The following is a 109,896-nucleotide window of genomic DNA, read 5'->3' as shown; positions in this document are numbered from 1 at the left end:
CAGCCGGGCAGCGTAGGCGGCGCTGCCAGCGAAGTCGTACTCGCCGTCCTGCGTGCCCTGCTGACTGAAGGCAATGGCGGGGATGCCCAGCGCCAGCCCCTCGATCGCGGCGGCGACGGTGCCCGAGTGCGTCAGGTCATCGCCCAGGTTCGGCCCGAGGTTGATCCCGCTGACGATCAGATCGGGCCGGCCCAGCAGGTGCACGCCGAGCACCACGCAGTCGGCGGGCGTGCCATCCACCCGGTACGCGGGGATGGTCCCGAACCCGGCGCTGGCCGTGTGCTTGAACCGCAGCGGCCGGCGGATGGTGATGCCGTGCCCGACCGCCGACTGCTCGACGTCCGGCGCGACGACCATGACGTCCACATCGGGCAGGGTGGCCATGGCCAGGGCCAGGGCCTTGATCCCGGGGCTGAAGATGCCGTCGTCGTTCGCGACGAGGATGCTGGGGCGGGAAGGGGTCGTCATGCGCGTCAGGGTAGCGCCCACCTGTCAGGGAGGAGGCGCAGACACTTGTCCACAGGCTCCTGTGGATAACTCTGGCTCTAGTCAGCGACAGGGCCACCGCTAGGCGGTCGAAGGAAATTAACGTCTGACACGCAAGTTTTACACATCATGCCGGAGTTGCCCACAGGCCCCACGCCAGTTATCCACAGGGTCAAGACGTTATCCACAGCCCCACTCCGGCAGGGCTGTGGATAAGTCCGGTGCGGCTGGGGCACAGTCTCCTGAACGGCGACAGCGCCGCCACGAACCATCTCCGTGGAGGCGCTGTCCCTGATGGCTCAGGTCATCCGGCTGAGCTTCTCCTACTTCCCGGCCTGGGCCAGACGCAGGTAGTACGCGCTGGTCTTGTCGTTCGGGTCGAGGGCGACCGCTTTGCCGTAGGCCTCGGCGGCTCCAGGGTAGTCCTTCGCCTCGTAGCGGACGCGGCCCAGCCACGCCCACGCCTTGGCGTACTGGGGATTCTGCGTGGTGGCAGCCAGGAAGCCGGTGCCCGCACCGGTCTTGTCCCCCGCCGCGTATTTCGCATAGGCCGCGCGGAAGGCCTGCACGGGGCCGATCCCGAACTGCGAGGCCTCCTGCGCCAGCGACAGGTTGTACTTGTCGGCGGCGCTCGCGCCGGGCAGGGCGGCGGCTCCCTGGAACGCGGCCAGGGCGGCGGGCGCGTCGTTCAGCTCCAGGGCCAGGCGGCCGGCCTCGCGCCACGCCTCGGTGAAGTTGGGGGCGTTGCGGGCCGCTTCCTGAAACCCGGCCAGCGCCTGGGGCCGGCGACCGGCGTCGCGGTCACCGTAGGCGCGGCTGAAGGCACGGGTGGCGGCGGGGCCATAGCGCCCGGCGCCCTGCGCCAGTCCCCGGAAGTACGTCAGGGTCTTGTCGGCCGGGGCGAGCGCCAGCGCCCGGTCGTACAGCTGCGCGGCCTGCGCGTAGTTGCCGCCTTCCAGCTGGGTGCGCGCCGACCATGTCAGGCACAGCAGGCTCTGCGGGTCGTACTCCAGGCACGTGCGGAAGGCAGCGGTGGCCGCCGAGGGCTGGTTCAGCGTGTACGCGGCATAGCCCAGGTTGTACTGGACGGTCGCGGCGGTCTTGGCGTCTTCGCTGCCGGGGGTGGGCGTCTGCCGCACGAACACGGCGTTCCACGCCCGCTCGGCCTGTCGCCAGAAGCCGACCTCGGTGTAGATCTGGGCCCGCAGACGCAGGTACTCGACGTTCTGCGGCGCGGCGGCCACGGCCGACTCGGCGGCAGCGGCGGCCTGTTTCCACAGCGTCTGGTCGATGTTCGCGCTGCCCTTCGGGTACGTGGCGCGGGCCTGCTCGGCCAGGGTGCGGGCCTGGGTGGCGGCCGCAGCAGCGTCCGGGGCGGGCGTGACCGCCGGGGTGGTGGCCGGTGCGGGCGCGGTGGGCGTGGCCGGGGCGGTGGCCTGCGCGCCAGCGACCGACACGCACAGCAGAGCGGCGGTCAGGATCGGAGTGAACTTGAATGCGGACATGAGAACCTCCTGGCTGCCTTCGACCCTACGGGCAGGCGGTGCGGCGGACGTGAGAATGACGCAAAGGCGTCACGGTTGCTCGCGGGCGGGGTCTGGTAAAACTGGAGACATTGTGAGCGATCCTGCTGCCCCCCGCGTGTATCCGCTGCGTCTGTACGGCGACCCCGTGCTGCGCCGCAAGGCCAAGCCGCTGCGCGTGACCGACCCGCTGACCGTGCCCGGCTTCGGGCCGCAGTCGGTGCGTCAGGTGGCCGACACCATGCTGGAGACCATGTTCGAAGCGCGGGGCGTGGGCCTGGCCGCCCCGCAGATCGGCCTGCCGGTGCGCCTGTTCGTGGCCGTGGAATACGAGGACGACGAGGAGGAGAACGAGGGCAAGGAGACGCCCCTGCGCTCGCGGGTGCTGCGCGACTTCGTGATGATCAACCCGGTGCTGAAGGTGATCGACAAGAAGAAAGACCGCTCGTACCAGGAAGGCTGCCTGAGCATCCCCGGCATCTACGAGGAGGGTGTGGCCCGTGCCCGCGCCGTGCAGGTCAGCTACACCGATCTCGACGGTCACGCACAGGTGCTGGAGGCCGACGACTACCTGGCCCGCGTGTTCCAGCACGAGACGGATCACCTCGACGGCGTGCTGTTCCTCGACCGCCTGCCCGCCGAGGTCACCGACGAGTACCGCAAGGAGCTGCTGGCGATCCAGCAGAAGTCCAAGGCCTTCCTGAACGAGCTGGTGCGGCGCGAGCAGGAACACGCCGTGGAAGGCAATCTTTGACCTCTCCCCCGCTGCGCGTTGCCTTTTTCGGCTCGCCGGCCTTCGCCGTGCCGGTGCTGGACGCGATCCGTGCACAGTTCCCGGTCGTGCTGGTCGTGGCGCAGCCGGACAAGCCGGTGGGGCGCGGCCTGAAGCTCACGCCGCCGCCGGTCGCGGCACACGCGCAGGCACTGGGGCTCCCGCTGGCCCAGCCGAAGAAGCTGCGCGGCAACGCGGAGTTCGAGGCGACGCTGCGGGACAGTGGCGCAGCCGTGGCCGTGACCTGCGCCTACGGCAAGATCCTGCCGGCGTCGCTCCTGGCCGTGCCCAGATACGGCTTCCTGAACACGCACACCAGCCTGCTGCCCGCGTACCGGGGGGCCGCGCCGATCCAGTGGGCCCTGATCAACGGCGAGACGGTGACCGGCACGACCATCATGCAGACCGATCCCGGCATGGACACCGGCCCGGTGCTGCTTCAGGAGGCGCTGCCCATCGAGCCCGCGTGGACGAGTGTGGAACTCGCGGACGCGCTGGCCACGCAGGCCGCGCGGCTGATCGCGGCCGCCCTGGAGCGCGTGGACACGCTGACGCCCACCCCGCAGGACGGAGCACTGGCCACGCACGCCCCCATGCTGGTCAAGGAGGACGGCTTCGTGCGCTGGACGGACAGCGCCGCGCAGATCGTGAACCGTTCCCGGGGCGTGGCCGCGTGGCCGCAGACGACCGCCTTCCTGAACGGTGCCCGCCTGAAACTCACGGCGCTGACGGCAGCCGAGGGGCACGGCCAGCCCGGCGAGGTACTGCGGGTGGACGAGACCGGCATGACGGTGGCAGCGGGCGCGGGCGCGGTGAGGATCGGAGCCGTGCAGCCCGAGGCCCGCAAGGCTCAGCCTGCGTCGGCCTGGGCCCACGCGGCGGGGGTCACGCCGGGCACCCGGCTGGACGTGTGGGAACCGCCCACGTCCTGAGTCCGTATCCCGGAGCGTGACCCTCACCTTCCCCCTGACCCTGGAATTCAAGTTCAGCCTGTTCACCGAGCTGCGCGTTCATGACGCCTCCGGGCAGCTCGTCGCGGTGGTCAAAGAGAAGAAATTCAGCGTCCGGGACGAGGTGCGTGTGTACAGCGACGAGTCGCGCCGCACCCAGACGCACGGCATGAAGGCCAGGGGCCTGCTGGCCGGGGCGCTCGACTGGAAGGCCCAGCGCTTCATCACGCGCGCCGACGGCCGCCCGGTCGGCTCGCTGCGGGCCCAGGGCCTGCGGACGATGTGGGGCGCGGCCTACGACCTGCTGGGGCCGGGCGACGATCTGCGCTTCACCATCCGCGACGACCACCCGTGGCTGGGCGTCATCGAGGGCCTGATCGACACCATTCCCTTCGTCGGTGATCTGATCAGCATGGGCTTCGACTATCTGGTCAACCCCACGTACACCGTCAGCGACAGCGCCGGGCACCCCGCGTACCGCGTCCACAAGAAGCGCTCGTTCTTTGCCCGACGCTTCACCATCGAGGAACTCCAGCCCCGCCAGGACGCCGACGACGAACTGGTGCTCATGGGCCTGATCCAGCTCGTGCTGCGCGAACGCGAACGCGGATAAGGAGCGGCCGTTTCAGCGAGGCGTCACATCGGCCGGGCGCGCTGAGCGGAACGCGGCGGGCAGACGGGCGGCGAGGGGCACGACGAGCATCAGGGCGGCGGCCAGCACCACCAGCGGCCACGGGGCGGTGTGCAGGACGCCCTGCACGGCCAGCACCATGACCAGGGCACCGGCATTGGCCAGCAGCATCAGGAAGCCGACCGCCGCGCCCTGTGAGCTGGCGGGCACATTCGTCTCGGCCAGTTCGAGCACGACCGGCAGCGTGGACATGGTGAACAGGCCACACACGGCCAGCCATGCCCCCACCCACGGCAGCGGGTGCGCCGTGGCGATGGCGGCCAGCGACACGGCCCCGACCAGCAGCGAGCCGCACAGCATGTCGCGGCTGCGCCCCCGGCGCACGACCACCGGAGCGAGCAGCGCCGACCCGAGCAGGCTGGCCAGCACCATCACGGCGGTCAGGGTGCCGCTCTGCACGCTGGTGATCCCGTAGACCCCCAGGATCGGCTCCAGCCACGTGCTCAGGCCGGCGAACACGCCGTAGCCCACGAACAGCAGCAGACCCAGCCGCCACATCAGCGGATCGAGATACACGCCGCGCTGGGCCTCTGGCACCGGGGGCACCGGCGCGGGCGGCCGCAGGCGCAGGCCCACCACCAGCGCAGCGGCCACCACCACGGTCGGCACCGCCTGGGCCAGCAGCACCAGCCCCAGGCCGCCGGCCTCCATGAGCAGCGGCCCGCTGACCATGGCCACGAGAATGCCCAGGAACAAACTGGCCGTGGACACTCCTACCACCACGGCGCGGTCGCGCGGCGGGAAATACCGCGTGCTGATCCCGGTCACGGCGTTCAGCACCAGCGGCTGCGCCAGCGCGATCAGGATCTGTCCGGCCAGCTGCGCCGTGAACTGCTCCGGAGCGGCCATGCGTACCAAGGCCCCCACCGCCACCCCCAGCGCCCCCACGCCCAGCGCCACGGGGAAGTGTCGATCCAGCCACCGCCCCGCCGGCACCGACAGCAGGATGTACAGCGCCTGGAAGACGGCCGACAGCCACCCGATCCCCCCTGCCGTGGTGTCCAGCGCGGCGGCGGCCCCGGTGGTGATGGGCGCGTACGTGAGCCACAGCATCTGGGTGCTGGCGGTCAGCAGCGCGTAGGCGCCCAGGAGCGTCCAGGGCGTCATGGCCGCGTGACCGGCCCGGTCGTGTCGCGCGGCGTGACGGCCACCAGGCCGCGTGTTCGCAGGTAGCGCTGGCGGCCGCGTTCGCCCAGCACGCTCATCAGGGGGGTCAGGCGGGACAGCAGGCCCGGGAACAGCATGACCAGCAGGCCGGACACGCCGTCCGACATGGGCACGTAGCGCTCGACCCGGGGCCGCGCGATGGTCTTCATGACCGCCTGGGCGATCTGCCGGGCGGTCTGCGGCTCGCTCAGGAAGTTCAGCGCCGAACCGCCGTGGGTGGCCTCGTGGCGCAGCATGCCGGTATCGACCGCCCCCGGCAGGATGCTGCTCACGTGCACGCCCCGCGCCGCGAAGCGCTGGTGCAGGGCCAGCATCAGGCCGCGCAGACCGAACTTGGAGGCCGTGTAGACCGCGCTCTCCGCGATGGGCACGATGCTCGCCATCGACACGATGTTCACGATCTGACCGCGCTCGGTGTGGCGACCACTCTGGAAGCCCAGGCACAGCCACGGGAAGAACTCGCGGCTCAGCAGGGCTGGGGCCAGGAGGTTCACGCGCAGCTCCGTCTCTATGGTCTCCGGGGTGCTGCGCTCGAAGGCCTCCACCATCACGACACCCGCGTTGTTGATCAGCAGGTGGCAGGCCCCGTGGTGGCCAATCACCTCGGCGCGGATGCGCCCGATGTCCTCGGGGCGGGTCAGGTCGGCCACGATCAGCTGCGCCGGGCGGCTCAGGCGATCCTGCACCCTCTCCAGCGCCTCCCGGTTCAGATCGACCAGGGCCAGCCGCGCCCCGGCGGCGTCCAGCGCCACGGCGATCTCGGCCCCGATGGCGCCGGCCGCGCCGGTCAGCACCGCGACCCACCCGGCCGGGTTCCGCGTGGCCGTCATGCGCCCACCTGCTGGCCGGTCGCGCCGCCGGGCAGGGGGCGCGGGGCGGTGACAGGCACGGCGAGTGCATGTGCGTCGGGCTCGGGCCAGCCGACCCGCCGGCACAGCGCCCGCAGGTGCTTCAGGTACGCCCGGCGCTGGACGTACAGGGCGTGGCGCGGGCTGTCGACATGCGGGCCACCCGACAGATCGGTGCGGTCGTCGCGGATCAGCGTGTCGAAGGGCTGGGGAGCGTCCGGGGACGCCGCCTGGGTCAGCAGGTAGCGGGTGAGCAGGTGCGCCATCCAGTCGGCCAGGTCGTACAGCGCGCCGTCGGTCTCCAGGTAGCCCAGCCCGAACAGGTTGTGGTGCTCGCGGTTGAAGATGGTCAGGTACAGCTCCGGGCGCTCGGACTTCCACTGGAAGTAGCGCCGGGCGTACGGGATGTTCATGGTGTAGCCGGTCGCACAGATGACCACGTCGATGGCCTCGCGCGTGCCGTCGCGGAAGACGACGTCCAGGCCGTCGAAGCGCTCGACGTCGGGTTTGACCCGGATATCGCCGTGCGCGAGGTGGTGGATCAGCTGGTCGTTCATGATCGGGTGCGACTCGAACAGGCGGTGATCCGGTTTCGGCAGGCCCACCCGCGTCAGGTCGCCCACCAGCAGCCGCAGCAGCCCCTGCATGATGGGCCGTTCCAGCGCCGCCGGCAGGTGCGGGCCATTCGCCGCAAAGGCGTCCGAGGGCTGCCCGAAGACGCGCTTGGGGATGAAATGGTACCCGCGCCGCATGCTGATGAAGGCCGCGCTCGCGTTGCGGGCCGCGTCGCAGGCGATGTCGCAGCCCGAGTTGCCCGCCCCGACGATCAGCACCTTCTTGCCCCGGAATTCGTCCGGCGAGGTGTAGGTCACGCTGTGGCGCAGGTCTCCCGAGAACTCCCCTTCAAAGCGCGGCACCTGCGGCTCCCAGTTGGTGCCCGTGGCGCAGATCACGCCGGCATACGTCCGGGTCTCGCCGTCCGAGAACGCCACCTGCCAGCCGCCGCTGACCTGCTGGACATCCACCACGCCCACCCCGAAGCGGATGTGGTCGTACAGGCCGAATGTCCGCGCGAACGACCGCAGGTACGCCAGGATCTGCGTGTTCGACGGGTAGTCCGGGTAGTCGGCCGTCATGGGGAAGCCCAGGAAATGCGACTGGGTCTTGGACGAGATGAAGTGGGCGCTGCGGTACATGGGCGAACCGGGATTGTCGATGTCCCAGATGCCGCCGACATCCGAATGCCGCTCGACGTGGTCGTAGCGGATACCCGCCTTCCGGAAGGCGCGGGCCAGGGCCAGACCACACGGCCCGGCACCGATGATGCAGAAGGTTCGTTCGGTCATGCCATCTCCTTCGTACACGCCGTGTCAGGGCGCGTGGACTGGCGTCATGGAACCATGGCCCCGTGGCCCTGCCCAGGGTTAAAGTGGTGTGCAGGGGGGACAGAATGGGCAAGGATCCGCGGCTGCAGCGCGAACCGGGGGGCACCGCCGGCCGGCCCCTGCGGTTCGCCCCGGTGCTGTGGCGGGCGCTGCTCCAGGCCGCTGGAGACGTACCGGACACCCACCCGCTGGCCGGCGACCTGGCGCGCTGGCGCTCGGATGCCGACGCCCTGAAGACCGTGCCGCTGCTGGGCGCGTTTCACGTGAACACGCTGATCCGCACGGCCCTGCACGGCAGCCGCTCCAGCGCCCTGGGCATCGACATCGGCCGCACGCAGACGCTCAGCTCCTTCGGCCCGGCGGGCTTCGCCATGATGACCAGCGCCACCCTGGGCGAGGCCTTCCGGGTCGGCCTGCACTACCAGCGCCTGATCGGAACGCCCCTGCTGCTGCACGCCGAGACCGTCGGTGACGACGTGCACCTGCACCTGCAGTCCGGAGTCGCTCTGCATACGGACGTCGAGCGCTTCCTGATCGAGGAATTCCTGGCCAGCCTGATCGCGATCCTGCGGCAGGAGACCGGCCGCGACCTGCGGCCGACCCGCACTGAACTGACCTCCCCGGCCCTGCCGCCGGACACGCAGCGGCGCTATCACGCTGCGTTCGGGGACATCACGCTGGGCGCACCCGGACACGTGACTGTGGTGCCGGCCTGGTGGTTTCCCCTTCCGCTCCTCCGCGCCGATCCGGCCGCCCACCGGGACGCCGTGGCGTGGTGCGAGCGCCTGAGCTACGGCGAGGCGCAGCGGGCCGGCCACACCTTCGACGCCCAGGTGCGCGACTGCCTGCGCCAGCAGCCTGCCGACGCCCGGCACCTGACGGACGTGGCCGCCGTGCTGGGCCTGCACCCACGAACCGTCCGCCACCGCCTGGCCCGCCTGGGCACGTCCTTCCGCGCCCTCCGTGCCGAGGTGCTCTCCGATCAGGCGCAGGAGTGGCTGACCTCGTCCGGGGCCTCGACCGATCACATCGCCCACGAACTGGGTTACAGCGACGCCCGCAGCCTGCGCCGCGCCGTGCGGAACTGGACGGGCCGGACTCCCCACGACCTGCGGCAGCAGCCCTCGACAGCGGCAGAGGATCAGGAGTGATGTCGAAGGAATGTGTTCAGGCCTTCCAGCTCGGCACCTTGCCGCCATACGTGGCGTAGGCGTCACAGCGCTCCCGCAGCACGCAGACGCCGCACTTCGGGGCCGTCCACGAACACACCCGCTGGCCATGCCGGAGCAGATTCACGTGCAGTTCGTACAGGAACGGGGGATCGGCCGGCAGGAGCTTCAGCAGGGCACGGTGCGCGGCCTGCTCGCCCATCTTCGGGATCGCGCCGACCCGGGTGGTGACGCGGTGGACGTGGGTATCGACGGGAAACACCGGCCGGGCATAGTTGAACAGCAGGACTAAACTGGCCGTCTTGATGCCCACGCCGGGCAGATCAGTCAGGAATTTCAGGGCGTCCTTGACCGGCATGTCCCGCAGGAACTCCAGGCTGTAGCCGCCGGGCGAGTCGCGCAGGGCCACCAGCGTCTGCTGAATCCGGGGGGCCTTGCTCTCGGGGTACTGCGAGCGGCGGATCGCGTGGGCGACCTGCTCGGTCGGCGCGGCGATGATCGCGTCCCAGTCGCCCAGTTCGCGCAGTTCCTGATACGCGGCTTCCTCGTCGGCGTGGGTGGTGCGCTGCGACAGGATGGTGCTGATCAGCTCGTGCATGGGCTCGCGCCGGGAGTCGAGTCCCCGCTCGCCGTACTCGGCCCGCAGCGTGTCCTTCAACCACACCAGCAGTTCGGCCCGCTCCACGTCCGGACGGGCCACGTTCAGAACACTCTCGGCGGTCACGGCCTACTGGCCGCTGGCGCTGTCCTCGACCTCGTCCCGGCCCCCCTCGGCGGGTTCGGGCTTGGCGGCGGGATCGATATTGGGATCCTTGCCCCGGTCGGCGGCGGGAATCTCGCGGCTCTGGCCCTCGGCGGGGGACGTGTTGGCGGGGTCGTAGCCGGTCTTCTGCTCGTCGCTCATGCTCCCAGCTTGCGCGTGGGGAGCAGGGCGCGGATGGCGGGGGCCTCAGGACGCCTTAACGCAGTCAGCAGGCCGAAAATAAAAAACCCGCCTTCTTCGGCGGTGATATGAAAAAGATAGCGCGGAATTCAGCGGAAGTCAAATTCATGCAGGGCATCTGGAACACACTGTCTGGGACGACGTTTGATCCGGCGCTGAAATCAGGCTGCTGCATATCTCCGGCACAACCCGGCAATAAAAAATCCGCCCTCTTGGGCGGTGATTGGGAGAATATAGCGCGGTATGCGTCCAGACGCAACTTATGCACCCGGATGTGCGTCCAGCCGCTCCAGCACCCGTTGAAAGACGTTCAGGGCGCCCCGGTCGTACAGCACCACACGCACGTCCAGCTCCGGATGGGTGGTCAGAACATCTCGGATCGTCCTCAGGGCGACCCCGGCCGCCTGCTCCAGCGGATAGCCGTACACCCCGGTGCTGATCGCCGGGAAGGCGACCGAGGAATAGCCGCCCTGGACAGTGAATTCCAGACTGGCGCGGTACGCCCCGGCCAGCAGCCCCGCCTCGCCCCCTGCCCCACCCCGCCAGATGGGGCCGACGGCATGGATCACAGCCTTCACGCCCTGTGCTTCCAGCCCGAAGGCCGGGGTGATGACGGCGGTTCCGGTGGGGGTGCCACCGATCTCCCGGATGGCCCGCAGCAGTTCCGGCCCGGCGGCGCGGTGGATCACGCCGTCCACACCGCCGCCGCCCATCAGCTGGGCATTGGCGGCCGTGACGATCACGTCCGTGGTCTGCGCGGCGATGTCGCCCTGCACGAGGGCCAGCGGCATGATCAGGACTCCACGACGCGCTGGAGGTCAGCGTCGCTCAGGGCGTACGAGCGCAGGGTGTCGGCCCTGAGGCGCGCGGCGCGGTCTTCGGGCGTCCACTCGTTTTCCGGGAGCTGCCGGGCACGCTCGGCGGTCTGGATCGCCCGCAGCCCCTCGACGGCCTTCTCCAGGTCGTCGTTCACGACCACGAAGCGGAACTCATGGGCCTCGCGGATCTCCTCGCGGGCCCGGGCAAGGCGCTTCTCGATGCGCTCAGGCGTCTCGGTGGCGCGGCCCTCCAGGCGGCGGCGCAGCTCGGTCAGGCTGGGCGGCATGATGAACACGAGGATGGCCTCGTCGCCCATGCGGGCCTTGACCTGCATGGCCCCCTCGACCTCGATCTCCAGCACCACGTCCTGCCCCCGGCTCAGGGCCGCCTCGATCGGCTCGATCGGTGTGCCGTAGCTGTTGCCGACAAAGGACGCGTGTTCCAGAAAGCCGTCGGCCATGACCTTCGCCTCGAAGGCGGCGGGGGTGACGAAGATGTAGTCGATGCCGTCGCGCTCGCCGGGGCGGGCCTCACGGGTCGTCCAGGAGGTCGAATAGAACACGTCCTGTCCGGCCAGCCACTGCTCGCGCAGGGTGCCCTTGCCCACCCCGGACGCGCCGGTCATGACAATGAGCAGGCCGCGGCGGGCAGCGTGATGCAGAGGAATGGCGGACGGGTCGGAGGTCATGCCAGGGACAATACCTGTCCGGGGCACGAATGAGAACAGGCGGCGGGGCCTGCGTGGGCCCCGCCGCCTGCCACCTGAACGTTACTTGCGCTTGCCCTTGGTGCCCGCACCCTTGGCGCGGCTCTTGCCCAGGGCCTGGCCCTTGGTGTAGCTGGCCTGCATCTTCTTGCGGGTCTCGGCAGCCATGGCCTTGAAGTCCACCAGACCGGCCTCGACGGCCTCCAGCGTGGGCTTGATGCTGCCACCCTTGCGCGCGGCGGCCAGTTCGCGGTTGGTCTGCTCGAACCACTTCTCGAAGGCAGGCGTGGCGTCGAACAGCATCTCCTTGGCGTCGCGCTGGTACGTGCCTTCCGAGCCGCGCCGGCTGAACTGCTTGGGCAGGGTGAAGCGCTCGGGCATGTAGGCGGCCTCGAACTGTCCATCGCGGACCGCGTCACGGAACGCCTTCACAAAGGAATCACTGCGTTGTGCGTTGCTGAGTTTATGTACCTGTTCACTGAGTTTCCGATAAGCCATGTTGTCAATCCTCCGTTCCAGAGTATGAGCACGAACCGCCTTAGCTGTAAAGGGGCTGCGTCATACATCGAGGAAACGGGAGTCAGGAGAATCACCGGGAGAGCCGTGGAATCGGGGATCTGGCACGCGCCCGCAGAGATCTGCCGACTTCGTGAATATCACTGCGGAACCAGCATGCCAGGCACCCCGCCATGATTGACCGCATCTGAACCTATCAAGTCTCGCCAGTGCCCGACCATGAAGCGGCACCGGTGAAACTACAGAACATCAAGACATCCAGCCATTCACGGCGTCCGATGCACTCCGGGCGGCCGGCCTTGAACTCCGCCGGGAGCCAGTCAATCCCCATGCCGATGGTACGGACGGTGACCATGGGGATCTGGCAGATCACCGTGCTGTCACAGCAGAGTTCAGAGGGAATGAGGAGTGCCCTCACTGCCTCTGAAACGAGCGGAGCGAGTCCCTGATAAGGCAGCGGTTGGAAGTGGAGCCCTGGGGCATCAGTTCCGCCCCGGGGCGGAACTGAACACCGCTGTCAGACCACAGGTCACTGCATCTCAGGCGAACTCCCGAGTTCCTGACTGCGGCGCCGACCCCTGAGGACGCCGGGGCTGGGGGGACGTCGCCTTCTCCCACCCGGCACCGGAAGCCGCCGCCCCTGACACAGCCGACCTGTTCACGCTTCCCGGCAGCGCAGGGCCGTGGCGCCCGGCCCGTCAGCTGCTGTGGCTCTCATCCAGACCCACGCCGAAGCCCTGATCGAGCAGTTCCTCGCTGTAGGTGCGGAAGGCCAGCATGGTCTGGGTGCGCACGATGCCCGGCACGCGGCGCAGACCGCCGGTCACCACGTCGTCCAGATCCTCGTACTGCGCCAGCTTCAGGACAGCCACGATGTCCCACTCCCCCGTCACGGAATAGACCTCACGGACGCCATCCACGCCGGCCAGCGCCTCGGCGGTGCTCTGGATACTGTGGCGCTCGGCCTGAACCATCACGATTGCGGTCACCATGCCGTCATTGTGCGCTGCCGACGGCACGGGTGGGCCAGCTCCGTCCTGACCGTTCGTTCGGGGACGTTTCGCCGCGCGGTGGGGGCGTATGGTGCTAGACATGACCGCCACCGTCCCCACCACTGGTCAGCCCACGGGCGACCAGCCGGCCCCCCCCAGCCCGCGCGACCAGCTCCTGAACCGCATCCAGCGCGATATTCCCATCGTGCAGCGGCCGTACGCGGTGATCGCGCAGGACGTCGGGCTGAGTGAGCAGGAGGCCCTGGCGATCCTGCGCGAGGTCAAGGCCGAGGGCGTGCTGCGGCAGGTGAGCGCCATCTTCGACACGCGCACCCTGGGCTACCAGAGCAGCCTGGTCGCAGCCGTCCACGACGCCGACCAGCTCGATGCTGGCGCAGCGGTCGTGAATGGGCACCCCGGCGTGAGCCACAACTACCGCCGCAATCACGATTTCAACCTGTGGTACACGATCGCCGTCCCGCCCGAGAGCGATCTGGAGGCCCACGTCCAGAAGCTGCACGAGCTGAGCGGCGCGCGCCTGACCCGCCTGATGCCCACCCTGCACCTGTTCAAGATCGGGGTGGAGTTCGACATGACCGGCAAGGAGGCGTGGAACGCCAAGGCCGCGCCTCAGTACACCAGCGAACAGCGCAACATCGGCTACGCGGTGACCGAGCTTGACCGCGCCTTCGTGGTGGAGTTCCAGAAGGATCTGCCGGTGACCGAGGAACCCTACGCGGACGCCTGCGCCGCGCTGGGCCTGAGCATTGACGAGGTCGCCGCGCACGCCGAGAAGATGAAGGCGGCCGGGGCGCTGCGGCGCGTGTCGGCCGTGTTCCGCCACCAGCAGGCGGGCTTCACCTTCAACGCCATGGGCGTGTGGGCGGTGCCCCAGGACGACGTGGCAGCGGTCGGGCGGCGCATGGCCGAGTTCAAGGCCGTGTCTCACTGCTACCTGCGGCCCACCTACCCGGAGTGGCCGTACACGATCTTCACCATGGTGCACGGCCGCAGCAAGGACGAGGCCTTCGGGAAGATCCAGGCCATCGAGCAGGAGGTCGTGCCGGGCACGGATCACGCCATCCTGTACTCGACCAAGGAGTACAAGAAGGTGCGGCTGGAGTTCTACAAGCCCGAGTTCTACGGGTGGGCCAGAACACACCTCGGCACGGACGCCTGACGACAGACGGGCGGGGCACCCACATGTGGTGCCCCGCCCGAGTTCGATTCGTTCCCTACAGCAGCAGCAGCACCGGCTGGCCCAGCGTGGTCGCCACGGCGGCCAGGAACTCTGCGCCCCGGCCCGCATCCACGGTGCCGTTCAGGGTCAGGGCGGCGCGGCCATCCTGCAGGCGCCCGACCGACAGGGTCGTGGTGTGGGGGTAGTGCAGGTCGTCCAGGCCGTGGGCACCGGCGTCCACGACCAGCAGATCCGGGGTGCCCTGATACTCGTGGGTGCTGGCGTCGGCGGCGGCCCGCAGGGTCTCGCCGTCCACGCTACGGGCACCGGACGCGCCCTGGAGGGCCACGCTGTGCAGGCCCAGGTGCCCGGCGTGGCGCTGCGCGGCGCGGGCGACCAGCAGCGCCAGCGGCAGGTGCTGTCCGAGCGCCGCCACGAGCTGCCCGTGCAGGTCGGTCAGGGCCGCCATATCGGTGTCACGGCGCAGGTAGGTGCCGAACCACACGGCGTCCTGACCGGCCTGGGGCGCGGCGGCCACCGGCACCGGCGCAGCGGCGACCGGCTCAGGGTCGGGCTCGGACGCCGGCGCATCCTCGACCACGGGCGCGGTGGGCTCAGGCGTGGCGGGCTTCGCCTCGGCGCTGACCGGCTCGGGTTCGGTGGACTCGGGTTCGGTGGGCTCGGCGATCGCAGGAGCAGTGGCCACCGGCTCGGCCACATGGGCCGGCATGGGATCGGCGGCCTCGGGTTCGGCGGCCTGGGGCTCGGGCAGCGGAGCCGCAGCCACCGGCGTGACGTCGGCCGTCCACGCCGGCGCCCAGGCCGGCTGGGCCACGGGTTCCGGAGCGGCGGGCGCCGGCCAGTTGGTGCCGGTGTCCAGCGCCGGACCGGAGTCCTGATCCGGCGCATCGAGATCCATGGCCGGAGCGGGCTGCCACGGGGCCGGTGCGGCAGGGGTCACGTCGGCCGGGGCCGGGGCGGGAGTCACCGGCTCCGGGGTCGGGGCCGGCTGCTGGTACAGGCGGGACAGCAGGCTGCCCAGGCCCGCGGCCGGCACCGCTGCGGGCTCGGCGACCGGTTCCGCCACCGGCATGGAGGCCGGGGCCTCCACCGTCCCTGCCCCGAACGGGAAGGGCTCCGCGGCGGGTGCCGGCGTGCCCACCTCTGGCGCGGCAACGCCCGAGACCTCCTGGGCGGCCGGCATGGGCAGGCTGAAGGTGGGAACAGGATCGGCCACCACGTCGGCCACGGGTGCGGGCACGAGCGGGGAACCGCTGGCCGGGCTGGGCGCACTCCACTCCCAGCCGCCCAGCGAGGGAGCAGGGGCCGCCGGGGCGGCCGCGACCGGGGCCGGGGTGGGTTCAGGCTCGGCGTCATCGAGTTCGAATTCCAGGTCGTCGTCCAGCGCGGCGGCCGGCGTGGCCGGCACCTGCGGCGACGACACGGCGGGCTGGCCCATCAGCGACGTGAGGTCGGACTCCACGCCGGCGCGGGTCAGCTGGTCGGCGCTGACACCGCTCAGATCGGGCATGGCGTTCATGTCGCCGTTCCAGTCGGGTGGCGGCACGTCCACGGGGGTGGACGGCGGCTCCTCCTCGCCGGTCATGATGCGGGAGAGGTAGTTCAGGATGTCCTGCTCGACGATCATGCCGCCGTCGCCGGTTCCCCTGAGATGCTGCCAGTCAATCCCGTTCGCCTCTGCCAGAATCTTGGCCAGCGGAGCAATCCGTTCCATACCTGTTCCCCTTTCGAGTGCCCGATGTCGAGTGTGACGTCAGTGTAGCTGCTGGGCATGTGCTCAGCGAGAGATGTCCCGGGCACCGAACATCGGCGCCGCAGTGGGTGTGACCGTGTCCACCGGTAGCGTGCCGGGCCGGGTATGACAGCGTTCTTTCAGGACGGCCCGGAACTGTGACAGAGCTGACGTGCGTGTCCAGGGATGGAATCGGGAGCCCGGAGTGGTAGCCTGCGACACACGTGCCCCGCCCCGGCGTGGGCGACAGGAGCCCTGATGTTGATACTTGAGGAGATGCAGTCGCGGGGGCATGAGGCCCTCTCGCTCCTACACCACGCACCGAGCGGACTGCGGGCCGCCCTGGCCATTCATTCCACGGTGCTGGGCCCAGCTATCGCGGGAGTGCGCCTGCGCGAGCAGGACGAGGAACTCGCCGTGCGCGGCGCCCTGGCGCTGTCCGAGAGCCTGACCCTGAAGGCCGCGCTGGCCGGCCTGAACTTCGGCGGCGGCGCGTGCGTGCTGATGATGCCCGAGTCCGGCGTGGACGATCCCCATGCCAGGGAGGCGCTGTTCCGGGCGCTGGGCCGGCAGGTGAACCCCCTGGCGAGCCGCGTGGTGCTGACCGAGGACATCGGCGTGTCGCCCGCCGACATCGCCTTCGTGGCGCAGGAGACCCCCGCCACACTGGGCATGCACACCGACACCAGCGCCGTGACCGGCTACGGCGTGTACCGGGGGATGAAGGCCGCCGCCCGCTTCGCCCTGGGGGCCGAGAGCATGCGCGGCGTGCGCGTGGCGATCCTGGGGGTCGGCGCGGTGGGACGCACGCTGGCCATGGCGCTGCACCGCGAGGGGGCCCGACTGACGGTCGCGGACGCCCGCCTGGACAAGGCCGAGGCGCTGGCCGCCGAGCTGGACGGTACCCAGGCCGTGAGCTGCGCGGCGCTGCTGGACGTGCCCTGCGACATCGTCGCGCCGTGCGCGTACGGGCACTCGATCCACAGTGCCGACGTGCCGCGCCTGCAGTGCCGACTGATCGCCGGGGGCGAGCACCATCCCCTGACCCGTCGGGGCGAGGCGGCGGTCAAGGAGGCCGGGATCGTGTACATCCCGGACTTCGCGATCAACGCGGCTGGCCTGATCGCCGCCGCGACCGGCGTGGACATGAACCACGCCGCCGAGCGCGTGTACCAGACCGTGACCCGCATCACGCAGGTGGCCGAGCAGTATGACAAGGCCCCGCACGTCGTGGCGCGGCGCATGGCCGAGCGGCGCATCGACCTGATCGGCGGCCTGGGGCGCGTGTGACGGCGGCCAGCGGCCACGGGCCGTTCGTGATCGGCGTGGCCGGCGGCTCGGGCAGCGGCAAGACGACCGTCACCCGGCGCGTGATCGAGACGGTGGGGTCAGAGGGCGTGGCCGTCCTGAACCAGGACAACTACTACCGTGACCAGTCGGACATCCCGCTAAAGACGCGCCCAAAGACGAATTACGACCATCCGGCCGCCTTCGACTGGGCGCTGCTGCGTACCCATCTGGACGCGCTGCTCTCGGGCGTGCCCATCGACATGCCCGAGTACGACTTCACGAACCACACCCGCTCGGCGCAGACGACCACCGTGCTGCCGGGCCGGGTGGTGGTGCTGGAGGGCTTCTTCGCGCTGTACGACGAGGATCTGCGAGACCGCATGCACCTGAAGGTCTTCGTAGATGCCGACGCGGACGTGCGCTTCATCCGGCGGCTGCAGCGCGACACGCAGGAACGCGGCCGCACGCCCCAGAGCGTGATCGCGCAGTACCTGGAATTCGTGCGGCCCATGCACCTGAGCTTCGTGGAGCCCACCAAGCGCTACGCCGACGTGATCATCCCGCACGGCGGCATGAACGAGCCGGCCCTGGACATGCTCACGGCCCGCATCCGCACGACCGTGTAGCCCGGCAGCCCACCATTGGGCGGACGGCACCCGGCCCGCCCGCGTGTAGCATGCCCGGCTGGCCCGATGGGCCCGCCACTGATCCGGTTCCCGAATTCCCCCCTTAGGATGTGCCCTGTGACCGACGCCGCTCCGCCCCGCCCTGCGGGAGTACCGACCCCGGTGGGCCTGCCCCCCGCCACCCGCCACCCCTGGACGCGCGCGCTGCTCGCGCTGATCGCGCTGTCCCTGATCCCCGCGCTGATCCTGGCGGTGCAGCGCGTCCAGTACGAGCAGGCCCAGAAGACGACCGCGCTGGTCATGGACTACCCCGCCCTGGTGATCCAGGCGCGGCGCTACGGCCAGGAGCCGCAGGCGCTGCTGGCCCGCTACCGGGCGCTGGGTGTGAACGGCGTGGCGCTGTACGAGGACACCATTGCCAGCCTGGAGCAGCGCGGCGAGCTGTACCTGAAGAGCGGCTCGGATCTCGCGGCGGACTTCCCCGGTCAGGGCGTGAAGACCAACGCCGTGTACATGCGGACACTGGGGAGCACCTCGGCGGCGACGCTGACCGCCCGCTACACCATCCCCACGCGCACCGTGCAGGTCGGTGGCCAGACGTGGACGGAGTGGCCCACCGATCCCAGCTATCTGCCGGCCGGGCCGGACGCGCGGCAGGTCGCGGCGTTCAAGGCCCAGGGGCTGGTGCTGGTCTACCGCCCGTATCAGGACGAGGCCGTACCCACCGCGAAGGTCGGCGCGGACTGGCCGGACGTGCCCTTCGTCGCCTTCACCGGCGACGAGGTGATCGGAGCGCGCACGCCGGAACTGCTCGCCCGCGTGAACGGCGCGCTGGGCACCCGCATGCCCGCCATCATCGAGGGCAACATCCAGAAGGGCCTGGACACGCTGGTGCGGGATCACGGGGGCGTGCGCCTGTTCGCCCTGGCCCCCAGCTGGCAGAACCAGCTCGACCCCCTCGACGTGGCGAGCAAGTACAACCTGGCCGGCCGCGAACGCGGCATGCGGCTGATGTACCTGCGGCCCTACCCGACCATCGGGGAGACCGAGACCATGCTGGAGCGCACCCGCAGCCTGTTGACGCGCTCCGGCGTGACCATCGGTGCGCCCACGGTGCAGCTGTACACGCCCAGCCCGCTGCTCCGGGCCCTGAGCATGATCGGCCCGCTGGCCGCGCTGCTGCTGCTGGGCCTGAGCTTCCCGCTGCTCCGGCTGGGGCTGGTCGCCGCCGCCGGCACGGCCGTGCTCGCCTTCGGCCTGAATACCCTGCACCCCTTCGAGAGCAGCGCCCTGGTCGCGGCCGTGACCTTCCCGGCCCTGGGGCTGGTGCTGCGCCGGCACCGCACCTCCGACTGGTTCCTGGCGACGGGCCTGAGTCTGGTCGGGGTGCTGTTCGTGTCGGCGCTGGGCGCGAGCCGCGAGAGCACGCTGGGCCTGGAACCCTTCCGGGGCGTGGGCCTGACGCTGCTGCTGCCGCTGCTGCTGGTCGCCGCGAGCTTCCTGCCCCGGCAGGACATCCGCAAGACCGTGGGAGACATCTACGCCGCGCCCATCCGTCTGGGCGACGTGGCGATCATGGGCCTGGGCCTGGTGCTGCTGTCGCTCGTCTACGAGCGGCGGGGCAACAGCACCGGCGGCACCGTCAGCGACTTCGAGGCCTCGCTGCGCCGCGACGTGCAGGACTCGATCATCCGGCCGCGCTTCAAGGAGGTCTTCGCACACCCGCTGGGCCTGCTGGGCCTGAGCGGCACGCTGCCCGGGTACTTCAGCGGCCTGCTGGTGCTGGCCGGGGTGGTGGGACAGTCGAGCATCCTGAACACCTTCAGCCACTTCCACACGCCGCTGCTCGTCAGCGCGGCCCGCTGCTTCATCGGGCTGGGTCTGGGCCTGCTGATCGGCCTGGCCGCGACGTGGGCGCTGCGTGTCGGCCTGCGCATGTGGGCCGCGCCCCACCGCGAGGCCACGGCATGAGGGTCGCCGTGAGCGGGTACTACGGCTTCGGCAACACCGGGGACGAGGCGATCGCGCTGGCGATCACGCGGGAACTGAAGAAGCTCGGGCACATGCCCGTGCTGCTGTCCAACACGCCCGAGGAGAGTGCGGCCCTGTACGGCTGCGAGAGCGTGGCGCGCATGGCCCCCGGCCCGCTGCTGTGGGCCCTGCTGCGGTCGCGGGTGGTGCTGTCCGGCGGGGGCGGCCTGCTGCAGGACAAGACCAGTGCCCGTACCCTGACGTACTACCTGAGCGTGATCCAGGTGGCCCGGCTGCTCGGGAAACGCGTGGTCGTCTTCAACCAGAGTGTCGGGCCACTCAGTGCCGGCGGGGGGCGGCGCGTGGCGGGCGCCCTGCGTGGCCTGCGCGTGATCGTGCGCGACCACACCAGTCTGGACACCCTGAACGCCCTGCACGTGCCGGGCGAGATCGGCGGCGATCCGGCCTTGCTGCTGGAGCCGTCGCCAGGGCTGACGCCCGATCCCCACCGCGTGATCATCGCGCCGCGCGGCGACGTGACCGACGCCACCGAGCGCCTGAAGGCCGTGACGCTGGAATTGCAGCAGCGGGGCCGCCGGGTCACGGCCCTGAGCTTCATGCCCGATCACGACGACGACGCGGCCCACGCCCTGGGGGCCGACGAGGTGATCAGCACCCGAGATCCGCAGGTGGCGCTGGATACCATCGCCAACAGCGGCTACGTGATCGGGGTGCGGCTGCACGCGATCATCCTGGCCGCTGCCGCCGGCACGCCCTTCAGCGCGGTGGCGTACGACCCCAAGGTGCAGGGCTTCGCGGACGACGCGGGCGCCCCCGTCCATCCCACCACCCTGGACAGCCACACCGTGACCGACGAGGCCATGCGCCGCACGTCCCCGAACTGGAGCGCCATCGAGGACATGAAGCTCCGGGCCTCCGAGAGCTTCGCCCGGGCCCTGCGCTGAGGCGAGGGCTCAGCCCTGCCGGTGCGCCAGCGTGCGGCCCACGCCCAGGCCGTGCCGGTATACCAGTTCGCCGCCCAGGAATCCCCCGGCCACGGCGAGACCCAGCGCCGCGCCAGACAGCGCCTTGCCCAGTCCACGCCGGTGCTTGCGGCGGGCCACGATCGAGCCGACGTTGAGCAGGAAGGCCACCTCGTTCAGGGCGCCGTGGATGAGCCCCGTCCGGCGGGCCTCGCCGCGCGTGTTGCTCCAGTCTGTCCAGCCCGTCGCAATCGTGCCCACGGCTCCCAGTGTGCCCAGCGTCAGGGCCAGGTCGGCGGCGTGCTCGTTGCCACCGGGTGACTGTGCCGGCAGGTGGTCCAGCGCCGCCGCGATGACCCACCCGCCCAGCGGCACGTGCACCAGCAGCGGGTGCATGGGATGCCCGACCGGCTCGCCGTGCAGCAGATCCAGCACGCCGTCCGGGATGATGGCCTCGGCACCCTTCAGGAGCGTCTGGAGGGTCTCGGCCACGGCCTCCAGCGTGTCGTGGTTGCTGACGGCGTCCTCGATGACGTGGGCGGGCGGCTCGCGGTGCTGGAACGGGAGATGCTGGGGCAGGCTGGGCATAGGGAACCTCCTGTGTCAGCGCCACCCTAATCCAGTGGTCGCCCGCCGCGCATGGGAGGGGCGTTCAGAGGGATTCATGCCCGGATCCTCACCGCACAAGTCCGCGTCGGTGGGGGGACTACCGGCGAAGCTGGAACGAGCGGATCAAGACCCCGACTCAGGACAGCGGTCGATGTGCCCTTGAGAACCGTGGGGGGCGACCCTCGGTGGCACTGAACCCCACAGTCAGTCCGGAATGAGCTCGGCCGGGTCGGGGGTCAGGCACGCCGCCCACCCCGCCTGGAACTCCGCGCGGTCAAGGCCGCGGCCGATCACCACGAGTTCCGACCTGCCGTCGCCCACGTCCCACGCGTCGGCGGTGAACAGGTCGCGCACCGCCTGGAAGAGAATCCGCTGCGGGTAGCCGTGCAGGTCGAGAAAGCCCTTGGCCCGCAGCACCTCCGACGGGCGCGACAGCAGGAAGTCGGTCATGAAGCGCTGCCACGCATACGGATCGATCGGCCGATCGGCCCGCAGCGTGAAGGACTTCAGGCCCGGCGTGTGCTGTGCCCGGTCGTCCACACCGGACAGCACGCGCGGATCGAAGTCGTCGCGGCCCAGCAGGGCGTCGGCGTCGATCTGGCCGTGCTCCACGCGCCGGATGTCGGCCAGGGGATTCACGCCGCGCAGGATGTCCTCGGCGTGCTGCAGCCGGGCCGGGTCGGCCAGATCGGTCTTGTTCAGCACGACCACGTTGGCGTAGGCGAGCTGCCGCGCGGCCTCAGGGTGCTCGCGCAGCGTCAGCAGGGCGTGGCGGGCATCCACCACGGCCACCAGGGTGGTCACGCGGAACGCCGCCCGCACCGACCGTTCCAGCAGCGTGGTCAGCACCGGCGTCGGGTCGGCCACACCGGAAAGTTCCACCACCACGGCGTCGGGCCTCTGCTCGCGCATGGCAATGGTCACCAGGGCGCGCAGCAGGTCGTCCCGGCCGGTGCAGCACAGGCACCCGGCGGTCAGCTCGGTCACGTCGTCCTGCAGGCGCTCGATCAGACTGCCGTCCACGCCCGCCGCCCCGAACTCGTTGACGATGATGCCCAGCCGGTGTGGCAGAGAGCGGATCAGGTGGTTCACCAGCGTGGTCTTCCCCGCGCCCAGGAAGCCCCCCACGACGATCACGGGAATGCGTTCGTCAGAGCGGAACTCGGGCGCGGTCATGAGGGGCAGGATAGTGGGTCGCCGGCTACGCGACGGTGATCCGCGCAGGGCAGGCTACGACCTGGCCGGAGCCGGGCTCCAGACCCCACCGACCGTGCCCTGCGCGACATGGGCCTCGTAGACCTCGACCTTGTGGCTGATCAGCTCCAGGCACGCCTGGAGGTCGGCCATCCGGGCGAGCACCGCCTGCTGATGCTCACGCAGCAGGGCCAGCCGCTCGGCCTCGTTGCCACTACCCTCGCCCACCAGCCCGGCCAGCCGGCGGATCGTCGCCAGCGGCATGCCCGACGCACGGAACTTCGTGCAGTTCAGCAGCCATTCCACGTCCCAGTCGCGGTAGATGCGGCGACCGGCAGCGTCACGTGTCACGGCTCCGGTCAGCAGCCCCTCGCGTTCGTACAGCCGCAGGGTATGCACGCTCAGCCCCGTCTGCCGGGCCACCTCACCGATGGTCAGCCCCACCGCGCCGTCTGTCATGCCCCACTCTACCCACTTGACCTAGACCGCACTCCAGCACCTAGCGTGATTCCCATGACCACCCTACAGCACCCCATCGGTTCTGATTTTGACGCTCACAGCACCACGCACGATGTCCTGCGCGGGGTGGATCTCACCGGCAGACTGGCCCTGGTCACCGGTGGCCACTCGGGCCTGGGGCTGGCGACCACCCGCGCCCTGGCCGCAGCGGGTGCCCAGGTCATGGTGCTGGCTCGAGACCACGCCGCCGCGCAACGGGTGGTCGGAGACCTGCCCGGAGCCCAGGTCGAGACGCTGGATCTGGGTGACCTGGGGAGCGTCCAGGCGTTCGCAGACCGCTTCGTGGCGTCGGGCCGCGACATCGACATGCTGATTGGCAGCGCCGGCGTGATGGCCTGCCCGGAAACGCGGGTCGGCCCCGGCTGGGAAACACAGTTCGCCGTCAACCACCTGGGCCACTACGCCCTGGTCAACCGGCTGTGGCCTGCCCTGGCCCACGGCCGGGGGGCACGGGTGGTCGCGGTGGCCTCGGGCGGGAACCCCCACTCGCGGATCCGCTGGGATGACCCGCACTTCACACAGGACTACGACAAATGGCAGGCCTACGCCCAGTCCAAGCGGGCCAACGCCCTGTTCGCGGTGGAACTCGACCGCCGGGGCCAGCACGCCGGGGTGCGGGCGTTCTCGGTGCATCCGGGCTACATCCTCACGCCGCTCCAGCGGCACCTCACCCGGGCAGAGATGATCGATGCCGGCTGGATCGACCCGGACGGGCAGCCGGTGGCGGGCCTCTTCAAGACGCCGGAGCAGGGCGCGGCCACCCAGGTCTGGGCCGCGACCTCCCCGGATCTGGCGGGGCGGGGCGGCGTCCATTGCGAGGACGCTGACATCGCCCGCACCGGCCAGGACGGCAGGGAGCAGGGCGACTCCGCCGCCGACGCGGCCCGGCTGTGGACGCTCTCGGCTGCCCTGACAGGCGTGGATGCGTTTGGGGAGACGGAGCGGGGCAAGGTGTCCGAGCAGCCTCTGCCCTGAGTGATAGCAGCGCTGCTCCCTGTCTCCCGGTGGCGGTCGCCGTAGCCTCGGCCCCATGCCCGCCGCCCCGTCTCCTCCCGTGCTGCGCCGCCTGTACGGGCTGCTCACGCCGTACCGCCGCACGGTGGGTCTGGGGCTGCTGCTGCTCGTCGGCAGCGTGGTGGCGGAATTGTACCCGCCGCTGGTATGGATCCGGGTCGTGGATCACGGCATCGCCAACCGGGACTGGACATACATCGGGTGGCAGCTGGCGCTGCTGGTGGGCGTGTTCGGCGTGCAGCAGCTCCTGAGCGCGTGGCGCGGCCTGCTGCTGGAGCGGGCCGGACAGGCCTTCACGCGCGACCTGCGGCTGGAGATCTACCGCAAGCTCCAGGGGCAGTCGGCGGCGTACTTCGAGTCGCAGCGCACCGGTGACCTGATCTCCCGCGTGACGGGCGACGTGGACGCCCTGCAGGACGTGCTGGTGCGCGGCACCGACGCCGTGCTGGCGAACGCGCTGCGGCTGGTCGGGGTGGTGGGCATCTTCATCTGGCTCCAGCCGCTGCTGGGCATCCTGACGACCCTGCCGATGATCGCGGTGGGCGTGATGCTGCGCTCCTACGCGCAGACCGTGCAGCCCGCGTACCGCGCCGCGAGGAACCGCCTGGGCGATCTGAGCGCGCTGATCGCCGACCGTCTGGCCGGCATCCGGGTCGTGCAGGGCTTCGCACGCGAACGCGCCGAGACCGCCCGGATCGGGGCCCTGGGCGAACAGCTGTACGACGTGGGCGTGCAGGCCGTGAAGATCCGCAACCGGGCGTTTCCGTGGGCGCGCTTCGTGGGCAACTTCGGGAACGTGATCATGCTGGGCGGCGGCGCGTGGCTGATCCTGGCCGGGCAGTTCACGCTGGGCGGCCTGCTGGCGTACCGGGGCTACGGGCGGTATTTCTACGGCCCCATCGACGACCTCGTGAACATCGGCGACCTGCTCCAGCGGGCCGAGGCGAGCGGGCGGCGCGTGTTCGAGGTGCTGGACGCGCCGGTGCCGGTGCAGGAACGCCCCGGTGCCCGGCCCCTGCCCCAGCCCGTGCGGGGCCAGATCGACTTCGAGGACGTGACCTTCGGCTACGACCCGGCCCGGCCGATCCTGCGGGGCGTGACGCTGCACATCCCTGCCGGGCAGCGCGTGGCCCTGCTGGGCGAATCCGGCGCGGGCAAGAGCACCCTGCTGGGCCTGGTGACCCGCACCTTCGACCCACAGACCGGGACGGTGCGGCTGGATGGCGTGGACGTGCGGGACGTGACGCTGGACAGCCTGCGCCGCAGCGCCGTGAGCATGGCCCAGGACACCTTCCTGTTCCACGACACGGTGGGCGACAACGTCCGCTACGCCCGCCCGGACGCCCCCGAGGCCGAGGTGCGCGCCGCCCTGGAAGCGGCCCACGCCCTGGCCTTCGTGGACGCGCTGCCGGACGGTCTGGACACGGTCGTCGGGGAGCGCGGCGTGCGGCTGTCGGGCGGGCAGCGCCAGCGCCTTTCCATCGCCCGCACGCTGCTGGCCCGGCCCACGATCCTGCTGCTCGACGAACCCACCAGCGCCGTCGACGCCGAGAGCGAGACGCAGGTGGTGGCCGCCCTGGGTGAGCTGATGCGGGGGCGCACCGCCCTGATCGTCACGCACCGCCTGAGCCTGGCCCGCACGGCCGACCGCGTGATCGTGCTGGCCGGCGGGCAGATCGTGGACGACGGCCCACCGGATCGGCTGCGGGCTGGAGACGGAGCGTACGCGGCCCTGGAGCGGGCGGCGAGCAAGTTGGATGTCAGTGCATAATTAGATATGGAGAAAAAATATACAGTATTTGTAAGCAGCACATTTTTAGACTTACAAGAACATAGAAATAAGGTGATTGGCTCCATCTTAAAGCTTGGACACATACCACTAGGCATGGAGGCATTTCCCGCATCTGATGCATCGCAGTGGGAGATAATTAGGCAAACGATAGACAGAAGCGATTACTATGTACTAATACCGCAAAAGTATTATGGCTCGATTGATAAAGAAGTTGGTATTAGCTACACTGAAAAAGAATATAATTATGCGGTTGAGTCCAAGATTCCTGTACTAACTTTTATCGTAAGAGATGAGGTATTATTGAGCGAAAAGCATATAGAGACAACTCAAAAGCGCAAAAAAATGATGGAGAATCTAAAAGCTAAGGTATCAGCTGGCAGGCTGGTCGATTTTTGGTCAACTGCAGATGAGCTTGCCGCAAAAGTTAATGCAGCCCTGATACAAGAGATTACTCGGAATCCTCGGCCAGGATGGGTGCGTGGCGGTGATCCAGCACTCGTCACGCCTACAGCAAATCAAAGTGTGGCAAAACGGCCAGCAACTTTGACAGTGCAGCACATCCAATTTGGATCCTTTATTCTGATTCATAATATATCTGACGATACATTAAATATCGAGGCGGTATATATTTCCGGACAAGAGATTCCATATCTCGAAATGCGATGGAACAAGGTTGAAGCGCCTAAGCTTTCATTAATAGCGCCTCGGCAGAATTCTATGCTATTTTTTGGGGTTTCTAGCAAAGTTTCATTTAATGGCACTTCATTAAAGAATTTTCCAGACTGGCAGGAAATGGTAATAGTACTCAGTGGATTTAGCGCCTCATCTAGCGGAAGGCTCACTTGCGACGTGCGAATTCCAGACGATGGGAACATTCAAATAAGAAATCTTATGTACTCAAATTAATATAGTCAGAGTATCAATCTACAGTCCCCCCCGTGGGTTTACGTCCACCCGCACCCGCGCTTTCCATGTCCGCGTATCGAGCACGCGCAGGAGTTCGCCCAGGCGCGCGTCGTGCCGGGCCCGCAGGAACAGGTGGTAGGGGTACACGCCGCGCAGACGGGCGACGGGGCTGGGCGCGGGGCCCAGGACTTCCTGCGCGGTGGCCCCCGCCCCGTGCAGGGCGTCGGCAAGTTCCTGGGCGGCAGCCTGGGCCTTCTTGGCCTCGCGGGCGGTGACCTCGATCTGCGCCAGGCGGGCGTGGGGGGGATAGCCCAGGGCCTGCCGGGCACGCTCCTCGGCGGCGGGGTAGGCCAGGACGCCCTGGTGCTCGACCATGACCTTCAGGGCGGGGTGGTCGGCCTGGAAGGTCTGCACCAGCAGCATGGGGGCGCGGGTGGGGTGCCACTCGGCCAGCTGGCGCAGCAGGCGGTGGTACCGCTCGCTGGCGCGGAAATCGGAGACGTTCAGCCACGTGTCGGCCAGGGTCACGCCGATCAGCGCGAGGTTCGGCGGCGGCTCATGCGAGAGCAGCAGCTGCGTGCCCACGACCACGCCCGGCTCGCCGGCCGACAGGGGACTCAGGTCGTCCTGGCGATCCTTGTCGAGGCGGTACACGGGGAAGCCCGGCAGCAGCTTGCCCACCTCCTGCGCGATCCACTCGGTGCCGGGGCCACGGGCCCTCCACATGCGGTCGCCGCAGTTGTCGCAGCGGTCGGGAATGCCCTCGTGGTAGCCGCACTGGTGGCAGGTCAGCTGGCGGGTCTCCTGATGAAAGCGCAGGGGCACGTCGCAGTTGCGGCAGTGGGGGGTGTGCTCGCAGGTGGGACAGCGCAGCAGGGCGCTGTAGCCGCGCCGGGGGGCCAGCAGGACGGCCTGCCGCCCGCGCTCCTGCACCTGCCGCAACACCCGCGCGAGGTCATGGCTGATCGGGTAGCCCATGTCGCCCTGCTTGTGCTGCACGCCGGACAGCGGACCCAGCTGCGGCTGCTCGGGCGGGTTGGCGTAGTCCACGACGTGCAGGCGCGTGCGCGGGGGCGGCAGCACCGCGCCGGGCCACGGCACGGTCTCGGCGGCGGGGGCGGTCCCCACCGACGCCAGGGCCGCGTCATGCGCGGCGGCGATCCGGGCGGCCACGTCCGGCAGGAAGGCGCGGCTGCCGCTCAGGAGCTTGTGGGCGTCGCTGGCCTCCTCCAGCACCACGATCAATGCGGGGTCGTGCAGGGGGGCGGCCAGGGCGTGCCCGCTGCCGATCACCAGCCGCGCTTCGTCCGTGCGAACCAGCTCCCAGGTGTGTTCACGCTGCGCGGGCGAGAGGGTGCCGCTGACCTGCACGGCCCGCGTGCCGCACGCGGCCGCCAGACCGCTCAGGCCGTCCCACGCGCGGCGCAGGGTGGCGGCGTCCGGAGCGAGGAGGAGCACGCCGCGCCCCTGCGTGAGCAGCCGGCCGATCCGGGGCGCGAGCACGCCGAAGCGCGTGGCGGCGCGGCCCCCATGCAGCCGCCACCGCTCTCCCTCGGGCAGGCGATCCGGCAGATCGGGATTCACGGCCAGCGGGCACGGCTCGGGCAGGGCGGGGGGCGGGGCGGGCACGTCCACGGTGTCGGCCCAGCCACGCAGCGCCAGGGTACCGGCCTGCGTGGACGACAGGGGGACGCCGTCCAGGCTCGCGCCGTTGGCCCACGCGGCGTAGGTGTCGGTGGGGCCGTTCCCCTGCAGCCACGTCCACGCGGCGGGCGGGGTCGACTCGACCCGCACGTATTCGGCTCCACCGGCATTCAGGGCGGCGGTCACCACCGCATTGCTGACCCCGGCCGCCCTGGCCCAGCCGCTCAGCGTGTCACAGGGGCCGTGCTCGGCCAGCCACGCCACGGCCTGCGCCTGTTTCGGCGTCAGGCGGGCCGGGTGCTCCGGCACGGCCTGGATCACCGCGTTCAGGCGGGCGGCCGGCGGCACGTCCTCCAGGGAGCGGGCCTCCACGACGGTCTTCGTGCGGGGCTGCACCGTGAAGCGCTCCTCCAGCAGCCCCTGTTCACGGATGGCGTCCAGGAGCACGGGCGCGAAGGCCCCGGCGTCCGTCCAGCGCCCGGTCGGCACCTTGCGAGCAAAGGCCTGGAGGTCGGCCCCCTCGACGGCCCGAACCATGTGCGTGTACGCCGCGTCCCAGCCCACGCCCAGCAGATCGCCCCAGATCAGGCCGGCGGGGATGCGGGCGTCGTGCGCCCAGTTCGTGATGCCCTGCACCGTGGCGGGCGGTACCCACGGGCACGCGGGGTCGTCGAGGACGTGTATGGCCTCGCGCAGACGGTGGCCGCTGCGTGGGTCACCCTCGCCCACCACCAGACCCACGGCCAGCTCGCCGCGCCACGGCACCAGCACCCGGCAGCCCAGCGGTACGGCCCCGACAAAGCCGTGGGGCACGCCGAAATCGTAGGCCGGCACAGGAAGGTTCACCACCACCTGCCACGGCCTTTGGGGGGGAGCGGCGGGCGGGGTCAACGCGGCACCCGTCTGGGGCGAGCGAAGCGAGTCGCCGCCACAGACAGCGGTCGGAACGGAGTTGAAGGGGGTGATGTTCTCCCTTCAACGGAGTGGAAGACCGCTGTCACGCCCTGTAGGCTACCGTCTTGGAGCCAGATGTCGGTGTCCGGATGTCACGAACGCGCGCCGAGACTGTCCCATACACTTCCCATCGTGACCACCTCTGCGACCACACCCGCCGCCTCCGACATCCGCACGGGGGTGGCGCTGGGCGTGGTCGGAGCGCTGGCCTTCGGGACGCTGGGGATCTTCGGAAAGCTGGGGGCCGGGGTGGGCCTGGACAGCCACAGCCTGCTGGGGTGGCGCTTCGCCATCGTGGCGCTGCTGCTGCTGCCGCTGTCGGGGCGGCTGGCGTGGGCGGCGCGGGGACGGCTGCTGGCCGTGGGCACGCTGTACACGGTCGCCACGCTGGCGTATTTCGCGGCGCTGGGGCGGGTCTCGGCGGGCACGACCAGCCTGCTGCTGTACTCCGCGCCGGCCTTCGTGGTGCTGCTGTCGTGGCTCCAGGGGCGCGTGCCGCGCCGCACGCAGCTGGGCGCAGTCGCGCTGGCCGGGCTGGGGCTCGCGCTGGTGATCGGGCTGCCCGGCGCGGCCGACCGCGATCCGGTGGGCCTGCTGTGCGGCGCGGCGGCCGGTGCCCTGTACGCGCTGTACCTCGTGGCCTCCGAGCGGTTCCTGAACGGGGTCTCCCCCATCGCCGCGACGGCACACATGGCGCTGGTTGCGGGCGTGACCTTTGGCGCCCTGGCGGCCGGGCGCGGCACCCTGCACATCCCCACAGCGCTGGATGCGTGGGGCGTGATCCTGGGCATGGCCCTGATCCCGACCATCGTGGCGGTGCCTGCCCTGTACGGCGCGATCGCCCGACTGGGGGCCACCCGCGCCAGTCTGCTGGGCACCCTGGAACCCCTGTTCACGGTCGTGCTGGCTGCATTGATCCTGCACGAGCAGCCCGGCCCGGCGGTCGTGCTGGGCGGAGGCCTGATCCTCGCCGGGGCCGGACTGGCCCAGTGGCCGGCCCGACGTGCCCCGACCGCTCCACACCCGTGACCACACCAAGACGCGCCCGGACACCTTCCGTCCGGACGCGCTGGGGCCTGAAATTCCTGCTCAGTACGCCACGTTGTACTGCACCGCGTCGCTCGTCCAGTTCTGCTGCGGCACCGGCTGCTCGACCGGATCGACCACGATGCTCAGGGCCTGCGCAAGGCGGCCGGGATCCTGGGGTTTGACCGTGGCGAACGCGCTGCCCCCGGTGTACGAGCTGAGCTGGCTGAGGTTCAGCTGGCTGCGGCTGGCGATGACCAGCACCTTGTTCAGGCCGTACGGCCCGGCGATGTTGAACTGGAAGTTGTCGCCCGGTGCGGGGAAGCTGCGCACCTGCCCGGCGCGGACATAGTTGCCGCTGCCCAGGCGGTTGGGCAGGATCTGGTCGGTCGTGCCGTCGGGGTTGATGTTGAACAGGTACACGTAGGCGTTCTCGCTGACACGGGTCGAGATGCTGATCTTCTCGCCGATACGGTAGTTGGGCGTGCCGCTGCCGTAGGGATCGCGGTTGACCCACACCTGCACGGCGAGGCTGGTGGGCACCGGGTTCACGATGATGCTCTGGGCACTGATCTTCGGCGCGGCGGCCGCCGGGGTCGCCAGGCCAAGCAGGGAAGCGGTCAGGGCGAGCAGTACAAAGGGCTTCTTCATACCGTTCACGGTAGTCCTGCCCACCTGATTCCCGGTGAATCCCAGCTGACGCAACGTGAGGATCACGACGTTTCGCCTCATGACTGCTTTCTGATGCCGCGGAACAGACAGAACAAACCGCCTCCTTGTTCAGAAGGCGGCTCTGGTGGCAGGGATACTAGGATTCGAACCTAGACAAACAGATCCAAAATCTGTTGTGCTGCCATTACACCATATCCCTGTGCAGCGTCTGGGGCTCGTCAGCCCCTGCAAAGCGCAGTGGGAGTATAGCCGCGCCCCGCGAGGGGGGTCAACCGGAGATCACGCGGCCGGTCAGATGCCACGCTGGGCGGCCACGAGCAGCAGGAACTGCTGGAGGCTGAACACGGCCAGCGCCGCGATCACGCAGGAGGCGACGTGATCCCACACCGCCCTGGCGGCCCGCCGGTCACCCGGCTGGTCGTACCGGGCCTGCGCAAGGCCGCCCGCCAGGACGACCGGCGCGAGCCCGGCCCAGCCCAGCAGCCCGGCCATCTCCCGCGCCTCCCAGGGCGCGCCGAACAGCGTCCCGGCCACGACCACGACGATCCCCGCCCAGATGACGCCACCCAGGAGGCCCCGGCGGATGGTGGGTGTCCAGCGATCAGGCCCGGACGGATCGGCCGACATGGACTCCGCGTGACGTCCGGGCCACGGGCGATCAAGCGGGAGTGACGGCCCCCTCGGTCACGGTCAGGCTGGCGTGCGCGAGCAGCAGGCGCTTCTGGCCCACGCCGGGGAAATACACCAGCACCTCGCGCCGCTCGCCCTGGTGGAAGCCCGACAGGAACACGCCCTCGCCGAACTTGGGGTGTTTCAGGCGCAGCGGCGTCTTCGTGTCGACCATGCGCTGGATCTCGCGGCTGGGAATGCCCAGGCGGGCGCTGACCTCGGGCAGCGAGAGGCCGTGCAGGTCGAGCAGTTCCCGCGCCTGGAGGGGCCACGACGGCGGCAGATCCGGCAGGATGTCCGGCGGGACATCAGCACCCGTCTCGGCCTCGGGGGTCACGGTCACGCCCAGCACGCCCTCCAGGAAGGCGCGGGTGGCGTGCTTGTCGGTGGGCCGCCGCTCGCCGCTGGGCAGGAAGGGCGCGAAGCAGCGGGACACCGCGATGCATGCGTAGCAGCCCTCCGGGGCCTTGCAGCACGTCTTGCTGCTCAGGTGCAGGGCGCGGTGCAGCAGGTCGTCCAGCTGCTCGTATGCGCGGCGCGACACGCCCAGGCCGCCCAGCCAGTCGTCGTACAGGTAGAAGTACGTGTCGTGGCCGTCCCGGAACGCGCCCGCGAGGTCGTTCTCGTCGCACGCGACCCGCTCGGGCGTGACCTTCTGGAGCAGATGCTTGAGGGTGTGGGCCACGGCCGTCGGACGTTCCAGCGTGCGGGCATCGATGCCGATCTCCAGCGCGCTCGTGCGGAAGGGCGGCAGCTCGATGGGATCGTCGTACAGGTGCTCGGAGAGGCGGTGATCCTGCATGCGGTCCTGGATGCGGCCCCCGCACTTGGCGCACACGCGCTCGGTCTCGCCCGGCTCGCGGTCGCAGGCCACGCACACGCGCTCGAACACCTGCCGCAGCATCTGATACCCCGTGTAGCGGCGGCGGATGACGACCTCGCCATGCCGGAAGGCCAGCGGGCCGCGCCGCTGCCACTCTCCCATGCCGCGCGGCGTGACGATGGTCGCGTACAGGCCGCGCGTGAACAGGTTCGCCGCGTCGAAGCGCTCCACGAGGATCGCGGTGCCGTCCCGGTGCTTCTCCCAGCGGAGCACCTTGTAGCCCTGCCCGTCCAGCGTGAACACGGCCCCCTCGTGCTTCTCGGTGAAGGCGTAGTGCTGGCTGGGCGACTCCAGCGGCATGTCCAGCGCCGCCACGCCGCGCTTCTCCCAGTCGGCGGCCTCGACCACCACGAACTTCTGGCTGCCCTCGCCGCGCAGGTTCCAGTACTTCTGGGCAGAGACCTCGGGCGCGTGCGGCTCCGGGAGGCCAGCCGAGCGGAATTCCTCGTTGGCCCGCGCGTGGTGCTTGGGCGACAGGTACGGGTTGCCCGACTCCACGACCGCCTTCTCGATGGGGCCGGTCAGCAGATCCAGGAAGTTCCCGGCGTTGCTGTAGAACGCGTCGGCCGGCTGCGGCACCCCCTGCTCGTTCAGGGACGGCAGGTACAGCACCAGCCCCGGCGCGACCCGCCCCGCGCGGCCTGCCATCTGCCGGAAGGCCATGCGCGAGCCGGGATAGCCGTCGATGATCACGACCTCCAGATCCCCGATGTCCACGCCGGCCTCCAGTGCGTTCGTGGCGAACATGACCCCACTCTTGGCGCGGCGGAATTCCGAGAGCCTCCCTTCGCGGTCGCTGGTGCCCGCCATGTACAGGTGCGCGCGGCCCGCGTACTGCGGCTGAGCGCGGTATGTCGAGTACAGCCGCGCCGCCCGCGAGCGTCCCCGGAAGAACGCCAGCACCTTCAGGCCGTGCCGGCTGCTGGCATCCATCACGGCGTTCCAGAAGCGCCGGGGTTGCCCCCGGTGATCCGCGAGGTAGTACAGCTTGCCCGGTTTCGCCGCCCCCGACTCGCTGACCTCGACGGCGTCCACACCCGTCAGCTCCCGCGCGAACTCGGCCGGGTTGCCGATGGTCGCGGTGCTCAGGATCACCTGCGGGGTGGCCCCCAGGGCGCGGGCCAGCTCCAGCACGCGGCGCAGCATCCCGGCGACCTCGGAACCGAAGCCGCCCCGGTAGGTGTGCGCCTCGTCCAGCACGATGAAGCTGAGTTTCGACAGGAACTCGCGCACACGCGGCTGCGTGAGCGACCAGTGCAGCTTGTCGGGTGTGGCGGTGACCATCCGCACCCCCGGCGCGAACACGTCGGCCACCTGCGCCGCGCCGTGGAACGAGCCGATGTCCCACGCAAAGCCCCCGCGCTCGCGGAAGGTCAGCAGCTTGTCGCGCTGGTCCTGCCCCAGCGCCACCAGCGGGTACACGAACAGGGCGGTGGCCTGTGGATCGCGTTCCAGCCGCTCGAACACGCCGGGGAAGAACGCGCCGGTCTTGCCGCTCGCGGTCGGGGTGGTCACGATCACGTGCTGGCCACCGTGCATCAGGCGGTAGACCTCGGCCTGGTGGGCGTACACCCGGTCGAAGCCGAAACCCCGTGCCACGGCCGGCGACCAGCCCAGCTCGCCCACGCCCAGCGTCCGGGCCGGCTGCGGCTCCTCCACGTGCAGCCGCGCCGCGCCGCCGCCCAGCGTGTCCCGCAGGAACCCCTCCAGATGGGCGGTGGGGGAGCGGGCCAGCAGCATGGGTTCAGTGTAGGCGCGTGGCGACGGGAACGCGGGGAAGTTGGGTCACGTTGCGGGGAGGGTCAGCGCACTCTGGCCACGTGCTTCTTCCCGCCAGCCTTACGCTCCAGTTTGCCCTCGCGCATCAGCAGGCCCAGCACCGAGTAGGAGAGGTAGTCCTTCGATCCGCCGCCATAGTCGCTGCGCAGGCCGAGCATGCTGGCCGTCTCGGAGTTGGTGATCCCGCCGGGATTGGCCTGCGCGAGTTCCAGCACGGCGTCCTTGACGAGTGAAAGCCCGACCTGTGCCTTCTCCTTGACGCCGGACGGAACGGTCAACTGTGCACGGGACTTGCCGCCCAGCCCGGCGGGCATGACAGTGTTGGTCAGCAGACCGCCGCTGGCCACCGTGCCGAACGCGGCGATCAGTTCCGCCTCGATCCGTAGCGCCTGTACTTCGGTCAACTCCTCGACCAGCCGCGCAATCAGGATCTGCTGCCCGGCCGCCTGAATCTCCCGGATGCGCTGACCCTTGAGCGTGTCGTCCGGTCGGGCGTCGTGCTCATGCGAGCGGACGCCGGTGCCCTTGCCGATGTAGAACGGCGCGGCGGGCGACGTACGCGGGTCTTTCAGGGCGTACACGTAGTACGAGGCGTCGGTGGTCATGGAGTTGCGCTCAGTGTGCCAGGCGCAGACACTCTCCGTTGCCTCACCCCCGCATCAGGAAGTGTTCGATGATCGCGTGGTGATCCTCGAAGAAGAGTTCGGGGTGGGCCATGGCGTCGCCCAGGGGCATCCACAGAGCCGACTTCTCGCCCAGCACCGGCAGCTGGCCGATCCCCAGGTCGAAGTGGAAGGCGTGCGTGACGGTGCGCCCGCGCAGGCTGCGGCCCGGATAGTCGAAGACCTTCTGACTGCGCAGCTGCGTGTCCAGCGCGATGGCGGGGTTCAGGCCGCTCTCGCCGCGCACCTTGCGCATGGCGCAGTCGAGCAGCGTCTCGGTCTGGCCGACGAAGCCGCCGGGCATGGCCAGCCGCCCCCGCCCCGGCAGCCCGTCGCGCCGGACGAGCAGCACGTGCCCGCTGCGCGTGACGACCCCATCGGCCGTGAGGAAGACCGGGGGAAAGGGAGCGTCCTTCCACGACACGCGGTACTCGCGCAGGTAGTCGTATTCGGCCCTCAGGTCGGCGTACTCGGGGGTGGCGTGGAAGGCCGTCAGGAAGGTGTGGACGGCGGGGGGCACCATACCGCCGACGGCCTCCAGGCGATCCTCGAAGTACGCGGTACGGACATCGGTGGCCGACAGGTCGCTGACGACATGGGTGGGGATGAACTCCCATGCCGGGAACGAGCGCAGGTAGTAGCTGCTCTCGTCCTTGATGTGCCCGATCAATGCGACGTCGGTGCTGCCGCGCGTGTGGGCCTGCACGCCGCGCTGCACCTCGCTGAGCCACAGGGTCTCGTTGTAGAAGTAGTCGCGGACGTGGACGAACAGCACGCGGGGCTTGGGAACGCCTGCCTCTGCCAGCATGGCGGCGATGATGTCCTGACGTTCGTCGGCGGTGAAGGGGTTTTTCGGGGTGCGGGCGGCGCGGGCACTGCCGATCACGACGATGAGTTTCTGCACGCTGCCCAGGGCTTCGAGCATGACCTCCAGATGCGCGGTGTGGGGGGGCTCGAAGCGGCCGATGTAGACGCCGAAGGTGCGGCGACGGCGTGGCGCTGGCGCAGGGCCGGTCATGACTCTCATTTTCAACCGACACAACCCTGAACATCATGAGAGCTGCCTTCAGGTGGCGGCCGGTGGCGGCCGTCACAAGAGAGGACAAAGGCGTACAGATCCGCGCCCACCACCGGCCACCGCACACTGGACGAAATGACGGACATCAAGCATGCCGGACAGCAGCTCCAGGGACACGTGCAGGCCGCCACCCGGCACGCGGCACCGGGCCTGGAGGCGCTGGCCCGCTTCGGGTACGCCAGCAAGGGCGTGGTCTACGGCATGCTGGGCATCCTGGCCCTCGGGGTGGCGCTGGGACGCGGGGGCGCGACGACCGACACCAAGGGCGCACTCCTGCGCCTGGATGACCTGCCCGCCGGTCACGCCCTGATGTGGCTGCTGGTGGTCGGACTGATCGGCTACGCCGTGTGGCAGCTGCTGCGGGCCGCGCTCGATCCCGAACACCAGGGCACCGGGGGCAAGGGCATCCTGAAGCGCAGCGGCTACCTGCTGAGCGGCGTGGCGAACATCGCGCTGGCGGTCTTCGCGGCCCAGCTCGCGTCGAGCGGCACGGCCGCCCGCGACCAGAACAGCGAGGCCCAGGCAGCCGGGCAGGTCATGGCGCTGCCGGGCGGTCAGGTGCTGCTCGCGCTGGCGGGCGTGGCGCTGCTGGGCCTGGCGGGCAGCCAGCTGTACACCGCCTACGGCGCGAAATTCATGAAGCGCATGGCCTTTACCGATATCGGGGCACGCTACGGGCAGACCCTGACCCGCGTGGGCCAGGTCGGCATCGCCTCACGCGCCGTCCTGATGACGATCATCGGGGTCTTCGCGCTGCTGGCCGCGTGGCGCGGCTCGGCGGGCACCGCCGTCGGGATCTCCGAGGCGCTGACGTGGCTGCGGGGCCAGCCCGCCGGGAACGTCCTGCTGGGGATCGTGGCCCTGGGGACGCTGTGCTACGGCGCGTGGTGTGTCGTGCAGGCCGTCTACCGCCGCATTCGGGTCGAGGGCTGAGCACGGGACTCATGAAACAATGCCGGCATGACGTCCGGGGCTGACAGCAAACGGCAGGTCGCGCTGATCGCGCACGACAAGAAGAAGCTGGAACTCGCCATGTTCGCCCTGGGCCACCGGGACGTGCTGCGCCAGTTCCATCTGGTCGCCACCGGCACCACGGGGGGCATCCTGGCCAAGCAGACGGGGCTGGAGGTCGAGCGGGTGCTGTCCGGCCCGCTGGGCGGCGACCAGCAGATCGGCGCCAGGCTGGCCGAGGAGCGCGTCCTGGCCGTGTTCTTCTTCCGCGACCCGCTGACGGCCCAGCCGCACGAGCCGGACGTGAGCGCCCTGGTGCGCCTGTGCGACGTGCACGACATCCCCCTGGCGACCAACCCGGCCAGCGCCGAGGCGCTGATGCTGTGGCTGCGCCAGCAGGGCGTGAACTGACCCGCAGGGGAACTCAGCGGGCGACGACGGCGGCATAGACCTCGGGCACACCGGAGCCCAGCACGACCTCCTGACACGCGTTCAGCGTGGCCCCGGTGGTGAGCACGTCGTCGACGATCAACACGGCGCCCGGCGGGAGCACGCCTGGGCGCAGCGCGAAGGCGCCGTCCATGTGATCGCGCTGCGCGGCATGCTGTTTCGCCTGCTGCCCGGTGGCGCGGGTGCGGATCAGGGCGTCCACACACGGCACCCCCAGCTGCACGGCCACCACGCTGCCCAGCAGCGCCGCCTGGTTGAAGCCCCGCTGCCGCTGGCGCGAGGCGTGCAGCGGCACCGGCACCACCGCACGCACATTCCAGTCCTGCGGGACTCCGGCTGCGAGCGCCTCGCCCAGCACGCCCGCCAGATCCCGCGCCCCGCCGAATTTCAGGGCGCGCACGGCGCGGCGGTGCACGCCCCGGTACTCGCCCAGGGTGATCAGGTGCGGCTGCGCCCGGCCACGCAGGGGGCTGTGGCTGTCGACACGGGGCCGCAGGCCCGCCCGGCACGCCGGGCACAGCCCCCGCTCGGCGCCCAGTTGCGCGCCGCAGCCGGGGCAGGGTTGCGGCAGCAGGCGGCGCAGCCAGCCTGACAGCGTGGCCGCCGGGTCAGCCACGCGCGGCCAGCTCGTCCAGAAACAGGGGCGGGCGGGTCGCCTCGATGCGCCGGAAGGTGTCGGTCAGGCCGTCGGGATCGAGCATCGGCGCCGCCAGCGTGAAACACGCCAGGAAGTGGGTACACACCCGCCGCACCCCGGCCTCGCCCAGCCGGGTACGTTCTGTGTGGGTCAGGAGGGCCGCGAATGCGCCGGGATCGCCCAGCGCCGGGTGACTGCCCTCGCGGATGGCGGCCCGCAGGAAGGCCGCGACCTCGGCCGGGTTCAGCCAGAAGCCGAACATGAGTTCGTCCGACAGGGTGTCCAGGCGGCGCATCTGGGCGGCGTCCATGCCCCGCGTGATCAGGGAGCGGGCCAGGGTCTGGCGCTCCAGGCGGCGGCCCGCGTACTGCGCGAGCGTGAGCTGCGCGCCCGGCGGCGCGACCCGGCCCCCGACGGCGCGGCGCAGCCGGTACGCGAGCACGTAGCCCTGGTACTCGTCCAGCAGCCCGTCCACGCTGGTCATGGCCGCAGTCTATCCAGTGGGGGGTGCCGCCGTGGCCCACGTGGCATTCACGCCCGGTTCACCGGCACGGTGCAGGGTGGGGACACGCGGGACAATCCGGAGACTGACCGCCCTTACACTGGCCGCACATCCCCGCGTTCAAGGAGAAGGCCCCTATGCAGTTGCTCAGGCACGCCCAGCATTTCGAATACCGTTCCCAGGGTGGTCTGGACCGTCACGGCCGCATGGACGTGTGGACGGACGACCAGGGCACGCGGGCCGTGCTGGTGCTGCGGGACGTGCCGCTGGCGGACGCGCCCCGTGCCCTGCGGATGCTCAGCGAACAGTGGCTGCCGTATCTGCTGCCCGCCGCGCTGGACGTCCTCGTGCTGGTCATCCACGACCCCGAGGACGGCAGCAAGGCCCGTGCCCGAGTGTTCCCCCTGAACGCCGCCTGACCACCTATTCCAGGATGTACTTCACGCCCTGCTCGAAGGCCACCCGGGCAGTGTCGCCGCGCGGCAGCACGGCGTTGCGCCGCCACGGTACCCAGTCGGTGCGGCCGTCCGCGCTGCGCAGGAAGCCGCGCACGCCCACCTCGACGTAGCGGGCGGCTGACAGCAGCAGGGCGTCCAGGCTGGCCCGCACCGCGTCCGGATCGCCCAGGGGGCCGGTCACACGGGCCGAGGGCACAGGGGCGCCGGTCGCCGCGTCGTCCCCCGCTGGCAGGGCGCGGGTGGGCGACGCGTGTGGGGCATACAGTTCCACCCTCAGCCCGTCCAGCACGCTCAGCGCCGCACGGGCCTGCGCCGCGGGCAGCGGCTGGACAAAGGCGATGTGGAGATCCAGTTCAAAGCCCCGGACACCCTTCTCGGGCGGGAGTGGCAGGTCGGCAGTCATGGCCGCAGTGTAGTGACCCGGCGCCGGAGGAAACGTCCCGGCCCGCCCCCCAGGGCAGTGTGCTCCCACACGCCAGCAGGAACAGGGGTCTCGTAGAGTGGAGCGATGGCAGCCCAGCGCGGACACCCGGAACCGTGGATCGCGGCGGTCCCAGGCCTTCCGCAGGAATTCACGCCGCCGCAGCTCCGGGAACAGTTGCGGCGGCGCATCTACGTGGCCGCGTTATGGCTGGGGCTGGTCGTGCTGGCGCTGCTGTGGCTGGTCGGGAGCACCCGCCCGCAGTCCACGGGTCTTCAGGCATCGGTCAATGCCCTCCTGATGGGCACGTGCGTGCTGGCCCTGTGGTGGCTGCGGACGGACCGCCCCCTGCAGCCGATCGAGCGCACGCTGTATGCCGCGAACACGGTGGCCGCCCTGGTGCAGTTCAGCCTGACCCGCACGGGCACCGTGTCCGACGCGGCCCTGCTGATCGCGAGCACGCACCTGCTCCTGATCGCCAATGCCATCGTGGGATACCTGGCCTTCCGCGTCCGTGAGGGGGCACTGTTCAGCCTGGGCAGTTACGCGCTGGCCGTGGCGATCTGCACGTGGGGCCTGTCCACCCGCCCCGATTCCGGGCTGATGCTGACCGCGGTGCGGCTGCATGTCTCGGTGGCCACCCTGCTGCTGCTGGTCTATGCCCTGGCGTGGTACCGCAGCTCCTACCTGAAGATCTCCGTGGAGCACGAACTCCTCGCGCGGCAGGCGCTCACCGATCCGCTGACCGGCCTGCCGAACCGGCACGCCACCTATGCCGCCATCGAGCAGCTGCTCGCGCAGTTCCGGCAGGGCCAGCCGGGCAGCGTGATCCTGCTGGACGTCGATCATTTCAAGGCCGTGAACGACACCTATGGCCACCCCGCAGGCGACCGCGTGCTGATCTCGCTGGCCGACACGCTGCGGGCGCACGTGGACGCGGCCCACACCCCCGGCCGCTGGGGCGGTGAGGAATTCATCCTGGTGCTTCCCGGCGTGGATGTCGCGCAGGCGACCGGTCTTGCGGAGCGCCTGCGGACACATCTGCACACGACACCACACCCGGACGTGGGCACCGTGACCGCGAGTTTCGGCGTCACGGCGCCCGTCCCTGGCGACGACCTGGCCCGCCTGACCGCCCGCGCCGATCAGGCGCTGTACCGGGCCAAGAGTGCAGGGCGCAACCGGGTCGAGATCCACCACGCGTCGGAACCGCTGCCGGCGCTGGAGGCGCCGGGCTGACCCGCCGGCCAGCGCTTCAGCGAACCGGTGTGCCCAGCGTGTCGCGGCCGCCCAGGTAGGGGCGCAGGGCCTGTGGCACCCGGATGGTGCCGTCGCGCTGCTGGTGATTTTCCAGGAAGGGCACCAGGATGCGCGGCGTGGCGATCCCGGTGTTGTTCAGGGTGTGCGCGTACACCAGTCTGCCGTCCTGATCGCGGTAGCGCAGGCCGGTGCGGCGCGCCTGCCAGTCGCCCAGGTACGAGCACGAGTGCGTCTCGCGGTAGACCTGCTCGCTGGGCACCCAGGTCTCGATGTCGTACATGAGCACCTTGCCCGCGCCCATGTCGCCGGTACAGTTCTGCACGACGCGGTACGGCAGTTCCAGGGCCGAGAGCAGCGCCTCGGCGTTCCCCAGGATGGTGCCAAACCAGCGCAGGGCCTCCTGCTCGTCGGCGTGGCAGATCACGTACTGCTCGACCTTGCGGAACTCATGCACGCGGATCAGGCCCCGCACGTCCCGGCCCGCCGACCCGGCCTCGCGGCGGAACGCGCCGCTGATCGCCGCGAAGGTCATCGGGAGCTGCTCGTGCGTGAGCTGCTCGCCGGCATACAGGCTGTTCACGGGCACCTCGGCGGTGCCGGCCAGCATCAGCTCGTCGCCCTCGAGCTTGTACACGCTCTCCTCGTCGCCGGGGAAATGTCCGGAATTCACCAGCGTCTCGGGACGCACCAGCGCGGTCGTGCTGAGCGGCGTGAAGCCCCGGCCCGCCAGGAAGGCCATGGCGAACATCTGCACGGCCATTTCCAGCAGCGCGCCGTCGCCCTTCAGCAGGTAGCTGCGGCTGCCCGACACGCGGGCCACGCGCTCGAAGTCGCTCCAGCCCTGGCGCTCCAGCAGCTCGACCTGATCCAGCGGCGTGAAGTCGAAGGTGGGCAGCACCCCCTCGCGGCGCAGCTCGACGTTCTCGGTGTCGTCGCGGCCGACCGGCACGCTGGCGTGGGGGATGTTCGGCACGCGCAGCAGCAGTTGCCGCAGCTGTTCCTCGTGGGCCCGCAGCGACGGCTCCAGCCCCTTGATCTCCTCGGACAGATCCTTGCCCGTCTGGATCAGCGCGGGCCGCTCCTCGGGCGTGGCGCGGGGCACCAGCTTCGCGTTGGCGTTGCGCTCGGTCTGGAGCGCCTCGACGCGCTGCTTGACGCCCAGCAGCTCGCGGTCGAGGGCCAGCAGGTCATCGAGGTCGAGGGGCACGCCCTTGACGCGGATGGCCTCTTTCACGGCTCCGGCGTTCTCGCGGATGAACTTGAGATCGAGCATCACAGCTCCCAGGGACGCGTCAGCGTGGGCAAGATAAGTGAGGGGCCGCCCCCGAACGTGTGGCCAGTCATCAGTCGGCCTCGACGGTGCGGGGCACGCGCACCGAACCGTCCTGCATCTCGGGGGCCAGGGCCTCCAGCACGGCGCGGGGGAAGACCTCGCCGGGCACGTCGTCGCGCAGCACGTTCACCAGGGACACGGGGCGCTGCATCTCCTCCACGCCGTCCACGTCCACCTCGTTCAGGAGTTCAAAGTACCCGAGGATGCGGCCCAGATCCGTCTGCATGTCCGCCCGCTCCTCGGGGGTGAGTTGCAGCCGGGCCAGGGCAGCGAGGTGGTCGATCTGCGCCGCGTCAATCATGACGGGAAGTATAGGGTTCACAGCGCGGCTCTCAGGGCGCACGGAAGCCGAAGCGGCCCTCCACCCGCCCCGGCCCGGACAGCGGGATCGTGAAAGTGCCGCTGAATTCACGGTTCAGCCAGCGGGTGTAGGAGGTCAGATTCGATGCCCCGGCGTACGAGCCGGGCGTGGGGGCCGCGACGGTCAGCACGGCGCTGACCACATGCTCGTCGGTGGTGCCGCCCTCGGGGTCAGGACGGTGCACGGTGCGCAGCAGGACGGTCAGCGTGGCGCGGGCGTCGTCGCTGGGGCACGAGAACTGCATGTCGTCACCGATCACCACCTCGGCCCCGCCCTGCGCGGCCGGGTCGCACCGGAAGGCGAACGACCCGGCCGGAGTGGTGGCCGCTGCGCGGAGTTCCCCGGAGCCGCTGGGCACCACCCCCGAACCGCAGGAGACGAGCAGGGCGGCCAGCAGGGGCACCGACAGCAGGCGTGTCATCACGGAAAATCATAGGCGACCGCTCCTGCGGACGGGGCCGCAGATGGGCACGCCGCGCAACTCCGGCGGCCCCCACGGCGTACCCACCACCATGACATCCGTGTTGCGAGTCGCCCTTCCCGTCGCCCTGATCGCCACGTCCACGGGGCAGGCCCAGACCGTCACGCCGGCCCAGGCCCTGACCCGGCTGCTGTCGGCCAGCGAGCTCCAGGCCGAGTGGTTCGCGCCGGAGTTCCTGGCCCAGGTGCCGCTGGCGACCATCGCCGCGCAGCTGAAGTCCCTCGGGGCGGCGTATGGCGCCTTCGTGCGGCTGGAGACCCTTCAGGGCATGCCGCTGGCCGTGTACGAGCGGGGCACGCTGGTCATCACCGCCTCCTCACTGGACGCCCAGGGCCGCCTGACGGGCTTCGGCGCGGTGCCCGGCCCGGCGTCGGCCGCGCCGCAGGCCCCGACGCCGGCACAGCGGGAACAGGCCGCTGCCCTCCTGAAGTCGCTGTTCGAGACCGATCCGGTGGACACCACGCGCTTCAGCGCGGACTTCCTGGCGCAGGTCAGTGCCGCCGACCTGACCGCGCTGTTCCGGAACCTCCGTGCCCAGTACGGCGCGGTGCAGAGGGTGACGGCGACCGACAGCGGGTGGCGGATCACCCTTGAGAAGGGCGAGCTTGACGTGACTTCCTTCGTGGTGGATGCCCAGGGCCTGGTCACGTCGCTGCTCGTGCAGCCGGTGACGGCCACCCCCACCTTCGGGTCGCTGGACGAGGCCCGCGCCGCCTTCGCGGCCCTGCCGGGGCAGGTGAGCCTGCTGGTGCAGCAGGTCGGCGGCCCGGTGCGGACGGAGCTGAACAGCGCCCGCCTGCTGGCGGTCGGCTCGGCCTTCAAGCTCGCCATCCTGGGAGAACTCCAGGCGCAGGTGCAGGCGGGCACGCTGGCCTGGACAGACACCGCGACCCTGACCGACGCAGACAAGAGCCTGCCCAGCGGCACGCTCCAGAACGAGCCCACGGGCCGCGCGTACCCCCTGCGTGATCTGGCCGCCCGGATGATCGCGCAGAGCGACAACACCGCCACGGATCTCCTGCTGCGCACGGTCGGCCGGGCGGGCGTCGAGGCGCGGCTGGGCCAGAGCGCCATGCCCGGCACCCGCGAGGCCTTCGCCCTGAAGAATCCGGCGAACCTGAGCCTGCTGCGGGCCTACCGGGACGCCGGCCTGAACCGCGACGCCCGCCGCGCCGTGCTCGCGCAGGCCGCCGCCGCGCCGTTGCCGAATGTGGGTGTGTTCGCGCCGGGCCGGATCACCGCGCAGGATGTCGAGTGGTTCGTCAGCACCCGCCGCCTGTGCAGCCTGATGGCAGACGTGGCTGCCCTGCCCGAGACGCAGCTGAATCCCGGTGTGGCGCAGCCGGGCGACTTCGCCCGCGCCAGCTTCAAGGGCGGCAGCGAGACCGGCGTGCTGAACCTGACCACCCAGGTCACCACCAAGGCGGGCACGACGTACTGCGTCAGCGCCACGTGGAACCGCCCCCAGGCGCTGGACGAGGGACAGTTCGTGGCCCTGTACGGCGGCGTCCTCAACCTGCTGAAATAGCGGCACCCCCGGACTCTGAGATTCCGTCAGGTGTCCTCACCCGTCGTCAGCTTGTGCGCGTCAGGGTAGAGCCATGAAGCGAGTCCTGTTGACCCTGTCCGTGCTCACCCTGGCCGCCGCGCCCCTGACCGGCGTGGCGACCGCACAGTCGACCACCTCCAGCGCGTTCCCGTCGGGCTATACGCGGGCACAGCTGGACGCCGTGGCCCCGCTGCTGACCGATCTGAAGACCCTGCAGTCCAGCCGCGTGGATCTCGCGCAGGGCCGCGTGGTCGTGGTGGGCCTGTCGGCGGTGGATCGCCTGACCCTGCTGGTACGCCTGCGCCAGGCGAACCTGCCGACCGGCATCGTGGACTATCAGGTGGGTGCCCAGGTGGACACGGGCACGGGCCCGACCGGCACCGCGACCCCAGCACCGGCCCCCGCCGCCCCCACCCTGCCCGCCACGACCACCCTGACGGTCAAGGGCGCCCCGCTGGCTCCCACCCTGCGCCCCGCCCTGAGCGGCCCGACCACGCTCCGCGCCGGTACCGCGACCACGTGGAGCTTCACCCTGGCGAACAGCGGCCGGAGCCCTGTGACCCTGTCGCATGGGGCATGCGACGTGCGCTTCGAGGTCATCAGCGCGGCCGGCGAGATCGTGCGGCCCGATCCCAAGGACACCCTGTGCACCATGCAGCTCGTGAACACCACGGTCGGCGCGGGCGAGTCCAGCGAGGTGCAGAAGGTGCGCTGGGACGGCCGGGGCGCGGGCGGCCAGGTGCTGCCGGCCGGCACGTATACCCTGCGGGCCGTGTTCGTCGGTGCGGGCGCGTACAGCCCCCCGGCCACGATGACGGTCACCCTCACGAACTGAATCCTGCGTTCAGATCGGGCCGCTCCCACGTGGGCACGGCCCGATCCGCCTTTTGCCGGATGCAACGTTTCATGATCATGGGGCGTAATCAGGGGCATGAGTGATGCCCCCGGCCCACTGACCCCACCCGACTCGGTGCTCAAGGCTCCGGACGCCGTGCCGGGCGTGCAGCCGCAGCAGGCTCCGGAGATGGTGCCGCTGTCCGACGACGACCGCGCCCGCCTGGACACCATGGCCCGCGCGTTTGCCGAGGACGTGCTGAACGCGGGCACCCACACCCCGGAGTTCAAGCGCAAGCTCGACGCCGTGCACGATCTGGGCCTGCCCGAGCAGCGGGCCGCCGCGCAGAGTTCAAATCGCATGCTCGACCGCCCCCTGCGGGCCACCCGCGTGGGCGCGCTGGCCGAGGGCAGCGACATCCTGAAAGGTCTGACCGAGCTGCGCCGCACCGTGGAGGGCCTCGACCCCAGCCGCACCCCCACGCCCCGGCGCTTCCTGGGCATGCTGCCCGGCGGCAAGAAGGTTCAGAACCACATGGACAAGTACCAGAGCGCCCAGAGCCACCTGAACGGCATTCTGGAGGCGCTGTACCGGGGCCAGGACGAGTTGCGCCGCGACAACGCCACCATCGAGACCGAGAAGGTGCACCTGTGGGAGACCATGCAGAAGCTCCGGCAGTACGCCCACGTGGGCAAGGCGGTCGATGAGGCCCTGACTGGCCGCCTGGCGGTACTCCAGATGACCGACCCGGAAAAGGCCCGCATGGTCAGCGAGGAACTGCTGTTCGCCGTGCGCCAGCGCGTGACCGACCTGCTGACCCAGCTCGCCGTCAGCATCCAGGGCTACCTGGCGCTGGATCTGGTGCGCCGCAACAATCTGGAACTCATCAAGGGGGTCGACCGGGCCACCACCACCACTGTCAGCGCCCTGAAGACGGCCCTGATGGTCTCACAGGCGTTGGGCACGCAGCAGGCCGTACTGGGGCAGGTCACGGCCCTGAACGACACGACCGGCCGCATGATCGGCAGCACAGCGAAGCTCCTGCGCGAGCAGTCCACCGAGATCCAGCGGCAGGCGGGCAGCGCCACCGTCGATCCGCAGATCATCCAGAATGCCTTCCGCGAGGTGTACGGCGCGCTCGACGCCATCAGCTCGTACCGGCAGCAGGCACTGGAACGCTTCAAGGACACCATGCAGGTGCTCGACAGGGAGGTCGGGCAGGCACAGACGTATCTGGATCGCGAGCGCCAGCAGGTCTCACGGGAACTCGCGCAGGATCTGAACGTGACGCCGCAGGGCGAACTGAAGATCTGAGGCCGGACTCAGTTGAGTTCGCGGCATCCAAGACCCCTCACCCTTCCGCCCTCGGCGCTCCTCCCTCCCTCTCCCCTGGGGAGGCTCGCAGAGCTGCGAAGCAGAGGGCTGGGGTGAGGGGTCTCCGGCTCACGACGCTGCCATGCCCTGGAATCAACTGAATCCCGTATGCGCTAGACGCTGGTTCGATCCGTGCTGCGTGGGTCGTCCAGACCGGCTGTGTCGTAGCGGGGATCATCTGCGACACTGGCCCGCCACGGCCGCGCCTTCGCGAGGGCGATGTCCAGTTCCGGCGCACTCCGGTCAAGGGTGCTCACGACGACGCCCTGCACGCCGGGCACCTCGGCCGCGACCTCGCCGCGCGGATCGATCAGGGCTGAACGGAACAGGTGGTCGGTCTCGGTGACGCTGGACACGCTGATCCAGACGTTGTGGATGGCCGCGTGGGCACGCGCCTTGACGAGGAAGATGCGGTCGACCGGATAGGTGCTGAGCAGCAGGGCGTCCACGCCCAGCCGGTCGTACTCCATGAACAGCGCCGGGAAGTTGATCTCGACGCAGATCACGCAGCCGAAGCGCCAGCCGTCCACCTCGAACACGGTGGGCGCGTGGCCGGGGGTATAGAAGCGCGTGACCTCGGTGTACGAGCAGACTCGCTTGTCGTAGCGGGTCACGATGCTTCCCTGATCGGAGATCACATACATGCTGTTGTGCGGCCAGTGCGGCGGCGTCAACGGGTGCGCCGAGCCGAGCACGACCCAGAGCTTCAACGCTGCGGCCAGGGCCATCACCGCCTCCAGTTCCTCCCGCACGACGTCCCAGTCGACCTCGGCCCAGTCCTGGATCGGATTCTTCGCGTAGCCCGAGAGCATGCCCTCCGGAAAGTGGATCAGCCGGGTTCCCCGGGCGGCAGCGTCCCGCATGGCGGCCTGGACATTCCGGCCGTTCACGCGGGCATCCCCGCTGATGGGCAGCTCGCGGTGGCGAGACGGAAGGGTGTCATCCTCCCACTGTACCGATCCCCCTACTCGCGCACGTGCTCGGTGGCGTTGCCGATCAGGGTGGTCACGTGCGCGTCCAGCAGCGAGTAGTACACGGTGCGGCCGACCCGGCGCGACGCGACGACGCGGTGCTCGCGCAGCAGCCGCAGCTGGTGGCTGGTGGCGCTCTCGCTGATCCCGACGACGACCGCCAGGTCGCACACGCACAGCTCGCCGGTGTGCAGGGCGCTCAGGATGCGGAAGCGGGTGGGGTCGGCCACGACCTTGAGCAGGGTGGTGGCGGCGTCCACGGTGACCGCGTCGGGCAGCGCGGCGCGGGCGGTGGCGACGGCTTCGGGGTGGGTGCAGGCCACCTCGCACACGGCCGGGTCGGACGCGGCGGTCACGCGCCCTTCCGGGGCTGCCAGCGCAGCAGCCGCAGGGCGTTGGCGGTCACGATGGCCGTGGCCCCGGTGTCGGCCAGGATCGCCATCCACAGGTTCGTGGTGCCCAGCAGCGTGGTCACCAGGAAGATGGCCTTGAGGCCCAGCGCGAAGGCGATGTTCTGCCGGATGTTGCCCATGGTGGCCCGCGACAGGCCCACGAGTTCCACCACACCCTGCACGCGGGAGCGCAGCAGCGCGGCGTCGGCGGTCTCCAGCGCGACGTTGGTGCCGCCGCCCATGGCGATCCCGACGTCGGCGCGGGCCAGCGCGGGCGCGTCGTTGATGCCGTCCCCGACCATGGCGACGGGGCCGGGCAGCCCCGCAATGATCCGCAGTTTGTCCTCCGGGAGCAGCCCGGCGCGGACGTCGATGTCCAGCGGCGCGGCGACGGCGTGAGCAGTGCGAGCATTGTCGCCCGTGAGCATGACCGTGCCGATGCCCAGGGCACGCAGCGCGGCGACGGCCGACGCGGCGTCCCCGCGCAGTTCGTCCCGCAGGGCGAGCAGCCCCAGCGCCCGCGTGTCGTCGTGCAGGATGACCACCGTGTGCCCGGTGGCCTCCAGATCGGTGATGTCGTCGTCCAGGCCGGTCAGCGGCACCAGACTGGCCGCGTGCGTGGGCGCACTGACGTACACGGGGCGGCCCTCCACGGTCGCGGTCACGCCCCGTCCGGGCACGGCGCGGGCGTCGGTGGCGGCGGGCACCGTCAGACCGGCAGCGCGGGCGGCGTCCGTCACGGCGCGGGCCAGCGGGTGGCTGCTGCCGGATTCCACGGCGGCGGCGAGGCGCAGCACCTCGGATTCGGGGAGCTCCAGGCCGCGCACCTGGGTCACGGCCGGGTGGCCGGCGGTCAGGGTGCCGGTCTTGTCGAAGGCCACGGTCTTCACGCCCCCGACGGCCTCCAGGGCTGCGCCGCCCTTGACGAGCAGACCCCGGCGGGTGCCCGCGCTGACGGCGCTGGTCACGGCGGCCGGGACGGACAGCACCAGCGCACACGGGCAGCCGATCAGCAGCAGCGCCAGCCCCCGGTACAGCCACTCGTGCCACGGCTGACCCAGCAGCAGCGGCGGCACCACGGCCACCAGCGCCGAGACCAGCACCACGCCCGGCGTGTACACGCGGCTGAAGCGGTCGATGAATCGGGCCGTGGGGGCGCGGCTCGCCTCGGCTTCCTCGACCATGTGGATGATCCGGGCAATCGTGTTGTCGGCGGCCGTCCGCTCGACCTGCACGTGCAGCACACCGTCGGCATTGATGCTCCCGGCGTAGACCGTATCGCCCACGGCCTTCACGACCGGCACGCTCTCGCCGGTCACGGGGCTGTCGTCCACGCTGGACATGCCGCTCAGCACCCGCCCGTCGGCGGGCACCCGTGCGCCGGGATTGACCTGCACCGTCTGCCCGACCTGAAGCGTATCCGCGCCGACTTCGTGCGTGTGTTCCCCGTGGACGAGCAGCGCCGTGCGGGGCGCGAGGGCCGCCAGCGCGTGGATCCCCGCCCGCGCCCGGCCTGCCGCGACGCCCTCCAGGAGTTCGCCCACCGTGAACAGGAACACGACCACCGCCCCCTCGGCCGCCTCGCCGATCAGCACCGCGCCGATGGCGGCCAGGGTGACCAGCGTGTTGATACTGAAGGGCTCGCCCAGCCGGGCACTGGCCCACGCGCGGCGGGCCAGCGGCACCGTGCCGACCAGCGTGGCCGCGATATACGCGGCGGTCGATGTGGCTGGGGCCAGGAAGCCCAGCACCCACGCAGCCAGCAGCAAGGCTCCACTCAGGACGACCAGGCGGCCGGCGGGCGTGGCGTACCACGCGCGGCCCGGTACCGTCGGTGCGGCCAGATCCCCGGCCCGCGGGGTGGGGGGTGTGGTCTGCACCACCTGGAGGGTCGGAACATAGCCCAGTGCCCGCAGATTGCCCTCCAGCGCCTCGCGCGGTGTGCGGGTCTCGTCCAGGGCCAGCCGCAGGGTCTGCTGCGTGAAACTGGTCTGCACGTCGCCGGCACCGGGCAGGCGGCCGACCATGGCCTCGACCTTGCGGACGCAGCTGGCGCAGTCCATGCCGTCTACAACGTAGGTGAGCGGTACGGAGGCGGGATCAGCCATGCCCCATGATACCTGAGCAGTCGCTCAGATGACAGGGTTCAATGCCCACGCCTTCAGAATCCGGTCAGCCAGCATTAACGCCTGTCTCAGCGAGTGCGCCCCGCGCCGGTCAGCCTTCTCAGGACGGTCTGGTCACATTTTCCGCACCAGCACACCGACTTGGGCCGTCCACCGGGTGCCCACTGAAACTAAACGAATCGTGGCAGGGCCTTTCACGTTCCAGTAACGGTCATTGGGCCACAGTGGGGACGATCAACCGATCAGGTCTGCATCCACAGCCCGCCCTCTCTCGTAAAGGCTCGGTATCCTCATGCTGCAATCCAACACTGTTCGCCGTTCCACCCTCGCCGTCCTCGCCGCCACCCTGACCGTGGGCATGGTCGCCTGTGGCAAGAGCACCCCTGCCAACGCCGTCACGGCCGTCGCCGTTGCCGCAGTCAGCACCGACAACCAGATGACTGTCGGTGAAACCGCGACTGCGACTGCGAACGTCACCGCCACCGGAACGGCGGCCAAGACCGTCACGTGGAGCACCAGTGCTCCTGCCGTTGCCAGCATCAACAGCTCCACCGGCGCGATCGTCGCCCTGACCGTCGGTACGACCACCATCACCGCGAAGTCCACCTTCGACGCCACCAAGACCGCCAGCATCACGCTGAAGGTTGTCGCGGGCGGAACCACCACCACCCCCACCCCGGCCTTCAACGTGCGCTTCGGGACGGCCGCCGCCACAGCCGCCACCGGCTTCACCAACGACACGGGCGCGGCCTTCAACGGCACCAGCGGCTGGATCACCGAAGCGACCGCCAAGGCCACCACGAAGGCTCCTCTTGACATGACCACTGCCGGACGGTTCCGCGATCCCCTCGGAGTGGACAAGGCCAACATCGTCCAGGGCCTCAAGCCCGAACAGTACGGCATGATCCTGATGGACTGCGGCAGCTGCAGCGCCAGCACCCAGAAGGGGCCGGCTGCGTGGGAGTACAAGGTCAACAGCGGGAAGTACGACGTGATCGTCAGCGTCGGTGACGCCGACAAGCGCAACATCGACAGCACCCACCTGATCAACGTCGAGGGCGTGAGTGTGGTGCCCTCCACGGCCGCCACGGCGGGCTCGGTCAAGGAATACACCAAGGCCTCCATCTCGGTGACCGACGGCTTCCTGACGGTGGACTCGATCGGTGGCACGAACACCAAGATCAACTACATCAAGGTCGTGCCCTCCGCCGTTCAGTAATCCCTTCAACGAGCAGCGCCCCCATCTCCGGGGGCGCTGTTTCGTTTCCAGTGTGCGGCGACTCTGCCTCTACCCGCCCCTGGCCTCGACCTCGGCCTGCCTGTCGCTCCACTGCTGCATCTTCTGCTCCAGCCGGACTTCCACGTCGTGGGCGGCCTGACCCAGCGCGGCGTAGTCGGCTCCCTCGCCGGCGCTGCCCAGGGCCGTGTGGGCGGCGTCCAGTTCGGCCTCCAGGGCGGCGACCTCGGCCTCCAGGGCCTCGACCTCGCGTTTCAGGTGCCACAGGCCCTTGCCCTTCGGAGCAGGCGCTGCGGCCTGGGGACGGGGCGCGGCGGCGGTCGCCTCAGCCTGGAGCTGGGCGGCCGTCTTGTGCTTCGCCTTGTAGTCCTCCCAGCCGGGGTACTCGTAGAACTGACCGTCCTCAATCAGCCAGATGCGGTCGGCCAGCCCCTCGATGAACGCGCGGTCGTGGCTCACCATCATCAGGGTGCCGTCAAAGTCGTCCAGGGCCGCCTCCAGGCTCTCGACCATCTCCATGTCGAGGTGGTTGGTGGGCTCGTCGAGCACCAGCAGGTTGTGATCCTCCTGGGCGAGTTTCAGCAGGGCCAGCCGCGCCCGCTCGCCGCCGGACAGGATGCGGGCGGGCTTGTCGTGCTGGTCGTAGGGGAACATGAAGGTGCCGAGCAGGTCATGGGCCTGGGCATCCTTCTGCACGTACTCTCGGGCCACGTCGTAGAGGGTCTGCGAGGGCTCGACGCCGCGCAGCGCCTGGTCGTAGTACCCGACCGTGACCCGCGCCCCGGTGAGCACCCGGCCACGTGGGTCGTCGCTGTGGTCGATCCCCAGCAGCGCCCGCAGCAGCGTGGTCTTGCCCGCCCCGTTGCGCCCGATGATGGCGATGCGCTCGCCCCGGCGCACCTGCACGCTGAGGTTCTCGAACAGGGTGCGGCCCTCCACGCGGCGGGTGATGTGCCGGGCGTCGAGGACGACCTCGCCGCTCTCGGGGGCGTGGAAGACGATGCGGGTGGCCCGCTGCTCGGCGGGCGGCGCGGCGGTGGCGCGGGCCTGCATCCGGTCGACCCGCGCCTGCATGGCCTTGGCGCGGCGGGCGAGCTTGCTCATGCCCAGGCCCCAGATCTTCATGCGGTCGGCGCTGGCCTGCAGGGACGCGACCTGCCGCGACTCGATGGCGTGCCGCGCGGCCTGCTGCTCCAGTTCGGCGGCCAGGGTTTCGCGGAAGGTGGTGTAGTTACCGGCATACACCCGCAGGCCGCCGCCCCGCAGGTACGCGGTCTCGTTGGTCACGGCATCCAGGAAAGTGCGGTCGTGGCTGATCAGCAGCACCGCGCCGGGGTAGCGGGCCAGGAAGGTTTCCAGCCACTCGACCATGACGATATCGAGGTGGTTGGTCGGCTCGTCGAGCAGCAGCACGTCGGGGTTCTCGACGAGCAGCGCGGCCAGCCCCAGGCGGGTGCGCTCGCCGCCGGACAGGCTGCCCACGTCGGTCTGTTCGCGGCCCCGGAAGCCGAAGGCCAGCGTGACGGCGTCCTTGCGGCTGCGGCGCTCGAACCCGCCCCGGCGCTGGTAGTGCTCCAGCACGGCCTCGTGGTGCAGGATGCTCTCGGGGGTGCCGACGTGCATGGCCTCGGCGGCGGCGTGCAGCTCGGCCTCCAGCTGGTCGAGGTCGTGGAAGGCGGCGTCGAGCACCGAATCGACGGTCGCGCCGGGCGGAAAGGTCGGATCCTGCTGCAACGCCCGGACACGGACACCAGGGAAGCGGCGCACCGTGCCCCCATCGGGGGTAAGACTCCCGGTCAGCAAGCGGAACAGCGTGGTTTTTCCGGCCCCGTTGCGGCCCACCAGACCCACGCGGTCGCCCGGCTGGACAGCAAAAGTGACGTCTTCGAGCACGCTGAGCGGCCCATATTCTTTATTGGCGTCCTGCACGGCAACAAGCACGCCCCCAAGTATACGGCGAGCCGCCAAACTGTCGGGTTTTTCTCGTAAACTGTGGAGGTGAGCGTCCGTCTTCCCTCCACCGTCCGGCTCATGGTGCCCGCGCTGTTCGCAGTCGGGTGGCCGGTGGCCGCCGCACAGGACACGGCCGGAGCTGTGACGCTGGTGCAGGGCCAGGGCTATCTGGAGGTGCAGCGCGACGGGGGCAGCTGGGCCCCCCAGACGGGCGCGGCAGCGATCACGACCGGCCTGCGCAGCGGCACCGGCCGCGCCATCCTGCGGGCCGGGGCACAGGGCACGGTCATCATGGGCAGCGCGTCGCAGCTGCGCCGCCTGCGCGACGAGGCCGACCTGACGCGCGGGCGCTTCTTCCTGCGCGGCCCGGTGGCGGTGCATGTCCAGGGCAACCACGTGGTCATGGAGGGCCGTGGGCAGCTCCGGGTCGATCTGGCCGATGCCACGCAGCGGGTGGCGGTGCTCAGCGGCAGCGTCCGGATCGACCTGAACGGCAAGGTCGTGACGGTCGAGGCCGGACAGCAGGTCGCGCTGCGCAGCGGCACGGTGACGGCGTTCCGGGAGAACGACCCGTGGTACGCCGCACAGTTCCGCGGCGAGGGCGACGCCGTCGTGCAGGCCACGCGCGGCGCCGTGCGGCTGGGCACGGCGGGGTCGGCCGCTCGCAGCGCCCTGGTCGGAGATGCCCTGCGCCCGGGCAGCGCCGTGAATACCGGCAGGGACGCCTGGGCCGAGATCGGCTTCAGCGGCGGCGGCTACCTGCGCCTGAACGAGCAGAGCGAACTGAGCGTGCTGAGCGTGGAACGCACCGAGACCGGCCGCGAGGTGCTGCTGCGGCTGGCACGCGGCACCGCGTGGAACGTCGTCGAGAAGGGTCAGGGCGGCTACCGCCTGGACACACCGGTGGTGAGCACGGCCGTGCGCGGCACGGTGTTCCGGGTGGACGCCAGCGGCGTGGTCAAGGTGTTCGAGGGGCAGGTCGCGCTGCCCAGCCAGGGCGACACGCCGCTCGCGCAGGGACAGGCCCGGACACCGGACGGCGCCCTCGCTCCGCTGGTGCTGGACGACACCGATCGCCTGAACCAGTCGCTGGACGTGGCCCGCGCCGCGCCGCTGGTGCTGGATGTCGGGGCGCGGGCCGTGAGCCTGCGTGACCTGGCGGTGCAGGCCAGCAGCCAGCCGGGGGCAGGCCTGAGCGTGACCATCGCCGGGCGCACCCTGCCGCTGTCCGGGCAGGAGGGGCAGTACCGCCTGGATCGGCTGGAAGACCAGCTGCCCGAGGGCCAGTACCGCGTGCAGGTGCGGGCCAGCCGCGCCGGACAGACCATCACGCGCACGCAGGTCATCAGCATCGACCGCACGCCGCCCGCGCTGAGCGGCCTGCGGGCCGAGCGGCAGGGCCGGGTGCTGATCGTGTCCGGCACGCTGCGGGACGCCAGCCCTGCCCGCGTGACCGTCACCGTGACGGCCGGGCCCACCGTCATCACGCACCATGTCAATGGCGCGGCCGGCTCCTTCCGCTGGCTGCTGCCCAGTCCTGGCGACGGTGTCCCGGTCACCCTGATCGGACGGGACGCCGCTGGAAACGAGAGCCGTGCGGTCCTCCCCTGAACGCTCGCTGGCGGCCTACACGGCACCCCTCGCGGCCGTGCTGGCCGTGGCGCTGACCCTGCTGCTGCCAGACAATGCCCGGCTGTGGGACGCGCTGAACCGGGCCATGCCCGGCCCACCGGATCCACGTGTCGTGGTGGTGGGCATTGACGCGGCGTCCCTGCGGGACTACGGCCGGATCGGGGCGTGGCCGCGTGATCTGTATGCCCAGGCCCTGAGCACCCTGAACGAGGCCGGGGTCAGCGCGATCGGCGTGAATGTGCTGCTCAGCGATCCGGCGGTCGGGGACACGCGGCTGCAGCAGACCTTCAGCCAGCCCAACGTGGTGCTGGCGACCGCGCCCGATGAGCCGCCCGGCGCCACGCCGCCCGGATGGACGTCCCCGACCGGGGTGAGCGCCCTGAACATCGGCGCCGATGGCGTGGTGCGCGCGTTCCAGACGGCCTACGCCCGGGCAGACGACCCGGCGGCCCTGACGCCCAGCTTCGCGCGGCAGGTGGCGGTCGCGGCCGGGCGCTCCGTCCCGCTGGACGTCACACCGCGCATCCTGCGGTACCGGCAGCCCGATCCTGAGCGCCTGCCGGTGCTGTCCTTCCGGGACGTCGTCAACGGCAACGTCCGGTACGGCGACCTGCAGGGCCGGGTGGTCATCCTGGGCCTGACCGCCGACGGCATGGGCGGGCCGGTCGTCCGGGACACGACCGGGCAGGTCGTTTCTCCGGTGCAGCTCCAGGCGCGGGCGGTGAGCAGCCTGCTGGACGTGCCGTTCACGCGCCTGCCCTGGGGCGTGCTGGCCGCGCTGGGCGCGCTCGCGGCGGTCGCGGCGGTGCTGGCCCGTGGGCTGTGGGGCTTCGGCCTGGCCACGCTGATGCTGGCGCTGGCGGCCCCGCTGTGGCTCCAGAACGTCCTGCTGCCCGGCGTGACCCTGTCGCTGTGCGCGATCGTCGGCACCGTCATGGTCATGCTGGAACGGGCATGGAACCTGCGCCACCTGACCACCCGCGACCCGCTGACCGGCTTCGGCAACCGTGTGGCCTTCACCCGCGCGGTCGAGCAGCGCTGGCAGAGCCGCGCAGAGCGCCCCCTGGGACTGGTGCTGGTGGATCTCAGCGGCTTCCGCAAGGTGAACGACGCCTACGGGCACGCGGCCGGCGACGACCTGCTGCGCGACCTGTCCGAACGGATCGGGCAGTACCGCCGCCGGGGCGACCTGCTGTTCCGCTGGGGCCCCGACGAATTCGCGGTGCTGCTTGACAACGCCGGCCCGCAGGAACTGGCCGGGATCACCCAGCGCATCCAGGAGTCGCTCGACACCCTGACCTTCCGCGACGTGCCACTGCGGGCCTCGGTGGGCGCGGCCCGCACCGGCCCGGAGATCCGCTCGCCGACCGAACTGGTCGAGGCCGCCAGCCGCAGCCGCTACCGCGTGAAGTACCAGCGGCTCCAGCGCACCTGATACGCCGCCGGCACCCGGCGTATGCTCGGCCCATGACCGACCTGTCCGCACCGCGGCCCCCGAACCTGCTGAGCATCCAGTCGTGGGTGAGTTACGGCCACGTGGGCAACGCGGCGGCGATCTTTCCCCTGCAACGCCTGGGCTTCGAGGTCTGGGGGATCCACACCGTGCAGTTCTCGAACCACACCGGCTACGGGGCGTGGACCGGCACGGTCTTTCCCCCCGAGACCATCGCGCAGGTGCTGGACGGCATCGAGGCGCGGGGCGTGCTGGGCGAGTGTGACGGCGTGCTGAGCGGCTATCTGGGGTCGGCCGGCACGGTCTCGGCGGTGGTGGACGCCGTGGGGCGCGTGCGGGCCGCGAATCCGGCCGCGCTGTACTGCTGCGACCCGGTCATGGGCGACGTGGGGCGCGGAGTGTTCGTCCATCCGGAGCTGCCGGCATTGATCGCGGCGCAGGCGGTGCCAGCAGCCGACATCGTCACGCCCAACCAGTTCGAGCTGGAACTGCTGACTGGCCTGGCGGTGAACACGCTGCAAGACGCACTGGACGCGGCCCGCACCCTGCGGGAGCAGCTGAACGCGGGCGGCCCCCGGATCGTGCTGGTGACCAGCCTGACCCGCCAGGACGCCCCGGCCGACACCATCGAGACCCTGGCGCTGACCGGCGACGGGGCGTGGCTGTGCCGCACGCCGCTGCTGCCGCTGAACCCGCCGCGCAACGGCACCGGTGACGCGATCGCCGCGCTGTTCTACGGGCAGTACCTGCGCACCGGGGATGCCGCGCAGGCGCTGTCGCTGGCCATGAGTGCCCTGTACGCCGTGCTGGAGCGCACCCACGCCGCGGGAACACGCGAGATCCAGCTGATCGCCGCCCAGGATCAGCTCGCCGCCCCCACCCGCGTCTTCGCGGCCGAGCCAGTCATGTGACCCGCGACCTTTACAGAATGCCCATGAGGGCACGGTCTTGACCCTCTCAGGGTCAGTCAAAGGCAGGTTTCAGACCCTCTCACGGTTCCCGGTGACACCCTGCTCAGACTGTGAGGCATGAAACACATCATGTTCCCGACGGCCGCCGACGCTGACGCCTTCCTCGCCGACGTGCAGCAGCAGGGGGCCACCCTGGGCAACGCCACGTACACCCGACGCGGCACCGCGACGGACGGCACCTACGCCGACGGCACCTATGCAGACGGCACCGTCACGGGTGACGCCGGGGCCGGCGCCGAGGACGCCGGAGCCGGGGCGGTCAAGGGCACCGGGGTCGGCGCGGTGGTCGGTGCGGCCGCCGGGTTCCTGGCCACGGCCGGTACCGTCGCGGCGGGCGTGGCCACCGGCGGCCTGGCCGTGCCGGTGATCCTGGGGATGGCCGCGCTGGGTTCCGGTGTGGGTGCCGCCGTGGGCGCGACCGGTGGGGCCATGGGCATCGACGAGAACCGTGACGGCCGCACCGCCGAGACCGGCACCGGCGACTACTACGAGGCCGACGACTCCTACTACGACCGCATGGACTCCACCATGAGTGGCGGCGGCCGCGTGGTGGCCGTGCAGGATCCGGTGCCCGCCAACGTGATGGACGCGGCGACCCGCCACGGCGGCGAGGTGGTCGACGCCGGGGACAGCGTGTCCCGGATGGATCGCGGCATGACGGGCGGTACCACCATGGGCCACGCCACCGACGCCGCCGGCTCAAAGGTGGACGAGGCCGCCGACCGCCTGCGGGCCGCCGGCCACTCGGCCGCCGCCAGCGTGACCGGCAACCCCGAGCATGACCGCCTGGCCGCCGAAGACCGTGCCCGCGCCGACATGAACAACCGCGAGGCCGATGCCGCGTACGACGCCACCCGCGCCGAGGCCCGCGACGGCGACCGCCGCTGAGTCCAGAGCTGTGTCACCCCCGCCGCGCACTGCGGGCGGGGGTTCTTCCGTGGTGGGGAACCGGGCGGCCCTCGGCCCAGGCCCTAGACTGTTGTCATGCTACTGAGCATCATCGTTCTCGATTCTGTCGGGGTGGGCGAGCTGCCGGACGCAGAGGCGTTCGGTGACCGGGGCGCGTACACCCTGAACCATACGCTGGCGGCCGCGCCCGTGGCCCTGCCCAACCTGTCACGCCTGGGCCTGGGACGCATCCCGACCGTCCACACCAGCGCCCACACCGTGCTGCCAGACGTGCCGGTCAGTGGTGGCCACGGCCGTATGCGCGAGGTCAGTCCCGGCAAGGACACCAGCACCGGGCACTGGGAGTTCATGGGCGTGCAGCTCCAGCACGCCTTCCAGGTGTTCCCGCAGGGCTTCCCGGCGCGGATCATGGCGGCCTTCGACGCCGCCACCGGGCGCGGCCACCTGTGCAACGCGGTGTACTCCGGCACCGACGTGATCCGTGACTTTGGTGAGGAGCACCGGCAGACCGGCTTCCCGATCGTGTACACCAGCGCCGACAGCGTGTTCCAGATCGCCGCGCACGAGGACGTGGTGCCGCTGGAGACGCTGTACGCGTGGTGCCAGGCCGCCCGCGACCTGCTGCAGGGCGAGGACGCCGTGGCCCGCGTGATCGCCCGGCCGTTCCGGGGGGCCTTCCCCTTCGAACGGGCCAACGAGCACCGCCGCGACTTCAGCCTGGAGCCGCCGCGCACCGTGCTGGACGCCCTGAAGGACGCGGGCTGCGCAGTCGTGGGGATCGGGAAGATCCCGGACATCTACGCGCACCGGGGCTTCACCGAGGAGATCCACACCGACGACAACGCCGACGGCACCGCGAAAACCATCGCCCGGATCCGGCAGGCCGCGCAGGACGGCACGCACGGCCTGATCTTCACGAACCTCGTGGATTTCGACTCGAAGTTCGGGCACCGCCGCGACCCGCACGGCTACTCGGCGTGTCTGGCCGCCTTCGACGCGGCCCTGCCGGACATCCTGGCCGCCCTGCCCCGGGACAGCGCCCTGCTGGTCATCAGCGACCATGGCAACGACCCCACGTGGCGCGGCACCGACCACACCCGCGAGTACGGCCTGCTGCTGACCTCCCGGCCCGGCGGCGCGGCGGTCGATCTAGGCGAGCGCGCCACCTTCGCGGACGTGGGGGCCACGGCGGCCCGCGCCCTGGGGGCCGCGTGGGACGGGCCGGGTGAGGAGTTCTGGACACAGATCGCATGAGCGCCGCCCCGGAGACCCCGGCCGAGGCGGGCACCGGGAGCGTCCGCATGGGCGCGGAGTCGTTCTCGATGACCCTGACGCTGGGGGGGCGCTACGCGGGGGAACAGCACTGGACGGTGACCCCCGAGCGCAGCGCCGTGGTCGCACGGGTGCAGACCGATTTCGGCGGAGTCCTGCCCGACATCCGCCGCGCCCAGACCAGCCGCCTGCACCCACGTACCCTGCACAGCCTGGGCTACGCCGAGGGTGATGGCCGGGGCGGCCGGGCGAGTTTCGAGACGACCTTCGACCGCCGCAGCGGTCTGGTGACCCTGCGTCAGGGCCGCGACGAGGCCAGTGCCCCGCTGAGCACCGACTACCACGATCCCGTGAGCCTGCTGCTGTGGCTGCGCACCCTGGGGGCAGAGGGCCCCGAACGCGCCCACGCCCAGCTGACCGGCGGCCGCGTGCTGATCCAGCGCCTGCCCGACAGCGAGATCGCCGGCGAGGCGGCCGTGGGCTACTTCCTGCGGCCCGGCAACGCCTACGTGTACGTGCAGGCCGCGCCACCGCACCGCCTGCTGCGCCTGATCCAGCCCACCGACTTCGGCCCGGTCGAGGCGAACCTGGACGCCCAGCCCAGCGCCGGCCGCCGCCCGGAGCGCCCCGAACGCCGCCGCCGCCGGCACTGAAGGATGTCCAGGGGCCGGAGTGTCCAGACGTCTGAATGCCGGGCGGCGAATACCCCGCACTGGCCCCAGTCTGGCTATAAGACCGGCCCGAATTGATTTCATGGGCAGCCTCTCACAAGGACGCAGACGTATTTATCACTCCCCAGAAAACTTGACTTCATGACGTGATATTTCAGGCCCCAGGCATTCAGACCTTTCGACCCTCAGACGCTCAGACCCCTCTGGAGTGCCCATGCAAGTCCTCGAAGGCCCAGCGGCCCGCGCCGCGCTGACCCGCAGTTTTGCCGAGATCCCCGTCCCGGACGCCGTCCTGTCCCGTATCGAGTCGATGTTCGGTGAGCCGCTGACCCCCGATCAGGTCGTGGAACGCATCCTGGCCGACGTCCGTGCCCGTGGCGACGACGCCCTGCTTGACTGGACGGAGAAGCTCGACGGTTCCCGCCCCGAGGCGCTGGCCGTGGACGCGGCCGAGATCGCCGCCGCCACCGTCCCGGACGACCTGCACGCCGCGATCCGCACCGCGATCGACCGGGTGCGGGCCTTCTACGGGCAGCAGCCTGCACACGGCTTCCTGACCCACGGCCCGGACGGCGCGCTGGGGCAGCTCGTGCGGCCGATCGGGCGGGTGGGCGTGTACGTGCCCGGTGGGCTGGCCCCGCTGATCAGCACCCTGATCCACACCGCCGTGCCCGCCCAGGTGGCCGGCGTGCCCGAGATCGTCGTGACCACGCCACCGGACCGTTCGGGGCGCATCCACCCCGCGATCCTGGTGGCCGCGCGGGAACTGGGGATCTCGCAGGTCTTTGGCGTGGGGGGGGCGCAGGCCATCGGAGCCCTCGCGTACGGCACCGCCAGCCTGCCCGCCGTGGACAAGATCGCGGGGCCGGGGAACCTGTTCGTGGTGATCGCCAAGCGCATGGTGTATGGCCAGGCGGGGATCGAGAGCCTGCCCGGCCCGACCGAGACGCTGGTGGTGGCCGACGACAGCGCCGATGCCCGCTTCGTGGCGGCGGACCTGCTCGCGCAGGCCGAGCACCTGGGGGCCGAGCCGGTGCTCGTCTCGACCAGCCGTGACCTGCTGGTGCGGGTGCAGGCTGAACTGAATGGGCAACTCGAAGCGCTGCCCGAACCCAACCGGAGCTGGGCACGCGACAGCGTGGCCTCGCGCATGAAGGTCGTCCTGGCCGCCGATCTGGACGAGGCGCTGGAGCTCTCGAACCTGTACGCGCCCGAGCACCTGTGCCTGCTCACCCGCGATCCGTGGAGCGTGCTGGGCCGTGTGACCCGTGCGGGTGGGGTCTTCATCGGGGAGCACTCCATGGAGGCGCTGGGCGACTATGTGGCCGGCCCCAGCCACGTCATGCCGACCGGCGGCACGGCGCGGTTCATGAGTCCGGTCAACGTCCGCGACTTCCAGACCATCATCAGCGTGGTGGGCGTGAATGAGGCGACCCTGCGGCGCATCGGCCCGGCCGGCGTCACCCTGGCCCGTGCCGAGGGACTGGAGGCCCACGCCCGCGCCATCGAGAGCCGCCTGCTGCCGGCCCCGCCGGACGCGTAGCCGCACCGGCGCCCCCCCCGGTACCCCCACTGTGGTCTGGTCCGAACCATCAGGCGCTCAGACCGGGCGTGGCAGGGTGGAGGCATGACCGAGCAGACCGTGCCCCTCGACCACGTCCTGCATGTCCTGCCGCTGCCCAGCCGGGCGCGGCTCCTGCACCTGCAACGGCGCGGGGTCGAGGTGCAGTGCCTGAGCACCCCCGGCGGCCTGCCGCCCCTGTGGCTGGTCGCCCGCGTGGGCACGCAGACGGTCCGCACGTCGGATCACCCCTGGATCGCCCCGGCCCTGGTGCACGAACTCGTGCAGCTGACCGAGGCGCTGGTGAACTGATCCGGCCGAGCATGAACTGAGCCATAAGGGCCGCCGGCCGCGCGCCGCCCTGGCCCTCAGGGCCACGTGACATACCTCTGGGGAGGAGCACCCACCCACCCCCGTCTGCCACGTCGGCAGAACCGGTGCCCGCCGGTACGTGCCGGCTGGCCGCTCCCAAAGGATCCCCGGATGAAGACGCTTGCCCTGATCGTGCTGCCGACCCTTGCCCTCGCCGCCTGCGCCCAGCCTGGGACGTCGGCCCCGACCGCTCCTGCCGGACAGATCGCGTATGGGCTGACCACGTCTGGACGGGTCGCCACCTTCGGCCTGGACAATCCCGCCGCCAGCGTGAGCAGCGTGGCGATCACCGGTGTGGCCAGCGGTGAGAGCGTGGTGGACATCGATGTCCGCAACACCGACAACCGGCTGTACGGCGTGACCGGTGCCGGCAGGGTCTACGTGATCGATCCCGTGACCGGTGCGGCCACCGCCGACGGGGCCAGCGTGACCAGCACCGCCGTGGTCGCCATGGACTTCAACCCGGTCGCCAACCGCCTGCGCGTGATCGGCCAGAACGACGCGAACTTCCGCCTGACTGTGAACAGCGCGCCGGTGCCCCAAGCCTCTCCGGCCGGCACCCTGACGGCCGACGGCACCTTCGCGTTCACCTCGAGCACGGCCAACCCCAACCTGGCCGGCGCGGCGTACACCAACTCCTTCGACAACAGCGCGTCGACGGCTGTGGTGCCCACCGCCACGGCGCTGTACTCGGTCGATGCCGACACCGATCAGCTGATCCTGCACTCGAACAACACCACGGCCACCCCCGCCCTGCCGACCGGCAACTTCAGCAGCCTGAGCAGCGTGGGGGCCCTGGGCACGGACATCAGCGTGGGCATGACCGGTTTCGACATTGCCGGCGCCAGCAGCGCGTTCCTGAGCAGCGCCATGAATGGCAGCACCACCCTGTACACGGTCGATCTGGCGACCGGCGCGGCGACCAGCAAGGGCACCCTGAGCGGCACCGCCCTGACCTCGCTGGCCCTGAAACTCCCGGCCCAGTAAGCCTGCCGCCACAGGTGAGCCCCCGCCCCCCCACCGGCGGGGGCTCACCTGTGGCGGCGCCGCACGGTCCACAGGCGCACAATGGGTCATGTCCGCCGCCGTTCCCGCCCCGCGCCCCGTGCTCCCGGAGGTGATCCATGCTCGTCGTGCAGCTCAGTGATCCCCACATCGACGCCCTGCGCCCGGACAAGGCCGCCGCCTTCGGACGGGCGGTCGAGCACGTGAGGACGCTGCCCATGCGGCCAGACGCGGTGCTGATCACCGGCGACTGCACAGATCACGGCCGGCAGGACGAATATGACGTCCTGCAGAGCCTGCTGGCCCCGCTGGACATGCCGGTGTATGTGGTGCCGGGCAACCACGACGACCGCGCCGCGATGCTTGAGCGCTTCGGACACCTGGGCACGCAGCGTCTGGACGGCTTCCTGCACTACGTGGTCGACGACCTGCCGGTGCGCCTGATCGGGCTGGACACGCAGGTGCCCGGACAGGGCGGCGGCGAGCTGTGCGACCGCCGCCTGGCGTGGCTGGACGCCCGCCTGGACGAGGCGCGTGCCCGGCCCACGCTGCTGTTCATGCACCACCCGCCGCTGGTCAGCGGTCTGGATGTCATGGACGCGATCGGCCTGGAGGGCAGCGCCCGGCTGTGCGACCTGGTGCTGCAGCACCCGCACGTGGCCCGCGTGGTCGCCGGACACGTCCACATGGCCGTGACCACCACCTTCGGCAACAGCACCCTGATGACCTGCCCCGGCACCGACGCCACCTTCCAGCCGGATCTGAGCCACCCCGCGCAGCTGATCCTGCAGTACCAGCCGCCGCTGGCGCTGCTGCACACCTGGAGCGAGCCCACCGGCCTGCTGAGCTTCACCCACTTCCTAGACGACGCCCCGTGGATCACGCTGCACGACGGACAGCGGTGGGCCCCCACCGAGCCCACCGCTCACCCGGCGCACTGACAGGAGCGCTCAGGTCGTGACGCGCAGCCACCCGCCGTCGACGTAGTACGTGCTGCCCACCGCGTAGCTGGCCCGGGGCGAACACAGGAACACCGCGAAATCCGCGATCTCCTCGGGGGTGGCGAATCGCCCGATGGGCGCGTTCTCGTCCGCGATGGTCTGGAGGTACTGCTCCCACGTCTGGGCCCTGCCCTCGGTGAGGATCCGCGCCGTCTTCTCCCAGTCGGGCGTGCGTACCAGCCCCGGATTCAGGGCGTTCACGCGGATCCCGTGGGGGATCAGTTCGTTCGCCAGGCACTTGGAGAACATGACCAGCGCCGCCTTGGTGACGTTGTAGATCGGTTCATACCCCAGCGGCTGCGTCGCGCAGATCGACGCATTGTTCAGGATCGCGCCGCCCCCACGCGGGATCATCAGCGGCGCGAGTGAGCGCGACAGCCGCACTGCCGCCATGACGTGCAGTTCCCAGTAGTGCTGCCACTTCTCGTCCGGGGCGTTCAGGATCGTCTCCTCGCTGCCGGTGCCGGCGTTGTTGAAGAGGATGTCCGCGCCGCCGTACTCGTCCTGCACGGCCTGCACCAGCCGATCCGTGTCGGCGGCCACCGCCACGTCGGCCGGCACCGCCAGCACCTTGACCCCGAACTCGGCCCGGATGGTGTCGGCCACACCCGCGAGCCGGTCTGCGTTCCGCGCACACAGCGCCAGATGCACGCCCTCGGCCGCGAAGCCGCGCGCCACCGCCAGCCCGATGCCCACGCTGCCGCCCGTCACCACCGCCACCTTCCCCGTGAGTCCGAGATCCATGGATGTTCTCCTCTGACCGCAGACGCCCCACCCCGCGCGGGGCAGCGCACCGTTCCGGCCGTGTGAATGCCCGCATGGTAGCTGGCACAATGCCCTTCATGCCGCCGCCCCCGCCCACCGCCCCGAAAAGCGAGTGGCGCGCGTGGGCCAGATCCACCCGCGCGGCCCTGCCCGACGTGTCGGCCGGGATCACCGCCCACCTGCGGGCCTTCCTGCACGGGCACGGGATCGAGCGCGTCCTGGCCTACCGCGCCGTGTCCGGCGAACCCGACGTGTCGGGACTGGCCCCCGACTTCGACCTGTCCACCACCCGCGCCCGCTTCCGGCCAGAGGTGCGACTGACGCTGCACCCGTGGCACACGGCCACCGAGGTCAGCCGGTTTGGTGCGCTCCAGCCCCCCGCCGACGCGCCCCGGGTCGCGCTGCACCACGTCCAGGCCATCCTGCTGCCCGCCCTGGCCTTCGACACGCGCGGCGTGCGCCTGGGCTACGGCGGCGGTTTCTACGACCGCCTGCTGCCGAAGTTCACAGGCGTGACCATCGGCGTGATCCATTCGGCCCTGCTGGTGCCGGAGCTGCCCGGAGAGGCGCACGACTGCCCGGTGGCGTGGGTGGCGACGGAGGGGGGGGTGGTCAGGATGGGGCAGGACGGGCGGTACCCATCACCCCCCTCTGCTTCGCAGCTCTGCGAGTCCCCAACCCTCCCCCACAAGGAGGGAGGGAGCTAACCCCCTCAGTCTCCGATTCTCAGCTCGTTCTGCACGTCTCCGGCGCGATCCTGCACGATGGCCGCCGCCACTGCATCCGCCGACATGGCCCCCTTCGGGGCGCGGCCGACCTGGGCCCACAATCCGGTGTCCACGGCGGGCGGCAGCACCAGGGTGAGGCCCACGCTCCGCGCTTCCAGGCGGGCGATGCCCACGGCGGTCGCCACGGCGGCCTTGCTCGCCGCGTACTGCGTGAAGCCCCGTGCGGTCACGAGTTCCGGGCGGGCTCCCAGCACGTACACGCGCCCGCACGCGTTCAGGCGGGGCAGCCCGTGCTTGAGCACCCACAGCCCCCCGAAGTAGTTGGCGTTCCACACGGCGCGCACCTTCGCCGGATCGGCGTCCTTCAGGGGTTCGGGCAGGGCCACGCCCGCCGCGTAGACCAGCGTGTCTATGCCGCTCATACCCTCCAGGAGCGCCTTCACGTGGCTCTCGTAGCCCACGTCGGCCACGCGATGCGCCGCACCGAGTTCGGCGGCCAGCGCGGACAGCCGGCCCTCGTCCCGGCCGGACAGCGTCAGGGTGTCGCCCTGCGCCGCGAAGGCCCGTGCCGTGGCGGCGCCGATGCCGCCCGTTGCCCCGAAGATCAGCGTGTTCATGCAGTCAGTGAAGCGCACGGCGGCGCGGCGGACGGTAGGCAGGGGTACGGAGGGGTTCAGTCCACATCCACCCCGAGTTCCGGGTGCCGGGCCAGTTCCACCAGCCGGCGCACCTGCTTGGGAAGGTTGCGGCCCAGGCTCAGGGGCGGGAGCTGCTCCACGCTGAACCAGCCGCTCTCCAGCGTCTCGGTGTTGGCGGGGTGTTCGGTGTCTGCACCGACCAGTTCGCACAGCAGGTTCAGCTTGTAGACCGCCCACAGATCCGGCGGGTGGGCGTGTTTGCCCTTGTCGAACACGGCCAGGAGGCGCACGGCCCGCACCTCGCGGCCGGTCTCCTCGCGCACCTCGCGCACGGCGATCTCGCGGGGGCTCTCGCCGGGGTCGGCCCAGCCGCCGGGGAGGCTCCACCGGCCGTCGGCGCGTTCGCGGGTCAGGAGCACGTCGCCTGCGGCATTTAGAACGAGCGCCCGCACGTCCACCTTGGGCGTCAGGTACCCCTGCTCGATGCTCAGCAGGCCCGAGACGGCCGCAGCGTCCTGCCCGGTCTGCTCGGCCAGGAGTTCTCCGGTCAGGGCCAGCAGCCGCACGTAGCGGTCACGGTCGTAGTCGTCGCAGGTATACGTCAGGCCCGCCTGGGCGATGGACTGCAGTTCGCGGAGCTGCGCGAGGGTCGGCATACCGGCGACTCTAGCCCCCCAGCGGCCACGCCTCCACCGGCGCGTAGACCCCGCCCGGCCCCGGCTTGCGCATCAGGGCGACCCCTGGGGCCGTGAAGGTCACGGGATCAGCCTCCAGATCGGCAAAGATGACCTGGGCCTCGGCCAGCAGCGCGGGCAGATCCACGCCCTTCCGTGCCAGGGCGACCGACAGGTGCGGCGTCATGTGCGGCCCCTCATAGCCGAAGCGCTGGGTGGGCTGGATAGCGTCCAGCAGGGCCACGTGCAGGCGCACCACGTCCGGGCTGTCCACGTGCAGGTACAGGGCACTGCCGTTCCCGAACAGGCGCGGCCCGCCGATGGTCACGGTCACGGGTGGGTGCGCGGCGATGGCCTCCCGCGCCCGCTGCGCCCAGGTCAGCTCCGCGTCCAGCCCACTGCGCGCCTTGACCGTGATGTGCGGCACGGCCGCCGCGTCCCGCAGCCCGTGCGCCCCGTGGAACGCCTGCACCCGCGCCGCCAGCTCTGGGGGTGGCAGGAGCGCGAGGAGGTAGGAGGGGGACATGGGGAGATCGTACTGATTGAATGAAGGAGAGAGCGGGTGCGTCGCCGAATTTCCCCCTCACCCCAGCCCTCTCCCGCGAGGGGAGACGGGGCAAAAAGCACACTCCCTGGCCCGCCCCCGTCCAGACCGCCTGGACGCCCCCTCCCCTGCTCCGGTACAGTTTCTGGTGTGAACCAGCCCCAGGAACAGCCCCTGAAGCGCACGCCGCTGCATGCCGCCCACCTGCGGGCCGGTGCCCGGATGGTGCCCTTCGGCGGGTGGGACATGCCGGTGCAGTACACCGGCGTGAAGGCGGAGCACGATGCGGTTCGCAGCAGGGCCGGCGTGTTCGACGTCTCGCACATGGGCGAGTTCCGTGTGACGGGCGCAGACGCACTGCGCTTCCTGCAACACCTGACCACCAACGACGTGAGCAAGCTCAAACCTGGCCGCGCCCAGTACAACTGGCTGCCGGGCGTGGCCGGCGGGCTGGTGGACGACATCTACATCTACCAGCACGCGGACGGCGAATACCTGCTGGTCGTGAACGCCAGCAACACGGCCAAGGACTGGGCCCACCTGCAGGAGCACACGACCGGCTTCGACGTGACGCTGACCGACGAGTCTGACCGCTGGGCGCTGCTGGCCGTGCAGGGGCCGCAGGCGGAGAGCCTGCTCCAGCCGCACACGGACGTGGATCTGAGCACGAAGAAGAAGAACGCCTTCTTCCCCGCGAGACTCTTCGACTTCGACGTGTGGCTGGCCCGCACCGGCTACACCGGCGAGGACGGCTTCGAGGTCTTCACCGACGCCAGCGAGGCCGAGACGGTCTGGGACAAGCTGATCGCCATCGGGATCACGCCCGCCGGGCTGGGGGCACGCGACACGCTGCGGCTGGAGGCGGGATTCCCCCTGTACGGCCACGAGTTCAGCGACACCATCCATCCCCTGAGCAGCACCTACACGTGGGTCGTGAAGGACAAGACACACGTGGGCAGAGGGCACATCTCGCTGGAGCCCGCCCACCGCCTGATCGGCCTGAAGCTGGAGCGCGTGCCCGTGCGCGAGGGCTATCCGGTCAAGGTGAACGGGCAGGTCGTGGGCCACGTCACCAGCGGCAGCAGCAGCCCCACGCTGGGCCACCCCATCGCCATGGCCCTGGTCGACAGCGCCCACGCCGGCGCAGACCTCTTCGAGGTCGAGGTGCGCGGGAAGGATCATCCGGCCACGCGGATGGAACTGCCGTTCTATAAACGCTGAGGAGTGGGGAAAAGACTCAGAGAGTCCGGCCCCTGTTCCCTACCCTGCCCACAGCCCACATCCCCCGGAGGAAGACATGAACACCCCCACCGAACTGAAATACGCCGCATCCCACGAATGGCTTTCCAGCGACGGCACCGTCGGCATCTCCGACTTCGCGCAGGATCAGCTGGGCGACGTGGTGTACGTCGAACTGCCCGAGGTCGGCCGTGAGGTCAAGGCCGGCGAGACCGTGGCCGTCGTCGAGAGCGTCAAGACCGCCAGCGACATCTACGCGCCCGCCAGCGGCACCATCACCGCCGTGAACGAGGAACTGAGCGGCACCCCCGAACTCGTGAACTCCGGCCCCTACGAGGGCGGCTGGCTGTTCAAGATGGACGTCACGGAAGAAGGCGACCTGATGGACGCCGACGCGTACGCCAGCGCGAACAGCTGAGGGAACCCCTCACCCCCAGCCCCTCTCCGCAAGCGGCTCATCCGAGTCCCCCAGGAGAGGGGAGCAATAGAGCAAAGCCATCGCCTTTCTCCCTCTCCATGGGGAGAGGGCCGGGGTGAGGGGTCTTTAATGCCCACACCCAAGGAGTTCCCCCATGCGTTCCCTGACCGACCTGCTCCAGACCACCGACTTCACTGACCGCCACATCGGCCCCACGCCGGAGGATCAGGCCGCCATGCTGTCCGAACTGGGCGTGGCCAGCCTGGACGAGCTGAGCGACACCACGCTGCCCGAGAGCATCCAGTTCCGGGGCGAGTTGCAGGTGGGCGGGCCGGTCACGGAGGCGCAGGCGCTGGCCGACCTGAAGGCGGTGGCGGCGAAGAACAAGGTGTTCCGCAGCTATATCGGAATGGGGTACAGCGGGACGCACACACCGGGCGTGATCCTGAGGAACATGCTGGAGAATCCCGGCTGGTACACGGCCTACACGCCGTACCAGGCCGAGATCTCGCAGGGGCGGCTGGAGATGCTGCTGAACTTCCAGCAGACGGTCATGGATCTGACCGCCATGCCGGTGTGCAACGCCTCGCTGCTGGACGAGGCGACTGCCGCCGCCGAAGCCATGACCCTGGCGAAGCGCTCGGGCAAGAGCAAGAGCAACACCTTCGTCCTGGCGCACGATGTCCACCCGCAGACGAAGGACGTGATCAAGACCCGCGCCGAGTACTTCGGGTTCGAGATCGTGGAGGTGAAGGCCGCGCAGATGGCCGCTGAGCTGCCCGAGTGCTTCGGCGTGCTGATGCAGACGCCGGGCACATACGGCGACCTGCACGACCTCTCCCCCATTGCCGACGCCGTGCACGCGCGGGGCGGGCTGCTGGTCGCGGCGACCGACCTGCTGGCCTCGGCGCTGGTGAAGCCGGTGGGCGAGATGGGCACCGACATCGTGATCGGCAGTGCCCAGAGGTTCGGCGTGCCGATGGGCTTCGGCGGGCCGCACGCGGCGTTCCTGGCGTGCAAGAGCGACTTCCAGCGCTCCATGCCGGGCCGCGTGATCGGCGTGAGCAAGGACGTGCGGGGCCGCCCCGCGCTGCGCATGGCGATGCAGACGCGCGAGCAGCACATCCGCCGCGAGAAGGCGACCAGCAACATCTGCACCGCGCAGGCGCTGCTGGCGAACATGGCCGCCGCGTATGCCGTCTACCACGGGCCGAAGGGCATCCGGACGATCGCGGAGCGCACGCAGCGCCTCGCGGGGGCGCTGGCCGGGGCGCTGACAGCGGCGGGCCTGCGGCTGGGGTCGGACACGTACGTCGACACCATCACCGTGAAGCCCCAGGACGTGGACGCCGTGCGGGAGCGTGCCCTGGGGATGGGCATGAACCTGCGCTACGGGAAGGGAAACGTGTGGGTCACGGTCAGCGTGGACGAGACGACCACGCCCGCCGACGTGCTCGACCTGATCCACGCCATCACCGGCACGCGGCCGGACGCTGGGCTCGATCTGGATAGCGTGTACGCCGACGGCATCCCCGCCCCGCTGAAGCGCACGAGCGAGTACCTGACGCACCCGGTCTTCAACACGCACCACAGCGAGCACGGCATGCTGCGCTACCTGAAGTCGCTGGAGAACAAGGACTACAGCCTGACGCACGGCATGATTCCGCTGGGTTCCTGCACCATGAAGCTGAACGCCACGACCGAGATGATCCCGGTCACGTGGCCCGAGTTCGGGCAGCTCCACCCCTTCGCGCCCGCTGACCAGACGGAAGGCTACGCGGACATGCTGGGGGAACTGGAAGCGTGGCTGGCCGATATCACCGGGTACGACGCCGTGAGCCTCCAGCCCAACAGCGGCGCGCAGGGCGAGTACGCGGGCCTGCTGGTCATCCGCAAGTACCACGAGAGCCGGGGCGAGGCGCACCGGAATATCTGCCTGATTCCCGCCAGCGCGCACGGCACCAACCCTGCCAGCGCCGCCATGATGGGTATGCAGGTCGTGGTCGTGAAGACCGACGCCGAGGGCAACATCGACATGGATGACCTGAAGGCGCAGGCCGAGACGCACAGCGCCAACCTGGGTGCCCTGATGATCACGTACCCCAGCACCCACGGCGTGTACGAGGAGCGCGTGAAGGACGCGTGCGACCTGATCCACCAGCACGGCGGGCAGGTGTACCTGGACGGCGCGAACATGAACGCCCAGGTCGGCCTGACCAAGCCCGGCCTGATCGGCAGCGACGTGAGCCACCTGAACCTGCACAAGACCTTCGCCATTCCCCACGGCGGCGGCGGGCCGGGCATGGGGCCGATCGGCGTGAAGGCGCACCTCGCGCCGTACCTGCCGAACCACACCGTGCGGCCCACCAGCGAGAGCCACACCGGGGCCGTCAGCGCCGCGCCGTATGGCAGCGCCAGCATCCTGCCGATCTCGTACCTGTACATCCGCCTGCTGGGGGCGGCCGGGCTGAAGAAGGCCACGCAGGTCGCACTGCTGAACGCCAACTACATCGCGCACCACCTGAAGGGCGCGTTCCCTGTGCTGTACACCGGCAAGGGGGGCCGCGTGGCGCACGAGTGCATCATCGACCTGCGACCCCTCAAGGCCGCCACCGGTATTACCGAGGAAGACGTCGCCAAGCGCCTGATGGACTACGGCTTCCACGCCCCCACCATGAGCTTCCCGGTGCCCGGCACGCTGATGATTGAGCCCACCGAGAGCGAGCCCAGGGCGGAACTCGACCGTTTTGTGGCCGCCATGCTGGGCATAAGACGCGAGATTCAGGACGTGCAGGACGAGCTGATCGCCGCTGCCGACAGCCCGCTGAAGCACGCGCCCCACACCCAGGACGACCTGATGGCCGACGAGTGGGAGCGGGCGTACAGCAGGGCCACCGCCGCCTACCCCACAAGCACACAGAAGCAGTGGAAATACTGGCCGAGTGTGAACCGCGTAGACAACGTGTACGGCGACAGGAATTTCGTGTGCAGCTGCCCGCCGGTCGAGGAGTGGGCGGAAGTTTAAATGTTCTAGTCATTTATCGTTAAGTAACCTCTAATCTCAGTTTATGCAATATATTTGCAAATAAAGTCCTTATAAATTCTTTCCGACTCGTGTCTAATATTTCACTTCCCTCCCTCTCCATATCTAGAACTATTGCAGCAATGCGCTTTTTATCTATTTCATGCAAGCCGGAAGATTTACATTTATTTTCAATGTGTTTTATTTTTTGAATATCGGTAGATATATCGCTTTTTTTAACTCTTTCCGATCTACCTATATCATCGAGATACTTATTCACAGCTCGAATTAAAACATCGTTGTCTACGTAATCTTCAAGACATAATCCTTCTTCTAAGCTAAATACCTGTTCTTCCTGTACCCCTTGAGATAGAAGCGAATCTCTAAGTGCCATTCCTCCCTTATCACCATCTACTAGATAGACAAGATGTATGCTCTGTTCAGCATATGTTGTGTGCCTTCCGTCTCTAGATAGTCCAGGAATACACTGGAAGCCTAGCGGTTTGTCGAAACTTAACGCCGATGCCTCTTTAAACAGAATAGGATACACCATGGCATCTACATTCCCCTCCGTAACAACTGCCGCACGTAAAGCGGCGAAGATGAATGCCGCTGAGCCGAGAAGATTGAACAGCCTCTCGACTTGGTTTCCTCTCTCTTGCCAGGGTCTATTTTTTATTTCGCTAGTGCCGTCAGGTTTTGTAATCACAGCTCGAACATTATTTAGATCTTGTGGTAGCGCCCCAGGAGAATGAGTACTGTAGATGACTTGACTGGCAAATGTCTGTTTCTCAAAAAAGTCAACAAGTTCCGCCTGAGCTTGTAGGTGTAGATGTTGCTCGATCTCATCCACTAAAATGACGGGCTTACTTGTCAAGTCCATTGAGCGCAAGAACGAACTAAGAGCTATAAACTGACGCAAACCCTCGCTTCTTCTTTCGATCGGGTGAGACATTCCAGAGCCTGAATCGAATATCTCAAAATTTATTATCCCTGCTCCTTCCGCTCTTAGTTCAATTTCTAGATCGGATTGTTTCCAACGATTCATAATGGTTTTTGTGATTTGCTTAGACACGATCCGTAATCTGTTGTTTAGCTTTGATAAATCCATACCTAATAGGCTTGTTATCTCAGCAACGGAAGTTCCGCCAACCCTAAAGATATATTCAAGTCTTTTTATTTCATCCTCTTCCTCTATAGAGGCTCTCCAAGGAAGATTGCGTATCTCTTCAGAGTAAAGCAAGAATTTTGGTCGTTCATTGAATAATTTTTCGCCGACTTTATTGTACAATAAATCGTTCTGGGCGCGTGAGTCTATTTCATTAAATATAATTGCTTTAAGATTATCCGTCGCTTCGTTAGCTTCCTCAAGTCCATCGATTGCATCCAATAAGCTTTGACTAGCCTTTTCAAGATCACTTGAAGAAGCGAGGCCATCGCTCTCTAAATACTTAACGAACTTGTCGATGATAGCTTTGTCTACTTCAGAATTTAATGAGTCTAATTGATTTTTCTTGATCATATTGGTAATTATTTTGCCCAAATTCCCATCTGCATCAGCTTTATAGACTGGCGCAGGCAAATAATCCCAACTTAAACCTCCATCATAAAACTTTTCAATTATAAAATATGCAGGTTTTATTTCATACGAGGCGAAATCTGATATCTCTACAGAATCTAGGGCAAATCTATAGCTGATAATATATTTATCCTCGCCCTCGTAAGCATTTACAATAAAAGGCTTTATCCATTTCCCATCTAAATTTAAATCTCTTAATGCAGCTAAGATAGTTGTCTTTCCCGATTCATTTGCGCCAATAATCGATGTCATTTTACCGTCGGTATAAATTGATGCCTCTTCGAATCTCCCGTATTTCCTAAGCTTCATCTCGATAAGTCTCATAGATTTCATGCTAGCAGAAAGCTAAGTTCGACCGTAGCGAATTTGGGGAACCATAAGTCCGACTGTTACTGATCCATGCGTAAATATGTAGCATAGGGTGTGACGATTTCCTTCTGGCGGCCAAGCCACCTCACGCGCACCCAGCAGGAAGAACGGCGTCTTGCCGCCCAGTCCGCCCTCGCTGACTCCGGCCGCCCGACCCGCGACCTGGCCCAGCAGTTCGGCGTGGCCGAGGTGACGATCCGTGCATGGCGTGCTCGGCTGCGGCGCGATGGAGAGGACGCGCTGCGCGCTTCCCGCGCCACCGGTCGACCACGGCGTCTGACTGCAGCCCAGCAGGACGAGATCGGGGCCATGATCGACGGCGATCCCCGGTCGCACGGCTTTGAGACCAGTGGCTGGACGATCCCGAAGATCCGCCACGTGATCGGCGTGACCTATGGCGTGTGGCTCGATCGGGCGCACCTCTCCCGGATCCTCCGCAGTTGGGGATTCACGTATCAGCGGCCCGCACTGCGGGCCGTGGAACGCCACGAAGACGACATCGCCACCTGGGTTCGTGTTCAGCGAGAGGCCCTGGGGAAAAAAAATCGCTGAGGGCGCGACCGTGGTGTTTCTGGACGAAAGCGGCTTCAGTCTGAAAACGACGAAAGTTCGCACCTGGGGGCGGTGTGGGCAGACGCCGATCATCCCCACAAAGCTGCGCTGGGAACATCTGTCCGTGATCGGTGCCATCACGACTGATGGGCAGTTCCTGCACCACACGCACCGCGGCGCGGTGCGCTCACCTGGGGTCGTGACGTTCTTGGAGCATGTCCTGCGACATGTGGATGGGGAGGTGATCGTGGTGCTGGATCGCGCCATGATCCACCGGTCGAAGGCGGTGCAAGCGTTCGTGCACCTGCACGAACGCCTGTCGTTGCTCTACCTGCCGCCGTATGCGCCGGAATTGAACCCGATCGAGTTGATCTGGGCCGATCTCAAACGGAATGTGGTGGGGAACTTCTGCGCGATGTCGATGAGCGAGTTGAAGAAGCGGCTGACGGTGGGCTGGCAGCGCATCCGGCGCAAAGCCCTGCCGCTTGCGTTCATCCGAGGAACGCAGTTTACGGCATCGCTACTGACTTAAGCACGGATCAGTAAGCACGAGCCGTCAATGCTCAAACCGTAAATCTTACCCTCAACGAGATGGAAAACGCGAGAGACACGGCTATCCGCCCCGGCTCCCGCTTTGGCCTCTGGCTGTTGAACGGGGCGGGGGGTTGGAAGTGGGCGGCGATTACCCCTCTGGAAGCTCGCTCAGATCCCCCAGATCCTTCGCCCGCCCACTGGCCGCCTTGTTCTGCCGCAGCAACCGGAGGCTGATGACAGGCACATTCACGCCGCCCAATTCCACCATTTCCCGCTCGGCGTAGGCTTCCGCGAACGTGACCCCGCTGATCTGGTTCAACACTTCCAGCCGCAGCGGAGGCACGCCCATGCGGATGATCTTGCCCGGCTGGAACAGGTCGGCGGTGACGCTGGACACTCCAAAGTCGTGGTACACGTCAACGAGCCGCGCCAGATTCTCAGGGGTCAGGTCAATGAAGATGTCGAGGTCGCCAGTCGTGCGGACAAAGCCGTACAGGTTGACGGCGTACCCGCCGATCAGCAGGTAATCAACGTGGTGCAGGTTCAACAAGCTCAGGAACTCGCTGAAGTCGGGTGGTAGCTGGATCGTATCCATAGTGCACCTGCCTCAGGAGTTCTAGCGCTTCCAGCCGCTGAGCGGGCGTGCGGGCCAGCCAGTACACGTAGTCCGGTTCCTGTTCGTCAAATGTCGTTACGTCCAGTACCTGACGGTTCATTCTGGCGTTCTGGACGGTCATGGGTGCAGTTTATCAGGGTGCCGTGCTGCTGCGTTCCCGTGCTCCGGCTTCCGCTTTGGCCCTAGGCATGGGGCGGGGGTAGGCGGTGTTTGGAGCAAGGTGGGGTGCTGGCGGGGTCGGTGGTCACACGCCCCCTCACCCCAACCCTCCGCTAAGCGGCTCTCCGAGTCACCCACGAGGGGAGAGGGGGTTTTAGCCGAAGCGTGGCCCCCTGCGACTGGCCGAATGCCATCGGGCGCAAAGCGCACGGGCGCTGACGGCGTCAATGGAATGGGCAGGTACGCAGCCCCACGCCAACGCAGACCACGTGCGGGGCCAATCAGACGGGCATGGCGACCACATGCCTAGCGCAGCGCTGCTCCCCCCTGCCCTCCGGGTAGGGGGGCTGGGGGGGTGGGAATCCCTTTCTCCAACCCCAAAAACTTCACCCCCACTTCAGCCGACCCCCATACGGTGCGCCCGCCCACGCTTACGCCGGGGGCGGCGTGATGCACTGCCCCCATGACGATCACGGATGACTTCATGGCGGCCCTGAGCACGGCGGAATCCTCGGGCGACGTGTCCCCCCTGCTGGAACTGCACGCCGAGAACGTGACCCTACAGAACCTGACCGACAAGGAATGGTCGGGCCAGGACGGCGCCCGCGAGTTCTGGGAGGCCTACCTGGGGAACTTCGACGACATCCAGTCCGAGTTCACCGAGAGCCACGAGGCAGCGGGCATGGGTGTCATGGAGTGGGTGGCGACCGGCCATATGAAGGGCGGGCGCGAGCTGTCGTACCGGGGCGTGAGCATCATCGAGATCGGGGACGGCAAGGTGCAGGCTTTCCGGACGTACTACGACAGTGCGGCGTTCGTGGGGCCGGTGGAAACGAAGTAACACGGACTCCGATTGAATGCCGCTGAAAAGCGGGTTCAATCCGACCGGAGAAGGAGAAAGTGCGGGCTCCGCGACATGGACGTGCATCCGGCGCTCTCCTGGATGGACGGGAATAGAGCCGAGTCCGTATAGCACCGCAGCGCAAACGCCCGCCACCGGTCACTCCGGGGCGGGCGCTTTTTCGCTGTGCCTATTTCTCGGTGGCTGGCGTGGTGACTTCCACGGCAGTCAGGGTCTCGGTGATCCGGTACGTGTGGGGCACGTTCATGGGCACACAGTACGAGTCGCCGGGTTCCAGCGAGATCGTCTGCCCGTCCACGGTCAGCTCGGCGCGGCCCGCGATGACGTAGCCCAGGGTCTCGTACTCGTTCATGGTCTCGGGCTTCTCGCCAGCGGGTTCCTCGCGGTGCCACAGGCGCATGCTGCCGTGCTGCCCCCGGATCAGATGGTGCTCGCCGTCCTGGCCGTGCGTGGTGTCGTGCTGGCTGACCTTGTACTGCGCGTTCTGTGTCATGCGCCCAGCCTGCGCCGCCACGTCGGGCGCGGGGTGAGGGCGGCCTTCAGGCAGGTTCAGGCGTGAAGGACAGGCAAGAAAAGCCCTCTCCCGTGGGGAGAGGGTTGGGTGAGTCGCAGACCTGCTTGCAGAGGGGTCGTTTATTTCAGCGCTTGCTGCTGTGGTCGCCCTCCGCGAATTCCTCGATCATCTTGGCGTTGAAGGCAGGGATGTCGTCGGGGTTGCGGCTGGTGACGATGCCCCTGTCCACGACGACCTCCTGATCGACCCACTGGGCCCCGCCCTGCTTCAGTTCGTGCTGCAGGCTGGGCCAGCTCGTCATCTTCAGACCGTCCACGAGACCGGTCTCGGACAGGCTCCACGGCGCGTGGCAGATGGCGGCAATCGGCTTGCCCGCGTCGTACATGGCTTTCACGAAGGCCATGGCGGGCTTGCTCAGGCGCAGCGTGTCGGGATTCACGGCTCCGCCGGGGAGCAGCAGACCGTCGTAGTCGCTGGCGCTGACGTCGTCCACGGTCTTGTCGACCTTGACCATGTCGCCCTTGTCGATGTGGTTCAGGCCCTGGATCTCGCCGGGCTTCAGGCTGACGATCTCGGTGGTGGCCCCGGCGTCCGTGAGCGCCTGGCGGGGCTTGGTCAGTTCGACCTGTTCGAAGCCCTCGGCGGCGAGGATGGCGATTTTCTTGCCCTGCAGTTGCTGCTTGGTCATACCCTCCAGCGTGCGCGAGGGGGCTGATACCGGGGTGATGGGGATCTCAAGACGGGCTTGCGGCAGGGTTGCCCGTGCCTTCACGCGGGGCCGTTGACGGTGCCCTGACGCCGCGCTGAAGGCCCGCTGACGGGAACGGGGCAGCATGGGGGCATGTCCCCGGTGCCGCCCTCGTTCCGGTCAGGACACGGTCTACACCGTGGCCCCCTGCGGCTGTCCGTGGCGATCCAGGCCTTCATGGACGGCGTACCCGGCCCCCGGCGCGGCCGGGTCAAGGTGCTGCTGGACGCGCTGGACACCTTCCTGGGCGATCTGGCCCCGCTGCTGGCCTACACGCCGGTCACGGGCGAGCAGTGGGTGCAGTCCCTGCCACCGGGCGTACAGCCCGAGGCACGGGAAGTGCTGGCCGAATTCCGCGCCTTCCTGCGCGAGCACGGCTGGCTCGACGCGGCCCGGCCCGTAAACGTGTTCGACTGAGCACGGCGGTGCGCCGGTCTACACCCGTTCCGGCAAAGGCCGCCCCCGCCACGCCAGCACCGCCGCCCAGACGTTCACCAGCGCGGCCACGGCGTGCCATGTGGGCCAGTCACCGTGCGCGGCCCACGCCAGCGCGGCCAGCGCCCCGGCGGCGTTCAGGCCCACGCCGACCAGCACCGTCAGGCGTTCGTGGGGCGTGGCGTACATGGGAGCGCGGGCGTAGGGATCGCCCATCGCGTCCCGCGCCTCCGCGTAGCGGATCAGGGTCAGGACACCGAAGACCAGCAGCAGGCCGGCCAGCAGCATGGTGCCCAGGCCCAGGTAGCGGCTGACCGCCCCGTAGTCCAGCGCCCCCAGCACGAAGTGCGCCAGCGAGGCCAGGATGCTCACCAGCGCCAGCCCCAGCGTGCGCGGCGTGGAGTAGTTGGGGGGATCACCGAGGCTGGACATGGCAGAGTCCTCAGCTTGCGCCGGTCGCGCCACGGGAATTGAGGGAAAGCCCACCCAGTCGCGCGGCCGGAATTTATACCGTGCCAGACAGTGTTTTTCTCCTCTGGCGTGCAGGCCCGGGGAGGAGTACACTCAGAGACTACCGGAACCGTGCCGGGTGCCCTGTCGTGGGCCGCCCTGCACCGTGCATCCGGCGGGAAGGGGGTGAGGGCATGGGAACCAAGGAGGACGTCCGGGCGCGGCTGAACATCGCGGACGTCGTGGGAGAACACGTGCGCCTCTCCCCTGCCGGGAAGGGCCGCATGAAGGGCCTGTGCCCCTTCCACAACGAGAAGAGCCCCAGCTTCCAGGTCGATACCGAGCAGGGCTACTTCTACTGCTTCGGGTGCAAGGCCGGCGGCGACGTGTTCAGCTTCGTGCAGCGCACCGAGAACCTGAGCTTCGGCGACGCCCTGCGCAAGCTGGCCGACCGCGCCGGGATTCAGGTCGAGGCCAAGTACGGCGAGCGCAGCAGCCGCGACCTGTACGACGTCAACGCCTTCGCGCTGGCCTATTTCCGCGAGCATCTGCCCGGCCCCGCCCTGGACTACCTGCGCCGCCGGGGTCTGACGGACGCGACCATCGACGCCTTCGAACTCGGCTATGCGCCGGACGGCTGGGACGGCCTGCTCAAGCACGCCCGCGTGAAGGGCATCACGGAAAAGCAGCTGCTCGACGCCGGCCTGCTGACCGAGAACCCCGAGAACGGCCGCGTGTACGACCGCTTCCGGGGCCGCGTGATGTTCCCGATCCGCGACCACCTGGGCCGGCTGGTGGGCTTCGGCGGGCGCGTGCTGGACGATTCCAAGCCCAAGTACCTGAACACCCCCGAGACCGAGGCCTTCCGCAAGGGCGAACTGCTGTACGGCCTGGAAAAGGCCCGCACGACCCTGAAGGACGCGAATGCCGAGCTGATCGTGGTGGAAGGCTACATGGACGTCATCACCATGCACCAGCACGGCTTCACGGGCGCGGTCGCCAGCTTAGGTACCGCCCTGACGGCCGAGCACGCCCTGCTGCTCGAACGCCTGGGGGCCCGCCACGTCACCCTGCTGTTCGACCAGGACGAGGCCGGGCTCAAGGCCACGCTGTCCGGACTGGATCAGGTGGTCGGCTCGAAGTTCCGCGTGCGGGCCACGTCGGTGCCCAGCGGCAAGGATCCGGCCGACGCGCTGCTGGCCGGCGACGACCAGGCCCTGCGCGACGCGCTGTCGGGCGGTCTGGATGAGGTGCACTACCGCGTGCAGGCCGCCATCGAGAAGCACGGCACCGGCACCACCGAGGGCAAGCGCCGCATCCTGATGGAACTGCTGCCGCGTATGCAGAACCTCGACCCCCTGGACGACATCGCGGAGGGGGTGCGCACCGCCGCGTGCGAGACCCTGGGCATCAAGCCCGAGGCGCTGCTGGAGTGGATCGGCTCCAAGGCCAAGCGCCGCCAGCTGACCGACACCCACCTGGCCGGCATGAGCACCGGGCGCGGTGAGGAAGACCGCGAGATGGCCCTGCTGCGGCAGCTGCTGGTCGATCCCACCCTGCACGCCAAGCTCGACGGCACCATGCCGTGGCGCAACGAATCGGTGCGCAAGGTCATGCTGGCCCTCCAGGGGGCCCACGGCTCCGACGACATCCTCGACCTGTTCCGGGGCCAGCCCGAGGAACAGCTCCTGATCCGCCTGATGTTCGAGGGCCGCGACTCCGGCACCATCTCCAGGCAGGGCACCGAACAGTTCGACCAGAAGCGTGGGGCCTACGCCGCCACCGCCGTGGACGACATCCAGGTCAGCATGTCGATCGACTCCATGCGGGCCGAGGTGAACCTCCTCAAGGGCCAGCTGGGCACGGTGCCGCCCGCCGAACAGCTCGGCATGCTCAAGCAGATCCAGGAACTCCAGCGGGCCATCGAGGCCGAGAAGCGGGGGCGGCGCGGGATCGCGTAGGAACCCCTCACCCTTCCGTCGCTGCGCTCCTCCCTCCCTCTCCCCGTGGGAGAGGGACGTCTTGTGGCACGGTGTCTTGCTGGCGGGAACGGTGGTCTCACGCCCCCCTCTGCTTCGCAACTCTGCGAGTCCCAGCCTACTCCACAAGGGAGGAGGACTTTTTAGCCGAAGCGCCCCATCCTGCCCATGACCGAATGCCATCGGGCGCGAAGCGCACGGGCGCTGACGGCGTGAACGCAGATGGCAGATACGCCGCCTCCACAGCTCCGAGAACACGACCAGCGGCGCACTCCAACACGCACTTTGCCGAGCGCAGCGCTTAGCTCCCCCCTGCCGGCGGGCAGGGGGGCTGGGGGGGTGGGGGGGTGGGGCTGCTGGTAACTACCCCCCAGCCTCCCGCAGCATCTCCGACACCCGAGACAGACACCGGCTGTACTTCTTCGCATACGCCCCATGTCGGTACGTCTCGCTGAACAGCTTCCCCAGCGGGGCGCCGCTGAACGCCGCGTGCAGCCCCAGGTCGTACAGCTTGTCGATGAAGTGGACGAATCTCAGGGCGACGTTCTGGTCGGGCATGGCCACCAGATCGGTGACACCGACGGCCTGCACCCCGTCCAGCAGCTGCGCGAAGCGGCTGGGATGCACGGCGAGCAGGTGCCGGTTCAGGTCGCGGTGCGTGAGGACGGCCAGGGTACGGTCGTCCTGCCGGGCCTGCCACGCGGCAAACGCTTCCGGGGTCAGCACCTCGGCCGGCGTGGTGCCGCGCTGACGGTAGTCGGGGCCGTCGATGCGGTGGGTGTCGAAGCGGTCGGCGATGCCCTGGATCTGCCGCTGGAAGTCGCCGGCATTGAATCGGCCCTGGCCCAGCGCCCCGGGCTCGGTGTTGCTGGTGGCGACAACGCTGGTGCCGGCGGGCATGAGCTGCGACAGGAAGGTGTTCGCCATGTGCGTGTTGCCGGGATCGTCGAGTTCGAATTCGTCGATCAGGAGCAGGTCGTGGCCCCGGAAGGCCTGGACGGCCCCGGTCATGCCGAGCGCCCCGATCAGGTACATCAGATCCTGGAAGCTCATCAGCGCCCGCTCGCCGTCGGCCTCGAAATAGGTGCTGGCGAGCAGGTGGGTCTTGCCGACGCCGAAGCCCCCATCGAGATACAGGCCGCGTCCCTCAGGCTTGGCGCGGCGGAACAGGCGGAAGCCGCCGGGCCTGACCTGGGCCCCCTTCAGGAAGGCCTGGAGGCTGGCGCGGGCAGCGTCCTGACTGGGGTACTCGGGATTGGGACGGTACGTGCCGAACCGGACGTGCCGGAAGCGGGCGCTGGGCGCAAGTCCGGCCAGGAGTCCCTGGGGATCCGGTGGAGGGTGACGGGCACTGAGGTCGATCACGGGGTGTCCGGGTGCCCGGTCATTTGTGGACGTCGAGTTCGACCTTGAAATTCCCGCGCCGCGTCTCGTTCACGACGCGCCGGAAGTCGATGCGGCCCAGACCGTCGGCCGACAGGCTGTCGCCCTCGCGGATCTCGCTGCTGGCCCGCGCCGGGCTGCCGTTCAGGCGCACCTTGCCGCCGTCGATCCCCTGCTGGAAGTACGCCCGGCTGACGCCAAAGCCCTTGGCTCCCACCACGTCGACGCGCATGGACGGCACGACGACCTCGCGCACCTTGCTGCCCCTGCCGGCGCTCTCGCCGACCTCCTCGACGTCCACGTGCCGGCCGCCGAGGTCGGTCAGGGCCTCCAGCGTCTGGGCCGCCTTGCCGGTCGCGGCGATCAGGAAGGCCCCGCGTTCCTCGCGCACGTCGCCGAGCTGCTCCTCACTGAGTTCCAGACGCCGCAGCTGCACCAGGAAGTCCTGCACGTCCCATTCGGGCGCGGCGTCCTCGGGCACCACGCGGTACACGGTGACGCCGGCATCGACCTCGGGGATGTGGGCGGGGTGCAGGGTCAGGATCACGCGGCGGGCGTCGGGAAAGCCGCCGGCGATCCGGTGGCGCACCTCGTCGTCGTTCAGGAGGCGGCGGTCGATCTCGTCGGCCTCGACGAAGGGCGTGCGGATCACCCGGCCGCCACGCGCCTGCGCCACGAGGGTGGAGAGCTTCTGCTTCATGCGGGCAGGATAGTGCGTGACCGCCCGCGAGTCTGGGTGTTCAGACCTCCCGGGCCAGCAGTTCGACCGTCCACACGTCGTCTTCCCGGTTCAGGACGGTATACGCCGCGTTGCCGTGCGCGTAGCGGCCGTCGGCCCACGCCGCCGCGCCGTCTCCGGGCAGCAGGTCGATCAGCAGCGCCTGGAGGGCAAAGCCGTGCGACACGACGATAGGTGTGTGGTCGCCGCCCAGCAGCGGTTCCAGCGCCGCGCGGAAGCGGGCCGCCACCCCCGCCGCCGATTCCCCGCCGGGAAAGTCGGGGGCGCCGTCCGCGCCGAGCACCTCGCCCCGGTGCGTGTGCATGTCGGTATACGCGCGGCCCACCCACTCGCCGCAGTCGACCTCCTGCACGCCGTCCAGTACGGTCACGCCAGTGCCCAGAGCATCGGCGATGGCCTGCGCGGTCGCCTGGGCGCGGCGGTACGCGCTGGCGTACACGCGCGGGGCGGGCAGCGCCAGGGTCGCCAGGTGGAGCCCGAGTGCCCTGGCCTGCGCCTCGCCCTGATCCGTCAGGCCGTCCGACTGGCTCGCTGGCCCCCGGAAGACCTGCTCGATATTGCCGGCCGATTCGCCGTGCCGCGCCAGCACCAGCGTCATTCCTGCTCCGCCGCGTCCAGCACGCCGTCGTCCAGAATCGTGTGACCCGCGCCCTTTAACGCCTCCAGGGCCGCGTGCCGCCGCTCGTGCTTGACCAGCACGAAGTCCGTATCGAAGGTGCTGACCGCGAAGATGCCCACCTGCGCGTCCCGCAGGGGATTGAGCACGGCGGCCAGGATGCCGGTCTGCGTGAACGCGAAGGGGCCGCTCAGTTTCAGGGCGATCCAGCCGCGTTCGGCTCGGGCGCCGGTCGGCACGTGGGCGTCCTCGCACACCAGCGACAGTTCGTCCGGGGTGCGGGTCACCGAGAAGAAGGCCCCGCCCAGGGGTGGGAGGGGCGCGTCGGCCGGGAGCTGCACCACGGCGAGCTTCAGCGGCAGCAGCGACAGGGTCAGTCGGGGCGTCATGGCCCCCAGTATCCCGCGCTACTCGCGCCAGATGGCCCAGTGCTCGTCCAGGGCGTCCATCTCCTCCCTGGTGCGGCCGCCCTCCCGCAGGAGGGTCATGATCTGCCCCCGGTGGTGGCTGTCGTGGACGATGGTGTGCTGGAGGAAATGCGCGGGGTTCGACTGGTACGTCCCCTCGCCCCACGGGTCTGGGAAGGTGCGGCCCTCCTCCAGGGCGCTCTGCACGGCGGCCACGGCGGCGGCGTCGCCCTCGGTGAAGGCGTCCGCGAGTTCGTCCGGGGCCTTGCCCTGCCAGCGCCACATGGGGTCGCCGTCGGCGTCCTGCTGGGTGGGGTCAAGGAGGGGCATGGCGTGCTCGCGCGAGATGTTCCACAGCCAGCCCACGCGGAAGCCCGCCATGTGCCGCAGGATCTGGGCGACACTCTGGCCGCCCTTCCCGTCCGTGAGGTCATATTCATCGGGCTTCACGGCGGCCAGGACGGCGGCGTTCACGCGGGCGTTGCGGCGGAACGAGTCGAGCAGCAGGGTCAGATCGGTCATGGCGTCTCCTGTGGGGGTCGGGGGGGTCACGTGCGCCAGAGGTTCCACTGGTCTTCGAGGCGATCGAGCCGCTCCGCAGGGACACCCCCCTGCCGCAGCAGGGCGACGATCTGACCCCGGTGGTTGGCGTCGTGGACGATCATATACAGCAGGAACAGGGCGGGGTGGGTGGGAAAGGTGCCCACGCCGTGCGGGTCGGCAAAGGGCTCCCCGCTGTCCAGGTGGGCCTGAACGGCGTGGACGGCCGCCTCGTCGCCCGCCGCGAGCATCGCCCGGATGGTGCCCAGGTCAGCCGTGTGCCAGCTCCAGGGCGACTGCCCGCCGGTCAGGGCCAGGGTCGAGGCCGCATACTCGGGCGACATCTCCTGCACCCAGCCCCCGCGCGACGCGCCCATGTGCGACAGCATCTGCGCCACGGTCATGCCCCCCTGGCCGTCCGAACGGGCCAGATCCTCGTCGGAGAGGTCGTCGAGCAGCAGGGCGTTCACGCGGGCATTGCGCCGGAAGGCCTCGAACAGCAGGGCGGGGTCGGTCACGGGGTCTCCTGCGGCGCCGGCCGGGGATTGATGAAGCCCTCCGAGCTGCGGCCGGTCTCCTCGGACGGCAGGTAGAACAGCAGATCGAGCTGAGGGGGCTTCACGCCCTGCGTGCGCAGCAGCGCGGCGATCTGGGCGGTGTGCCGCACCTCGTGCAGCAGGACGTGCCACACCAGGCCGTCCAGCCGGAACTGCCGGTGCCCCTCGGGCCAGTCCTCCAGCGTCACCACCCGCGTCAGGTCGCTGTCCGTCAGGGCGCTCAGATACGCCCGCGTGTCGGCCTCCACATCCTGCCAGTACGCCTGGATGGTGGCCAGGGACAGGCCGGTGTCGGGGCCGTCCGGGCGGTCACGCACATCCGGGTGCCGATCCTGCACCATCGGCAGGCCCTGGAAGTCCCCGTGGATCCAGCCGTCCTCCACCTCGGCGGTGTGCAGCACGAGGTCGAGGATCGAGTCGAAGCGTTTGCCGTGCAGCAGCGGACGGCGCAGCACCTCGTCCGGGGCGGCCTCCAGCGTGGCCCACAGGTCGCGGCGGGCACGGGTCAGGTAGTCGTAGGTCTCCAGTGGGTTCATGGGCAGTCTCCTGCGGTCACGGTGCGGGTCATCACCCAGCGGTGCGGGGCAACCCTGCGCGTGCGGATGAAGCCGTGCTTCTCGAAGGCGGCCATTGGGCCGGTATGCAGGAACGCCCCCGACAGCGTGCGGTCGTCGGTGTCCTCGGGGTAGCCCTCGACGGTGCCGCCGCCGCTGCGGGCGATCTCGGACAGGGCGCCGGCCAGCGCGGCGTGGGCCACGCCCCGGCGGCGCTGGCCCTTCCCGGTGAAGAAGCAGGTGATGCGCCACTGGGGCAGCTCGACCAGCCCCTGCTCGTACCGGCGACGGCTCTTGACCTCGGGCAGCTCCTCGGGTGTGCCGAACTGACACCAGCCCACGCAGTCCTCGCCGCTGAAGACCAGCGCGGCGTGGGCGGTGCCGGCCAGGACGCGCTGCTCCTTGGCGGCCCGCCGCTGCGCCCAGCTCAGGCCGTCCCGCCCCAGCTTCATGTGGAAGCCCAGGCACCAGCAGCCCCCCCACACCCCGCCACTCGCCTCGACCAGCCGCGCGAAGGCGTCCCAGGTCGAGGCATCGAGCGGCCGGACGATCAGGGGTGGCCGGGTCGCCTCATTTTCAGTGCGGCGCCGGCGGGTCATGGGCTCCTCGCGCACACGGTCAGCCGTCCTGTGCCCAGGTCAGCATGTAGTGGTGGACGCCGTCGACCCGCTCCAGCGTCAGGGTGCCGCTCAGCCCGCTCAGCCCGCCGCTGCCCGAGTGCGGCACGACCTCGTAGGTCAGCGAGGTCTGCCCGGCGTGCAGGTCGCCGGACTGCCGGAACGCGAAGGAACCGTGCTGGCTGTATAGGGTGCCGGCAAAGACCTCCAGGGCCACGTACGACGCGGTGCCGCTGGCCGGATCGCCCACCGAGAGCATCTCGCCGTGGCTGTGGCCCTGGAGGTCGCCGCTCCAGTCCTTGTCGAAGTGCATCCTGCCGATCTGGGGGCTGGCCGCGCCATCCGTCGCGTGGGGCGTCATGCGGATCTGGAAGGTGCCGGTGGCGGGGAGCGTCATGGACTGACCTCCGGGGCGTCGTCCGGGACGTGCCGCAGGCCGCGCCCGGCCCGTCCGGCGCGCAGGGTCACGCGCACGGTGACGTCCTGATCCTCGTCCAGCGCCTGCGCGGTGCGGGCGTCGGTGCGGATCGGCACGAGGTAGCCGCCGTCCTTGGGAAACAGCGAGGTGTCGTACTCCACGCCGCCGATCCCCACCGTGACCGGGATCATGCCCCAGCCGTAGGTGACCAGCCGCGCCGCAGCGCGCAGCGCGGCGCAGTGGTCGTCGGGCACGCGCACGAAGTAGTGCGGAGCCGGGCCGCGCCAGTACCACAGCGCTCCCCGGAAGCTCAGGGTGGACGTCATGCCGTCCAGTGTGGCGCACGCGCGTTCATGCCCGCTCCCAGAACTCCGGCGGCGTGAGCCCCAGCTCGCGCAGGTAGATCATGCCCTGCCCCCGGTGGTGGATCTCGTTGTCGATGGCCCCGATCACGGCCGTGAAGGTCAGCATCTCGCCCCACGCCAGCTCCAGCGTCCGCCCGAAGGCGTCGGCACGCACGCCAGGGAGCCCGGACTCGATGCGCGCGGTCTGGGCGTCCCACGCCGAGAGCAGCCCGGGCTTCTCGGTGCCGGGCAGCGGGTTCCACGTCGGTGCGCCCCACTGGCCGTCCAGCAGGCCGTCCAGCGTGTAGCCCGTCTGTCCGACCAGCTCCCACGCCATCTCTCCGAAGGAACGCAGCGTGTCGACGGGCCGGTACGTGAACAGCTGCTCCGGCGGGAAGGCGTCGATCACGCGCCGGGTCACGTGGCGGTGCCCGAGCCAGTGGGCCGCAAGTACCGCCGGGGGAAGAGATACGGTCGCCACCGCGCTCACCGCTCGTAGAACGCGGGGGGCTCGATCCCCAGTGCCCGCAGGTACACGTAGCCCTGCCCCCGGTGGTGGATCTCGTTGTCGATGGCGTACTGCACGCTGACCAGCGGGGACATGGTGCCCCACGCCATCGTCTGCGGGGTGGTCAGGTACGTGGGCTCGGCGGCGGGCAGCGCGGCGTCCAGCTGCGGGGTCAGGGCGTCCCACGCGGCCAGCAGCGCGGCGCGGTCTCGGGGCAGCTCTCCCTGCGGCGGGTTCCAGCTCCAGTCGTCGGTGGTCAGGCCCTGGTGGTTGTACGCACTGACGCCGTAGGCTTCCCACGCCAGCTCCCCGAACGACCGCATGCCCCCGATGCTGAACGTGAACAGCTGATCCTCGGGAAAGGCCAGGATGACGCGGCGGGTCAGGCCCCGGTGGCCCTGCCAGTGCGTGAGCAGTCCCTGCAGGGTCAGGACGGACGGGCTGGTCGTGGCGGTCGGTGCAGTCATGGCGGTACCTCCTGTGGAATGAACAGATCCGGTGCGAATCTGCCCACAACGTAATCCCTATTCCCGTCAGAACGTGTCGCCTATCGCGATTACACTCGGTGCATGTACGACCCCTCCATGCGGGTACTCACCGTGCTGGAACTCCTGCAATCGCGCGAGGAGGTCACAGGCGCGGAACTGGCCCGCCGGCTGGAGGTCAGTCCACGCACGGTGCAGCGTTACGTGGCGCGGCTCCAGGATCTGGGCATTCCCGTCGAGGGCCGCCGGGGCGTGGGGGGCGCGTACCGCCTGAACCCCGGCTTCCAGCTGCCGCCCCTGATGTTCACGGGCGAGGAGGCGCTGGCCCTGGCGCTGGGCCTGCGGGCCCTGACGCACCTGGGCCTGCATGCCCTGGCCCCGGCCGCCCAGGGAGCCGGGGCGAAACTGACCCGCACCCTGCCCCACGCCCTGCGCGAGGACGTGCAGGCCCTGGAACTCAGCGTGCAGCTCGACGCCTCGCCGTGGGTGGTGGGCACCGACGCCACGCTGCTGGCGGGACTGCTGCGGGCGGTGCGGAGCCGGCATGCGGTGGCGTTCACCTACACCGCGAAGGCCGCCGCCGCCACGACCCGCCGCGCCGACGTGTACCGCGTGGTGCATCTGGACGGCCGCTGGTACGCGGTCGGGCACTGTCGCCTGCGCGGGGCGCTGCGGTCGTTCCGCCTCGACCGCATGCAGGACGTGACCGTCCTGGACGAGCCCTTCACCCCACCGCCGGACTTCGACGCCCTGGCGTACCTGCGCTCCACCATGCCGGAGCCCGCCGCCCATGACGTCAGCGTGTGGCTGGCCGTCCCACCGGAGGAACTGCGCGGCCACGTGTCCGGCTGGCACACCGAGCTGAGCCCCGAGGACGGCGGCACCCGGATGCGGGCCGGGCGCGACAACCTGCGGTCCTTCGCGGCGTTCCTGCTGGGCCTGGACTGCGACCTGCGGGTCGACGGGCCACCGGAACTGCGGCGCATGCTTGCCCGGCTGGGAGAACGCGGCGCGGCGCTCGGCGCATTACACTGACCCATGACGTCCCCCTCCAACGAGGATCTGGCCCAGGGCAGGGCCTACACGGCGCCGGGCATCACCGTGTACTACGACGCCCGGCGCTGCCTGCACGTCGCCAACTGCGTCCGGGGCCTGCCGGACGTGTTCGACCCTGCCCGGCGGCCCTGGATCCAGCCCGCGAACGCCGGGGCACACGCAGTGGCGGCCGTCGTCCGCACCTGCCCCACTGGAGCCCTGCACTACGCCCTGGACGGCGAGGAGCCCGAGATGCCACAGGAACCGACGACCATCACGCCCAGCAAGGATGGCCCCCTGATGATCGCCGGCCATCTGGTGATCCAGACCCCCGGTGGCGAGAAGAAAGACGTCCGCGCCGCCCTGTGCCGCTGTGGCCAGAGCGGCAACAAGCCGTACTGCGACGGCACGCACGCGAAGGTGGGGTGGAGGAGCGAGGAAGGGTGAGGGATGAGGACTGAGCAATGTGGGTGAGCTGGGCCCGTTACCCCCCTCCCCAACCCTCCCCCACAAGGAGGGAGGGAGCAAAAAACAGACGTCCCAGCCGTCGTTCTCTGTATTTCGCATCACGCGCCACAAGGAGGGAGTCAAAAGACGAAGCCTCCCACCCTGCCCCTGACCGAATGCCATCGTGCGCGAAGCGCGCGGGCGCTGACGGCGTGAATGCACAAGGCAGGTACGCCGCCCCTCGCCACCGAAACCGCCACGAGGGCTGCTCAGCAAGGCATGGCGACCACATGCCCAGCGCGGCCCCACCATCCAAACCCCCTAGACTCCCCCCATGAACGTCCCCGACCTGATCCGCAAGAAGCGCGACGGCGAACCCCACTCCCGCGCCGAACTGGAGGCCCTGATCCTGGGCTACACGCGCGGCGACGTGCCGGACTACCAGATCAGCGCGTGGCTGATGGCCGTGTACCTGAAAGGCATGACGCCCCAGGAGACGGCCGACCTGACCATGGTGATGGCCGAGTCCGGCGACCTGATGGATCTGGGCGACCTGCCGCGCACCGTGGACAAGCACAGCACCGGCGGCGTGGGCGACAAGACCAGCCTGATCCTGACGCCCATGCTGGCCGCCCTGGGCCTGACGGTCGCCAAGATGAGCGGGCGGGGGCTGGCGCACACCGGGGGCACCATCGACAAGCTGGAGAGCATTCCCGGCTGGACGAGCGAACTGGAAGAAGCGCAGTTCATCGCGCAGGCCCGCGACATCGGTCTGAGCCTGGTCGGGCAGAGTAAAGACCTCGCGCCGGCCGATGGCAAGCTCTACGCCCTGCGCGACGTGACGGCCACCGTGGACTGCCTGCCGCTGATCGCCAGCAGCATCATGAGCAAGAAGCTGGCCTCCGGGGCACACACGGTCGTGCTGGACGTGAAGGTGGGCGCGGGCGCGTTCATGCGGACGCTGGACGACGGCCGGGGACTGGCCCGCGCCATGGTGGACATCGGCACGCGGGCCGGGCGGCAGGTGCGCGCGGTGCTGACCGACATGGACACGCCGCTGGGCCACATGGCCGGCAACAGCCTGGAGGTGCTCGAGGCGCTGGCCACGCTGCGCGGACACGGCCCACACGACCTGACCGAACTGTGCGTGGCGCTGGCCGTGGAGGCCCTGGCCGCGCAGGGCGAGGACGCGGCGCAGGCCGAGGCCCGGGCGCGAACCACCCTGCACGACGGCTCGGCGCTGGCAAAATTCCGGGCGTTCGTGGACGCGCAGGGTGGCGACGCCACCTACGTGGACGACGTGTCGAAGTTCGACGTGGCCCCGGGCCGGGCCGACGTGACCGCCCCCACCTCCGGTTTCGTGGACAGGATCGACGCCCTGTCGGTGGGCCGCGCCGTGCTGGCCCTGGGCGGCGGCCGTGAGCGCAAGGGCGAGGCCATCGACCACGGCGTGGGCGTGGAACTCGTGAAGAAACCCGGCGAGGCGGTGCAGGCAGGCGAGGTGGTCATGCGCGTCTACCACCGAGACGAGCGCGGCCTGCACACCGCGACGGCCCTGCTCGCGGACGGCCTGAGCATCCGCGCCCAGGCCCCGACGCCCGATCCGCTGATCCTCGACCACGTGAACTGAACGCCCTCTGCCGTCAGCTCTCTGCCCTCCGCCCTCGGCGCCCGTCAGGGCAACGGCACGACCTGGCAGTTCTCGCCGGGCACGGCGGGGGCCGTGGGCGACACGACCACGGTCTCGTCCAGGCCGACGAAGCCCTGACAGCGGGCAAGCTGGCGCAGGTACTCGGGGGTGTTCAGGGCCGTGCGGGCATCCTGGAGGATCTGCAGCTCGGTCTCCAGCACCGCGATCCGGGCGTTGGTCTCCTGGGTCTGGCGTGTCCACGTGACCGTGCGGAAGGCCGCGTTGCCCAGCTGGAAGGACAGCTGCACGATCCCCAGCGCGGCCAGCAGGCTGGTGAGCATCATGGCGACCGGGAGCCGCGACACGCGCCGCCACCACGTGCTGCGCGGCCGGACAGGAGAGGGGGCGGGCGCGTCGTCCATACCGGGGTCAGCATACCGCCGCCGCCTGAGCGCGGGCACTACACTGCCCTCATGACGCAAGGCTCCACCGCCGCCCCCGGGCGCATCCCGGCGCTGAACTGGCAGGACGCCCGGCGCTGTACCATCCAGCTGCGCTACAGCGACCTGGACGCCATGGGGCACATCAACAACGCCCGCTACGCAGAATATCTGGAGGTCGCCCGCATGGACCTGTCGGCGGCACTGGGGATCCGGGACGTGGATGACCTGTCCGTGCTGGCACGGCTGGAACTGGACTACGTGGGCGAACTGCGCCTGGGCCAGGAGGTCGTGATCGAGTCGCTGGTCGAGCGCGTGGGCCGGACGAGCTGGGTGGTCGTGTCGCGCTTCGTTGCAGACGGCGTGCCGTGTGCCTTCGCCCGCAGCGTGCAGGTCAGCGTGGACGAGGCACACGCTCCCCGCGTGCTGCCGCCGGAATTCGCGCAGCGGGTCGCGTCCGTGCGGGTGCGCCCATGACCCGTTCCACCTTCGAGGATCGCGTGATGTACCAGGGTGACCCCTGGGTGCGCGTGGACACCCTGCCCCGGCTGCTGGCCGAGGGCTGGCGGCGCACCCTGTCGGACGGCGGGGTGGTCAGCGTGGTGCGCACGCCCTTCCAGTGGGCCATGGGGTCACCCGTGATCGAGATCGAGACCGGCGGCTACATGGGCGACGTGGGCCTGTACGTGCCCGAGGTGCAGCTCCCCGAGGCCCTCGCGCTGCTGGGCCTGGAACCGGACGACACCACTCCGGACGCCTAATCCACCCACCGACGCGCCGCAGGGCCGCACGGTATTGTGCCGTGACTGTCAAGCATTCACCCTTGTGCCTGGAAGCGATCCCACAGCGTTTCCCCGTTCCGTCTCAGGAGTTGTCATGACCACCCCCTTTTCCCAGGAAGCTGTCAGCATCGGTGTCGATGTCGGCGGCACCAAGATCGCCACCGGCGTCCTGCGCGGCGACGAACTGCATGACCGCCACGTCCAGCCCACCCCCGAGACCGGCTGGGAGGCCGTACTGGACGCCATCGCCGCGCAGGTGAGTGTCCTCCAGGCCCGGCATCCGGATGCCCGGCTGGTGGGTGTGGGCATTCCGGGACCACTGAACAGCGACCGCACCCGCGTGAAGTTCGCACCGAACATCTACGGCTTCACCGACGTGCCCATGGTGGACGGCCTGCGCGAGCGCCTGGGCCAGCGCATCATGCTCGAAAACGATGCCAAGGCCGCCGCCCTGGCCGAGGCCCACCTGGGCGCGGCCCGCGGTTCCGAGAGCAGCATCTACGTGACGGTCAGCACCGGCATCGGTGCGGGCATCGTCCTGAACGGGCGCATCTGGCGCGGGCGGCACGGGATCGCCGGGGAACTCGGGCACGTGACCGTCATGCCCGGCGGCCCGGTCAGCGGCGCGGGCCTGGACGGAGCGCTGGAGGCCATCGCGTCGGGCACCGCCATCGCCCGCGACGCCAGCTACGCCCTGAACCGCGACGTGTCCACCGCCGAGGCCTTCGAACTCGCGCAGCAGGGCCACCCCGGTGCGCGGCGCGTGGTGCAGCAGGCCATGAAGCACATCGGCGTGGCGCTGGCCGACCTCCAGAAGGTCATCGACCCCGAGGTCTTCGTGATCGGCGGCGGGGTCGCCAGCGTGGGCGACTACTTCTTCCTGAACGTGCAGAAGGCCGCCGACGAATACGCGCAGGGCTTCGCGCCCGTGACGATCCGCCGCGCCCAGCTGGGGCCGGACGCGGGCGTGATCGGCGCGGCGCTGGCGGCGCAGCACAGCTGAGATGACGCTGTCGGTGGCAGCTGAGGCTTTTGCCCGCCCCTTCTATACCGAAGGGCACCGCCACTACCACACCGCCGCGCACGTTCAGGCCGTCATTCACAGCCTGCGCGTGCGCGGCGTCCTGACGCCCGACCTGGAACTCGCCGCGTGGGGCCACGACCTGATCTACGACCCCAGGGCTGCCGACAACGAGCAGCGCAGCGCGGACGTGTTCGGCGCGTGGCTGGCCGCCCAGGGGGCCACGGACGACCTCCAGACCGAGGTGCGGGCGCTGATCCTCGCCACACGGCACACCTCTCCTCCGTCCGGGCGCTCAGAGGCGCTGTTCGTGGATGCTGACCTGGGCGTCCTGGGCGCGTCGCCGGACGACTTCGCCGCCTACGACCACGCCATCCGCCGGGAATACGCCCATGTGCCCGACGACCTCTATCGGGCTGGCCGGACACGGGTGCTCCGGCACTTCCTGAACAGGGAGCGCCTCTACACCACGCCGGAATTCGCCGGTCTGGAGGCGCAGGCGCGGGTGAATCTGGAGGGGGCGGTGGGGCGGCTGGAGACGGAGTGAGCGGAAACCGTGGTTCCACGGCCCCTTGACTGCGCAGATCTACGAGTCCCGCATGGAGAGGGGGAGTACAACCGAAGCCTCCCATCCTGCCCCTGACCGAATGCCATCGGGCGCGCAGCGCACGGGCAACGATGCGAACCCACAAATGGAATGTACGGAGCCCACGCCAACGAAACCGCCACGAAGGCCCATCCGCACGGCATGGCGACGACATGCCGAGCGCAGCGCCCAGCTCCCCTGCCCGCCGGCAGGGGGTTGGGGGTGGGGAAGCCCGCCGCAGGCGCCCACCTTCCACCGCCGCTACGCCAGTCCACCCCGCAGATACGCCACCACATCGGCCGCCGTGTACCCGACCGGCCAGTCGGTGAGCGCACTGACGCCGTCCCCGCTGGTCAGCAGGGGCAGCTCCTCATAGCCGGACTTCTGGATCTGGGCGTGCCCGGCATCGGCCATCAGGGCGTTGCACAGGCACTTGCGGCCCACGGTGTCCTCCAGCTTGCCGTCCTTGCTCAGGAAGGCATCGACGGGTTCGGCGGGGCAGCGCAGGCCGACCTTGCCGACCTCGTCGCGGTAGGCCTCACGCAGGTAGCCGATGTCGCAGATACGGGGGCGTTCCCGGTACAGCTCCTCGTTGCTCAGGGTGTCAGGCAGGGTGACGACCTTGAAGGGAAAGCCGGTGGGCGACGCCAGCGGATCGGTGTAGACCTGGAGGCGCTGGCTCTGGGCCCGCTCCTGCACCTGCGTGCGCAGGTCGGCGTCGAAGCCGGATTCCCGGCAGTACGCGAACAGCGTGCCGACCTGGATGCCGGCGGCCCCCTGCTCCAGGGCGGCGCGCAGGGCCTCGGGCGAGCCGCTGCCGCCGGCCAGCCAGAAGGGCAGGCCGATCTTGCGCATCTCGTTCAGGTCGGCCAGGTCGCGTTCGCCGTAGATGGGCTGGCCGGTCTCGTCGTAGGTCACCGTGCCGCGTGGGGGGGCGTTGTGCCCGCCAGCCGTGGGCGCCTCGATGATGAACCCCTCGATGCTGCCCGTGGCCTTCTTGGCGAGCACGCTGGCCAGCACATGCGACGTGACGATGGGATAGAAACGGGGCCGGGTCAGGGTGCGCCCGCCGAAACCGTACTCGGCCGGGTCGAAGGTCAGGAGCACGGGCTCGCCGGTCGAGTCGCCCTTGATGTCCAGGCGGATCGAGGCGGCCTTCCCCTGCGCGAAGGCGTCGAGGACGCCGGGGATGTCACGGGGAATGCCGGCCCCCATGATGACCGTGTCCACCCCGGCGAGCAGGCAGCCGTACAGCGCGGGCAGGGTGTGCATCTGGAGTTTGGTCAGCAGGTTCGCGCCGACGGGGTTGGCGTGGCCCTGCTTGGCCAGCCACACCTCAACGAAGCCGCCCATGACCGCCAGTTCCCACGCGACGCGGTGGTTTCTCAGGCTGGGCAGCGGCACGCGCTTGTAGCTCTGGCCGCTCTCCCGGCCGCTCTCCAGGTAGTAGTCGGCCACGGCCTTCTGGGCACGATCCTGATCCGGATACGCGGCCAGCGCCTGGCGGACATGCCCGCCGGGATCGCCGTCCTGGAGGCGGCGCACGAGGAGGTTATCGATGCCGGTGGCAGAGATCACGCCGAGCTCGCCCATACTGGACACGGCGCGTGCAAGCTCCCAGCCGGAGATGGCAACGCCCATGCCACCCTGGATGATGCGGGGCAGCGGGGCGTGGGGGGGATCAGTGAGTGCAGTCATGGGGTCACCTGGGCCGCGCGGCCGGAGCCGGGAGCGGCGATGTTCCCAGTATCGGCCCAGGTTCTGACACGACCATCAACTCGGTACACAGTCAAGCAAAGCTGACCGGCGGGCCAGGGGTTCATGGCAGGTCGGCCCAGGACGTGACCGCCCGCAGCGGCATCGCCTCGGCCGGTGACGGGGTGACGAAGGTGTCGTGCGGGATCAGTGCCGTGAAGTCCAGCCCGGTGAGTTCCTGCAGGTGCGCCACGGAGGTCAGGAAGGTCGTGACATCGGGCACCGCGCCGTCGGCACCGGGCTGGACGGGCCGCCGGGGCAGGGCCAGCAGATCCCGCTGCGACGCGAGGAAGGCGGTGGCGCGCGGCACACCGTCCTGCACGCGCAGCACGAGTTTCCAGAACTGCACCGGCACCGGCACGTCGCGCCCGGCCGTGTCGGTGTACACAGGATCGTCCGGGGCGAACACCGGCCCCTGGAGCACACTCAGGCGCGAGCGGTCGAGGGTCGCCCCGAATTCCAGGTAGTGGCGCTCGATGCCCTGCCAGTACCGCAGCGACTGGTTGAACAGCCAGTGCTGCGGCGCGCAGTTGGTGAAGTGGAAGGTATCGGCATTGGCGCGGGCGGCCTTCTCGGGGGTGCCCCAGGTGGGATCGCTGCGGCGCGTCAGGTGTCCCCGATCAAAGAAGGAACTGTTGGCCGAGTAGAACGCCTGCGTGACCGTCCGGGCCGGGTCGATCCGGGAATCCTCGAACCACGCATCGCCCTCGGCGTCGGCGCGGGCGGGCAGACCGGTGTCACGGTCGATGGGAATGTAGGTGCTGCCGTCGATGTTCGTGGCGGTCACGACGGCGAGCCGCCGCGCCGCGCTCATCACCACGCTGAAGTGCTGGTACGCCAGTGCCGTGCCGCCGTCCGGCAGCGGCGCGACCTGCGCCAGCACGGGAGCCACGATATCGGCCAGGGGAACGCTCAGGCCGGGCAGGAAGGCCGCGTCGTAGCCGCGCCGGTTGGCGTAGTCCCGGTCGATCCGCACACGCTCCGGTGCGGCGGGCCGCAGCACGTCCGGCACCGGGGCAGGCTGTGGCCGTGCCGGGCCGGCGGCGTCGAGCACGGCCTGCACGTACACGCGGGCCGTGTCCGGCAGCCCCGGCAGCGCCGCACGCAGGGCCGCCACGATGGCGCTGATCCGCACGCCCTCGTTCACCAGCGTGCCCAGCGGCCGGCCGTCCTCGTCCACCGTGCTCAGGTGCGGGGCCCCCCAGTGGTGCAGGGCCACGACCTCCCACGCGTCGTTGAAGACCGGCGAGCCGCTGGAGCCGCCCTCGGTGTCGGCCTCGTAGTGCAGCACACGCTCGGTGCGGGCCACGATGCGGTTGCCGCGCAGCACGAGTTTCTTGTAGTCCCCGCCGGGATGCTGCACGATGTTCACGGTGGCCCCCTTGGCGTGCTTGTCGGGGCGGTCGCTCAGGGGACAGTAGCCCTGTGCGGCCAGCGTGCCCCCGCCGCGAAGCTGCTCGCCCACGGCGACCAGCGTGAAGTCCAGATCCCTCCAGCTGACCGCGTGGAAGAACACGTCCGGGCGCAGGGCATACACGTCCGGGGCGCGCGGCGTGAAGTCGTCCGCCAGTTCGTAGTTGAACTGAACCCACGCCCCGGCCGCACTGGCGACATCCTCCAGCACGTGGTTGTTGGTGATCAGGACACCGGGACTCACCAGAAACCCCGTGCCCAGGGGAGTGCGGCCCTGATCCGTCACGATCCGGGCGACGGCCCTGGCCGCCCGGGCGCCCAGGTCAAGGAACACCGCCTCGACGAAATCGACGCTGCCCCAGACCTTCTCGGCGTCCACCGGCGCCTCCCCGCTCATGCGCGCCTCGAAGCGGGCGCGGCGACGCGGATCGTCCTCGGCCAGGTCGGGACGGCCGGCGACGATCTCGACCCGGGAATGCACGCGCTGTGCCCGCGTGTCATCCAGGCGGCTCTCGACGATGCGCTGAAGGGTGTGTGGCTGGTACATGGGCCTCCCGGAGGGCAGTGGCGCGACGTGGGTCGGGAGCGGACGCCGGCCGGAGCCGGCCATGCGGGTCAGTGCACGCGGTCGCGGCCCGCCGCCTTGGCCCGGTACAGCCGGCCATCGGCCAGATCGAGCAGCGCCACGGGGTCGCGGGTCTCGCCGGAGAAGGCCAGCCCGGCACTGATGGTGATGACCGGCAGGCCGCCCTGGTGCAGGGCCCGCACGGCGTCGAGCGCAGCATCGACGTGCTGGCGCACTGCGGCGCGGGTCTGACCGGTCAGGATCACCAGGAACTCCTCGCCGCCCCACCGGACAACCGTGCCGTCCGGCGCGAAACTCAGGACGAGCGAGTCCGCCACGGCCACCAGCACCCGGTCGCCCTGCTGGTGTCCCAGCGTGTCGTTGATGCGTTTGAAGTGATCGAGGTCGATCAGGGCGACCGCCACCTCGGCGTCCGGCGTCGCGCCCGGGTGGCCCGCCGGACGGGTCAGCAGCGTGTGCAGGAGTTCGCTGCCGGCGCGGCGGTTCTGCACGCCGGTCAGGGGGTCGCGGTAGGCCAGGATCCGCATGGTCTCGCTGCGCCCACGTTCGCGGCTGACCTCGCGGCCGTGCACGGTCAGGTACCACACCAGGGGCAGCGTGATGCCCACCAGCAGCACGCCCGGTACGTCCGGCGCACGCGACACCGCCGCGGCGCACGCCAGGATCACGTAACTGCCGCCCACCACGGCCGTGGCCACACGCGGCGGCAGCCAGGTATACGCGAACAGCGCCAGGATCACCACATGGATCAGAAGCCCCGAGGAGATGGGCCGCTGGGTCTGGAACACGCTCCACAGGTTCACGTGCAGCAGCACGCAGACCAGGGCGACCGCCACCTGCTGGAGCCGCCGCAGGGGCACGGCCGACCACAGCGTCAGGGCCGTGAGCACGGCGGTGATGGCCAGACTGGCCGCCGCCTGCGTGACGCGCGGACTGCCCTGCTGCCACAGGTAGACCAGCGTGATGACGTGAATCACGTCGGCCAGCACCGACAGCAGCAGCAGCGCCCGACGCTGGCTGCCGGCGTCCGGCGACACCGGGCGGTCGTCAGGGCTGGAACTGGTCACCATGTCACGCCGATCTCCTCACGAGACTCCTGGGCCAGTGCAGCCGCACGCACGGCACGTGGGGCCCGGGCCAGTGTAGCGCCCGGCTCGCCCCGTGCCGGCGACGGGACGTCACGGCCCGGCTGTCAGCTCCGCGAGCACCTCGGCTGTGTGCTGGCCCGCGGTGGGTGGAGCGCGGCGCACCGGCAGCGCCTCCCCGCCGAAGCGCCACGGGGGCGACGTCACGGTCGTCTCGCCCAGCGTGGGATGCGGGACGGTCACGGCCACGCCCCGCGCCTGCACGTGCGGATCGGCGAAGACCTCCGCGAGGTCGTTCACGGGGCCGCAGGGGACGCCCGCCACGTCGAGCCGATCCATGACCTCCTGCCTCGTGTACGCCGCGAGGCCGCCCAGCATCAGGACATCGAGCTCCGCGCGGTGGGTCACGCGGCCCTCGTTCGTGGCGAAGCGGGCATCCGCGCCGAGTTCGGTCAGGGCCAGCGCGGCGCAGAAGCGCCGCCACAGCGCGTCGTTCCCCACCGCGATGTTGACGAAACCGTCGCCGCACTGCACGGTGCCGTACGGAACGATGGACCGGTGGTCATTCCCGACCGGCACCGGCACCTCTCCCGTGGCGAGGTACCGGCCCACCTGCGACGAACCCAGCGCGATGACGCTCTCGAGCAGATTCACGTCCACCCGCACGCCCACCCCGGTCTTCTCCCGCTGGTACAGTGCCGCCAGCACCGCCTGCGTGACCAGGGCGCCGCTGAACACGTCCGCGACGGCCACACCCACCCGCAGGGGCCGGCCGCCGAGGTCGCCGTTGTAGCTCATCATGCCGCCCATGCCCTGCGCCACGACGTCGTACCCGGCCCGGTCGCGGTACGGGCCGCTCAGCCCGAAGCCCGTGATGGTCGCGTAGATCAGGCGGGGAAACGCGGCGTGCAGGTCGTCCCAACCCAGGCCCAGGCGCTCCAGCGTGCCCGGCCGGAAGTTCTCGACCAGGAGGTCGCTGCCGGCCACGATCTTCCGGGCGGCGTCGAGGCCCTCCGGGGTCTTGAGGTCGAGCAGCACGCTGCGTTTGTTGCGGTTCACGCTCAGGAAGTAGCTGGACTCGCGGCCCCCCTCCCCGACCTGGAACGGCGGCCCCCAGCCGCGCGTGTCGTCGCCGCCCGGGGGTTCGATCTTGATCACGTCCGCGCCCAGGTCGCCCAGCAGCATGGTGGCGAACGGGCCGGTCAGGACGCGCGAGAAATCCGCCACGCGCACGCCGGACAGGGGCAGGGACAGGTCAGTCATGGCTGCTCACCTCTCCAGCATAGGCGGCTGGTCAGGACGCCGGCCCCGTGGCCCGGCCGACCACCGCGTACAGGGGATCGCCCGTCCGGCGATGGCCCTGCCGGGGACTGCGGTCGAGTCCCTGGATCTCCGTCCAGTTGCCGGCCGCTTCCAGATAGCGCTGCACCAGCGCCACATGCCCCTGGTCGTCCAGGCCGTGCCACACCGAGACCGCCTTGGTCGGGAAGCAGCGGTTCGAGAACGTGATCACCACCGGCCCGCCCGGCACCAGCACGCGGCCCAGGTCACGCAGCACGGCGACCGGATGGGTCAGGTAGTCGATGGACACAGTGATGCCCGCTGCGTCGAAGCTGCCGTCCTCGAAGGGCAGGCGTGGGCGGGTGTTCAGGTTCTGCACCACGATTCCGTTCAGACGCCCATTGGCCGCCAGTTCCTCCTGGTTCAGCCCCAGCCCGACCACCTGGGCGTAGGCCACCTCGGGCGGCAGGTGGCTGATCCAGCTGCTCATCAGGTCGAGCACGCGCCCGCCCGGCGGCAGGAACTCGCGGTACAGGTCGGTGACGGCGGCGATCGCCCCGGCGTCGATGTGGGTCACGAAGCGGGGCTGGCGGTAGAACAGTTCGTCCGGGGATTCGTCCGCGCGGCGGAAGGCGGTGGCAGGCAGGTCGTCCATGCCCGAGTCTGCCAGGAACCACGGTGGGTGACGGTGGCCGCGCACAGCGTTGGTCAGCCCTGGAGAGCGCTGCGCTCCGTGCCCGACACGGCCCATCCGGTCTGATCGACAGTTCGGGGGCTGGCCCGGCCGTAGACTTGCCCGTGACCTACAGGAGGCGTCCATGACCACTACCTACCTCGGCAAGCGCAGACGGATCATCGACGGCCTGGAGAAGGTGCGGGGCCGCGCCCGCTACGCCGGTGACCTGACGCTCGCGGGCATGCTGCACGCCCGCCCGGTGCTCTCGCCATACCCGCACGCCCGCGTGCGCAGCATCGACACCGCCGCCGCCCAGGCCGCGCCCGGCGTGGTCGCGGTGCTGACCGGGAAGGATCTGAACGGCGGCCGGGTCGCGTACTCGCGCCCGAACATGATCCTGGCGGGCGAGGAGGTCGTGTTCGCCGGGCAGCCGGTCGTGCTCGTGCTCGCACAGACCGATGCGCAGGCCGCCGACGGCGCGGCCCTCGTGGAGATCGACTACGAGGAACTCCCGGCGGTCGAGGACGCCGCCATGGCCCTCGCGGACGACGTGCTGGTGTGGCCGGGCGGCGTGCCGAAGGCCGAGACGAGTCTGGCGAGCCTGCACGGCGGCGAGGCCGGCGCGGAATCCGCGCACGCGCCCACCAACATCGACGAGGCCCGCACCTTCGAGCGCGGCGACGTGGACGCCGCGATGAGCAGCGCACACAAGGTGGTGGAGGGCACGTACGTGAACGCCCCGGTGCACCAGTCGTACCTGGAACCGCACGCGGTCGTGGCCGAGCCCGGCCTGCGCCCCGGTCAGGTCACCGTGTACACCAGCACGCAGGGGCAGTACACCGTGCGCAACGAGGTCGCGGGCGCGCTGGGCCTGCGCGAGGGCGACGTGCGCGTGGAGCCCATGACGGTCGGTGGGGGCTTCGGCGCGAAGTACGGCATCACCGACGCCCTGGTGACCGCCGCTGCCCTGCACGAGGGGCGCCCGGTGCGGATGGTGCTCACCCGCAGCGAGGACATGCTGACGACCATGCCCGCCCCCGGCACGCAGATCACCGTGAAGCTCGGGGCGGACGAGGGGGGCAACATCGTCGGGCTGGACGTGCACGCGGTGATCGAGAACGGCGTGTTCCGCTTCGGGCACGCCGGGATCATCGCGACCATCATCGGCGGTTTGTACCGCTGCGCAAATGTCCGTATCCGCACGCAGGAACTGCTGCTGAACCGCGCGGCGAGCGGCGCGTACCGCGCGCCCGGCATGCCGCAGGCGCTGTTCGCGCTGGAATCGGCGGTAGACGACCTCGCGCAGGCGCTGGGCCACGATCCGCTGGAACTCCGCGTGAGGAACGCCGTGCAGGCCGGCGACGCCACTGGCACCGGCCGCCCGTGGCCGGACATCGGCCTGAAGGCCTGTCTCGCGCAGGTGCAGGCCCACCCGCTGTGGGCGCAGCGCGGCGCGGTGCCGAACGAGGGCGTCGGCCTCGCCATCGGCGGGTGGCCCGGCGCGTTCTCCCCCACCGGGGCCGTGTGCCGCGTGGACACCGACGGCACCGTCCGCCTCCACGTCGGCAGCGTGGACATCAGCGGCGTGCACTCCAGCATGGTGCTCATCGCCGCCGAGACGCTGGACGTCGACCCGGACAGTATCGAGATCGTGCAGGGCAGCACCGACAGCGGCCCCTACGCGCCCGGCTCCGGCGGCTCGCAGATCACCATCAGCCTGTCCGGCGCGGTACTCGACGCCAGCACGCAGGTCAAGGAACAGCTCCTCGACCTCGCCGCGCGGCACTTCGAGGCGCACCGCGACGACGTCGAACTCGCCCAGGGCCACGCCCGCGTGACCGGCGTGCCCGACAAGACCATCAGCATCGGCAAGCTCGCCGCCCTCGGGCAGCGCACCGCCGGCGGCCCCGGCCCCGTCGTCGCCGAGGGCCGCGCCGCCCTGAAGGCCGGTGCCCCCGGCTTCATCGCGCAGCTCGTCCACGTGCGCGTCGACCCGGACACCGGGCACGTCACCCTGCTGCGCGCCGTGTCCATCCAGGATGTCGGGTACGCGCTGAATCCCATGCTCGTCGAGGGCCAGCTGCACGGAGGCATGGCCCAGGCCCTCGGCATCGGCCTGTACGAGGGCCAGCACTTCGAGCACGGCACGCTCGGCAACCCGAACTTCATGGAGTACGCCTTCCCCACCGCCACCGATATTCCTCCCATCGACGCCGTGCTGGTCGAGCAGCCCAGCGAACACGGGCCGTTCGGGGCCAGGATCGTGGGCGAACCGCCCATCACCGCCGGGGCCGCCGCGCTGGCCAACGCCATCAAGGACGCCGTCGGCGTGCGGGTCACGGAGTTGCCGGTCACGGCCGAGATGGTCTGGGGGCTGATGCAGGAACGGAAGGACGCCGCGGACTGAGCACCTGTACCATGACCGTATGGCCGACCTCCCACCCAGGCCACAGGCGTGGACGGAGACCTGCGCTCAGAGGAACTCAGCTCCGTCAAGCGTGAGTGCGTGGGCGCCGCCGTCGATCCGCGGCACGGAGAGGCTCACCCCTCCCAGCCTCTCCCCGTCGAGGGGGAGGAGAACCCGTGCAGGTCAACATCATGAGCTGGCATGGACAGACACAGAAACCGCCCCCACGTGGAGGGCGGTTCTTCGTTCCCTGAGCTTCAGTCTGCGGCGGAGCCGTGGCTCGTCGCGGCCTGCGCCTCGCGCGCTGCCTCGGCCTTCGCCTCGATCTTGGCCTTGATCTTCTTCTGCGTGAATCCGGCCTCGCGCTCACGCTGGTCGAGCACGCCACGGATGAAGCGGATGTCGTCCTGGATGCCGGGGATGACGACCTGTTCCAGGGCGTTCACGCGGCGGGAAGTCTTCTTGATCTCCTCGCCGATCCGCCGCAGCTTGGTCTCGGTGCCGGCGACCCGGACGATGGCCTCCATGACCCCGCCGAAGTCGGTCGAGGCCTGGATGGTACGGGCCCCGACGTTGATCGGGCTGAACGTGCTGGCCTGCACGCGTTCAGGCACGTTGATCTTCGGCACCTTCACGCCATACAGGTTCTCGATCTGCATGTCGATCTGGTAGTCGCTGCTGCCAGCAAGACTCAGGCTCTCGACGGCCTCCGGGCTGTCCCACGCCTTCGCGCCGAACAGGCTGGTGTACGCGCCCTTGGACACGCCTGCGAGCTGTTCACGGGCGGCCAGGGCGTCCTTGACCAGGGCGAAGAACTCGCCGATCAGGGCGTCGCGCTTGCGCTTGAGCAGGTCGGCACCGCCGGACGCGGTCTTCAGGCTGGCCTTGCTCGCCAGGAGGGCGGAGCGGGTGGGGCTGATCTGTCCTGCCATGATGATTCACCTCCTTCTTCAGTCATGAGGATAGAGAATGGAGGATGGGTGATGGCAAGAGCTGTTCCTCTCCTCCATCATCCATTCCCCAGTTACTGCATCGACCGGCTGCCCTTCCACATCTCGTCCATCTTCGTACCGTAGTACTTGTCGATGGAGTCCTTGGAGATACGGGTCAGCTGGCTCTGGGGCAGCTTGCTCAGGATCCCCCACGCGACGGTCAGGGAGTCCTCGATGCTGCGATCCTGGCCGCCCTGGCCGATGAAGTACGTCTCGAAGTCGTCGGCGAACTTCAGGTACAGCTTGTCGGTCTCAGTCAGCGCGTCCTCACCGGTGATGGCGACGAGTTTACGCAGGTCGAGGCCGTTGGCGTACGCGGCGAACAGCTGGTCGCTGATGTTCTTGTGGTCGGCGCGGGTCTTGCCCTTGCCGATGCCGTTGCCCTGGAGGCGCGAGAGGGAAGGCAGGGGGTTGATCGGGGGGAACACGCCCTTGGAGTTCAGGGTGCGGTCGACCACGATCTGCCCCTCGGTGATGTACCCGGTCAGGTCGGGGATGGGGTGGGTGATGTCGTCGTCGGGCATCGACAGGATCGGCACCTGCGTGACCGAACCGGGCTTGCCGTCCACGACGCCGGCGCGCTCGTACAGCGACGCCAGGTCCGTGTACATGTAGCCGGGGAAGCCGCGGCGGCCGGGGATCTCCTCACGGGCGCCGCCGATCTCGCGCAGCGCCTCGCAGTAGTTCGTCAGGTCGGTCAGGATGACCAGCACGTGGTAGCCGTGCTCGAAGGCCAGGTACTCGGCGGTGGTCAGGGCCATGCGGGGCGTGAGCAGACGCTCGACGGCGGGGTCGTCGGCCTTGTTCAGGAACAGGACGGAGCGGGCGAGGGCGCCCGTGCGCTCGAACTCCTGCGTGAAGAACGACACCTCGCGCTGGGTCAGCCCCATCGCGGCGAAGACCACGGCGAAGTCACCCTCGTGGCCGGGCACCTTGGCCTGACGGGCGATCTGCGCGGCCAGTTCGTTGTGCGGGAGGCCCGAGCCGCTGAAGATCGGGAGTTTCTGCCCGCGGATCAGCGAGGTCTGCACGTCGATGGTGCTGATCCCGGTCTGGATGAACTCCTCGGGCTTGGCGCGCGCGGCGGGGTTCATGGGCTGGCCGTTGATGCTCTGGCGGCGCTCCGCGACCACTTCCGGCAGGCCGTCGATGGGGCGGCCCAGGCCGTCGAAGCGGCGGCCGATCATTTCCTTGCTCACGCCCAGGCGGGCCACGTCTTCGACGAGGCTCACGCTGGCAGTGGCGAGGTCGAGCCCGCGGGTTTCCTCGAACACCTGAATCACGGCGTTCTGGTCGGAGACCGAGATGACCTGTCCGCCGCGCATCTTGCCGCCGGCGTCCTTGATGTTCACGATCGCGCCGTAGGCCAGGTCGCTGGCCGCGTTCACGAACAGCAGCGGGCCGGAGATGTACGCGACGTCGTTGTATTCCTTCTGGAGCAGGGTCACGCTTTCACCGCCTTGAAGGTGGAGTCGAGCTCACCCAGCACCGAGTCGGTGTACGCCGCGAACTGGTCTTCCGGCGTGTAGCGGGCACGGGCCAGACGCTCGATGACCGGGCTCTGGATGATCTCGTCGATGGTCGCACCGCTGTTCAGGGCGGCGCCGGCCTGGTCGTAGAACTTCAGGAACATCTTCATCAGGCCGTAGTTCTTCGGCATGGAGGCCGAGGCGTCCACGGGGTCGAAGCCGTTCTGCTGGAGGAAGTCCTGGCGCAGCATGCGGCCGGTCTCGATGACCAGACGCTCGTTGTCCTGCAGGGCGTCGGGGCCGACGAGCTGCACGACTTCCTGCAGCGAGGCCTCTTCCTGGAGGATCGTGCCGATGCGCTGGCGCAGTTCGGGGAAGTCCTCACCGATGTTGGCGCGGTACCACGAGTCCAGGATCGGCGTGAACAGGCTGTAGCTGCCGTTCCAGTTGATCGCGGGGAAGTGACGGCGGCGGGCCAGACCGGCGTCCAGACGCCAGAACGCGCCCGTAATCCGCAGCGTGGCCTGGGTCACGGGTTCGGACATGTCCCCACCGGCGGGCGACACGGCCCCGATGATCGACACGGCGCCGTCCTCGCCGCCCAGGGTCTTCACGGCCCCGGAGCGTTCGTAGAACGCCGCGAGCTTCGCGCCCAGGTACGGCGGGTAGCCTTCTTCGGCGGGCATCTCTTCCAGGCGGGAGCTGATCTCGCGCAGCGCCTCGGCCCAGCGGGAAGTGCTGTCGGCCATCAGCGACACGGAGTAGCCCTGGTCACGGAAGTATTCCGCCAGGGTCACGCCCGTGTACACGCTGGCTTCACGCGCGGCCACCGGCATGTTGGAGGTGTTGGCGATCAGGATGGTGCGGTGCATCAGCGGGCCGCCGGTCTTGGGGTCTTCCAGTTCCGGGAACTCCACGAGCACGTCGGTCATCTCGTTGCCGCGTTCGCCGCAGCCCACGTACACCACGATGTCGGCGTTGCCGTACTTGGCGACCGACTGCTGGGTCACGGTCTTGCCGGAACCGAACGGACCGGGGATCGCGGCGGTGCCGCCCATGACCAGCGGGAACAGCACGTCTAGGATGCGCATCCCCGTGAGGAACGGCAGGCTGGGGTCGAGCTTCTGGGCCACGGGGCGCGGCGCGCGCACGGGCCAGTAGTGGGCCATGCGGAGTTCCGTGCCGTCTTCCAGTTTCGCGATGGTCTGGTCGATGTTGTACTTGCCGGCCGGGGCGATCCACGCGAGCTTGCCGCCCTTGTCGGGGGGCGTGAGGATCTTGTGCGTGAAGGAGAACTCCGGCACGGTGCCCAGGATGGCGCTGCCGCCGACGGTATCGCCGACGTTCACGCTGGGCGTGAAGTCCCACTGCTGCTCACGGTCGAGGGACGAGACCTCGATGCCGCGCGCGATGAAGTCGCCCGAGGCCTCGCGGATCTTGCCCAGGGGACGCTGGATGCCGTCGTAGATGCCGTTCAGCATCCCGGGCCCGAGTTCCACCGAGAGGGGGAGGTTGGTCGTCTGCACGGGCTCGCCGACGGTCAGGCCGGACGTGTCCTCGTACACCTGCACGAAGGCGGTGTCGCCGTCGAGGCGGATGATCTCGCCCACGAGGCGCTCGGTGCCCACGCGCACGATGTCGTACATCTTCGCGCCGTACATGCCCTTGGCAATCACTGCCGGGCCGGCGATGCTCTGCACGACGCCGCTCTTGTTCTGCGTCATTTGGTACTCCTTCGGAGAGGGCGATGGAGGATGGAGGATGGGACAAGGAAAAGGCGCACAAGCTGCTGCTGAAGCCTCTTTTTACCATCATCCATCATCTATCCACCATCATCCCCTTACAGTTTGATATCGAAGCCGATCGTGTCGCGCACCAGCTTGCCCATGTACGCCTTGGCGTCCACGGTGTCGCTGGAGAAGGCGTCCTTCAGGCTGGGGATGGGCAGCAGGATCGGCAGTTCCCGGCCGCGCATCAGGCGGGCCGTCGCGGTGGTGGGATCGGCGATCAGGCCGGTGTCCACGGCGATCAGGCCGTACTGGTCGGACGTGATGGCGCGTTCCAGCGCCTCCAGTGCGGTCGCCGGGGTGGCCTCGATGACCGTGGCTCCCGCCAGGCGGTAGCCGGTCGCAGTCTCGGCGTCGCTGAGCACCGCCACGCGCTGGGTCTGGGCTGCGGCGCGGGTCATGCCTGCACCTCCTTGCGGATCTGTTCGGTGGGCAGGTCGTAGAACTTGCCACGGGCGATCAGGCGCAGCTTGGCGATCTCGATCTCCTTGCGGCGCAGGAAGTCCAGGATGATGCCCACACCGTCCGGATCACCGGCCGCGATGTCGCGGGCCGCGCGGTCGAGCGCCGTTCGGGCTGCGACCTCGGCCTCCTCCAGGCTCGGGGCCTCGAGGATCGCCGCGATGTCCGGCTGGCCGCCAGCGTCGCCGCTGCCCAGCCGGGCGTATGCGGCGGCATTCAGGGTGCCGCCCGCGACGAACAGCTTCGGATCGAGCGCCGCGCCGCCCGAGGCGCGGGCCGCCCGCGCGATCAGGGCGTTGGTGGTGTCGATCTCGCGGCTCAGGTAGCGGCGCAGGCTGGTGTTCCGCGCCACGCTCAGGGCGTAGCGGTAGTACCCCTGATCCAGCGCGACCTCCAGATCGATCAGGCGACCGGAGCTGCCGTAGGCCAGCGCCCCCTCGCGCATGGCGCGGGCCAGCGGGTGCCCACTCACGGCGATGGCCGCCGCCGCGCCCTGGAGATCACTGGCCTGCGCGGCGCTCTGGAGCGCACTGGGCTTGATGGTGCCGCCCGGAATGATGCTCTGCAGGACGCTGTCTGCGCCACGGGCCGAGGTGATCCCACGGGCGATGGTCTTGAGGTTGACCAGATCCCAGCGCATGAGCAGGGCCTGGATCTCGCGCTTGGCGTCGCCGTCGGCAAAGCCCAGCACCCGGCGGGCCGTGGCGAAGAAGTTGTCGCTGAGCGCCTGATCCAGTTCACCCAGGCCGGCGTTCTCGCCGGTCGTCTCGCGGAGGTTGGACGCCAGGTCCGTCTCGCTCAGGACGCGCAGGAACTCCTGGTAGCTGCCGGCGGACAGGGCCGAGCTGAGTGCCCGGCCGTCCAGCAGCTTGGTACGCATCACGCGGACACGCGTGTTGATGTACGAGTAGTCGTCTGGCATCTCGCCCCCCTTACTCGGCGACCAGGCGGCTGATCTGCGGGGCCAGGTCGCCGCGCACACGCTCCAGGCGGCCCAGCAGGGTGTTCTGGATGCTGGTCTTGCCGTCGGGGCTGACCAGGCGCACACCGGTGGTCACGCGCGGGTTGGCACGCACCTCCATGGTGCGGCCCAGCTGGCCCAGCGCCTGACGCACCGCGTCGTGCTCGGCCGGGGCCGCCTCGACCACCGTGGCACCCGGCAGCGACTCCAGGCCCTGGGCGATCAGACGGGCCAGCACCTGGGGGTACTCCGGGGCCTGCGGCGCGCTGCGCAGGTGCTGCTCGGCCCGTTCGAAGGCCTGCACCTGGAGGCTGTTGGTCGCCTCCAGCCGCTGCGCGTTGCCGTCCAGATCGGCCGCGCTGCGGGCACGGGTCAGGCCAGCGGCGTAGTCGCTGTCCAGGGCCCGGCGGCGGCTGTCGATCATGGTCTGGGCACGCTCACGGGCCTGGGCGATCAGCTGTTCGGCCTGGCCCTGGGCCACCGCACCGATGCGCTCGATCTCCGAGTGGGCCTCGTGTTCAAGAAGCTTGTCGAGCGCCATGTCAGTTCAGGATGAACAGCGCGAGGAAGCCGAAGATGACCAGCGTTTCGGGAATCAGGAAGTACAGCAGCAGGCTACCGGCCTTGCTGGGATCCTCGGCGACCGCGCCGACCAGGCTCGAACCGATGCGCGCCTGCGCGATGCCGGTGCCGACGGCGCCCAGACCGAGGGCCAGACCGGCCCCGATGGCGCGCATGCCCCGGTACAGTTCGTCGCTGCCGGCGGCGGCGGCCGTGCC

The 109,896-nt window shown here is 69.6% G+C and carries 112 protein-coding genes and 1 tRNA gene (2 of these 113 cut by a window edge); 47 read left to right on the top strand and 66 right to left on the bottom strand.

Annotated elements, in window-relative coordinates; translation table 11 throughout:
- Together surE and U2P90_RS04790 are read right to left on the bottom strand one after the other, a co-directional pair.
- Positions 1–468: the 5' portion of a 5'/3'-nucleotidase SurE gene (gene surE / locus U2P90_RS04795; protein ID WP_322474021.1), read on the bottom strand. The gene continues 315 nt to the left of window position 1, outside the view; only the first 468 of its 783 coding nucleotides appear in the window; the start codon lies at positions 466–468; its stop codon lies beyond the left edge, outside the window.
- 341 nt (positions 469–809) lie between these two features.
- Positions 810–1,991 carry a tetratricopeptide repeat protein gene (locus tag U2P90_RS04790; RefSeq protein ID WP_322474020.1) on the bottom strand — a complete coding sequence of 394 codons (1,182 nt, stop codon included), beginning with the start codon at positions 1,989–1,991 and terminating at the stop codon, positions 810–812.
- Between the two features lie 112 nt (positions 1,992–2,103).
- Here U2P90_RS04790 and def point away from each other — a divergent pair, with 112 nt between their 5' ends.
- The 3 genes from def to U2P90_RS04775 are packed head-to-tail and all read left to right on the top strand — an operon-like array spanning position 2,104 to position 4,344.
- Positions 2,104–2,763 (top strand): peptide deformylase, encoded by a 660-nt coding sequence (gene def / locus U2P90_RS04785; RefSeq protein ID WP_322474019.1) that lies wholly within the window; start codon positions 2,104–2,106, stop codon positions 2,761–2,763.
- Complete coding sequence (gene fmt, locus U2P90_RS04780; RefSeq protein WP_322474018.1) at positions 2,760–3,713, top strand: methionyl-tRNA formyltransferase; 954 nt, start codon at positions 2,760–2,762, stop codon at positions 3,711–3,713. Before def ends, fmt begins: the two co-directional genes overlap by 4 nt.
- Positions 3,714–3,729: 16 nt before the next feature.
- Positions 3,730–4,344: a hypothetical protein gene (locus U2P90_RS04775; protein ID WP_322474017.1), complete on the top strand. Its 615-nt coding sequence runs from the start codon at positions 3,730–3,732 to the stop codon at positions 4,342–4,344.
- 12 nt (positions 4,345–4,356) lie between these two features.
- Here U2P90_RS04775 and U2P90_RS04770 read toward each other — a convergent pair whose 3' ends face one another.
- The 3 genes from U2P90_RS04770 to U2P90_RS04760 are packed head-to-tail and all read right to left on the bottom strand — an operon-like array spanning position 4,357 to position 7,783.
- A complete protein-coding gene (locus U2P90_RS04770) occupies positions 4,357–5,529 on the bottom strand; it encodes an MFS transporter (RefSeq protein WP_322474016.1) in 1,173 nt (390 codons plus the stop codon).
- Entirely contained in the window at positions 5,526–6,419 is an 894-nt protein-coding gene (locus U2P90_RS04765) for an SDR family NAD(P)-dependent oxidoreductase (protein ID WP_322474015.1), read from the bottom strand. The genes U2P90_RS04770 and U2P90_RS04765 overlap by 4 nt, the downstream gene beginning before the upstream one ends.
- Entirely contained in the window at positions 6,416–7,783 is a 1,368-nt protein-coding gene (locus U2P90_RS04760; protein ID WP_322474014.1) for a flavin-containing monooxygenase, read from the bottom strand. Before U2P90_RS04760 ends, U2P90_RS04765 begins: the two co-directional genes overlap by 4 nt.
- A 104-nt stretch (positions 7,784–7,887) precedes the next feature.
- Between U2P90_RS04760 and U2P90_RS04755 the strand changes: the two genes are divergently transcribed.
- On the top strand, positions 7,888–8,973 hold the full coding sequence (locus tag U2P90_RS04755; RefSeq protein ID WP_322474013.1) for an AraC family transcriptional regulator: 1,086 nt from the start codon (positions 7,888–7,890) through the stop codon (positions 8,971–8,973).
- Between the two features lie 16 nt (positions 8,974–8,989).
- Here U2P90_RS04755 and U2P90_RS04750 read toward each other — a convergent pair whose 3' ends face one another.
- The 6 genes from U2P90_RS04750 to U2P90_RS04725 all read right to left on the bottom strand — a co-directional run bounded on the left by U2P90_RS04750 (position 8,990) and on the right by U2P90_RS04725 (position 12,967).
- Positions 8,990–9,715 carry an endonuclease III domain-containing protein gene (locus U2P90_RS04750; RefSeq protein ID WP_322474012.1) on the bottom strand — a complete coding sequence of 242 codons (726 nt, stop codon included), beginning with the start codon at positions 9,713–9,715 and terminating at the stop codon, positions 8,990–8,992.
- Positions 9,716–9,718: 3 nt separating this feature from the next.
- Entirely contained in the window at positions 9,719–9,895 is a 177-nt protein-coding gene (locus U2P90_RS04745) for a hypothetical protein (RefSeq protein ID WP_295816939.1), read from the bottom strand.
- Between the two features lie 299 nt (positions 9,896–10,194).
- On the bottom strand, positions 10,195–10,725 hold the full coding sequence (locus U2P90_RS04740) for a macro domain-containing protein (protein WP_322474011.1): 531 nt from the start codon (positions 10,723–10,725) through the stop codon (positions 10,195–10,197).
- A 2-nt stretch (positions 10,726–10,727) separates the two neighbouring features.
- Positions 10,728–11,441: a guanylate kinase gene (gene gmk, locus U2P90_RS04735; protein ID WP_295816933.1), complete on the bottom strand. Its 714-nt coding sequence runs from the start codon at positions 11,439–11,441 to the stop codon at positions 10,728–10,730.
- A gap of 81 nt (positions 11,442–11,522) precedes the next feature.
- Complete coding sequence (locus U2P90_RS04730; protein ID WP_295816930.1) at positions 11,523–11,957, bottom strand: hypothetical protein; 435 nt, start codon at positions 11,955–11,957, stop codon at positions 11,523–11,525.
- Positions 11,958–12,673: 716 nt separating this feature from the next.
- Positions 12,674–12,967, bottom strand: a complete 294-nt coding sequence (locus U2P90_RS04725; protein WP_295816927.1) for an Lrp/AsnC family transcriptional regulator — start codon at positions 12,965–12,967, stop codon at positions 12,674–12,676.
- 100 nt (positions 12,968–13,067) lie between these two features.
- On the opposite strand from U2P90_RS04725, the gene U2P90_RS04720 reads away from it, so the two are divergent.
- Positions 13,068–14,147 carry an Lrp/AsnC family transcriptional regulator gene (locus U2P90_RS04720; RefSeq protein ID WP_322474010.1) on the top strand — a complete coding sequence of 360 codons (1,080 nt, stop codon included), beginning with the start codon at positions 13,068–13,070 and terminating at the stop codon, positions 14,145–14,147.
- Between the two features lie 55 nt (positions 14,148–14,202).
- On the opposite strand, the gene U2P90_RS04715 is transcribed toward U2P90_RS04720, so the two are convergent.
- Positions 14,203–15,882: an E3 binding domain-containing protein gene (locus U2P90_RS04715; protein ID WP_322474009.1), complete on the bottom strand. Its 1,680-nt coding sequence runs from the start codon at positions 15,880–15,882 to the stop codon at positions 14,203–14,205.
- Between the two features lie 276 nt (positions 15,883–16,158).
- On the opposite strand from U2P90_RS04715, the gene U2P90_RS04710 reads away from it, so the two are divergent.
- The 4 genes from U2P90_RS04710 (at position 16,159) to csaB (ending at position 20,752) form a co-directional block, all read left to right on the top strand.
- A complete protein-coding gene (locus U2P90_RS04710; RefSeq protein WP_295823673.1) occupies positions 16,159–17,190 on the top strand; it encodes a Glu/Leu/Phe/Val dehydrogenase family protein in 1,032 nt (343 codons plus the stop codon).
- Positions 17,187–17,816 (top strand): uridine kinase, encoded by a 630-nt coding sequence (gene udk / locus U2P90_RS04705; RefSeq protein WP_322474008.1) that lies wholly within the window; start codon positions 17,187–17,189, stop codon positions 17,814–17,816. The genes U2P90_RS04710 and udk overlap by 4 nt, the downstream gene beginning before the upstream one ends.
- A gap of 108 nt (positions 17,817–17,924) precedes the next feature.
- On the top strand, positions 17,925–19,787 hold the full coding sequence (locus tag U2P90_RS04700; protein WP_380101641.1) for a DUF5693 family protein: 1,863 nt from the start codon (positions 17,925–17,927) through the stop codon (positions 19,785–19,787).
- Positions 19,784–20,752, top strand: a complete 969-nt coding sequence (csaB, locus tag U2P90_RS04695; protein WP_322474006.1) for a polysaccharide pyruvyl transferase CsaB — start codon at positions 19,784–19,786, stop codon at positions 20,750–20,752. The genes U2P90_RS04700 and csaB overlap by 4 nt, the downstream gene beginning before the upstream one ends.
- Before the next feature lie 9 nt (positions 20,753–20,761).
- Here csaB and U2P90_RS04690 read toward each other — a convergent pair whose 3' ends face one another.
- From U2P90_RS04690 to U2P90_RS04680, 3 genes are all read right to left on the bottom strand, one after another.
- A complete protein-coding gene (locus U2P90_RS04690) occupies positions 20,762–21,358 on the bottom strand; it encodes a DUF2231 domain-containing protein (RefSeq protein WP_322474005.1) in 597 nt (198 codons plus the stop codon).
- A gap of 225 nt (positions 21,359–21,583) precedes the next feature.
- Positions 21,584–22,555 carry a CobW family GTP-binding protein gene (locus U2P90_RS04685; protein ID WP_322474004.1) on the bottom strand — a complete coding sequence of 324 codons (972 nt, stop codon included), beginning with the start codon at positions 22,553–22,555 and terminating at the stop codon, positions 21,584–21,586.
- Between the two features lie 54 nt (positions 22,556–22,609).
- Positions 22,610–23,032 (bottom strand): MerR family transcriptional regulator, encoded by a 423-nt coding sequence (locus tag U2P90_RS04680; protein ID WP_322474003.1) that lies wholly within the window; start codon positions 23,030–23,032, stop codon positions 22,610–22,612.
- A 54-nt stretch (positions 23,033–23,086) separates the two neighbouring features.
- Between U2P90_RS04680 and U2P90_RS04675 the strand changes: the two genes are divergently transcribed.
- From U2P90_RS04675 to U2P90_RS04665, 3 genes are read left to right on the top strand one after another with little or no spacing between them, the layout of a single operon-like run.
- Positions 23,087–24,067: an oxidoreductase gene (locus U2P90_RS04675; protein WP_322474002.1), complete on the top strand. Its 981-nt coding sequence runs from the start codon at positions 23,087–23,089 to the stop codon at positions 24,065–24,067.
- Positions 24,068–24,122: 55 nt separating this feature from the next.
- Entirely contained in the window at positions 24,123–25,877 is a 1,755-nt protein-coding gene (locus tag U2P90_RS04670) for an ABC transporter ATP-binding protein (protein ID WP_322474001.1), read from the top strand.
- Between the two features lie 6 nt (positions 25,878–25,883).
- Positions 25,884–26,804 carry a DUF4062 domain-containing protein gene (locus tag U2P90_RS04665; protein ID WP_322474000.1) on the top strand — a complete coding sequence of 307 codons (921 nt, stop codon included), beginning with the start codon at positions 25,884–25,886 and terminating at the stop codon, positions 26,802–26,804.
- 18 nt (positions 26,805–26,822) lie between these two features.
- Here the strand turns inward: U2P90_RS04665 and priA are convergent, their stop codons facing one another.
- Positions 26,823–29,297: a replication restart helicase PriA gene (priA, locus tag U2P90_RS04660; protein ID WP_322473999.1), complete on the bottom strand. Its 2,475-nt coding sequence runs from the start codon at positions 29,295–29,297 to the stop codon at positions 26,823–26,825.
- Between the two features lie 237 nt (positions 29,298–29,534).
- Here priA and U2P90_RS04655 point away from each other — a divergent pair, with 237 nt between their 5' ends.
- Complete coding sequence (locus tag U2P90_RS04655) at positions 29,535–30,431, top strand: DMT family transporter (protein ID WP_322473998.1); 897 nt, start codon at positions 29,535–29,537, stop codon at positions 30,429–30,431.
- A gap of 60 nt (positions 30,432–30,491) precedes the next feature.
- Here the strand turns inward: U2P90_RS04655 and U2P90_RS04650 are convergent, their stop codons facing one another.
- From U2P90_RS04650 to U2P90_RS04625, 6 genes are all read right to left on the bottom strand, one after another.
- A complete protein-coding gene (locus tag U2P90_RS04650; protein ID WP_295816660.1) occupies positions 30,492–31,079 on the bottom strand; it encodes a DUF4384 domain-containing protein in 588 nt (195 codons plus the stop codon).
- Positions 31,080–31,225: 146 nt separating this feature from the next.
- Positions 31,226–31,299 (bottom strand) — tRNA-Gln (locus U2P90_RS04645).
- A 92-nt stretch (positions 31,300–31,391) separates the two neighbouring features.
- Entirely contained in the window at positions 31,392–31,727 is a 336-nt protein-coding gene (locus U2P90_RS04640; protein WP_322473997.1) for a hypothetical protein, read from the bottom strand.
- Positions 31,728–31,758: 31 nt separating this feature from the next.
- The gene (locus U2P90_RS04635; RefSeq protein ID WP_322473996.1) at positions 31,759–34,392 is read right to left on the bottom strand and encodes a DEAD/DEAH box helicase; all 2,634 of its coding nucleotides are present in this window, start codon (positions 34,390–34,392) and stop codon (positions 31,759–31,761) included.
- 62 nt (positions 34,393–34,454) lie between these two features.
- On the bottom strand, positions 34,455–35,036 hold the full coding sequence (locus U2P90_RS04630) for a GIY-YIG nuclease family protein (protein ID WP_295816665.1): 582 nt from the start codon (positions 35,034–35,036) through the stop codon (positions 34,455–34,457).
- A gap of 43 nt (positions 35,037–35,079) precedes the next feature.
- Positions 35,080–36,111, bottom strand: coding sequence for a bifunctional nicotinamide-nucleotide adenylyltransferase/Nudix hydroxylase (locus U2P90_RS04625; protein ID WP_322473995.1), 1,032 nt, complete (start codon positions 36,109–36,111; stop codon positions 35,080–35,082).
- Between the two features lie 135 nt (positions 36,112–36,246).
- Between U2P90_RS04625 and U2P90_RS04620 the strand changes: the two genes are divergently transcribed.
- Both U2P90_RS04620 and U2P90_RS04615 read left to right on the top strand, forming a co-directional pair.
- Entirely contained in the window at positions 36,247–37,104 is an 858-nt protein-coding gene (locus U2P90_RS04620; RefSeq protein ID WP_322473994.1) for a DUF1206 domain-containing protein, read from the top strand.
- A gap of 27 nt (positions 37,105–37,131) precedes the next feature.
- Positions 37,132–37,533 carry a methylglyoxal synthase gene (locus U2P90_RS04615; RefSeq protein WP_322473993.1) on the top strand — a complete coding sequence of 134 codons (402 nt, stop codon included), beginning with the start codon at positions 37,132–37,134 and terminating at the stop codon, positions 37,531–37,533.
- 13 nt (positions 37,534–37,546) lie between these two features.
- On the opposite strand, the gene U2P90_RS04610 is transcribed toward U2P90_RS04615, so the two are convergent.
- Both U2P90_RS04610 and U2P90_RS04605 read right to left on the bottom strand, forming a co-directional pair.
- The gene (locus U2P90_RS04610; protein WP_322473992.1) at positions 37,547–38,188 is read right to left on the bottom strand and encodes a ComF family protein; all 642 of its coding nucleotides are present in this window, start codon (positions 38,186–38,188) and stop codon (positions 37,547–37,549) included.
- The gene (locus tag U2P90_RS04605; RefSeq protein ID WP_322473991.1) at positions 38,181–38,693 is read right to left on the bottom strand and encodes a hypothetical protein; all 513 of its coding nucleotides are present in this window, start codon (positions 38,691–38,693) and stop codon (positions 38,181–38,183) included. The genes U2P90_RS04610 and U2P90_RS04605 overlap by 8 nt, the downstream gene beginning before the upstream one ends.
- Positions 38,694–38,848: 155 nt before the next feature.
- On the opposite strand from U2P90_RS04605, the gene U2P90_RS04600 reads away from it, so the two are divergent.
- The gene (locus U2P90_RS04600; RefSeq protein ID WP_295816676.1) at positions 38,849–39,130 is read left to right on the top strand and encodes a hypothetical protein; all 282 of its coding nucleotides are present in this window, start codon (positions 38,849–38,851) and stop codon (positions 39,128–39,130) included.
- A gap of 4 nt (positions 39,131–39,134) precedes the next feature.
- On the opposite strand, the gene U2P90_RS04595 is transcribed toward U2P90_RS04600, so the two are convergent.
- Positions 39,135–39,572: a hypothetical protein gene (locus U2P90_RS04595; protein WP_295816678.1), complete on the bottom strand. Its 438-nt coding sequence runs from the start codon at positions 39,570–39,572 to the stop codon at positions 39,135–39,137.
- A 105-nt stretch (positions 39,573–39,677) separates the two neighbouring features.
- Between U2P90_RS04595 and U2P90_RS04590 the strand changes: the two genes are divergently transcribed.
- Complete coding sequence (locus U2P90_RS04590; RefSeq protein WP_322473990.1) at positions 39,678–40,829, top strand: GGDEF domain-containing protein; 1,152 nt, start codon at positions 39,678–39,680, stop codon at positions 40,827–40,829.
- 16 nt (positions 40,830–40,845) lie between these two features.
- Here the strand turns inward: U2P90_RS04590 and serS are convergent, their stop codons facing one another.
- The 3 genes from serS to U2P90_RS04575 all read right to left on the bottom strand — a co-directional run bounded on the left by serS (position 40,846) and on the right by U2P90_RS04575 (position 42,965).
- Positions 40,846–42,123, bottom strand: coding sequence for a serine--tRNA ligase (serS, locus tag U2P90_RS04585; protein WP_322473989.1), 1,278 nt, complete (start codon positions 42,121–42,123; stop codon positions 40,846–40,848).
- 70 nt (positions 42,124–42,193) lie between these two features.
- Positions 42,194–42,484, bottom strand: coding sequence for an Asp-tRNA(Asn)/Glu-tRNA(Gln) amidotransferase subunit GatC (gatC, locus tag U2P90_RS04580; RefSeq protein WP_322473988.1), 291 nt, complete (start codon positions 42,482–42,484; stop codon positions 42,194–42,196).
- Between the two features lie 31 nt (positions 42,485–42,515).
- Positions 42,516–42,965 carry a hypothetical protein gene (locus U2P90_RS04575; RefSeq protein ID WP_322473987.1) on the bottom strand — a complete coding sequence of 150 codons (450 nt, stop codon included), beginning with the start codon at positions 42,963–42,965 and terminating at the stop codon, positions 42,516–42,518.
- A 91-nt stretch (positions 42,966–43,056) separates the two neighbouring features.
- Here U2P90_RS04575 and U2P90_RS04570 point away from each other — a divergent pair, with 91 nt between their 5' ends.
- The 3 genes from U2P90_RS04570 to U2P90_RS04560 all read left to right on the top strand — a co-directional run bounded on the left by U2P90_RS04570 (position 43,057) and on the right by U2P90_RS04560 (position 46,723).
- Positions 43,057–44,553, top strand: coding sequence for a serine hydrolase (locus tag U2P90_RS04570; RefSeq protein ID WP_322473986.1), 1,497 nt, complete (start codon positions 43,057–43,059; stop codon positions 44,551–44,553).
- Between the two features lie 73 nt (positions 44,554–44,626).
- On the top strand, positions 44,627–45,409 hold the full coding sequence (locus U2P90_RS04565; protein ID WP_322473985.1) for a BsuPI-related putative proteinase inhibitor: 783 nt from the start codon (positions 44,627–44,629) through the stop codon (positions 45,407–45,409).
- Between the two features lie 96 nt (positions 45,410–45,505).
- The gene (locus tag U2P90_RS04560) at positions 45,506–46,723 is read left to right on the top strand and encodes a toxic anion resistance protein (RefSeq protein ID WP_322473984.1); all 1,218 of its coding nucleotides are present in this window, start codon (positions 45,506–45,508) and stop codon (positions 46,721–46,723) included.
- Between the two features lie 173 nt (positions 46,724–46,896).
- Here U2P90_RS04560 and U2P90_RS04555 read toward each other — a convergent pair whose 3' ends face one another.
- The 3 genes from U2P90_RS04555 to U2P90_RS04545 form a co-directional block, all read right to left on the bottom strand.
- The gene (locus U2P90_RS04555) at positions 46,897–47,673 is read right to left on the bottom strand and encodes a carbon-nitrogen hydrolase family protein (protein WP_322473983.1); all 777 of its coding nucleotides are present in this window, start codon (positions 47,671–47,673) and stop codon (positions 46,897–46,899) included.
- Positions 47,674–47,747: 74 nt separating this feature from the next.
- Complete coding sequence (locus U2P90_RS04550; RefSeq protein ID WP_322473982.1) at positions 47,748–48,110, bottom strand: ArsR/SmtB family transcription factor; 363 nt, start codon at positions 48,108–48,110, stop codon at positions 47,748–47,750.
- Positions 48,107–50,254, bottom strand: a complete 2,148-nt coding sequence (locus U2P90_RS04545) for a heavy metal translocating P-type ATPase (RefSeq protein WP_322473981.1) — start codon at positions 50,252–50,254, stop codon at positions 48,107–48,109. Before U2P90_RS04545 ends, U2P90_RS04550 begins: the two co-directional genes overlap by 4 nt.
- A 310-nt stretch (positions 50,255–50,564) precedes the next feature.
- Between U2P90_RS04545 and U2P90_RS04540 the strand changes: the two genes are divergently transcribed.
- Entirely contained in the window at positions 50,565–51,491 is a 927-nt protein-coding gene (locus U2P90_RS04540) for a hypothetical protein (protein ID WP_322473980.1), read from the top strand.
- Positions 51,492–51,560: 69 nt separating this feature from the next.
- On the opposite strand, the gene abc-f is transcribed toward U2P90_RS04540, so the two are convergent.
- Entirely contained in the window at positions 51,561–53,450 is a 1,890-nt protein-coding gene (gene abc-f, locus U2P90_RS04535; RefSeq protein ID WP_322473979.1) for a ribosomal protection-like ABC-F family protein, read from the bottom strand.
- A gap of 57 nt (positions 53,451–53,507) precedes the next feature.
- Between abc-f and U2P90_RS04530 the strand changes: the two genes are divergently transcribed.
- From U2P90_RS04530 to U2P90_RS04485, 10 genes are all read left to right on the top strand, one after another.
- Positions 53,508–55,073: a FecR family protein gene (locus U2P90_RS04530; RefSeq protein WP_322473978.1), complete on the top strand. Its 1,566-nt coding sequence runs from the start codon at positions 53,508–53,510 to the stop codon at positions 55,071–55,073.
- Complete coding sequence (locus tag U2P90_RS04525; RefSeq protein WP_322473977.1) at positions 55,057–56,529, top strand: diguanylate cyclase domain-containing protein; 1,473 nt, start codon at positions 55,057–55,059, stop codon at positions 56,527–56,529. The genes U2P90_RS04530 and U2P90_RS04525 overlap by 17 nt, the downstream gene beginning before the upstream one ends.
- Before the next feature lie 32 nt (positions 56,530–56,561).
- The gene (gene pdxY / locus U2P90_RS04520; protein WP_295816702.1) at positions 56,562–57,458 is read left to right on the top strand and encodes a pyridoxal kinase PdxY; all 897 of its coding nucleotides are present in this window, start codon (positions 56,562–56,564) and stop codon (positions 57,456–57,458) included.
- Between the two features lie 117 nt (positions 57,459–57,575).
- The gene (locus U2P90_RS04515; protein ID WP_322473976.1) at positions 57,576–58,406 is read left to right on the top strand and encodes a hypothetical protein; all 831 of its coding nucleotides are present in this window, start codon (positions 57,576–57,578) and stop codon (positions 58,404–58,406) included.
- A 96-nt stretch (positions 58,407–58,502) separates the two neighbouring features.
- Positions 58,503–59,681, top strand: coding sequence for a phosphopentomutase (locus tag U2P90_RS04510; RefSeq protein WP_322473975.1), 1,179 nt, complete (start codon positions 58,503–58,505; stop codon positions 59,679–59,681).
- Entirely contained in the window at positions 59,678–60,352 is a 675-nt protein-coding gene (locus tag U2P90_RS04505; RefSeq protein WP_322473974.1) for a hypothetical protein, read from the top strand. Before U2P90_RS04510 ends, U2P90_RS04505 begins: the two co-directional genes overlap by 4 nt.
- 232 nt (positions 60,353–60,584) lie before the next feature.
- A complete protein-coding gene (hisD, locus tag U2P90_RS04500; RefSeq protein WP_322473973.1) occupies positions 60,585–61,913 on the top strand; it encodes a histidinol dehydrogenase in 1,329 nt (442 codons plus the stop codon).
- Between the two features lie 84 nt (positions 61,914–61,997).
- Complete coding sequence (locus U2P90_RS04495) at positions 61,998–62,243, top strand: hypothetical protein (RefSeq protein WP_295816707.1); 246 nt, start codon at positions 61,998–62,000, stop codon at positions 62,241–62,243.
- A 171-nt stretch (positions 62,244–62,414) separates the two neighbouring features.
- Positions 62,415–63,290, top strand: coding sequence for a DUF4394 domain-containing protein (locus U2P90_RS04490; protein ID WP_322473972.1), 876 nt, complete (start codon positions 62,415–62,417; stop codon positions 63,288–63,290).
- Positions 63,291–63,427: 137 nt separating this feature from the next.
- Positions 63,428–64,249 (top strand): phosphodiesterase, encoded by an 822-nt coding sequence (locus tag U2P90_RS04485; protein WP_322473971.1) that lies wholly within the window; start codon positions 63,428–63,430, stop codon positions 64,247–64,249.
- Between the two features lie 9 nt (positions 64,250–64,258).
- Here U2P90_RS04485 and U2P90_RS04480 read toward each other — a convergent pair whose 3' ends face one another.
- Positions 64,259–65,053 carry an SDR family NAD(P)-dependent oxidoreductase gene (locus U2P90_RS04480; protein ID WP_322473970.1) on the bottom strand — a complete coding sequence of 265 codons (795 nt, stop codon included), beginning with the start codon at positions 65,051–65,053 and terminating at the stop codon, positions 64,259–64,261.
- 98 nt (positions 65,054–65,151) lie between these two features.
- Here U2P90_RS04480 and U2P90_RS04475 point away from each other — a divergent pair, with 98 nt between their 5' ends.
- Entirely contained in the window at positions 65,152–65,781 is a 630-nt protein-coding gene (locus U2P90_RS04475; protein WP_322473969.1) for a 5-formyltetrahydrofolate cyclo-ligase, read from the top strand.
- Between the two features lie 5 nt (positions 65,782–65,786).
- On the opposite strand, the gene U2P90_RS04470 is transcribed toward U2P90_RS04475, so the two are convergent.
- The 3 genes from U2P90_RS04470 to U2P90_RS04460 are packed head-to-tail and all read right to left on the bottom strand — an operon-like array spanning position 65,787 to position 67,640.
- The gene (locus tag U2P90_RS04470) at positions 65,787–66,419 is read right to left on the bottom strand and encodes an SDR family NAD(P)-dependent oxidoreductase (protein ID WP_322473968.1); all 633 of its coding nucleotides are present in this window, start codon (positions 66,417–66,419) and stop codon (positions 65,787–65,789) included.
- Between the two features lie 56 nt (positions 66,420–66,475).
- The gene (locus tag U2P90_RS04465) at positions 66,476–67,096 is read right to left on the bottom strand and encodes an NUDIX hydrolase (protein ID WP_322473967.1); all 621 of its coding nucleotides are present in this window, start codon (positions 67,094–67,096) and stop codon (positions 66,476–66,478) included.
- Positions 67,097–67,106: 10 nt separating this feature from the next.
- A complete protein-coding gene (locus U2P90_RS04460; RefSeq protein WP_322473966.1) occupies positions 67,107–67,640 on the bottom strand; it encodes a 2'-5' RNA ligase family protein in 534 nt (177 codons plus the stop codon).
- Positions 67,641–67,880: 240 nt separating this feature from the next.
- On the opposite strand from U2P90_RS04460, the gene gcvT reads away from it, so the two are divergent.
- The 3 genes from gcvT to gcvP all read left to right on the top strand — a co-directional run bounded on the left by gcvT (position 67,881) and on the right by gcvP (position 72,340).
- Positions 67,881–68,879 carry a glycine cleavage system aminomethyltransferase GcvT gene (gene gcvT, locus U2P90_RS04455; RefSeq protein ID WP_380101675.1) on the top strand — a complete coding sequence of 333 codons (999 nt, stop codon included), beginning with the start codon at positions 67,881–67,883 and terminating at the stop codon, positions 68,877–68,879.
- 76 nt (positions 68,880–68,955) lie between these two features.
- The gene (gene gcvH, locus U2P90_RS04450) at positions 68,956–69,315 is read left to right on the top strand and encodes a glycine cleavage system protein GcvH (RefSeq protein ID WP_322473964.1); all 360 of its coding nucleotides are present in this window, start codon (positions 68,956–68,958) and stop codon (positions 69,313–69,315) included.
- A 154-nt stretch (positions 69,316–69,469) separates the two neighbouring features.
- Positions 69,470–72,340: an aminomethyl-transferring glycine dehydrogenase gene (gene gcvP, locus U2P90_RS04445; protein WP_322473963.1), complete on the top strand. Its 2,871-nt coding sequence runs from the start codon at positions 69,470–69,472 to the stop codon at positions 72,338–72,340.
- Between the two features lie 19 nt (positions 72,341–72,359).
- Here gcvP and U2P90_RS04440 read toward each other — a convergent pair whose 3' ends face one another.
- Positions 72,360–74,240, bottom strand: coding sequence for an AAA family ATPase (locus U2P90_RS04440; RefSeq protein ID WP_322473962.1), 1,881 nt, complete (start codon positions 74,238–74,240; stop codon positions 72,360–72,362).
- Between the two features lie 105 nt (positions 74,241–74,345).
- Between U2P90_RS04440 and U2P90_RS04435 the strand changes: the two genes are divergently transcribed.
- Positions 74,346–75,369 (top strand): IS630 family transposase gene (locus tag U2P90_RS04435; protein ID WP_295823575.1). Its coding sequence is split into 2 segments (ribosomal slippage): positions 74,346–74,819 and positions 74,821–75,369, totalling 1,023 coding nucleotides; the frame shifts between segments, so codons are not numbered across the junction.
- 150 nt (positions 75,370–75,519) lie between these two features.
- Here U2P90_RS04435 and U2P90_RS04430 read toward each other — a convergent pair.
- Entirely contained in the window at positions 75,520–75,966 is a 447-nt protein-coding gene (locus U2P90_RS04430; RefSeq protein ID WP_322473961.1) for a nucleotidyltransferase, read from the bottom strand.
- A gap of 643 nt (positions 75,967–76,609) precedes the next feature.
- Here U2P90_RS04430 and U2P90_RS04425 point away from each other — a divergent pair.
- On the top strand, positions 76,610–76,987 hold the full coding sequence (locus tag U2P90_RS04425; RefSeq protein WP_322473960.1) for a nuclear transport factor 2 family protein: 378 nt from the start codon (positions 76,610–76,612) through the stop codon (positions 76,985–76,987).
- A gap of 190 nt (positions 76,988–77,177) precedes the next feature.
- Here U2P90_RS04425 and U2P90_RS04420 read toward each other — a convergent pair whose 3' ends face one another.
- Together U2P90_RS04420 and U2P90_RS04415 are read right to left on the bottom strand one after the other, a co-directional pair.
- Positions 77,178–77,501, bottom strand: coding sequence for a cupin domain-containing protein (locus tag U2P90_RS04420; protein WP_322473959.1), 324 nt, complete (start codon positions 77,499–77,501; stop codon positions 77,178–77,180).
- A 145-nt stretch (positions 77,502–77,646) separates the two neighbouring features.
- Entirely contained in the window at positions 77,647–78,210 is a 564-nt protein-coding gene (locus tag U2P90_RS04415) for a type 1 glutamine amidotransferase domain-containing protein (RefSeq protein WP_322473958.1), read from the bottom strand.
- Between the two features lie 153 nt (positions 78,211–78,363).
- On the opposite strand from U2P90_RS04415, the gene U2P90_RS04410 reads away from it, so the two are divergent.
- On the top strand, positions 78,364–78,687 hold the full coding sequence (locus tag U2P90_RS04410) for a hypothetical protein (RefSeq protein ID WP_322473957.1): 324 nt from the start codon (positions 78,364–78,366) through the stop codon (positions 78,685–78,687).
- Between the two features lie 18 nt (positions 78,688–78,705).
- On the opposite strand, the gene U2P90_RS04405 is transcribed toward U2P90_RS04410, so the two are convergent.
- On the bottom strand, positions 78,706–79,137 hold the full coding sequence (locus tag U2P90_RS04405) for a hypothetical protein (RefSeq protein WP_322473956.1): 432 nt from the start codon (positions 79,135–79,137) through the stop codon (positions 78,706–78,708).
- Between the two features lie 212 nt (positions 79,138–79,349).
- Here U2P90_RS04405 and dnaG point away from each other — a divergent pair, with 212 nt between their 5' ends.
- A complete protein-coding gene (gene dnaG, locus U2P90_RS04400) occupies positions 79,350–81,116 on the top strand; it encodes a DNA primase (RefSeq protein WP_322473955.1) in 1,767 nt (588 codons plus the stop codon).
- A 381-nt stretch (positions 81,117–81,497) separates the two neighbouring features.
- On the opposite strand, the gene zapE is transcribed toward dnaG, so the two are convergent.
- Genes zapE through U2P90_RS04340 form a run of 12 tightly spaced genes read right to left on the bottom strand, consistent with a single transcriptional unit; the run spans position 81,498 to position 88,284 of the window.
- On the bottom strand, positions 81,498–82,499 hold the full coding sequence (gene zapE / locus U2P90_RS04395; RefSeq protein WP_322473954.1) for a cell division protein ZapE: 1,002 nt from the start codon (positions 82,497–82,499) through the stop codon (positions 81,498–81,500).
- A 19-nt stretch (positions 82,500–82,518) separates the two neighbouring features.
- Complete coding sequence (locus U2P90_RS04390; protein WP_322473953.1) at positions 82,519–83,217, bottom strand: S4 domain-containing protein; 699 nt, start codon at positions 83,215–83,217, stop codon at positions 82,519–82,521.
- Between the two features lie 40 nt (positions 83,218–83,257).
- A complete protein-coding gene (locus tag U2P90_RS04385) occupies positions 83,258–83,854 on the bottom strand; it encodes a histidine phosphatase family protein (protein ID WP_322473952.1) in 597 nt (198 codons plus the stop codon).
- Complete coding sequence (locus U2P90_RS04380) at positions 83,851–84,261, bottom strand: ACT domain-containing protein (protein ID WP_322473951.1); 411 nt, start codon at positions 84,259–84,261, stop codon at positions 83,851–83,853. Before U2P90_RS04380 ends, U2P90_RS04385 begins: the two co-directional genes overlap by 4 nt.
- A gap of 18 nt (positions 84,262–84,279) precedes the next feature.
- The gene (locus tag U2P90_RS04375) at positions 84,280–84,801 is read right to left on the bottom strand and encodes a DinB family protein (RefSeq protein ID WP_322473950.1); all 522 of its coding nucleotides are present in this window, start codon (positions 84,799–84,801) and stop codon (positions 84,280–84,282) included.
- Between the two features lie 26 nt (positions 84,802–84,827).
- Positions 84,828–85,337, bottom strand: coding sequence for a DinB family protein (locus tag U2P90_RS04370; protein ID WP_322473949.1), 510 nt, complete (start codon positions 85,335–85,337; stop codon positions 84,828–84,830).
- The gene (locus tag U2P90_RS04365; RefSeq protein WP_322473948.1) at positions 85,334–85,912 is read right to left on the bottom strand and encodes a DinB family protein; all 579 of its coding nucleotides are present in this window, start codon (positions 85,910–85,912) and stop codon (positions 85,334–85,336) included. The genes U2P90_RS04370 and U2P90_RS04365 overlap by 4 nt, the downstream gene beginning before the upstream one ends.
- The gene (locus tag U2P90_RS04360; protein ID WP_322473947.1) at positions 85,909–86,529 is read right to left on the bottom strand and encodes a hypothetical protein; all 621 of its coding nucleotides are present in this window, start codon (positions 86,527–86,529) and stop codon (positions 85,909–85,911) included. Before U2P90_RS04360 ends, U2P90_RS04365 begins: the two co-directional genes overlap by 4 nt.
- Before the next feature lie 19 nt (positions 86,530–86,548).
- On the bottom strand, positions 86,549–86,944 hold the full coding sequence (locus U2P90_RS04355) for a DUF3224 domain-containing protein (protein ID WP_322473946.1): 396 nt from the start codon (positions 86,942–86,944) through the stop codon (positions 86,549–86,551).
- Positions 86,941–87,291: a DUF1905 domain-containing protein gene (locus U2P90_RS04350; protein WP_295821075.1), complete on the bottom strand. Its 351-nt coding sequence runs from the start codon at positions 87,289–87,291 to the stop codon at positions 86,941–86,943. The genes U2P90_RS04355 and U2P90_RS04350 overlap by 4 nt, the downstream gene beginning before the upstream one ends.
- A 25-nt stretch (positions 87,292–87,316) precedes the next feature.
- A complete protein-coding gene (locus U2P90_RS04345; RefSeq protein WP_322473945.1) occupies positions 87,317–87,790 on the bottom strand; it encodes a DinB family protein in 474 nt (157 codons plus the stop codon).
- 5 nt (positions 87,791–87,795) lie between these two features.
- The gene (locus U2P90_RS04340) at positions 87,796–88,284 is read right to left on the bottom strand and encodes a DinB family protein (RefSeq protein ID WP_322473944.1); all 489 of its coding nucleotides are present in this window, start codon (positions 88,282–88,284) and stop codon (positions 87,796–87,798) included.
- A gap of 102 nt (positions 88,285–88,386) precedes the next feature.
- On the opposite strand from U2P90_RS04340, the gene U2P90_RS04335 reads away from it, so the two are divergent.
- From U2P90_RS04335 to U2P90_RS04325, 3 genes are all read left to right on the top strand, one after another.
- Complete coding sequence (locus U2P90_RS04335; protein WP_295821065.1) at positions 88,387–89,337, top strand: helix-turn-helix transcriptional regulator; 951 nt, start codon at positions 88,387–88,389, stop codon at positions 89,335–89,337.
- A gap of 3 nt (positions 89,338–89,340) precedes the next feature.
- Positions 89,341–89,784, top strand: coding sequence for a (4Fe-4S)-binding protein (locus U2P90_RS04330; RefSeq protein WP_295821064.1), 444 nt, complete (start codon positions 89,341–89,343; stop codon positions 89,782–89,784).
- A gap of 334 nt (positions 89,785–90,118) precedes the next feature.
- A complete protein-coding gene (locus U2P90_RS04325) occupies positions 90,119–91,414 on the top strand; it encodes a thymidine phosphorylase (RefSeq protein ID WP_322473943.1) in 1,296 nt (431 codons plus the stop codon).
- Positions 91,415–91,458: 44 nt separating this feature from the next.
- On the opposite strand, the gene U2P90_RS04320 is transcribed toward U2P90_RS04325, so the two are convergent.
- Positions 91,459–91,836: a cell division protein FtsB gene (locus U2P90_RS04320; RefSeq protein WP_295821059.1), complete on the bottom strand. Its 378-nt coding sequence runs from the start codon at positions 91,834–91,836 to the stop codon at positions 91,459–91,461.
- Between the two features lie 51 nt (positions 91,837–91,887).
- Here U2P90_RS04320 and U2P90_RS04315 point away from each other — a divergent pair, with 51 nt between their 5' ends.
- The 4 genes from U2P90_RS04315 to U2P90_RS04300 all read left to right on the top strand — a co-directional run bounded on the left by U2P90_RS04315 (position 91,888) and on the right by U2P90_RS04300 (position 94,204).
- Positions 91,888–92,331 carry an acyl-CoA thioesterase gene (locus U2P90_RS04315; RefSeq protein WP_322473942.1) on the top strand — a complete coding sequence of 148 codons (444 nt, stop codon included), beginning with the start codon at positions 91,888–91,890 and terminating at the stop codon, positions 92,329–92,331.
- Positions 92,328–92,615 (top strand): hypothetical protein, encoded by a 288-nt coding sequence (locus U2P90_RS04310; protein WP_295821055.1) that lies wholly within the window; start codon positions 92,328–92,330, stop codon positions 92,613–92,615. Before U2P90_RS04315 ends, U2P90_RS04310 begins: the two co-directional genes overlap by 4 nt.
- A 115-nt stretch (positions 92,616–92,730) precedes the next feature.
- Positions 92,731–93,639 (top strand): ROK family protein, encoded by a 909-nt coding sequence (locus U2P90_RS04305; protein WP_322473941.1) that lies wholly within the window; start codon positions 92,731–92,733, stop codon positions 93,637–93,639.
- Position 93,640: 1 nt separating this feature from the next.
- Complete coding sequence (locus U2P90_RS04300) at positions 93,641–94,204, top strand: phosphohydrolase (RefSeq protein WP_322473940.1); 564 nt, start codon at positions 93,641–93,643, stop codon at positions 94,202–94,204.
- Positions 94,205–94,504: 300 nt separating this feature from the next.
- Here U2P90_RS04300 and U2P90_RS04295 read toward each other — a convergent pair whose 3' ends face one another.
- The 5 genes from U2P90_RS04295 to U2P90_RS04275 form a co-directional block, all read right to left on the bottom strand.
- Positions 94,505–95,941, bottom strand: coding sequence for a nitronate monooxygenase (locus U2P90_RS04295; RefSeq protein ID WP_322473939.1), 1,437 nt, complete (start codon positions 95,939–95,941; stop codon positions 94,505–94,507).
- Between the two features lie 121 nt (positions 95,942–96,062).
- Positions 96,063–97,958, bottom strand: coding sequence for a DNA/RNA non-specific endonuclease (locus U2P90_RS04290; protein WP_322473938.1), 1,896 nt, complete (start codon positions 97,956–97,958; stop codon positions 96,063–96,065).
- Positions 97,959–98,026: 68 nt separating this feature from the next.
- Positions 98,027–99,064 (bottom strand): GGDEF domain-containing protein, encoded by a 1,038-nt coding sequence (locus U2P90_RS04285; protein ID WP_322473937.1) that lies wholly within the window; start codon positions 99,062–99,064, stop codon positions 98,027–98,029.
- Between the two features lie 111 nt (positions 99,065–99,175).
- On the bottom strand, positions 99,176–100,345 hold the full coding sequence (locus tag U2P90_RS04280; RefSeq protein WP_322473936.1) for a CaiB/BaiF CoA transferase family protein: 1,170 nt from the start codon (positions 100,343–100,345) through the stop codon (positions 99,176–99,178).
- Positions 100,346–100,376: 31 nt separating this feature from the next.
- Complete coding sequence (locus tag U2P90_RS04275; RefSeq protein WP_322473935.1) at positions 100,377–101,018, bottom strand: class I SAM-dependent methyltransferase; 642 nt, start codon at positions 101,016–101,018, stop codon at positions 100,377–100,379.
- Positions 101,019–101,181: 163 nt separating this feature from the next.
- Between U2P90_RS04275 and U2P90_RS04270 the strand changes: the two genes are divergently transcribed.
- Complete coding sequence (locus U2P90_RS04270; protein WP_322473934.1) at positions 101,182–103,446, top strand: xanthine dehydrogenase family protein molybdopterin-binding subunit; 2,265 nt, start codon at positions 101,182–101,184, stop codon at positions 103,444–103,446.
- Positions 103,447–103,703: 257 nt separating this feature from the next.
- On the opposite strand, the gene U2P90_RS04265 is transcribed toward U2P90_RS04270, so the two are convergent.
- The 7 genes from U2P90_RS04265 to U2P90_RS04235 all read right to left on the bottom strand — a co-directional run.
- Positions 103,704–104,378, bottom strand: coding sequence for a V-type ATP synthase subunit D (locus tag U2P90_RS04265; RefSeq protein ID WP_295821459.1), 675 nt, complete (start codon positions 104,376–104,378; stop codon positions 103,704–103,706).
- A gap of 92 nt (positions 104,379–104,470) precedes the next feature.
- Positions 104,471–105,886 (bottom strand): V-type ATP synthase subunit B, encoded by a 1,416-nt coding sequence (locus tag U2P90_RS04260; RefSeq protein WP_295821457.1) that lies wholly within the window; start codon positions 105,884–105,886, stop codon positions 104,471–104,473.
- A complete protein-coding gene (locus U2P90_RS04255) occupies positions 105,883–107,631 on the bottom strand; it encodes a V-type ATP synthase subunit A (RefSeq protein ID WP_322473933.1) in 1,749 nt (582 codons plus the stop codon). The genes U2P90_RS04260 and U2P90_RS04255 overlap by 4 nt, the downstream gene beginning before the upstream one ends.
- Before the next feature lie 116 nt (positions 107,632–107,747).
- Positions 107,748–108,095, bottom strand: a complete 348-nt coding sequence (locus tag U2P90_RS04250) for a V-type ATP synthase subunit F (protein WP_322473932.1) — start codon at positions 108,093–108,095, stop codon at positions 107,748–107,750.
- Positions 108,092–109,078: a V0D/AC39 family V-type ATPase subunit gene (locus tag U2P90_RS04245; protein WP_322473931.1), complete on the bottom strand. Its 987-nt coding sequence runs from the start codon at positions 109,076–109,078 to the stop codon at positions 108,092–108,094. The genes U2P90_RS04250 and U2P90_RS04245 overlap by 4 nt, the downstream gene beginning before the upstream one ends.
- A 10-nt stretch (positions 109,079–109,088) precedes the next feature.
- Positions 109,089–109,658, bottom strand: coding sequence for a V-type ATP synthase subunit E (locus tag U2P90_RS04240; RefSeq protein ID WP_322473930.1), 570 nt, complete (start codon positions 109,656–109,658; stop codon positions 109,089–109,091).
- Between the two features lies 1 nt (position 109,659).
- Positions 109,660–109,896, bottom strand: the 3' portion of a protein-coding gene (locus U2P90_RS04235) for a V-type ATP synthase subunit K (RefSeq protein ID WP_322473929.1). It continues 72 nt past the right edge of the window; 237 of the gene's 309 nt are visible here — the last part of the coding sequence; its start codon lies off the right edge, out of view; the stop codon is at positions 109,660–109,662.

The sequence above is a fragment of the Deinococcus sp. AB2017081 genome, assembly GCF_034440735.1.
Taxonomy (GTDB): domain Bacteria; phylum Deinococcota; class Deinococci; order Deinococcales; family Deinococcaceae; genus Deinococcus; species Deinococcus rufus.
Note: the sequence above shows the minus strand (reverse complement) of the source record. Positions and strands in the feature narration are given on the sequence as shown.

Coding starts and splice junctions, on each gene's coding strand:
- U2P90_RS04290 (WP_322473938.1), bottom strand. CDS start 97,958: ATGTACCAGCCACACACCCTTCAGCGCATCGTCGAGAGCCGCCTGGAT.
- gcvH (WP_322473964.1), top strand. CDS start 68,956: ATGAACACCCCCACCGAACTGAAATACGCCGCATCCCACGAATGGCTT.
- U2P90_RS04310 (WP_295821055.1), top strand. CDS start 92,328: ATGACCCGTTCCACCTTCGAGGATCGCGTGATGTACCAGGGTGACCCC.
- U2P90_RS04320 (WP_295821059.1), bottom strand. CDS start 91,836: ATGGACGACGCGCCCGCCCCCTCTCCTGTCCGGCCGCGCAGCACGTGG.
- U2P90_RS04565 (WP_322473985.1), top strand. CDS start 44,627: ATGAAGCGAGTCCTGTTGACCCTGTCCGTGCTCACCCTGGCCGCCGCG.
- U2P90_RS04540 (WP_322473980.1), top strand. CDS start 50,565: ATGCTGCAATCCAACACTGTTCGCCGTTCCACCCTCGCCGTCCTCGCC.
- U2P90_RS04730 (WP_295816930.1), bottom strand. CDS start 11,957: ATGGCTTATCGGAAACTCAGTGAACAGGTACATAAACTCAGCAACGCA.
- serS (WP_322473989.1), bottom strand. CDS start 42,123: ATGCTCGATCTCAAGTTCATCCGCGAGAACGCCGGAGCCGTGAAAGAG.
- dnaG (WP_322473955.1), top strand. CDS start 79,350: ATGGGAACCAAGGAGGACGTCCGGGCGCGGCTGAACATCGCGGACGTC.
- gatC (WP_322473988.1), bottom strand. CDS start 42,484: ATGATTGACGCGGCGCAGATCGACCACCTCGCTGCCCTGGCCCGGCTG.
- U2P90_RS04710 (WP_295823673.1), top strand. CDS start 16,159: ATGTTGATACTTGAGGAGATGCAGTCGCGGGGGCATGAGGCCCTCTCG.
- U2P90_RS04685 (WP_322474004.1), bottom strand. CDS start 22,555: ATGACCGCGCCCGAGTTCCGCTCTGACGAACGCATTCCCGTGATCGTC.
- U2P90_RS04480 (WP_322473970.1), bottom strand. CDS start 65,053: ATGGATCTCGGACTCACGGGGAAGGTGGCGGTGGTGACGGGCGGCAGC.
- U2P90_RS04495 (WP_295816707.1), top strand. CDS start 61,998: ATGACCGAGCAGACCGTGCCCCTCGACCACGTCCTGCATGTCCTGCCG.
- U2P90_RS04335 (WP_295821065.1), top strand. CDS start 88,387: ATGTACGACCCCTCCATGCGGGTACTCACCGTGCTGGAACTCCTGCAA.
- U2P90_RS04765 (WP_322474015.1), bottom strand. CDS start 6,419: ATGACGGCCACGCGGAACCCGGCCGGGTGGGTCGCGGTGCTGACCGGC.
- U2P90_RS04470 (WP_322473968.1), bottom strand. CDS start 66,419: ATGAACACGCTGATCTTCGGGGCAACGGGCGGCATCGGCGCCGCCACG.
- U2P90_RS04760 (WP_322474014.1), bottom strand. CDS start 7,783: ATGACCGAACGAACCTTCTGCATCATCGGTGCCGGGCCGTGTGGTCTG.
- U2P90_RS04380 (WP_322473951.1), bottom strand. CDS start 84,261: ATGACGCCCCGACTGACCCTGTCGCTGCTGCCGCTGAAGCTCGCCGTG.
- U2P90_RS04295 (WP_322473939.1), bottom strand. CDS start 95,941: ATGACTGCACTCACTGATCCCCCCCACGCCCCGCTGCCCCGCATCATC.
- U2P90_RS04405 (WP_322473956.1), bottom strand. CDS start 79,137: ATGTCCAGCCTCGGTGATCCCCCCAACTACTCCACGCCGCGCACGCTG.
- U2P90_RS04275 (WP_322473935.1), bottom strand. CDS start 101,018: ATGGACGACCTGCCTGCCACCGCCTTCCGCCGCGCGGACGAATCCCCG.
- U2P90_RS04725 (WP_295816927.1), bottom strand. CDS start 12,967: ATGGTGACCGCAATCGTGATGGTTCAGGCCGAGCGCCACAGTATCCAG.
- U2P90_RS04770 (WP_322474016.1), bottom strand. CDS start 5,529: ATGACGCCCTGGACGCTCCTGGGCGCCTACGCGCTGCTGACCGCCAGC.
- U2P90_RS04390 (WP_322473953.1), bottom strand. CDS start 83,217: ATGAAGCAGAAGCTCTCCACCCTCGTGGCGCAGGCGCGTGGCGGCCGG.
- U2P90_RS04545 (WP_322473981.1), bottom strand. CDS start 50,254: ATGGCTGATCCCGCCTCCGTACCGCTCACCTACGTTGTAGACGGCATG.
- U2P90_RS04245 (WP_322473931.1), bottom strand. CDS start 109,078: ATGCCAGACGACTACTCGTACATCAACACGCGTGTCCGCGTGATGCGT.
- U2P90_RS04485 (WP_322473971.1), top strand. CDS start 63,428: ATGCTCGTCGTGCAGCTCAGTGATCCCCACATCGACGCCCTGCGCCCG.
- U2P90_RS04350 (WP_295821075.1), bottom strand. CDS start 87,291: ATGACGTCCACCCTGAGCTTCCGGGGAGCGCTGTGGTACTGGCGCGGC.
- U2P90_RS04425 (WP_322473960.1), top strand. CDS start 76,610: ATGACGATCACGGATGACTTCATGGCGGCCCTGAGCACGGCGGAATCC.
- U2P90_RS04620 (WP_322473994.1), top strand. CDS start 36,247: ATGACGGACATCAAGCATGCCGGACAGCAGCTCCAGGGACACGTGCAG.
- U2P90_RS04615 (WP_322473993.1), top strand. CDS start 37,132: ATGACGTCCGGGGCTGACAGCAAACGGCAGGTCGCGCTGATCGCGCAC.
- U2P90_RS04255 (WP_322473933.1), bottom strand. CDS start 107,631: ATGACGCAGAACAAGAGCGGCGTCGTGCAGAGCATCGCCGGCCCGGCA.
- U2P90_RS04305 (WP_322473941.1), top strand. CDS start 92,731: ATGACCACCCCCTTTTCCCAGGAAGCTGTCAGCATCGGTGTCGATGTC.
- U2P90_RS04250 (WP_322473932.1), bottom strand. CDS start 108,095: ATGACCCGCGCCGCAGCCCAGACCCAGCGCGTGGCGGTGCTCAGCGAC.
- U2P90_RS04375 (WP_322473950.1), bottom strand. CDS start 84,801: ATGACCGATCTGACCCTGCTGCTCGACTCGTTCCGCCGCAACGCCCGC.
- U2P90_RS04355 (WP_322473946.1), bottom strand. CDS start 86,944: ATGACGCTCCCCGCCACCGGCACCTTCCAGATCCGCATGACGCCCCAC.
- U2P90_RS04560 (WP_322473984.1), top strand. CDS start 45,506: ATGAGTGATGCCCCCGGCCCACTGACCCCACCCGACTCGGTGCTCAAG.
- U2P90_RS04745 (WP_295816939.1), bottom strand. CDS start 9,895: ATGAGCGACGAGCAGAAGACCGGCTACGACCCCGCCAACACGTCCCCC.
- U2P90_RS04300 (WP_322473940.1), top strand. CDS start 93,641: ATGACGCTGTCGGTGGCAGCTGAGGCTTTTGCCCGCCCCTTCTATACC.
- U2P90_RS04430 (WP_322473961.1), bottom strand. CDS start 75,966: ATGGATACGATCCAGCTACCACCCGACTTCAGCGAGTTCCTGAGCTTG.
- U2P90_RS04715 (WP_322474009.1), bottom strand. CDS start 15,882: ATGGAACGGATTGCTCCGCTGGCCAAGATTCTGGCAGAGGCGAACGGG.
- U2P90_RS04510 (WP_322473975.1), top strand. CDS start 58,503: ATGCTACTGAGCATCATCGTTCTCGATTCTGTCGGGGTGGGCGAGCTG.
- U2P90_RS04265 (WP_295821459.1), bottom strand. CDS start 104,378: ATGGCAGGACAGATCAGCCCCACCCGCTCCGCCCTCCTGGCGAGCAAG.
- U2P90_RS04680 (WP_322474003.1), bottom strand. CDS start 23,032: ATGACAGACGGCGCGGTGGGGCTGACCATCGGTGAGGTGGCCCGGCAG.
- U2P90_RS04740 (WP_322474011.1), bottom strand. CDS start 10,725: ATGCCGCTGGCCCTCGTGCAGGGCGACATCGCCGCGCAGACCACGGAC.
- U2P90_RS04595 (WP_295816678.1), bottom strand. CDS start 39,572: ATGACTGCCGACCTGCCACTCCCGCCCGAGAAGGGTGTCCGGGGCTTT.
- U2P90_RS04570 (WP_322473986.1), top strand. CDS start 43,057: ATGACATCCGTGTTGCGAGTCGCCCTTCCCGTCGCCCTGATCGCCACG.
- U2P90_RS04325 (WP_322473943.1), top strand. CDS start 90,119: ATGAACGTCCCCGACCTGATCCGCAAGAAGCGCGACGGCGAACCCCAC.
- U2P90_RS04635 (WP_322473996.1), bottom strand. CDS start 34,392: ATGCTGCTGGCCCGCTCCCCCACCGCCCATCTGGAGGGGTTCCTGCGG.
- csaB (WP_322474006.1), top strand. CDS start 19,784: ATGAGGGTCGCCGTGAGCGGGTACTACGGCTTCGGCAACACCGGGGAC.
- U2P90_RS04465 (WP_322473967.1), bottom strand. CDS start 67,096: ATGCCGACCCTCGCGCAGCTCCGCGAACTGCAGTCCATCGCCCAGGCG.
- gmk (WP_295816933.1), bottom strand. CDS start 11,441: ATGACCTCCGACCCGTCCGCCATTCCTCTGCATCACGCTGCCCGCCGC.
- U2P90_RS04420 (WP_322473959.1), bottom strand. CDS start 77,501: ATGACACAGAACGCGCAGTACAAGGTCAGCCAGCACGACACCACGCAC.
- U2P90_RS04490 (WP_322473972.1), top strand. CDS start 62,415: ATGAAGACGCTTGCCCTGATCGTGCTGCCGACCCTTGCCCTCGCCGCC.
- U2P90_RS04650 (WP_295816660.1), bottom strand. CDS start 31,079: ATGAAGAAGCCCTTTGTACTGCTCGCCCTGACCGCTTCCCTGCTTGGC.
- U2P90_RS04665 (WP_322474000.1), top strand. CDS start 25,884: ATGGAGAAAAAATATACAGTATTTGTAAGCAGCACATTTTTAGACTTA.
- U2P90_RS04790 (WP_322474020.1), bottom strand. CDS start 1,991: ATGTCCGCATTCAAGTTCACTCCGATCCTGACCGCCGCTCTGCTGTGC.
- U2P90_RS04240 (WP_322473930.1), bottom strand. CDS start 109,658: ATGGCGCTCGACAAGCTTCTTGAACACGAGGCCCACTCGGAGATCGAG.
- U2P90_RS04670 (WP_322474001.1), top strand. CDS start 24,123: ATGCCCGCCGCCCCGTCTCCTCCCGTGCTGCGCCGCCTGTACGGGCTG.
- U2P90_RS04475 (WP_322473969.1), top strand. CDS start 65,152: ATGCCGCCGCCCCCGCCCACCGCCCCGAAAAGCGAGTGGCGCGCGTGG.
- hisD (WP_322473973.1), top strand. CDS start 60,585: ATGCAAGTCCTCGAAGGCCCAGCGGCCCGCGCCGCGCTGACCCGCAGT.
- U2P90_RS04630 (WP_295816665.1), bottom strand. CDS start 35,036: ATGACCACCGACGCCTCGTACTACGTGTACGCCCTGAAAGACCCGCGT.
- U2P90_RS04755 (WP_322474013.1), top strand. CDS start 7,888: ATGGGCAAGGATCCGCGGCTGCAGCGCGAACCGGGGGGCACCGCCGGC.
- U2P90_RS04675 (WP_322474002.1), top strand. CDS start 23,087: ATGACCACCCTACAGCACCCCATCGGTTCTGATTTTGACGCTCACAGC.
- U2P90_RS04600 (WP_295816676.1), top strand. CDS start 38,849: ATGCAGTTGCTCAGGCACGCCCAGCATTTCGAATACCGTTCCCAGGGT.
- U2P90_RS04690 (WP_322474005.1), bottom strand. CDS start 21,358: ATGCCCAGCCTGCCCCAGCATCTCCCGTTCCAGCACCGCGAGCCGCCC.
- U2P90_RS04270 (WP_322473934.1), top strand. CDS start 101,182: ATGACCACTACCTACCTCGGCAAGCGCAGACGGATCATCGACGGCCTG.
- U2P90_RS04605 (WP_322473991.1), bottom strand. CDS start 38,693: ATGACCAGCGTGGACGGGCTGCTGGACGAGTACCAGGGCTACGTGCTC.
- U2P90_RS04640 (WP_322473997.1), bottom strand. CDS start 31,727: ATGTCGGCCGATCCGTCCGGGCCTGATCGCTGGACACCCACCATCCGC.
- gcvT (WP_380101675.1), top strand. CDS start 67,881: ATGGTGCCCTTCGGCGGGTGGGACATGCCGGTGCAGTACACCGGCGTG.
- U2P90_RS04360 (WP_322473947.1), bottom strand. CDS start 86,529: ATGACCCGCCGGCGCCGCACTGAAAATGAGGCGACCCGGCCACCCCTG.
- pdxY (WP_295816702.1), top strand. CDS start 56,562: ATGACCGACCTGTCCGCACCGCGGCCCCCGAACCTGCTGAGCATCCAG.
- U2P90_RS04575 (WP_322473987.1), bottom strand. CDS start 42,965: ATGACACGCCTGCTGTCGGTGCCCCTGCTGGCCGCCCTGCTCGTCTCC.
- U2P90_RS04365 (WP_322473948.1), bottom strand. CDS start 85,912: ATGAACCCACTGGAGACCTACGACTACCTGACCCGTGCCCGCCGCGAC.
- U2P90_RS04280 (WP_322473936.1), bottom strand. CDS start 100,345: ATGACTGACCTGTCCCTGCCCCTGTCCGGCGTGCGCGTGGCGGATTTC.
- U2P90_RS04625 (WP_322473995.1), bottom strand. CDS start 36,111: ATGACCGGCCCTGCGCCAGCGCCACGCCGTCGCCGCACCTTCGGCGTC.
- U2P90_RS04410 (WP_322473957.1), top strand. CDS start 78,364: ATGTCCCCGGTGCCGCCCTCGTTCCGGTCAGGACACGGTCTACACCGT.
- U2P90_RS04720 (WP_322474010.1), top strand. CDS start 13,068: ATGACCGCCACCGTCCCCACCACTGGTCAGCCCACGGGCGACCAGCCG.
- U2P90_RS04515 (WP_322473976.1), top strand. CDS start 57,576: ATGAAACACATCATGTTCCCGACGGCCGCCGACGCTGACGCCTTCCTC.
- U2P90_RS04505 (WP_322473974.1), top strand. CDS start 59,678: ATGAGCGCCGCCCCGGAGACCCCGGCCGAGGCGGGCACCGGGAGCGTC.
- U2P90_RS04385 (WP_322473952.1), bottom strand. CDS start 83,854: ATGACGCTGGTGCTGGCGCGGCACGGCGAATCGGCCGGCAATATCGAG.
- U2P90_RS04415 (WP_322473958.1), bottom strand. CDS start 78,210: ATGACCAAGCAGCAACTGCAGGGCAAGAAAATCGCCATCCTCGCCGCC.
- U2P90_RS04440 (WP_322473962.1), bottom strand. CDS start 74,240: ATGAGACTTATCGAGATGAAGCTTAGGAAATACGGGAGATTCGAAGAG.
- U2P90_RS04315 (WP_322473942.1), top strand. CDS start 91,888: ATGACGCAAGGCTCCACCGCCGCCCCCGGGCGCATCCCGGCGCTGAAC.
- U2P90_RS04590 (WP_322473990.1), top strand. CDS start 39,678: ATGGCAGCCCAGCGCGGACACCCGGAACCGTGGATCGCGGCGGTCCCA.
- U2P90_RS04340 (WP_322473944.1), bottom strand. CDS start 88,284: ATGACTGCACCGACCGCCACGACCAGCCCGTCCGTCCTGACCCTGCAG.
- gcvP (WP_322473963.1), top strand. CDS start 69,470: ATGCGTTCCCTGACCGACCTGCTCCAGACCACCGACTTCACTGACCGC.
- U2P90_RS04700 (WP_380101641.1), top strand. CDS start 17,925: ATGTGCCCTGTGACCGACGCCGCTCCGCCCCGCCCTGCGGGAGTACCG.
- U2P90_RS04460 (WP_322473966.1), bottom strand. CDS start 67,640: ATGTCCCCCTCCTACCTCCTCGCGCTCCTGCCACCCCCAGAGCTGGCG.
- U2P90_RS04330 (WP_295821064.1), top strand. CDS start 89,341: ATGACGTCCCCCTCCAACGAGGATCTGGCCCAGGGCAGGGCCTACACG.